The organism is Methanosarcina sp. 1.H.T.1A.1, assembly GCF_000979295.1.
In the GTDB taxonomy this organism is placed as follows: Archaea; Halobacteriota; Methanosarcinia; order Methanosarcinales; family Methanosarcinaceae; genus Methanosarcina.
The window spans coordinates 1-95,378 of record NZ_JJQY01000012.1 but is presented as its reverse complement, the minus strand read 5'-3'; the positions used below and the strand labels follow the sequence as shown (position 1 = coordinate 95,378).

Here is a 95,378-nt window from a genome sequence, read left to right as displayed (position 1 = left end):
CGGCAGCGTCAGATGTGTATAAGAGACAGTGGCTCGTGAAGCCGCAGACATGGTGCTTCTGGACGACAATTTTGCTACGATAGTAAATGCTGTAGAAGAGGGCAGAACCGTCTTTGATAACATAAAAAAGTTTATTGTTTACATCCTTACAAGCAATATCCCTGAGATCCTGCCCTTCATAGCTTTTGTTCTCCTTTCTATTCCCCTTCCTATGACTGTCCAGCTTATCCTGGCAATCGACCTGGGGACTGATATCCTTCCTGCCATTACTCTGGGGGTGGAAAAAGGAGAGGGAGATATTATGAAGAGGCCTCCCCGACCAAGGAATGAAAAGTTATTAACTCCCCAGGTGCTTTTGACATCCTATGGAGTAAAAGGGCCTATAGAGGCTGCTGCAGGTTTCTTCTGTTATTTTGCCGTACTTTTTGATGGGGGCTGGAGTTTCGGTGAGCAGCTTGCAAACACTAATCCCCTTTATATGCAGGCAATAACCGCTTTCTTCTCCGCCGTGATCATTTGTCAGATCGCTAATGTGTTTGCTTCAAGAACCCGGTTTCAGTCTGTCTTCTCAATGGGACTGTTCAGCAACCGCCCGGTTCTCCTGGGAATTGCAAGCGAACTCCTGATTCTTGCCCTCATTATCTGGAATCCATTTGCTAACCTTATCTTCAACACCGCTCCAATTGATCTCAGGTACATGCTACTCGCCGTTCCTTTTGCGGTTTTCCTCCTGGGGATCGATGAACTGAGGAAATATCTCCTGAGAAAAAATGTGAACTGGGCAGCTAGATTCTTTAAATGGTGATCCGGTCACTTCCGAGGATAAATTACTCTGGACTCAAAATGGCTGGAAGGGTATTTTGAAAGGTAGGCTGGAAGAGAAAGCTGACATGCTGGAAAAAAAAGCTGACATGCCGGAAAAGAAAGCTGATACATAACTTATGAGATAGTGTGATAGTAAATTATGTGACAATTAACACTTTTGGCAAGTTCTGTTTTTGCTTCTTATTTAATATATTTTTTTATAAAATATGCCATATATCCGTTTTTTTGATAATAAAGCCTTATTATCCCCTTTAACTATTAACTCTGGATAAACTTTTATACTATGTATGTGGAGTATTTTATATATTTACCATCCCAAGTCTATCTGCTACAATTATTTTTTAACCCCCTATTCTGTTTCAACCCAGCCGAGTTCATAATATGAATGTAAGTAGAAAAATTTTTGTTATTATCTATATCATTTTTGCCCTCCTTACTTCGCTCGTCATTTTTGCATCTCAGAATATCCTCTACTCGAGTTTTTCCGACCTGGAGGAGAAAGAGGCAATTGGCACCGTGGAAAATATACATAATGTAATTGATTTCCAGATCATACAACTGGATGAGACAAACTCTGCCCTTTCTTCAAGGGAAGACATCAGGGCTTTTATGCTAAGTGAGAATCAAGAAGATCTTGGCAGAACTGTGCTCACTGATCTTTTTACCCTGAGCGGATACGACTTCATTTTTTTTGTCAATAGTTCAGGGGACATCATATACTCTCAGGTTTCGGATTCAATAAACGCTGGTAATGCTTCCAATGACTCAATAATTCCCGAAATCAACCACAAAATAAATGCTGGAAGCCTTCTCTGCAGGGGAGAAACGAGCTCTTTAAATGGGATGCTCCTTCTGAAAAACGGACCTGCAATTGTTTCCTGCCGCCCCGTATCTGCTGCATACGATAACAGGGAAATAATCGGCACAATAATCCTGGGGATGAATCTGGATTCCAGTTTTGTCGAGTCCATCCAGAAAATTACAGGAAATCCGGTTTTGCTTTACAGTCCCAATAGCGTGCCTCCTGATTTCCAGCAAGCCTTTTTCGAAAATGGAAACGAGAGTTTCACACATATTGTAGAGGGGAACAGGTTAGCAGGTTATTATATCCACGAAGACCTTTACGGAAATCCAACCGTCATGGTTCGGGCGGATGCTGACAGGAACATCTATGCAGAAGGCAGGAAGTCTCTTAAGTATATCGTACTCTTCCTCCTGTTTTCAGGTCTCATGGTCGGAGCAGTCTGTAAGTTCCTTCTTGACAGGGAGGTAGTATCCAGAATTGTCGCCATTGATAACTTTGTAGAAAAAGTGGGTAAGGACGAAAGTTTCTCAGCACATTGTATTATGAACGGGGATGATGAGCTCTCAAGGTTAACTGAAGGAATAAACCGGATGCTTGACCGGCTGAAAATAAATTCTGATAAATCTAAAGCTCAGGAACACGAGAAGAGGGTTATTCTTAACTCTCTCAGCGAACTCGTGATCTTTATGGATATTGAGCTGAGAATCGTCTGGGCAAACAGGGCTTCTCTGGACCATGCAGGTCTTAAGCTTGAAAACATTATTGGGCACAGATATGAGGAATTTTCTCCAATGTCCGATGCTGTTTCCGGAGAATCTTTTGCACAAAAAGCGCTTGAATCCGGAAATGAGGAGTTCGGAGAGGTAGTTACTCCGGACGGAAAAGTCTGGATGATCCGTGCAAATCTGATAAAGGATAATAACGGAAGAGTAACCGGAGTCCTGCAAACAGGGCTCGATATTACAGCATACAAACGTTCTGAAGAGAAGCTCCTTCAGGCAAAACTGGAAGCTGAGGCTGCCAGCTGTACAAAGAGTGAGTTCCTTGCCAATATGAGTCATGAACTGCGGACACCTCTGAATTCCATCATTGGTTTTTCAGACATACTGCTTGAGAGAGTTTTTGGGGAACTCAACGGAAAACAGCTGAGATATGTTAATAACATCTCTACCAGCGGAAAACATCTTCTGGGACTTATAAATGACATTCTTGACCTCTCAAAAGTAGAAGCCGGAAAAATGGAGCTGCATTACAGTGAGTTTTCGATTGAATCGGTTTTCGAAGAGGTGAAGGCTACTCTTTCTCCTCTTACCCAGGTAAAATCTCTTGAAATAAGCTTTAAGGTAGAATCGGATTTTGCAGATATTCAAGCCGACAAAAACCGTTTTATTCAGATTCTTTACAATCTTGTAAGCAATGCGGTCAAGTTTACCCCGGAAGGAGGCAAGGTATCTGTCCACTGTATAAAAAGCGGAAACCGAGCTATTTTTTCTGTAAAGGACACAGGGATTGGTATTTCTTCTGAAGACCAGAAAAAACTTTTCCAGCCCTTTACTCAGATCGATGCATCATCCGCCAAGCAGTACTGCGGGACAGGGCTTGGGCTTGCTCTCGTGAAGAAAATTGTACATCTACACCAGGGAGATATCTGGGTTGAAAGTGAACTTAAGAAAGGCAGTACTTTTATGTTTATAATTCCTCTCACCAAACCGCCTGAGTCCCGAAAAGCCGATACTAGGGAAATTGACGATTTAATGCTTGAGTTTGAAATGAATAAAGCAGCTACCTTTTCCGTGAAAGAGGGTGTAGAAGACCTTCAGGACGAAATCGAGCTTCCTGAGATCCTTCTTCCTGAAAAGAGTATTGGAGCGCAGAATCTTGTTCTCGTAGTTGATGACGAGAGGAATTCCAATGAGCTGATTTCAGTTGTTCTCAGGGAAGACGGGTACAGTACAGCCTCTCTATATAGAGGAAAAGATGTTTTAAACGTTGCAAAGAAACTGAAACCTTATGTTATCACGCTAGACGTTTTCCTTCCTGATACTAACGGCTGGGGTGTCCTGAGACAGCTGAAGAGCGATCCTGAGACCGCCCGCATTCCCATACTTATTATTTCAGTGACAGATAATAACGAGCTGGGAATTGCCTTTGGGGCAACTTATTCCTTTACAAAGCCAGTAAAAAGAATCGAACTGCTGGATTCCTTAAGAGAGATCACAGGTAAATTAAGGTTCGAAGAGCCAAGGATTCTTATCATTGACGACGATGATAATGCAGTGGAACTGCTGAGTTCAATGATTGAACCCGAAGGCTTTGAGGTAGTAAAGGCTTATAGTGGGCAGGAAGGTCTGGAAAGCCTCTTTTCCGAGCAGCAGCCAGATATTCTTATCCTCGATCTGCTGATGCCGGGAATAAGCGGATTTGAGGTAATTTCCCGCATGAGAGCAGATGAGAAGACAAAAGACATTCCTTTAATTGTATGTACCGCAGGAGAGTTTACTGAGAAGAATATTGAAGAACTGAACGGTGAACTTAAGGAGCGTCTTATTTCTATTCTTAAAAAGGGTACATTCGGAAGAAAAGAGTTAATTAATAGGATAAAACAATTAGCTATGCTGAAGAGGCGTGAAGATGAAAGAAATTCTTATTGTCGAAGATAACCCCATGAACATGGAACTGATCCTGGACCTCCTTGAGTTTTACGGCCACCGTGTCACAGAAGCCGAGGACGGGATAAAGGCTCTTGAACGCCTTGCTGAGAAAAAGTTCGATCTTATCCTCCTCGATATGCAACTTCCTAAAATGGATGGGCTTGAGGTTATGGACAGGATCAAAAAGAACCCTGCTATTGCAGATATTCCAGTGATAGCTGTCACAGCCCATGCTATGAAGGGAAGTGAAGAACACTTTATCGAAATGGGATGCGTGGATTATATCTCAAAACCCATAGATATCCACAGGTTCAGGTCCCTTATCGATAAGTATCTGGGAGACTAAAGAGAGGACACAGAACTGCAAGCTCAAAATATATCTTTAATTATATAAATTTTATATGTTTTAAAAAATTGGTAATATATCAAAAAATATCACAAACACGCTGGTAATTAGAAGTTTTGAAATCTGAGACGGGATTTACAATCTAAAGTAATCTAAAGAGATTTACTGTCTGGAAAGCAGAGGACATCAGGAAAAGTAAGCTAACATTGGAAAACTATTGTAGCCGGAAAGATATTTTTTCTATTTCGAGCTGAGGTATTTTTCCTAATCCCATTTCCAGTCCAGATTCGATTTTCGTCTCTATCCGGCTTCAGTCTTATGTTTCAAAAAGATGCTACTTCTGTCTTAAACAGACCATATTACCAGTGAAAAATTATATTTTCTCCAGGCGTCTGGACATCTCTTTATAATATATAAAGAGCTCTTCGCACCATTTAAGTGCGCTTTCATCGAAGCTCATCAACCGCTGATGGTCAAATTTTCCTTTTTTATCAAAGAGTACAAGAGAGCAGAAACGTTCTGTTACGACGTCTTTAAGTGTTACATTTTTGTCACAGATATAGACTTCCGTATTCTTTGAATCTACAAGAGTCTTCAGGTCTTCAAAATAATCCTTTTTCATTCTATCAAAGACCGGTTCTGTCAGGACAAGGCATATTTCTGCTTCTTTTCTTACGAGCTCTGAATAAATTTCAATATGGAGGGGATTGAAATATGAAAGAAACATTTTTATGTGTTTCGACTCAAGAAGATTCTTCTTGAAGTCTTCTGGGACTTCGAAAAGCCGGTTAAGATCGGCTTCAAGCATGAAGTAATTTCCGAGTTCATTAATCCTATTAAGAAGATGCTCAGGAATTGCGGTAAAATCATGGTTAATCCAGTAATCGTAGTTTTCCTCGAAAACCCTGACCGTATCAAGCAGAGGCTCCATCTTCTCAACAACTATTTCCCCCATATCCGTGAGACTGTAGGCATTGTTTTCATCCAGCACGATCAGACGCCCTTCCTTTAATTTCTTGATCTGGGGCATGATTGAAGTCGAGGTAACGTTAAGGGCTGTTTTTATTTCGTCGCCTGTCTTGGGCCCTTCTTCCAGAAGGAGCAATAAATCTTTCCTTTTTTCAGATAGGAACGCCAGGTCAATAAGTGATATTTTCATTTTACTCCATCTCCCCTAGAAGCTTCTCAAGTATGCCGGAGTGTTTCTCCTTCATTTCTTTTCAGGAAGCAACCTTCATTGGCAAAAGTCCTTTTTTCTCCCAGAAGAAAATAGTGAGGGGGACTTAGTGCAACACTCATGCGCTACTTTTCAGTTGATTCCTTATATTTTTTTCCAAAAAGCACTTACTTTCCTAAAGTTAAGCTCTTTTTCTTTGCTATTTTCCTTACCCTTTGCTATTTCTCTCACTCTTTACCTTTTTTTCCTTTTTCTTTGCTATTTTCCTTACTCTTTGCCTTTTTTCCTTTTTCTTTGCTATTTTCCTTACTCTTCACCTTTTTTTTCCTTTTTCTCTGCCTTTTTCACTTCCTATTTTTCTTCTCCCTCGTCTCTTTGCCTTTTTTATTTTCGGTCTGTCTTTCTAATCCTTTTCTCATTCCTTTATTCCGGTAGCAAGGACGTAACCCACATATTTTGAGGTTGACTTTTTTCGGAGCAGGATTTTTTTGCCTTCTCCCAGTCGGTTGAACCGGTACCGGATCGTTCTGCTGAACAGGTAATATTTTCCCATTTTCAAAATCAGCTCTGCAAAGTACCTGGAAAATTTCCAGCTTCCGCCCATCCCTTCCATAAGGGCTTTTACTTCTCCAGGGCCTGGAGAAGGCCTGAACTTCCGGACATTTACATCTTTGAGCCCCCCTTCCTCAAGTCCCTTTTTCCATTCTTCCGGCGTGGAGAGGGAAAAGGGAAGCCCTGTTATTTCCCTGAATACTTTTTCTGCATAAGCGATTTCTTCAGCGGCTTTCGGGGGAATCCTCTCCTCTTTGTACATTTCGTTGATTCCCACGTAGCCCTCCGGTTTCAGGACCCGCGCGAATTCTTTGAAGGCCCTGCCCCTGTCCAGGAACTGGGACACAAACTCGGTTATCACGGCGTCAAAAGTCCCGGCTTCGAAGGGCAGGGCATAAGCGTCCCCAACCCTGAACTTCACCCTATCCGAAACTCCCTGCCTTCTGTCCCGCTCTTTTGCCTTCTCAATGGAAAGTTCTGCAATATCAATTCCCACCACCTCACAGCCGATTTTTCTGGCAAGGAAACAGGCAGAAAAGCCGGTTCCACAGCCTACCATCAGGACTTTTTTCGTCCTGTCAATCCGGCATAACTCTGCAAGTTTTTTGGTGGATGCAAGGCCGCCTGTATGATAATAGGGTACTCCCAGGTAACTCATAAAATCGTAGTAGCCAAGAGCTTCGGCTTCTTTAACTGAAAGCCACTTCTTGGCGGCAGATACTTCTTTTTCTGTTTGTGCATCTGGATTTCCCGAACTTTCAGACATGCGTTCTCCCTTTGAGATTACTCCTTTCTGGGAGTTCACTTTTTCCTCTGTATTCTTCCGGTTTCCTGAGGTTCTCAGGTATATTTTTTTCCCGAAATTGAGAGACTCGCAGTCCGATGAGGGAGGAATAAAAAGTAAGTTTTAACACTAAAAAAGAAGCCTCCTCTGCCCGAAGCAGAAGGAGTTTTCACATTTATTGATGTTTTTATTCACGTTTATTGTGCTTTTATTCACGTTTATTGGATGCTTTTATTTGGAGGCGTTTTTTACAAGGGCAAAAATCCCTTTCAGGATTTCTTTCGGAGAAGGTGGGTTTCCGGGAATCTTCATATCCACAGGCAGGATTTTATCAACCCCGCCGAGTACGGCGTAAGAACCCTTATAGATCCCGCCGTCACAGGCATCGTCTCCCACTGCTACCACAAATTTTGGGGAGGGCATGGCTTCATAGGTTTTTTTCACGGCTTCAGCCATGTTAAGGGTAACTGCTCCCGTAACCATCAGGACGTCAGCGTGTCTCGGGGAAGCAACAAAAGAGATCCCAAACCTCTCAACATCATAATGAGGGTTTCCGAGGTTTGAGATTTCAATCTCTGTGGAATTGTCACTGCCTGAATCCAGTTCGCGGATGGCAAGGCTGTGCCCGAAAACTTTCGGGATCTCTTTTTTGATTTCTGCTCCAAGGGCTTCCAATTCTTCATCCCGGAATTCAAAGGTCTCCGTAACCTTGGGACGGAGAAAGAGGGAAAGAGGGTTTACCATAATTATACCTCGTGTTTCCTGAGTTTTTGTATATTCAAAGGTCGGTTCCTGCATAGGAGAGGTTAAGGCTCTTGTTGATCAGGGGAAAGTCGGGAACAATATTTCCGAGTACTGCATGTTCTATAACTTGCCAGTTACAGAAAGATGCCGTTCTTACCTTATAACGGTCAACAAGCCCGTTTTTCATGTAGACCCAGTGCAGGTTCTGTCCCCTTGGGGCTTCTACAAGGGCAAGGGAATATCCTGTAGCTCCAGGGCAATTTGCTTCTCTTAGATTATGCCCGGCGTATCCGGCGTATCCGGTACTTTCAGCAAATATGGGGCCCTGTGGAAGTTTTTCTGCGAGGCGCAGGATCAGGTCCGCAGATGCACGGACCTCATTGGCTTTTACCTCAAAGCGGGAAAATACATCCCCTATTTTCCTTACTGAAAGTTCCGGAGCAAAGTCTTTATAGGCTCCATAGGGCCTGTCGAGCCTGGTGTCGGCAGGACAGCCTGAAGCTCTGGCAAGAGGGCCTGTAAGGTTAAGCGGAGAGACAAGTTCCTTTTTTATCACGCCTGTCGTTGCAAACCTGTCAATAAGTGAAGATGAAGACATTGCCCTCTCGAAAGCAGTTTCAAATGCCCTGGAAAACTTTTCCAGGAAGGCAGGAAGGTCGTTCAGGAGTGAATCGGGGATGTCCTTTTTCAACCCTCCGGGAATGGTAATTCCGCGCAGGAACCTTGAGCCTGTCATTTTTTCGTTCTGCCTGAATGCCTCTTCCCTCAGTATTAAAAAGGGGCTTGCCACAAGAGAAAAGCCTACATCTACAGCCATTCCAGCAAGGTCTCCGAGCAGGGAATAAACGCGTTCGAGCTCAAGCATTATTGCCCGCAGGCGTTCTGCCCTTTCAGGTACTTTTATTCCGCAGACCTGCTCTACTGCCATACAGAACCCTGTTGCATTTGCCATACTTTCGTCCCCGCTCACTGCTTCGGCAAGAGCGACGCATTCTGAGGGGCTTTTTCCTTCAGCCAGTTTCTCTATTCCCCTGTGCTTGTAAAAAAGCCGGATTTCCAGGCTGAATATAGGCTCTCCTATCACGCTGAACCTGAAATGCCCCGGCTCGATTATTCCGGCATGCACAGGCCCGACAGGGATCTGGTATACACCTTCGCCTTTAACCTGCCTGAACCTGTACTCTTTTCGGGGGAATTCAGAGGGGCGGATTGGCCCGTTTTTGAAGGTTTTTAGCAGAGGGTGGAAGTCTTCAGGGTAGCACTCGTGCAGGAAAAGCCTTCTGGTATCAAGGGCACCGGCAAAGTCCAGCCCGAAACCATCTCTTATTTCCCGCTCAAACCAGGAAGCTGAGGGGAAGGTTCCTGCAACCGAGGGAACCTTTTTTTCTTTTTCTGCCTCCCGGACAAGTACAAGGGCAGGTGCCCTTCCTGCCTGTTTGAAAACATAAAAGAGGGTAAAGCCGCCCTTTTTTTCAAAGGCTTCTGCGCAAAAAAGCCCGATAAGGCTGAACTTCCTTTCCGCAAGCGCAAGAGCTGCATCTTCAAACCCGGTTTCCGAAAGCCTCAGGTATATTTCGTTTTCACGGGCATTGAGCAGTTCGGGCTCTTCTTCTACAATGCCCGAAATTATTGAAAGCAATTCCGCTGTATCTTTATTCATTTTGATATCCATATTTACCGCCCCTTAAACATACCCGAGTTCAAGAATTATCGCATCAAGCAGATCCCTTAGTGAATCAGGGAAATAAAAGCCAAGGGCAAGGGCAAGAGCCAGCATGAAGATCGTTGGGACCTTCATTCCATTCTTTACCATATATTGACCCGGAAGCCTGCTTTTCTCATATACTGCTTTTCCTGTGGAGAGTTCCTTTGCGTTTCCTCCTGTTCCCGCAGGAGTCCTGGGTATGTGCCGGTGCTCCTCTTTTTCGTTTTCTTCTTCTACAGTCACCTTTGAGAAGGCTTTCAACAGGAAGTTTGCAAAGGATGCAGCTGCAAGGATGAGCATGAGCAGCACTGCAAGGGTCATGTAGGGAGAAACTGCCGCACTTTCCAGCAGGATGAAAAATTTTGCCGGGAAGAGGGGAAAAGGCGGCATTCCTACTATTGCAATGCTCCCAAGGATCAGGCACCAGGCTGCCATGGGCTGGAGTTTGAAGACATCCTTCATATTTTCACGCATATTGCTTCTGTATTGCCTGTGCAGAATGCCTGCGGAAAACAGCAGAGTTTCCTTTACCAGGATATGGACGAGCATGTAATAAAGAGTCCAGAAAAGGGCAATAGGCGTCCCGATCCCTATTCCTATGAGGAGAAGGCCCATATGCTCGACACTTGAGAAGGCTATCAGCCTCTTTAAATTCCTCTGCTGGAACATGCTGAATGAAGCGAGAGCAATTGAGAAAACCCCTGCTGCAATCAGGATAGAAGACGCCTGTGGGGCGGCACTGCTCTCTCTAAGCAGGGCATACATCCTGATAATTCCGTAGATTCCCAGATTCTGCATTAAACCTGACAGAATTGCACTTACCGAAGGTGCCCTTGCATAGGCGTCCGGGAGCCAGGTGTGGAAAGGAGCTACCCCTGCTTTTGCCCCGAAGCCTATGAACGTGAATGTAAAGCTTGCAAGGAGAAGGGCAGGGGAAAACTCAGAGGCATGAAGTGCCAGTACTGTCCAGTTGAGGGTGCCCTCTCCGAGGGTCTGTTCCGAGAGGGTGAAGAGGAAAACCAGCCCGAGGAAAGCAAAGAGCATGGCTCCGGAGACTATGAAGACGTACTTTAAGGCTGCATCGATATTCTCCCTTGCTGACAGAATTGCAACAAGCATGGCAGCGCAGACAGTTGTGAGTTCTGCAAAGATCCAGAAAAGCGCCAGGTTATCCGAAAAGAGCGCAACAGTGGATGTAACAAGCAGGAGATTGAAGGCAAGGTAGAAGGTCTTCAGGTTTTTAGGGTCAAGTTCTCCCGCTTCCATAAGGCTGTCAGTATACCCTCTGGCATAGAAGGCTGCTGCGGAAAATCCCAGGGCCGTTATTAGTTCCACATAAAGGTTAAGGTGGTCAAGATAGAGAGATTCTCCGAGCCTTCCTGGCAGGTCAAGCATGAGCAGAGCTGTGCAGCTCATGACAAGGTGCAGCAGGCCGTTTCCTGCGGCAAGCGCATTCATGAGCCGGTGGGACTTTGGAATAAGACCAAGTGCCAGGAATATCCCCATTACTAACAGGTAATACCGGATCACAGGGATTCCACTCCTGTCCAGATCTGCAGTTTTCGGAATTTCTGCCTGTATTCTTCAATGCTCGAGTCCATCCCCACAGCCAGAATAGTGGTCAGCATGACCAGGATAATAAGGTCGATTATAATCAGGACTTCGATGATAAAGGGAAGCTCCGTAACAAAAAGCCCGAACATCAGGACCCCATTTTCCATGCTTAGGTAGCCAAGCGCTTTTGTGATTACCTTTTTTCTGCTGAACATCACAAGCATGCCCATCAGGGTCAGGGAAAGGCCTATCACAGCCCCGAAGAAGAAGAGCCTCGAGAGGGGCAGTCCTTCGAAGACCCTTGAAAGGAACGTATAGGAGAGGAGGATAAGGCCTATGCTCAGCAGAAGAGAGGGAGTAGGCTCCAGATACGCAAAGTGAAGGTCTCTTCCGATTTTGATTTTCTCTTCTATTCTGGAGATGAAGTAAGGAATCAGAATTACCTTGCTTGCCAGGGTCAGGCCTGCCAGCAGCAGAAGCTGACCTTTCCCGTCTATCATGTAGAGGAGAAATGAGACTGCAGCTAGCAGGAAAGATTGGATTGTGTATGTGGTAAGGACTGAACTCAGGTTGCGGGTTGAGATGATCAGCCCTGCACTGATAAGGACAAAGACGAAAAGGACCTTTATTATGCCTTCAAGGAAGAGCGGGTCAATCATGCAAACACCTCGATAAGGATGGTAAGGGCTGAAAAGAAAAATGCCATCACGTAAAATGCAGGAAGCCTGAAGAGCCTCATCTTTGCAAGGGCTGATTCAAAGAGCCCGATTATTATTGCAAGCAGTCCTGCTTTCAGGAGGAAGAGAAGGGCCGAGACCGCAATTTTTCCGGCATCTATCTCAGTACTGAGCCCTACTGGAAGAATTGTGTTAATCAATATCCCCATAAGCAGGAACTGTTTAAGAGCATGGGCAAGTTCAAGCAGGGCAAGATTTTTTCCTGTCTGTTCAAGGATCATTGCCTCATTAATCATGGTAAGTTCAAGGTGAGTTGCCGGGTTATCCACAGGGAGCCTTCCGGTCTCCACGATCAGGATAATGAAGAGCGAGATTGAGACCAGGACAAGGGTCGGGCTAATGGGAAGGACCGTGCCTGCAGTAAGTGCGAACATATGGTGCAGATTGAGGCTTTTCAGAACAAAAGCCAGAGCTGCAAAAGCAACTACCATCGTTGGTTCGATCACGGCTGCAAGGCTCATTGACCTTGAACTGCCCATGCCTCCGAAAGCACTTCCTGCGTCAAGTCCGCCAAGGGCAGTAAAGAACCTTTCAAGTGCAAGAAGGTACAGGAAGACAATGATATTCCCCAGCCCTCCTGCAGGTTCCGGTACAAAGACCAGAGGTACGAAAAGGGAACAAACTAGCAGAGTCGAAAGGTTGAGGTATGGGGTAAACCGCATGACCCAGGAGGAGGTAGGGGAATAGACCGCTTCCTTTTGCATGAGTTTTCTTAAATCGTAATAAACCTGAAAAAGCCTCGGGCCCTTTCTTCCCTGGGCGTATGCCTTTACCTTCCGGATCAGAGCCATGTATAGAGGGGCTGCCAGCAGGGCAAAAAGCGGATTTAAGAGGGCAAAGAGCAGGAACGACGTGTTCATACAAGGCCTCCGGTTGCTATAATCAATGCAATTACTGCCAGAAAGGCGTAAAGGACGTAACTGTCAAGTTTTCCGTTCTGCAGGCTTGAAACATATTTTGAAAAACTCTCGATTGCCTGCGCAGGAGGGATGTAAAGGTACTCTTCAAAGAAGCGAAGAAGGCGGATTTCCACGTTCCCGTTTTTAAAGAGGCTTTCCTGTTTGTCGAGGTACTCAGCTTTGTGCACAATCTTTGTCCTGTAAATGTTTTTGAAGATCATTACAAGAGGCTCGGAAAAGCCTGCAGAGCTGTATTCCATGTAAGGGGCAAGGGTCGGACTTCCGCATCCCCAGGTTTCGCTAATCCTGGCAGGGCTCGTTTCTTTTGAACGGATTATCAGGAAAAGGGCTGCGTATATTAACCCAAGCAGAATCCCCAGCAAAAGCAGGTCCGGGAACTCAATCTCCCAGCCTGCAAGAGAAAGGAGCTGCTTTGAGAAAAGCCCTGCAAGTATGCAGAGAGCTGCCGGCACTGCGGATCCTATCAGCATGGGTTTCTGGACTTCTACAGCAAGGCGGCTCTTTTCCGAACGCGGCATGGCAAGACAGGTGATCCCGAAAAGTTTTACGAAAAGAGCAGCTGCCAGCGCTCCGGTAAGGGCAAAGCTTGAGAGAGCAGTTATCAGAAATACGGTGAGAAGGGGGTCAGTTACGGCAAACGACTGGAAGAAAGCCTGGTAGAGCAGGAGTTCACCAGCAAAACCGTTTGTTGGGGGCAGGGCTGCAATCGAGACTGAACCTATCATGAAAAGGGCTGAGGTTACAGGCATCGTTTTTACAAGGCCTCCGAAGGCTTCGATATTCCTTGTTCCTGTAGCATGGACTATCGAGCCTGCACAGAGGAAGAGCAGGCTTTTGAAGAGAGCATGGTTAAAGGCATGGAAGCAGGCTCCTGCAAGGCTTAACAGGGCGAGGGATTCAAGCCCTTCAACTTTGAATATAACATACAGCCCTATTCCCGTGAAAATGATCCCTATGTTTTCAATGCTGCTGTAGGCAAGGAGCCTTTTTATGTCGTTTTCCTTAAGGGCATAAATTACCCCAAAGAGGGCTGAAAGGCTGCCTACTGTAAGGATGAGTACTCCCCACCAGAGTTCAGGTGTGAAGACAGAGAGCAGGAAACGCAGGAAGCCATAGACTGCAACCTTCAGCATGACTCCGGACATCAGTGCCGAGACACTTGATGGGGCTGCAGGGTGAGCATAGGGAAGCCATTTGTGGAAAGGAACAAGTCCTGCCTTGACCCCGAAACCAATAAAAAGGGAGAGGAAGGGGAGAGCCAGCTCGCTTGCAGAGTATTCAAGCGGTCCGAACTCGGCCGAGCCTGTCAACTTGAAGAGGCTTATGAAGCCCACGAAAAGAAACGCCGTGCTGATGTTGGTCATCACGAAGTAGAAAAAGCCTGCTTTTTTATTTTCCTCAGAGGAATAGTCGTGAAGCACAAGCAGGAGAGATGAAAGGGACATTATTTCCCAGAAAATAAGGAAGATGACCATATTGCCTGCAAGTACAACCATAAGCATGGCAAGGATGAAGAGATTTGTAAGGGCTGCCTGCAGGTTTTTTCCGGCTTCGCTTTTAGCGTGTTCTACATATTCTACCGAATATATTGAAACACCGGGCACGACTGCTGCAATTAGCAGGATAAATCCGGCTGAGAGCCGGTCTGCAGCAAGGGTAAAATCCAGGCCCGGAAGATATCTAATGGCTGGAAATACAGGCTCTTTTCCAGTGTAGAGGATCGCGCCTGCAAAACCCAGAAGCAGGATTGATGAGATCAGAGAAAGGCCAAAAGAAGTCTTTCTTGTGTTTTTACTGCGGTACAGGAGAGGGAGGACAGTTCCGGATATAAGGGCGGCAATTGCACCGTACACTAAGGCTTCGAGCAATGTATTCACTCCTCAAACCGAGATTCGGCAGCTATAAGAAAAGCTGAAAACAGTTTATCAGTCCGGGTAGAGAGTTCTGGCTTTCCAGATCCCATCCCGCTTAAAGCAAGACTTTCGAAACTATCCTCTGTATATGAGATGATAGGGTTAGTTTTGTAATTCGTATTGAGATTCCACCGTAAATTTCATCCGGGTTTACTCTCCCCGGAAACGTTTCTGCCTAATACTTCCTAATATTATATAGATTTACATTATAAAGTTTATTGAACTGATTAATAATTATTATTCATGACATATATTTTCGCTACAGGGAAAGAATCAGGGGCTTTAACACAATAAAATAATTTATTTTTTTGTATCTCAAGAGGGAATTCCTGATATCTAACTCTTATCACAGGAGGATTGGAATAATCAGAACTATAATAATCTTACGCAGCCTATTCCGCTCTCAACAGAATTACTTTTAAGTTCAAAACTCTACCTGGATATTTCATATGTCAAAAACATCCCAAAGTACAGCACATTATTGCCGTATCTGCAACATAGTCAAAACTATCGTCCGTTGCCTACAAAAAAGTACAGAATATAGAAAGGCGCAAAGCAGTTTCAATAGACTAATTTTTAATCCGTGGACGCATGGATTGGTATGACTACTCTCAAATCTGTTTCTTTCAGTAACCTTTCAGTGGTAATGATGTTGGTTCTTATTCCTTTCTTATTTTTTTCTTATTCTTTTCTTATTCTTTTCTTATTCTTTTCTTATTCCTTTCTTATTCCTTTCTTATTCTTTTCTAATTCTTTTCTAATTCTTTTCTAATTTTTTTCCAATTCTTTTCTTATCCCTTTTATTCTTTTAAAACCCTGTACACCAGATGCACATACTTCTTTTCCACAATTTCATTTCTTACAAGTTCGAGTTGAATCCCGCTTTTCTCAATGCCTCTGAAAAGATTTGTCCCGGGTTTTCCCACAATCTCCGGAGTCAAGACCAGGCTGATTTCCTCAACGAGCCCCTGTTCGAGCAGAATGCTGTTCAGTATTCCTCCGCTGTCCGAGACTACAAGCTTAAAACCATACCGTTCATTTGCAATTTCAAGTGCTTGCTTGACATCCACGCGTTCTGCTCCTGCCCGGATAAAGTCGTAGTTCCTTTCCTTTAGGTAATTGATGTAAGGCTCAGGAGTTTTCTCCGATACAAGGACGATCACATCTTTACTGTACTCGGAACGCCTGAAAACGTGCATCAGCCCTTCAAGAATTCCCCGGGAATCAGCGATCATCCAGTATGCCCGGGTGTCGTTAGGCTGAATTTCAGGTTTCTTGAAGTCCAATTCATCTTCCGGAGGGACTTTTTCGCAAAAAAATTGTGTTCCCGCCTTTGCGGTGTTTGAGCCGACTATCATGGCATCAGGCTCGTAATTGCCCAGGATTCCATAGTGAACATCAAGGTTTGCCGTAAAGCCGGTAGTTGAGCCGTCGAGACTTATGGTGTTGTGTATGACCAGTCTGGGTAGCATATTGTCACCTATTCCCCCAAATTAAACATCCAATAAAGTTATTCTATATTGGAATATATTTAATCTGGATGCATACTCTGGAATTTGAAGGCGTATCAAAGTCTTTCGCAGAAAAAAATGTTATCAGAGACATCTCTTTTTCAGTCGAACAGGGTGAGATCTTCGGGCTGCTGGGACCAAACGGGGCTGGAAAAACCACCCTTTTAAGGCTGCTTCTTGATATTATAAAACCGGATTCGGGAGAAATCCGGGTCTTTGGGGGTTTTCTGGGTCCTGCTGCAAAAGATAGGATCGGCTACCTTCCTGAAGAAAGGGGGCTGTACAGGAAAACAAAGCTTCTGGATATGCTTGTCTATCTCGCACAGCTTAAAAACATCCCTAAGAAAGAGGCACAGGCGAATGCAGAGTCTCTTCTGAAATCCCTGGACCTGTACGAACACAGGGGGAAAAGGGTAGAAGAGCTTTCAAAAGGAATGCAGCAAAAAATTCAGTTCCTTTCTGCTGTCATTCATGAACCCGAACTTGTCATTCTTGACGAGCCTTTCTCAGGGCTTGATCCCGTGAGCACGAAAGCTATCAAAGACAAAATTATCGGGTACAGGAATGCGGGCAGGACTGTTATCCTCTCCACGCATATGATGGAACAGGCGCAGAAGCTCTGCGACAGGATCCTTATGCTGAATAAAGGTGAGCGAGTGCTTTACGGCACCGTTGCAGGGATACGAAAGGAGCACGGGAAGAACTCTCTGCTTGTGGAGTTCGCTGAAAAAAGGAGTTTGAGCATTATTCCAGAAATTCCAGGCATCAGAAAAATTACAGAGCATGACGGGTCAGTTGAGATCTTTCCTGAGGAAGGCATAAGCGCACAGGCAGTTCTTCAGGAGCTTGTACGGAGAGCTGATATCCTGCGGTTTGAGCAGGCTTTTCCTTCCCTGAACGAGATTTTTATTGAGACTGTGGAGAGTGCTTCTGGTGAGTAATTTTTCCGGAAAAACCTTTATTGTTGCCAGGCATGAGTTCCTGAAAACCGTAAGGCGTAAAGAGTTTCTCTTCATGACCTTTGCTTTTCCTCTTCTCCTTGCCGGAATCGCTATTATTCCCTCTCTGCTTGCCGGCACCACTCTTGCCGAAGATCAGAGGGTAGGCTATATTGACATGACCGGTTCCTTCGATTTTCCGGAATCATTAACCCATGAAGGTTTCTCTATGGGGCCGCTGGGAGCAAAGCCCTCAACTATAGAGTTTGTAAGGTACGAAGAGGGCTCTGAAGCCAGGGAAGCCCTGCAGTCAGGGCAGATTTCTTCCTATCTTATAGTCCCTGCAGATTTCCTTGAGACCGGTGTGATCGAACTTTATGCCTCCGAAAAGGGAATGTCAGTTCCGGGGGCTGAACTCTCGTCTGAACTTTCAAATATCGCGATCAATTCTCTCCTGAAAGACCGGGTGGATGAACCCGTGCTCGAGCGAGTCAAAGATCCGATTAACCTTAATATGTATAATATAGGGGATAATGGAGAATCTTCAGAGCAGGGCATAGCCGAGATCCTTGCCAGCGTTGGTCTGCCTTTTCTTATGGCCTTTCTCCTCTTTTTCAGTATTTTTTCGGCATCAGGCTATCTTCTTCGTGGGGTTGCTGAAGAAAAGGAAAACAGAATTATGGAGGTTCTTCTTTCTTCCGTAACCCCTTCTGAGCTTCTTACTGGCAAAGTAGTGGGGCTTGGAGCAGTCGGCCTCCTGCAGATTGTCGTGTGGCTCTCAGTAATCTTTCTGGGAGGTGGCTATGCCCTTCCGGTAGATCTCGAGCCAATGCTCCTTTTTATTGCCCTTATCTATTTCCTGCTCGGCTTTCTCTTCTTTGCCAGCATGATGGCAGGAGTCGGGGCAGTAACCGGTTCTCTTCAGGAGAGCCAGCAGGTAGCAGGAATTTTCACATTTGTAGCTGCATTTCCTCTTATATTCATGCAGGTGATCCTTACAAGCCCCGACAGCCCGCTTGCAGTTTTTCTTTCCCTATTTCCTTTCACCTCTCCTGCATCCATGCTTGCAAGGATTGGGGCTTCGGAAGTTCCTTTCTACCAGATCGCAGCGAGTTTCTTTATCCTTTTTTTTTCAATTCATGTAGTAATCTTGATTTCGAGCCGGTTGTTCAGGGTTTACCTGCTCATGTACGGAAAAAGGCCTGGGGTAAAGGAAATCCTGAAAAATATTCGAGCAGGGGGACGGTGAAGGAAAGAAAACACGATATCCGTTGATTTATATCCGGGATTTGAGGCAGATTAAGTTACCTTGTCTCAGGTATACAAGGGCGATTGATTCGTAAATATAGGGACTGCGTAAATAAACACAACTTCTATCGCCAGTATTTTATAATATCACTTACATATATATGATTGGTTCATGAGGGATTACTGTAGAATGGAGCAAATTCAGGACAGCCTCAAAACTGATCCAGTAATATACTTCATGACACAGGAGACTGTAAATGGAGTAAAAGCAGGACAGCCTCAAAACTGATCCGGTAATATTCTACTTCATGATGCAGGATAAACCTTGTGAACCACCTAACTGACTTTTTTTACTCAACGGTCTTTTTTATATCCTACTTTTCATTGAACAAGCATGTTCAACCTGTTTTTGCCACTTCACTATAGTTGTTTTTAGAGCAACTGGTCAAGCCATAGCTTGTAGAGATCATTGCCGTGGACATGATGTTATTTGATTTGTAAAAAAGAAGACTGGTTAAATAATCAATAGTTCTATCGCTATCAATTTATAATATTGCGTATATATTTACAAATGGTCCATAAGGCCATACTGTAATATGAAGGGCATAAAGGGCAGACGTACAAACTGTCCCAGAAATAAATTATTAATAGCAGATATGGTCTTATGGGCCACTTTAAAAGGCTTTTCTAGTTTTGCGGTAGATGCCGATAATATAAAATCGATGTGACTTTTTGTAGTTCAGGAGATTTAAGGTATCTCCTGAAGAAAAAATGATGTTTTAATTCCTGTAACAAGTCTCTTCTGTAGTTCAAATCCCTTCTGTAGTTCAAATCCCCCGGGTAAGATAAGATTTCTTAAGATTCGAGAAATAAAGGAGAAAACCAGTGGACCTTAGTTTGAGAGCGGTTTATGATAGGTCCGCCTGGATACAGACCGGAGCGATATGGTTTACCGCTTGGAGAGCGATGCTTTCAAGGAAGTTACGGATACTCCAGGGAATCTTATCCAGAGTATGGGAGGCAAAATTCAAGCTGCCTACGATTTCGTTACTATACTTAAGAGGAATTATCGCGACTGCTGTAATTCCTTCTTCCCTTACCGCTTCAGCCATATTTTCGGAGTAAAAATCCAGCGAGTAAATGGGCTTTTCGATCCAGATCTGTTTTGCCTCATTTGATTCTGCCTTATATCTTGAAACCTTTTCTTTGAATTCGGGTGAAATTCCCCTGGATGCAACAAGATTTATCTGGTCCATAAGTTCGTCCTTAATATATACGCCCCCGGCATCCAGTCCGTTTATCTGCAGGCAGGCATCAAGTACCAGGTCAAGAATGGTATGGAGATTCCAGGTAGTATTAAGGTTCATTCCCAGTTCCCGCTGGATTTCAAGCATTTTCTGGGCTTCTTTTCGTTCGGTAATATCTACAACAAGGCCCTGAAGATGTGTTGCTTTGCCTTCTTTGTCCCTCTGGATAAAGGTTTTCTCATCTACCCAGAGCATTTTTCCGTCTCCTGTAAAAATCCTGTATTCAATATCGAAAGAATCCCGGCCTTCTGCGATGTTGCGTTTAAGGGTTTCAATAACCGTGCCAATGTCATCCCTGTGAATTATACTCCCGTAAGCCACTTTCCCTGATGTGAAATCTTCTACAGCGTAACCGAATTGGGTCACGTTTTCTGAAACGTATTCTGTCGGCAGGTTTTCTTTGTTTTCCCATAAATATGCCACTGCCTGGCTGTTGTTGATTATGGTTCTCAACAGCTTCTGCATTTCAAAAGATTTCCTGAGGGCTTCTTCATTCTCTTTCCGTTCGGTTATATCGAGGACAAGCCCTTGCAAGTGGGTTATCTCTCCGTCTTCATTCCGCTGGATAAATGTTCTTTCGTTGACCCAGCGCAGGTCTCCGGCTTTTGTGAATATTCTGTACTCCGCATTGAAGTCAACTTCACCTTTTCGGATACGCTGTTCAAACATCTCTTCAACTTTTTTCTGGTCCTCAGGGTGGATGATGTCCCCATAAAGGATATTGCCGGAAATAAAGTCCTCCACCGTGTACCCAAACTGGACGACGTTTTCCGACACAAATTCGGATGGCCATTTTTCTTCCTTTCTCCACAGGAAAACAACTGCAGGGCTATTGTTTACTACGGTCCGGATTATTTCCTGCATCTTAAGGGCAGATAATAGGTCCACAATTCCTATTGCTGCAATTACCTCCCCATCTGCCGAGAAGATCGGGCAAACAGCCACGCTTCTGCCCAGGTAAGTGCCCTCCTTCGGAACTCCCCTTATGGTTTTTCCGGTCCTGAGCACCTCTTCGAGTACAGGTCCTGTATAGTCCCTGTCAATTATTTCCCCTTTTTCCAGGCGAAGCCCCCTTTGCTTGAGGCTGCGAATGGTTGTAGGAAGCCCTATAAGGGAGTGTACTGCCACTGCTATTGACTCAAGTTCTTCAGGTCCTGCATCTTCAGATATCACAGAAGTAATTCTTTCACCCCCAGGAAAGATTCTGACATTTTATAACTAAAGGTAGAAATATTTCAACCGGAAAAATATCGTGCTGAAAATCAGTATCCGGCCTTTTATACTATATTTTCAGAGAATATATAGTCGTTCTTTGTTTTTACCGGATATCAAACACATAGATATTCCTGTATTAATTATGAAATCCCTGTATTAGTTATGACCTCCGAACAATTACGATTAATGTTGATCTCTGTGAAGAGATCAGTTAAAATACCCTGTGTACGATGGCTCTCAGCTGAATCAATAAGGATATGCTTGGACTCGTTTCGTAGATATTCTTGAGGTTGAATATTTTTATCTAACTATTTTTATACTACGCTGATGAATATATTCAAGTCATGAAAATTCTGGTTATCATGGGAAGTCCGCGAAAAGGTAATACTTATCGGGCGGCAAGAAAAATAGAAGAGTTCATGCAGTTAATGGGTAGTGTTGAGTTCGAGTATCTGATGCTCAAAGATGCAAATTTATCTCAATGTCGTGGCTGCTTTGTCTGTTTTACAGAGGGAGAGAATCATTGTCCATGCAAAGACGATGCCCCAATTATTGAGCAGAAAATGCATGCTGCCGATGGGGTAATCTTTGCTACGCCTGTATATGGTATGAATGTTTCCGCACTCATGAAAACCTTCATCGATCGTTTCTCTTATATTTTTCATCGCCCGCGTTTTTTCGATAAAAAAGCCCTTCTTCTCTCCACTGCCGGAGCACTGGGTCTTAAGGAGGTTCTCGATTACCTGAAACTGGTAGCTGGGGTATGGGGTTTTGAGGTCTCTTCCCGTGCTGGCATAGTAACTCCTCCAGGACCAGTTTCCAAAAAGAAGGAACAGGAGAATAACCGGAAACTTGAGAAAGCTGCATCTATTTTTTATAATTCCCTTCAGAAAGAGCGGCACCCTCCAGGCCTCCGGGATATATTCATTTTTCGTGCCCAGAAAGCAAGTTTTGGTGAACCTGACCAGAGTTCCCCTGTTGATTATACATACTGGAAAGAAAAAGGTTGGCTTAGTCCGGAAGCAAAATATTACGTGAATGTACCGGTTAATCCTGTTTACAACGCTATCGGCTGGATGGCTGAAAAGGTGCTAAGAAGAAAAATTCGAACGGAACTGGCTGAAACACGAAAATAAATTCTTTCTTATGATACATCTTTTGACTTAAGACCAGATGAATATTTTAATAGTCCTGAGCGGATTTGAACCGCTGTCCCGGGCTCCAAAGGCCCGAAGGATTGACCACTACCCTACAGGACTGCGCATGTAAGCTTTTACTTATAGCTTAATTCATGTACTTAATTTTTGTGCCTTATTGGGACTTTTTTGCGGTATTTTCAGGTCAAATATTCATTTATATAAAAATTCGTATGCCGGCTTTGAAACTTTTTACATGATAATATTTTTTGTTTGAAATGAATTTTTTGTATAATTAATTTAAAGTAATTTACATTATTACTATATAATGGAGCTGGAAGAGATAGGGATGACCGAATAGAATTATTAGCGGATTGTTTAAGAATCGCCCGGAGTTACAAGTTCCTGCTCTGGCAGTTGTTGATGGGAACATATTTTCAGAGCTACTGTGTTGGGGGACACAGTAAGGGATGAGGGTGACACCGGGCGTCTTCTTCTTTCAGTATCTATTTGTTTTGAGTGCTTTTGAATTTGTTTATATTAATTTTTGATCGATTTCGATCTGTTTTTGCTGTATTCTCAATATTCTTTTGCTCTTCTATGAGCACTCTTGCTGAATCTTTCTGGTTAAAAATTAGAATTGGCACAAAATTTATGCTGGTTTTGAAACTTTTAGCGTAACAATATAATTTGTTACAGAACAATTTTTGATATAATTAATTTAAAATAATTTACGCCATTAGTATATACTGGAGTTGGGAAGTGAGATTGGTTAATCTACCGACATATTCTACCACCTGAAGACTAGCCCGGGGGTCGCTGATCCTTTCTTCGAATTAATATGCTTGGGGGAGCATATGATATTCGGAGAGGCTATGTTGGGGGACACGGCGAACGGATGTAGTGCCTCTGGGCTTCTCTTATACTGTTTTTCCTTACTCCATCTTTTCTCTTCTGTTTTATTTTTTTCTTTCTCTATTTCTTTCTCTATTTCCTTCTCTATTTCCTTCTCTATTTCTTTCTCTATTTCTTTCTCTATTTTCTTCTCTATTTCCTTCTCTATTTTTCCGATTTCTATCCATTTTTTTGAATATGGCTTTTGAGACTTACATTCATAAAATATATTTTTTACAGGTCAAAAGGGTAAAAGACCTGGCACCGAAATGCCTTCCAGGTTGGTAGTTTAAGTAACAGGCGCCTGCAGACCACAGTTATCTTTTTGGCAGTTGGCAGTTGAGCTTTTACACTTAAATCCTTATATTGCTTTGAATTTTTTAACGTTAAATTAATTTTTGTTTAAGAACAAAATTTTGGGTAATTAATTTAAAATAGTCAATGATATAATGTTATATTTGTGGAGTTGGGAAGTGAGTAGGGTATATACAATAAGAAATGCTTGGGGGCCATTGATCCTGCTCTGGATCAATATGCTTGGGGGAGCATATCTTCAGGGCTGCTGTGTTGGGGGACACGGTAAAAAAGGATAATCGTGCCTCTGAGCTTCTTCTCACAACGTTTTCTTCACTGCGCTTTTTTCTCTCCAGGTCTTTTCCCTGTTACTTTAAAAGTTGTCACAAACGGGCGCTTGATCGGAAGGGTGATGTCCTCTTTTTCTATATGAAGTTCTACCGCTTCTTTCAGGTTCGAAACAGCTTCTTCAATCGTTTTTCCCTGGCTTGATATGGCCAGTTCCAGGCATGAGGATACGTACCGCTCGTTCTCCTTTTGCACTACTGCCGAAAATGTAAACATTTCTGTCATGGTTCGTAATACCTCAGTGCCTATGTTAAATATTTCGCATCTGCTTATTTTTTCTCTGGTTAAGGCGCGATTTTAGCTGAAGGCCCTGGAATTTTTTAATAAAGGCTGTGACTTATTTTATTCCTGTTTTGAAATCTGAAAGCTTTCATGTTCATGCAGGTTTGAATATATGATGTGATCAGTGCGAAAAAAGACATTAATCTTCAGTTCAAACTCCCTGGTATTTATAAAACTACTTTTATACTGATATATGGAAGCTTAAAAAAGGAGGTCCTATATGGAAGCGGAAATGACCTCAAGGGAGCGTTTTATTAACGCACTAGAAGGAAACTATGTTGACCGTGTCCCATACGGCTACCTGTGGTTCGGAGCAGGACATGCGGTACTGGAACGGATGGGCACAAGCCTCAAGGACGCCTACGGTTCTGCAGAGGGAATTGCAAGGGCACAGATCCTTGCGCGGGAGATGTATCACCAGGATAATGTAATGTCCCCCTGGGGCTGCCTTCTGGTGGAAGCCGAGGCACTCGGGACAAAGGTAAACATAAAGGAAAATGCCTATCCTACAGTTGCAAAATATGTACTCAAATCCGCGGCTGAGCATGAACTGATAAACCCCGATGACATCGAGAAGTCCGGGAGAGTGAAGACCATTGCCGGATCGGTTGAGATTCTCAAGAAGGAAATCGGGGATGAAGCATTTATCACAGGGGCAACTATGTCTCCTCTGATGCTCGCATCTCAGGTCATGGGAGGGAGCAGGCTCTGCATTGACATGCTGAAGGACAGGGACAGTTTCCACGCCCTGCTGGAAAAACTCACGGAAAGCTGCATCCTTTTTGCCGATGCCCTGCTTGAAGCCGGAGCTGACGGTATTTTTGTCGAAAACGGGGAGAACACGGGAGACCTTTTCAGCCCGCAAATGGCTGAAGAATTCATGCTGCCATATACGAAGAAACTCTATGACCATATCAAAGCCGGAGGAGGCTATGTAATCTCCCATAACTGCGCAGCTCATGCCTTCTATGACCTGGAAATGAAACTTGAACCCCATGCCCTTAACTTTGCCTTCGGGGATGTCAGGCTGCTCGGAAAAAAGTATGGGGTTGAATGTAAAAAGCTCCATAACCACAAAAACATCGGATGCGGTCCGAGGCACTGCTTCAAGGAATTTAAGGAATTCTCGGATGCAGGCATCTGCCTTATGGGAAACATTATCCCGGACGCTCCTCTCACCGGTTCCTGCGCCGAGATCGGGCATGAAGTAAAAAGCTGTCTCTCCGCGGCACCGAAAAAAGGTTTCATTCTGTCGACAGGCTGCGAAATCCCTCTTAACACCCCGCTTGATAAAATGGAATTACTCTGGGATGCAGTAAAAGCAGGAATTTGAGGACTTCTTTCCAGGCTTTTGTTTCAAGGAAAGCTTTCTGGAAATATTAATTGTTTCATAAAGTTTCGTAAAGTTGGTAAATTTAGTAAAATTTCAGTAATAAACAATTTTTGAAAAGCCCTGAGGCAGTTCTTCTCCCAGGAATTTTTCTACTTCTTTTTTCAGGTTTGCAACGGCTTCTTCAACAGTTCCTCCTTTACAGATTACATCCGCTTCAGGGCAGATTGAAACATAGGCATTCTCCTCCTTGAGAATGGTTGCAGAGAAAGGAAACCATATAGTCATATTTTGAAATATTGTTCAGTCCATTTTAAGCGTTTCGTATCCCTGTACTCTTGCTGTACTCTCACGAGCCGTTTTTCAGGGGTAGATGGACGAGCGCAGGAAATTTATACTTGCGAATATATCACATTCGAAGTTTATATTAATAGAACTTTGAAACTTATGTTGACAGGCTTGCGGGATTTATGGCGGTAGAGTCTTTGATAACCTCTTTTGTGTCTTCGCCTGACCTTTCGGTACTCGTTCTCCTTGGAGTCCTTTTACTGACCGCTCTGAGGCAGGTTGGGTCTTTGAGGCTGCAGATCTGGCAGGTTATGACCCTCGGGGCTCTCTCAGTGCTACTGCTTGGGGAAATTTCACCTCAAGAGGCTCTCCGGGCAATTAACATGGATGTTCTCCTCTTCCTTTTCGGGGCTTTTTGTGTGGGTGAAGCGCTTAACAGGAGCGGATACCTTGCCTGGCTTGGAAGCCGGATAGTTTCAAGGGCAAAGAACACGGGTCAACTGGTCTTGCTCGTGATATTTTCTACAGGGCTTCTCTCTGCAGTCCTTATGAATGATACCCTTGCTATTATGGGCACTCCGCTTGTTCTGCGTTTTTCCCGGAAATACGGGGTATCCCCCAAACTCATGCTCTTTGCCCTGGCTTTCGGAATAACCACAGGCAGCGTCATGAGCCCCATCGGAAATCCTCAGAACCTTCTGATCGCAATTGACGGAAATCTTGATTCCCCATTTGTGACCTTTTTGCGCTCGCTGGCTCTGCCGACTCTTATAAACCTTGCACTTGCTTACGCAGTACTCAGGCTCTTTTTCAGCCGGGAATTCGGGAAAACAGCTCTTGTTCATTCTGAAGAGGTTATTTCCGACCCCGAACTTGCAGAAATCTCAAAGAAGTCTCTTTTCCTTCTGCTGGCTCTTATCACCTGTAAGATCCTTCTTGTGGAGTTTCTGCCTGCCCGGGATTTCAGTTTGAGCTGGATTGCCCTGCTCTCCGCTTCTCCCATACTGCTCAGTAAAAGGCGAACTGAAGTTGTAAAGAATATTGACTGGACAACTCTGATCTTCTTTGTTTCAATGTTCGTGCTTATGGAAAGTGTCTGGATGTCCGGAACCTGCCAGGAACTTCTTGGCAGAATGTCTCCGCATTTAGGCTCGGTTCCTATGATTCTTGTCCTCAGCATGGGACTCAGCCAGCTTATTTCTAACGTTCCCTTTGTTGCGCTCTATCTCCCTGCAATGGGAAGTGAGGTCTCTCAGGGGCAGCTGATGGCGCTTGCTGCTGGAAGTACAATTGCGGGGAATCTTTTTATCCTGGGGGCTGCAAGTAATGTTATAATCCTTCAGAATGCTGAAAAAGATGGTGAAACGTTTTCTTTTATGGAATTCGCCAGAATTGGGGCATTAATTTCCTTTTTAGATGCTATTATTTACTTTATCTTCCTTTTGCCCTTCTAAGCAATAATATTTCCCTAAATAACGCTAAAAAATCCGTTATAACTTTAAATGCCCTTTTAAAACCTATTAATCCTCTAATAAATTTTGCTGGTTAACCCTTACAGTATATAAAGGGTACCCAACCCTCTGATAAACTTGATATACTGAGAGCACATACACTTTTTTCTGGAAGATATCAAATCATGACCCAGAATACTACCGATTCAAATACCAGGCGCAAACGCGCTAAAGGTACCGTACAGATGAAAACCCTCGGACCTGTTGATGACCTTGAACCCCATGTCCAATCCAACTGGTGGCAGACTCTTTTTAATTCCCTTTATCTCAAGACCGATGCCGATCTTCTGGATGATATGGAAGTTACAAGGAAAGAAACAGATCTTGTTGTCTCCATCCTCGGACTCGCTCCTGAAGACACGGTTCTTGACCTTTGCTGCGGACAGGGAAGGCATGTCCTGGAACTGTCAAGGAGGGGTTTTTCAAACGTCGAAGGTTATGACAGGTCTCAGTACCTTATCCGGAAAGCAAGAACAAGGGCTCTGAAGGAAAACCTGCAGGTCCGGTTCAGGGAAGGGGACGCAAGAAAACTGCCTTACCCATCTGATACTTTCTCTGTGGTTACCATCCTTGGAAACAGCTTCGGATACTTTGATTCCACTCTGCATGATCGAAAAGTGCTTGAGGAGATTTTCAGAGTACTGAAGCCCGGAGGCAGGGTTTTTATTGATGCTGCAGATGGAGACCATATGAAAAAGAATTTCCAGCCAAGATCATGGGAATGGCTGGACAGGAAGTACTTCGTATGCCGGGAAAGAGCTCTTTCTTCTGATGGCGACCGTTTGATTTGCAGGGAGGTTATATGCCGCAATGACAGAGGAATAATTGCGGATCAGTTTTACGCTGAGAGGCTGTACAATAAGGAAAGCCTTTTTGAGCTGCTTACAGCATCAGGTTTTAGCAGCCCTACTTTTCATACAACCTTCAGCCCTGTGTCAACAGGCACCCAGGATGCAGGAATGATGGAGCAGAGAATCCTGCTTTCAGCAACGGTTGAAAAAGCCTGGCCGTCTATGGCTTCCCCTCTTCACTCTGAAAGTAAAAAACCCCTTAACGTTGTAGTGGTGCTTGGAGACCCGAGAAAGGAAGATCAGGTCAAGCCTGCTTGCGTATTTGATGATGATGATTTCGAAACCGTTAATAGGATGAAAAAGGCACTTGCTGAGATTCCTTACATGAAATTCACTTTCCTGGACAGGCACGAAACCCTTCTCGAAGACCTTAAAAAGAGGGCAGGAAAAATTGACCTTGTACTCAACCTCTGTGATGAAGGTTTTAACAACGACCCCACAAAAGAACTCCATGTTCCTGCCCTGCTTGAGCAGTTCAATATTCCTTATACAGGCGCAGGTCCACAGTGCCTCGCCTTCTGCTATGATAAGTCTCTTGTAAGGGGAGTCGCCCGTGAGATGCGGATTCCTGTGGCTAAAGGAATTCTTGTTACCGGAGATTCTGATGTTTCAAGGCTTTCCCTCTCTTTCCCCCTGCTAGTAAAACCCAACTCAGGGGACTCGAGTTACGGGATCACGCAGAAAAGCATAGTCCACAGCAGGGAAGATATATTCAATATAATGAAGGAGACGAGAGAAAAAATAGGGTCAGATAAGCCTTTCCTGCTGGAGGAGTTCCTTCCGGGGAAGGACATCAGTGTCGGTATAATCGGAAATCCGCCTATGTGCACTGTACTGCCTATCACGGAAGAAGATTACTCTGCAGTTCCGGAAGAACTTCCACAGATTTGCGGGTATGAGGCTAAATGGCTTCCTGATTCCCCATACTGGAATATCAAATCCGTGCCTGCAGGAATTCCTGAAAAAACCGAAAAAGAAATTGTGAGGTGCTGCCTTGCTCTCTTTTCAAGGTTGGGCTGCCGCGACTATGCTCGCTTTGACTGGAGGCTTGACGCCGAAGGCAGGCCAAAATTGCTTGAAGTAAATCCGAATCCTGGCTGGTGCTGGGATGGGCACCTTGCAAAAATGGCAGCTTATACCAATATCTCTTACTCTGGTATGCTGGCAGCAATTCTTGAGGCTGCAAAGAAAAGGTATGGTATCGGAACCGATGTAAAGGCTGAGCTTCATAAGAAAGTCCCTGAACAATCCCCAAGGAAAAGCCCGGCTGAATGTGCTGCGGAATTCGAGGAGGAAGTCGAAGCTAAAGGTTCTATCGACTCAAAGAACGATAGAAAGAGAAATGTTTTCTCCAGCAATTCTGAAACAATACAGGCTCTTTAAGAGTATCTAAAATCAAAAAGTAATATCAATAAGATCGGTTAAGAAAAAGGTTAGATTTGGAAAAAAGTTATATTCTAAAAAACTGCAGTCAAAAAACTACGGAATGCGAAAGATCGATTTCTTCCTTTATTCTTCCCTTTCGCTTTCCTTTTTCTTTTACTTCTGGATGATTATCGTGAGGATATCTTCATCCTCCATGGCATGTTCAAGTCCTACCCTCTGTCCGGGGTGTTTTGCAGACGGGCCCCAGATCTGGGCATAACGGAACTTTCTGCGGAAATCACGGTGCAGGCGGTCACAGATCTGGCCTATGTTTGTCCCACTCATTACTATAAGAGGCTCTTCCATATCTGCTGGCCCTCCCTGAGGTTTCAGGTAGACCCGGATAAAGCCCAGGCAGTCGTAGATAGCGTCCTTGAGCTCCTCGATATTAATGCCTTTATGGGCTGAGATAAATATTGAGTTCGGGTATATTTTCCGGCATTCTTCTATCAGCTGAGGGTAGGCAAGGTCCACTTTGTTGACTGCAATCAGGGAGCTGACATAACTCCGGTTTTCCAGGACGACATCGATAAGCTGGTCTACAGTGATATTTTCCCTTATCAGGACATGGGCATTGTGGATTTTATATTCATCCAGTACTGCCTTGATGGTCTCTTCATCCAGGTCAAGGTCTATGGTTGAGTTTATCTCGATTCCACCCCTGTCCTTTCTCTTGATGGTAACGTCAGGGGGCACCTCATCCACACGGATTCCTGCCTGGTATAGTTCGTCCATAAGGACTTCATAGTGCTTGGGCTGGAAAACATCGAGCAAAAAGATAACCATGTCGGAGTTTCTTATGACCGAAATCACTTCTTTCCCGCGTCCGCGCCCTGAAGATGCGCCTTTTACAAGCCCGGGTACGTCAAGGAACTGGATTGTTGCGCCTTTGTGCTCAAGCACTCCCGGCACGACGGTAAGGGTGGTGAATTCGTATGCTCCTACCTCTGATTTTGCGCCAGTGACTTTATTCAGAAGAGTGGATTTCCCTACCGATGGGAAGCCCACGAGAGTTACGGTACCATCTCCCGACTTCTTGACCGAGTAACCGTCTCCTCCACTCTTTGAGGAGGCTTTCTTCTCAATTTCATCCCGCATGCGGGCCATCTTGGCTTTCAGCCTGCCTATGTGGTGAGAAGTTGCCTTATTGTACTGGGTCTTTCGAATTTCGTCTTCTACTTCCTGTATTTGCTCCTGTATGCTGCTCATCTGGAACCTGCCGACTTCGGGACTGAAGAAATTATTTTCATAGCACTTTAAAAATGAAACCGCATTCAAACGGTCTCTATAATCCTTTTTTGATCTAAAACAGATCCGTTATCTGGATATTTTATTCTGAATAGTTGGATGCAATATATATACCTATGGAATGGTTTTTATCGCTACTGAATGGTCTTTACTGATAGAATTATTTTATTTCCTTGCTACTAAGCTACTAAATGATTTTTACTGCTTGAATTATTTTGTTGGTATGAAATTATTTTTATTGATTGATCCGGAAATGATGAAATTGGTATTATTTATATCTCTCAATAAGTATAATAATACTTAAACCTTCTTGATGGGAAGCTCTCTGGCAAATATGCATAACAAACGCCCTGGTGCTTCCTGATTAACTGGTTGGTATTATTCCGAAGTGACCACAAATGGCATCTCACGTTCTTTTTTCCATGCGCCGCGCAAGGCTTGACCCCGCCTGCGTACAGTAGATCTATACAAAATCAATAGCCTTACCGGTAGCTTTAATACCAAAATACCAACCATGCAGCGGGGTGCGACCAACGCCTTTACTCAAAAGGAATGATCTCTCCAGTTCTCTCATATACCTGCAGCCCTGCCGGAAGCTTTGAGGCGAATTCTGTGGAGCTAAGGGTTTGCAGGAATCTTATTACTTCAGGGGCGTCCAGCACCTCTTTTCTGACCAGGAAGTCATATTCTTCTTCTGCAAATTTTACGAATTTCAGGCCGGTTCTTTCTGCACAGTTCCTTATGCCCACTCCGGCATCAGCCTTTCCTGAATGAACAGCCTCGCAGACTGCAACTTCAGATTTCGCTCCGGAAACGTATCCTGGTATTGAGTCCGTAAACCCTTTTTTGCTTATTCCTCTTTCCTTTGCCAGTTCCTCTATTTTCATCTCCAGAAGAGCCCTTGTGCCCGAACCCCTGTTCCGGTTAATCAGGCGTTTTCCTGGCAGGTCTTCAAGTCCGGAAATCGGGGTGTCCTGCCTGACAAGGAGCCCTACTTCACGCCTGTACCCTTTAACAAGCACAGCTCCTGAAAGACTCATTGCCTCAACTGTAGGGGTGTTGTACCGGATTTCACCTTGCAGGGTTCCGTTCTGTCCTTCCGGATGTCTGGAGGGCATATTCACGCCTGCGATATCTGCCGTGCCTGCGGCAATTGCACTGAAACCCCCGCTTGAGCCGCTGTAAAGTGTTCTGAACCTGAGTCCGCTAAGGTCTTCCAGAACATCAAGTCCGGGGCAGAACCCGCCTGCTATGAGCAGGTCCGGCTTTTCAACTTCTCCAAAAAGGGTTACTTCTACCGGAGTTCCTGCTTCTATGAACTCGGTCTTTGGCTGGATTTCTATAAAGCCATCTGCTCCGGAAAGCGATGTTATGGCACCTGAACCCCTGTCTGCAGGATAAACCCGTCCCCTTACCATGCCTACGGGAAGGAGCTGCTGCCTCCCTTCGGAACGGAGGTCCGTACCCATTATTCCTTCTTCCGTTTTTCTGATTTCCGCCTCTGCTCCAAGGGATTTTCTAAGAAGAGGAGCCACAAATTCATTAAAGATCATTAAAGCAGATGTAGGGTTTCCGGGAAGCCCGATAATCGGGATATCTTTTATGACGCCGATGATTACAGGTTTTCCCGGTTTTATGTTAATCCCGTGGGCAAGGGTCTCTCCTGCTTCGTCTATTAACCGGTACATCACATCCCCTGCCCCGGATGATGTGCTGCCCGAAGTCAGGATAAGGGCACACTCCGAAACCGCAGTTTCAAGTGCTTTTCCCATCACACTCTCATTGTCCTTTACAATCCCGTAAAGCAGGGGGGAAGCTCCGCATTCCTGGACTCCTGCGTATAGCGTGTAAGAGTTTGCGTCATATACTTTCCCCGAAGCCAGCGTTTCTCCCGGATTGGTGAGTTCGTCTCCAGTAGAAATTATCCCTACCTGCAGCCTGAGTACGGGAACTTCTTTTTTTCCTATGGAAGCTAGGACCCCGATTTCTCTTGTGCCCAGTTTCCTTCCCCTGCGCAGCACCCTTTCCCCCTTCAGGATATCAGAGCCTGCTTTCATGATATTTTCTCCCCCGGTTACAGGTCTGAAGATGAGTGCAGTCCCGTTTTCTTCAGATGTATATTCAACCATAACCACAGCATCAGCCCCTTCAGGAATCGGGGCCCCTGTCGCAATCTCCACAGCTTCCCCTGCCGAGACCGTGAATTTTGCATCCGAACCTGCGGGGATATTTCCAAGTAACCTCAGCTTTACAGGCTCTGTTTCACTGCAGGCATACGTATCTTCTGCCCTGACAGCATAACCGTCCATCACAGCTCTCGGAAAAGGAGGGACATTAATTTCGGTAATAATATCCTCTGCAAGGATTTTTCCGTGGGCATTCTCAAGGGCTAAGCTTTCTTTTTCAGGACGGACCTGAAGGCTGTTTATTATTCTCCGGGCCTCCTCCACAGAGACAAGTTCCCGAAATTCTTTGCGTTTCATAAGAGTCAAACCTGAAATCTTATCGGTTTTCAGATGGATTTTTTACCTTAATAGCATTTCCCGGTGCATATCAATCTGTTCTTGCATCCGTAATCGCTCTTACAGCTGGAATCGGCTGGTGCCTGCAGGAGAAAAGTATACAGGGTTGACTGATAAGATTGACTTCGAACGTCGAAAGAAATAGATTCCAGCTAAGAAGGTTGACTGAGAAAGATTTGATCTAAAAAAGAGTTTGGCGGGAAAAATCCCGCCGTTTTTGTTTTTGTCTTCAGAGTCGCGCTCTTTCATTGAGCAGACTCTTTTATTTATAAATAGGTGTGCCCGTACTCTTGGTTATTTTATCAAAGGCTTCAACCATTTTCATTGTAAGGGGTCCTGGTTTGCCTGTACCTATGAGTCTTCCGTCAAGTTTGGTAACGGGGGCAGATTCGGCTGCTGTTCCGGTGACGAAGATTTCATCTGCTGTGTAGAGGTCAAAAAGGCCGAGATTTGATTCGATGACTTTGTAGCCCATCTCGTCCAGGAGTTCGATGGCTGTGGCTCTTGTGATACCCTTTAAGTTGCTTATTGTGTGGGGGGTAAGGACCTGGTTGTTTTTGACGATAAAGATGTTGTCTCCCGAGCCTTCGCACACAAAGCCGTTCTGGTCAAGGAAGACGGCTTCATCTCCTCCTTTTTCATTGGCTTCAATCTTTGCGAGGATGTTGTTGAGATAGTTCAGGGACTTGATGTTCGGGGACAGGGCATCCGGGGCATTTCTACGGACACAGACGCTGACTCCTGTGAGCCCGACTTCGTAAAGGTCGCCGTACATGGCTCCCCAGCCCTGGGCGATAACAACGACACATGGTTTTTCACATTTGCGGGGGTCAAGTCCGAGGTCTCCGACTCCTCTTGAGACGATGGGGCGGATGTAAGCATCTTTGAGGTTGTTTTTCCTGAGGGTCTCAAGGATTATCTCGGCCATTTCTTCTCTTGTGATGGGGATGTCCATTGCGATTGCTTTTGCTGAGTCATAAAGCCTGTCAACGTGTTCCTTTAACTTGAAGACACGCCCGTTGTATGCCCTTATGCCTTCGAACACACCGTCGCCGTAAAGGAATCCGTGGTCATAGACCGAAACTTTGGCTTCGGATTTTGGGACAAATTTCCCGTCTAAATAAATCAGTAACTCATTCATTTGCAAATCATCCTTTTCAGTTTTTATTATCTGTAGGGTACTTAACTGGGGCTTTCGATCCAGTATAGTCTTTAACCTACAGGTCAATAGCCCATTTAACTTTTTCACTCTTTTACAGTATGTAAGCTCTATGAAAAGCTCTTAAAGAAACTCAGAACTCCGAGAGAGTTGCCATACCGAGATTCTTAATAAACATTCCAAGTAAAGCGGGTAGATACTAAATATATATTACAATTCCGCTTCCACATAAATATTTTAAGATTTTATATCGCACCAATTAGTATGTTCATGCAAAAGGTTTTTATCCTAGAAGGCTCATTTCGTACTCCGCAGTAGGATAAGCAACCAGGGCTCGTGGCTTAGCCTGGATATAGCGCTGGGCTTCTAACCCAGACGTCGGGGGTTCAAATCCCTTCGAGCCCGCTTTATTCTTCTTGCTTACTTTTGATTAATTTCTGGTAAATAAACCTCGACCTTCTTCCTGATGTCCTTATACTTTTTATTGAAATTTCCACTCGTTTTCAATTCCTTTTTGTCTTTTTTCGGCAACGAGCTTTCAGCATAGCTGCAGCTTTTTACGGAGGCCTGTGCAACATCTCTTTTCAAATCGAAAAAATTCAAAAACAGGGTTGAAAGTTGAATAAATATAAATTAAATAAAATTTGAATAAATATACCTTATATAAAATTTGAAATAAATATACATTAAATAAAAAAGCAGTCTACCGGGGACGCTGATGATATGAAAATTCCCGGTATAATCTCACATAACGCTATTTCTTGTTCTTTAATAATCCGGATACTGCCAGCTCTTTTCGTTAACTGCTCTTTCGGGTTTCGGGCACCATCTGAACGCTCTCTTCCGAGGGCATGATTATTGCCAGAATAATATATATGACGATCCCGATCCCGTCTATCAGGGCAAGAAGAACAAAGACAAGCCTTACAAAGGTCGGGTCAATCCCAAAGTATTTTCCGAGCCCGCTGCAAACCCCAAAGAGCATACGGTCACTCTTACTTTTTGTCAGGCGCTTTTCCATTTTATAAACCGTGCGTTTTTCTTCTTTTGTCTCCCCCTTTTCTTCGCTGGTTCTTTCCCCTGACTCTGTTCTGGCTTCTTCTTTTATTTCTTCCATTGTTTTCTCAGGTTTTTCCCATGATTTCTCTGTATAGCCAGTTTCAAGTTCCCCCGGAGCCTTGAAATCGCTTTCTTTTGGTTCTATTCTTTCCTGGGGTACAGGCTCTATACTGGCTTCTTCTTCTGTTTCTTCCATTGTTTTCTCAGGTTTTTCCCATGATTTCTCTGTATAACCAGTTTCAAGTTCCCCCGGAGCCTTGAAATCGCTTTCTTTCGGTTCCTTTTTTTCCTCAAAGTCGGGATTTTCCTGCATACTGATTATTCTATTTACGAGGATTTATATTATCCTGCTATTTATCCAACGTTTTTTATAATTATATATCTGATTTCTTCCTGTTCTCTCTTCCTTTCAATGGCATTCAGTGCAGCCACACTCTTGCCCCCTGCGGAAGACTCCGTATAGCATCAGAGGGAGCAGGAGGGCCGCAAAGCCGATCTTAATGCCTTCTGGAAGCAGTTCTCCTGCGCTTCCCAGGGTTGCAGTCGCACTTACTCCCAGCTTAAGGTAAAGCCAGTCAAGAAAGATTCCTGCCCCAAGGGAACACAGGGAGATCACTCCAAGGTAGAGGGCTGCAGAACGCTTCCCCAGGAAACGGGCTACCATGGTTATGGTTGCCGCATTGGTTGCAGGACCTGCAAGAAGGAAAACAAACGCTGTGCCAGGGCTCATTCCTTTGGCTACGAGGCTTGCGGCAAGAGGAGTTGAGGCTGTAGCGCAGATGTAAAGTGGAATTCCCACTACAAGCATGACCAGCATTGACCCGAGCCCTCCTCCCAGGTATTCCTGAATCAGGGTTTCGGGAACAGCATAGGAAATTATCCCTGCAAGCAGAATTCCAATCAGCATCCACTTAGAGATTTCTCCGGGAAGTTCTATGTAGGAATATTTCAGTCCTTCCAGGAACTGCTCTTTTACGGATTTTTTGCTTCTCCCATCCGGCAATGATTCATTTTTCTCCTGCTCGCAGTGCCCGCAGCCGCACGAGGAGGTTTTGCTTTTAGTCGCCGGTGTTGCTGAGGGAAGTGTGAGAGGCAGGACTCCTTTTCCGGATCCGGTCTTCAATTCCAGAGGCATGGCTTTTGAAGGCACCGTATTCAGGGCAGGATATTCCTTTTTTCCTATTCCGGGAACTTCAGGTGAGCTGCAGCCGCAGGAATGGGAGTTGCATTTTTTTCCGGCTGCCGATACTCCTACAAGGGTCGAGACTGCAAGGATTTCTGTTTTTTTCCCGGATTTTTCCAGGTTTTTGCCTCCTTTTTTTTCGGGTTCTTCCCCTATCAGCAGGTTGTCTGCAAGCCCTGCAAGAAGTGCAGTTACAAGGGTTGCAATCGGGCGGAAAATAGTCATCAGGGGGTCAAGGAGAGCGTAGGTGATTGCAATAGAGTCCACTCCGGTCTGGGGAGTTGAGATCAGGAAGGACAGGGTTGCGCCTCTGGTTGCCCCCCTTTTCCTTATAGACATGGCTGCGGGGATCACTCCGCAGGAACACAGGGGAAGGGGAAGACCTGCCAGGGAGGCGTTGATAACGGAACGTACTTTTCCTGCTGATGTTCCAAGGTATTCCACAATTTTCTGGTCAGGAACGATTACATTGAGGAGACCTGCAACGCCGAAGCCGAAAATAAGGTAAGGGGCAGCTTCCACAAAGATTTCCCAGGATGCGAGAAGGATCCCCGAAAGCAGGAAAGGAATGAAGCTGAGGAATTCAAAGCTCATGTTTTTTCCTCCACATGTTCAAGGCACATCTCAATGAGTGTGCGTACATGTTCGTCTGCGATGTAGTAAACCGTAAATTTTCCTTCCCGCCTGACTCTTACAAGGTCAAGCTGCCTGAGGGTCCGAAGCCCGTGAGAGACCGCAGACTGCGTGACTTCAAGAGCCTGCTCGAGTTCACAGACGCACATCTCTTTTTGTCTGAGCAAAAAAAGGATTTTCAGGCGGGTATCCGATTGAAGCGCCTGAAAGACTGCAGACATCCTCGTAATATTTTCGGAATCAGGGACCTTCTGCATCAGGGTTTCTATCTTCTCCGGGTTAACACGATCGCACTTATCTTGCATGAACATATGAACAACTGTTCATATATTAATGTTTTTCGAAAGACTGCAGAGCTTAGAGACTAAACGGAGGGACTTGAAATTCAGGTTTCAGCTTAAGGTTTTGGCTTAAGGTTTAGACTAAGATTTAGACTTCGGGTTGAAAAGGCTACTTTCTGTAGAAAAACTTAAACCCGCCACTTAATCTCGAAATTTAAGCCCGAAATCCAAATTGTCTTTTCAGATTTTTATTAATAATAGAAAAAATGCTCCGAGCACGAGCAGTGCTGACCAGTCGAGTTTCTGCATCCTGAGTTCGTGGAGAGAGGTCCGGCACTGTCCCTGGTAGCACCTGCTCTCCATGGCTTCTGTCACTTCTTCGGCCAGGAGGATCGACCTCCTTATCAGGGGCACTGCAATTGCCGTGGTCCCCCGGCGCAGGTCATGCCTGAGGTCAAGGCCCCGGGCGAGCTGGGCTGCCCTGATAGTCGCTGCGTTTTCCAGGAAACTTGGGAGGAAGCGGATGGAGAGTGACATCATGGTTGCCAGGTCGAAGGAAGTCACTCCGAGGTAGCGGAGCGGCAGGGGACGGAGCAAGCGCTCGATCCCGTTGGTAATCTGGCTCGGGAGGGTACTTGCCGTAAGGAGGGCCGCATAGAGCAGGAGCAGCCCAAAGCGTAAGGAAAGCAGGGTTCCAAGCCTCAGCCCTTCATAAGTAGGGGTAAGCACCGGCAGGGGGACAATGGGAGTCCCTTTAGTTGCAAAGAGCTGGAAACAAAAGATGAAGAACATAAAGAAGAGCAGGGGGCGGACCGACCTGAGCAAAAAGGAAAGGCGTACTCCCGAAATCCCGGTCAGCAGGAGGAAAAATGCAATAAGTAACCCCATCCCGGCAAAACTCTCTTCCCTGAAGACCAGGATGCTCAGGCACATCACTGCCCCAAGCTTGGTCCTGGGGTCCAGCTTGTGCAGGAGGGAATTCCCGTAGACGTAGTTGAATGCAGTCTCATACATTGTCTCTCACCACCGTCTCAGCTATTTCCTTCTCCGTTGTTCCCGTTTCATCTGCCTTCATTTCAGTTTCTCTTTTTTCTGATATTCCCCTCTCTTTTTCCTGCATTTCCGGCCTGAGCTTTTGAAGCTCTTTCAAGGCCTCTTCTGCCGTAAAGATGTCCTCCCTGAGGGCGGCTCCCTTCCTGTTCAGTTCTTTCATAAGCCTGGTGAGCAGGGGCACCGGGGAATGCCCTGCACGGAGGTATTCTTCAGGGCTGCCTGTAAACACGATCCTGCCCTCTTCCATTGAAATGACCTTCTGGGCGAAGGGCAGGATTTCTTCCATGTTGTGGGATACAATGACGATCCCGACTCCCTTTTTATGAATCTCTTGAAGCCTTCCGAGCAGCTTGGTCCGGCCTTCGGGGTCCAGGCCTGCAGTGGGTTCGTCCAGCACCAGGTAGGCCGGGCGAAGCGCCATGATTCCCGCAAGTGCAACTCTGCGTTTCTCTCCCCCGCTCAGGCTGAACGGGGAGCGGTCCAGGATCCGGGTATCAAGGTGTACGAGAGATAGGGCATCATGCACCCTTTTTTCAAGTTCTTTTCCCCGGATCCCGAAGTTCGAAGGGCCGAAGGCAACTTCCCTGTATACAGTTTCCTCGAAGAGCTGGTTCTGGGAATGCTGGAACAGCATGCCTACTTTTCTGCGCACTTCCCGGCTATTGGTGTCCAGCCCGTCCACGGTTACCCTGCCGCTTTCGGGGTGGAGAATCCCGTTGAAATGTTTAATGAGTGTGGATTTTCCTGCTCCTGCGGTTCCTGAGATGACGGCAAATTCCCCTCTTGCGATCTCCAGGGAGACGTTTTCAAGGGCAGGCTTCCTTTTCTGGTTCCCGGAATAGGAATAGCTTAGATTTTCCACCTTGATTCCCATATCTCCTCCGCAAGATTTTCTATTGAAGACAGCCGTTTCCAGTCAAAGGTAAAGCCGCGGGCTTCCAGGCTGTTCAGCAGTTCAACGACGGGGGGAATTTCCAGTCCGAATTTCCCCGGCTCAGGGGCTTTGAAAACGGTTTCCGGTTTTCCTTCCTGCACTATTTCCCCCCTGTCCATCACGATTATCCTGTCAGCGTACAGGACTTCTTCGAGCTTGTGCGTCACATACACGATGGTTCGGGCTTTTCCCCGCAGCTTTCGGATGATTTCCCGGACCTGCTCCCTGGATCTGGAGTCCAGCATGGAGGTTATTTCGTCAAAAACAATGCACTCGGATTTCATTGCAAGGGCCGAGGCGATAGCCGCGCACTGGCTCTGCCCTCCGCTTAGGGTTTTTGGGGAATGGTTTTTGAAGTTCTCAAGTCCCACCACTTCCAGGGCCCTGTCTACCCTTTCCCGGATTTCGTTCGGGGGCAGGGCAAGGTTTTCGGGCCCGAAAGCCACGTCTTCTTCCAGGGTTGTGCCTACGAACTGGGTGTACGGGTTCTGGAAGACCATGCCCACGGTCTGCCGGATTTTGAGAAGATTCGAAGGATCTGCCGTGTCCATGCCGTTTATGAACACTTTCCCTTCCATCGGCTTCAAAAGCCCGTTCAGGTGCCGGATAAGGGTGGACTTTCCCGAACCGTTCCTGCCAACTATCCCGAGAAATTCTCCTCTTTCTATTTCGAGGTTTATTTTCTTCAGGCCCCGTGTCCCATCAGGGAAGTTGTAGCTAAGGTCCTCTATCCTGATCATTGTTTTTGGCTCTTTGCTGTTTTTGGCTTTTTGCTTACTTTTTCAGATCCTGTACCTGGAAGCTATATGGGCAGCAATTGCCAGTTTCAGGATGTCCCCTATAATGAATGGAAGCACTCCCAGGGTTATTGCTTGCAGGAGGTCCAGTTTGGCGACAAATGCCAGCTGGGCCACGCCCAGAACATAGACGATTACGAGCCCTATGCCTATATAAAGAGCATTTGAGAGGTAGTCGTTTTTTCCGCTCTTCTCACTCAGGTACCCTATTACAAATGCCGCAATTATGAAGCCTATTATGTATCCGCCTGTTGGTCCCAGGATCACGCCGAGCCCCGAGGCCCCGCCTGCAAAAACGGGTAGCCCTGCAATCCCCAGCAGAGTGTATATCAACATGCTGAGGGTGCCCCATTTGCTCTTAAGCATACTCCCTGCCAGGAAGACAAAGAGGGGCTGCATGGTAACCGGTACCGGAGAAAAGGGGAGTGGGATTTTGATGTACGCCCCCGCTGCAATCATTGCGGCGAAAAGGGATGCAAACACCATTTTTCTAAGTTCCGAGGATTGGGCAATGCCGTATGTTTCGTTTTTCCCTTTCATTCTTTCATTTCTCCTGTTTTTATGTTTTCAAAGTTTAGTCCTGCATCCCGTATCATCTGCAGGTCCATTTCCGGACTTCTCCCTTCAGTGGTCAGGTAGTTGCCGAGCATCAACCCGTTGGCCCCGCAAAAAAGGGCAAGGGACTGCAGGTCCCTTAGGTTCTTTTCTCTTCCCCCTGCAAGCTTGATATTTTTCTCCGGCAGGACGAGCCTGAAAAGGGCTATGCTTTTAAGGATCTCCATCGGGGGCAGAGGGGCTGCATTCTCCATCGGAGTTCCCGGAACCGGGTTTAAGATGTTGATTGGCACGGCATCTACGTCCAGTTCTCTCAGGGTAAGGGCCAGTTTTATCCGGTCTTGCATACTCTCCCCGAGCCCCAGGATCCCTCCTGAACATACTTCAAGCCCGGCTTCCTTTGCAGTCCTGATTGTCCGTATCCGGTCGGCATACGTATGCGTGCTACAGATGCGCCTGAAAAAGCTTTCAGAGCTTTCCAGGTTGTGGTGGACTCTTGAAACCCCGGCTTCTTTCAGTTTCCCCGCCGATTCCGGGCTCAGGGTTCCGATGGACGCGCAGACTTCAAGTCCGGTCCTGTTTTTTATCAGCCTCACGGCATCCAGGATGCTTTCAAGTTCCTCAAACTTCAGGCGGTTCCCGCTTGTGACTATCGAAAATCGGCGTGCTCCGGCCTTTTCAGCGTTTTTTGCGTCTTCAAGGAGTCTCCCGGGGCTTAGCAGTGGATATTCCCTGGTTTCCGCACAATGGTGAGCTGACTGGGCACAGAACCTGCAGTCTTCGGGGCAGCGCCCGCTTTTTGCGTTTGTAATTGCACAGAGATCTACAGTGTTCCCCAGCTTTGCTCTCAAGCGGTTTGCGATGGTAAAGAAGTCGAAGAGGTCGGGCCCGGTAAGCACTGCAAACTCCATAATTTCCTCTTCGTCCAGAGGGATTCCCTTATTGAGTTTGTCTCTGATCCGAGGGGGCATCGTGGCAATTTCCTTCATTGTTAACCTCTTTCTATGACGTGGTTAACTTTAAATCCGGGACTTGTTTATTAAAGTTTTCTCTCAACTTTGATACCAAAACTATCTGTACTCTCCTTTTTGCCCGGATTTAGGGGCTTTTTCTCTTCTCCGGGCGATAATTAAATATATATCTTATGCCGGTATTATGGATACTTCACCTGGAATGCAGTTTTAGCATACTGTTACATGCTGTATTTTCGGGAGTTGCATTGTGGGCGCGTGGCCTAGCCCGGATATGGCGGCAGCCTCCTAAGCTGTAAGTCGGGGGTTCGAATCCCTTCGCGCCCGCTAATTTCTATCTCTTTTATGCAGCATCCGTTTTATTCATGTTTCACTTAATCTGCTTTCCCTGACTTTTTTGAAGGCTTGTTTTTGAAAGTTTATCTCATGGGAAAGTTCTGTAAGTATGGACGCTTTTCTTCTTCAGAAGGTTATCAGTTCATGCTTTTGTCTTCCGGACATCTCTTCTCTGTGTCCCTCTCTGTGTCCTTCTCCGTGTCCGTAAAACAAGTATGTAGTTAGAGAAGAGCCGATATCCAGAAGAGACTGAACTATGGATGGGAAGTGCCCCGATGGGAAGTGTCCCGCAAATTGGAGAGGCCTGCCCCGAAATTATGGAATAAATTCTTATTTAGAAATACATTATTCCTAGCTGGAATACAGTAAATGCTTATAATGCAGCATAATTTCTATTAAAAAACATAACTGCCGCTTCAGAGGAAACAGGAATTGATCAGAAAAGCCAGGATAAGTGATGTTGTTGAGATGAAGCAAATCATCAACACTTACTCTAAGGATGAGCTTATGCTTGCTCGCTCCCTTAGTGAGATGTACGAGAACATAAGGGATTTTTATGTATGTGAGGTCGAAGGAGAGGTTGTGGGATGCTGTGCCCTGCATGTGGTCTGGGAAGACCTTGCAGAAATCCTTGCTCTCGCAGTTAAGCCCGATTGTGCAAGAAAAGGAGTAGGCACACAGCTTGTCTCAGCCTGTCTTGAGGATGCTAAAGATCTCGATATGAAGGAAGTCTTTGCTCTTACTTATGTGCCTGAGTTTTTTGAAACCCTGGGCTTTAATATTGTGGATAAAAACAGCCTTCCCAGGAAAATCTGGTCTGGTTGCATCAGGTGCCCCAAATTTCCGGACTGTAATGAAATTGCAGTTCTTAAATCTATCAACGCCTGAAATCTTTCAGGAACCCTCAGGAAGTCTTACGCTTCACGACTCCTGAATTTTTTATTTTGTTTTTTCCTGCCCGATTCCATGTGATAAACTCCGGTTTTGAAATCTTTCTCAACCCATATTTATTTTGAAAGATCGAAACCAAAAGCTATTTATTCAGTAATCCTATTCTTTTTAGGTTGTCCTAATTATCTGGCCTGATAAATTTCGGGCATGTGTTGGTGGAATGGTGTTAATGCATACAGATCGACTCGAAGAATATTTAGAAACTATTCTTTACCTTATTACGAAAAACCAGAGCCCTGCAAAAACCAAACAAATTGCAGAAGAACTGAATGTATCTCCGCCCAGTGTGACGGAAATGATCAAAAAATTGCATTCTATGGGGTTCGTCGAGTATAAGCCCTATCAAGGAGTCGAATTGACCACAAAAGGAGCTGAAGAAGCTATCCGGGTCAAGAGGAAACACCAGGTTCTTGAGACTTTCCTGGCTGAAGTCCTTGATTTTGACAGGAAGGAAGCCCACAAGGAAGCCTGCGAGCTTGAGCACGCGGTATCAGACTCAGTGCTTGAGAAACTTTACGATTTCCTGGGAAATCCGGAGTACTGCCCCGACGGACACCCAATTAATATCGATAAAAGTAACTTGCAGCGCGAGGAAGGATTCATTCCTCTCGATGAAATGAAAGAGGGAAGTTCAGGTACGATTGCCAGGGTAACCCTTCCAAGGGAGACAAAAGAGCGTTTAACCTCTCTTGGTATCCTTACAGGAGAAGGTATTGAAGTCAGGCGCAAGCAAAAGCAGGGGTGTATCTCAGTCATGGTTGTTGGGTCTGAGATTGCTCTTGGAAGAGATATAGCAAAGAAAATTTTTATCACTCCTAAAAGTAAAAATGCGTAAAAAAGGGACAATGCTGGCACTTTACAGGTACAGGGAAAAATTAATGGAGGCATGATAGGGATTTCCAGCTCATGCTGTACTTCTGGCAACAGAGGTCAAAAGAATTCTCCTTATGATGTGACACTGGCCTTCATAGGCAACCCGAGCGTTGGAAAAAGCGTTTTTTTCAGCAGGCTTACAGGAGTTGGGGTTGAGGTTTCCAATTACCCGGGCACTACGGTTGCGCTTAAAAGAGGGAGTGTAAATGCCAGAGGCAAGACCATTGAAGTAGTTGACCTGCCTGGAATATATTCTCTCGGGGTTGCAAACGAAGACGAAAAGGTAACCAAGAGATTTCTTATTGAAGATAAGCCGGATGTCATTATCAATGTCCTTGATGCAAGCAGGCTTGAGAGAAACCTCTATTTGACTCTACAGCTGCTGGAACTCGATATCCCTATGGTTATTGCCTTAAATCAGGTGGATCTGGCAGCAGAGCTCGGAATTATTATTGATACGGAAAGACTTTCAGAACTCTTAGGCCTGCCTGTAGTCTCCACTGTTGCAACGTGGGGGATAGGGCTTGATGAGGTAGTGCTCGTGGCTCTCGAAGAGAAAGACAAAGTCCAGGACCACCACAGGGTAAAGTACAGCCAGTGGATTCTCCAGGCTCTGTCCGGTCTTGACCATGCTTTTCCGGATTCATCTCAAAGTGTCAAGATTGCAGCTCTGCTGAACGATGCCGAGTTTGTGGAACTCTGCTGTATGCCGCCTGAAGCCCATGCCATTCTCTCTTCTGCCCGGCGCTTCAGGCAGAACCTTGAGATTGAGCACGGAATTTCAGTTCCGGATACCGTTGCAAGAGACCTGTACGGAGAATCCGGGCATATCGTAGATAGTGTTGTCTCAGTGTTCGAACCGAAAAAAAGATTTCGTGACAGGATAGACAGTGTTCTTACCTCTCCTAACTTCGGGATTGCGGTTCTCATAGCGGCCCTGCTCCTTACTTTTCTTCTCGTCTTCAGGGTAGGAGGCTTCCTTGAAAACTGGATTGTGAATGATTTTTTTGAGCCTCACGTGATTCAGCCAGTGGAAACAATGACTCTTGGCATGGCGCCTATCTTTAGAAACCTGATTCTTTATTCCCTGCGGGGTGTGGAAGCCGGATTTGCAATTGCAATCCCGTATATTGCAGTTTTCTATGCTATCCTTTCCATATTCGAGGACTCAGGCTACCTGACCAGGGCAGCTTTTCTCCTGGACAACCTGACCCATAAGCTCGGGCTTCACGGGAGAGCTGTCATCCCTCTGGTTCTGGGGTTTGGCTGCAATGTCCCCGCAATAATGGCAGTGCATGCCCTTGGCACCAGGAGGGAAAAGCGGATAGCTTCGCTTCTCATCTCCCTTATTCCCTGCTCTGCAAGGACAGTTATTATCCTGGGACTTGTGGGGACATTTGTTGGTTTCTGGCCCGCGGTTTCTATCTATGTGCTGGATGTTCTCATTATTGCAGCGATGGGTTGGGTTCTCGGAAAAACCCTTCCAGGCCAGAGAAGCGGCTTCATTATGGAAATGACCCCTCTCAGAAAACCTGAACTGAAATCCACTCTCAGGAAGACCTGGATGAAAAGCCGGGAGTTTTTATATATCGCTTTTCCGCTGCTGCTTGCAGGGAGCGCATTCCTCGGAATCGCCGATGCCCTTGGTCTTCTTTCGATCTTCCAGGATTTTGTAGAACCTGTATCTGTTGGCCTACTGGGCCTTCCGGCTTTTGCCGCAACAGCCCTGGTTTTTGGAATTCTCCGAAAGGAAATGGCTCTCCAGATCCTGGCCGTACTTGCGGGCACAGCCAACTTCGCAGCTGTAATGACCCCCCTTCAGATGTACCAGTTTGCGGTTATTACTACCATTTATGTCCCGTGCGTGGCAACGATTGCAGTATTGAAGCATGAGCTTGGAACAAAGGATACGGCTATGATTGTTACCTTCACCATATTCCTTGCTCTTGTGGTAGGTGTCTTGATCCGGATTCTCGGGCCTCTCTTCCTGTGATGCCCGAGTTGCGATTCGGGATCACAGGAAATCGGAGATTTCCTGGGAGTTGCACTGCAAGTGCAACAGCCCGCAGTCCTTTTCGCTGCGCTCAAGAGGACTATTTATGAGTTTTAGTAGTGAACTTTGCTCCAAGGACAAATTTATGGGTTTTATCAGTTATCTTGTTCAAGAAGGCTAATTTATGGGTTTAGTAATGAGTTTTGTTCGATAGGGTCAATTTATGGGTTTTATCAGTTATCTTCGCTCAGGAGGTCTAAATTACAAATATTTCTGACCCTTTCAACCATATTCGCTATAAATAGTCGTTTTTTTCACTTCTTTTAAGATGGGCAGACCGGCTGGTGGAGGCGCTCATATTTGCCGGAATTGAAACACGGTTTCCGGGGTTAAGGGAGGTATTTCTCTGGCTGACAGAGGAACGTGCTGAAATTCCGTTATATTGAGTAAAAAGCGATATTTAAGGAAAGATCAATTAATTTATGAGATTAATTAAATTATCAAAAAACAGCAAGTTTTTTTATTTACTTCAATGCCGATTAGTTGGAACGTATGTTTCTGTATGCCGGGTACAATAATTATATATTAGTAAACTTATCTATTCTTTCTCGTCTGTTTTCATATTATAGTAAATTATTAATACTTCATGCATCGTGTTTATTTTCGATGACTCGGATTACCGATCACATACACAAAAACGTTTTTAGTGTTATTATGGATATTTTCGAAATGGATCATTTCCGAGAGCCTGAAGTTGAAGAGGTTCAACTTTTCCTTGAAAGCACCGGAACCCACGGTTCTATTGTTAACGAGAGTGCTCTGGAGATGGACTGCAGCACATCCCCCAAAATCCAGGAGAGGCAGAGTGTACTTCTTAATTTCGATGAGTCTATTCCGTCCATTGAGTAACACTTTCTTCTAAAAATTTCCAACCCCTGTTGAAATCCAACTCTTTAACTCATTTAATTTTTGAGTTACCTTTTGGGTTTCATTCCCTATTTTGTACAAATCCCGGATTGAAGCCTCTATCTTGTTTATATGATATCATTAACAACATTCCACGTTCTGGACTTTATCTCTTATTTTTATATCTGCCCTTTATCCAGTCTTTCCGGGAATAGAATTGCACCTGATACTCATATTTAATATTTTTGTACAGATGATGCCGAAAAATATTTATTCTACTGTTCTGCCCTTTTCCTCTCCAGAAAGTTATTATCTCCATGGGATTGCTGAATTCTTGATCCGGGTATTATGTGCTCGAAAGTGAGGCATTTTAGCATCAATATTATTCTTTACAGGAAGATTTAAGGAAAACTGTTCATTCTCTTCCAGAGCATTTTCCGATCTGCATCTCCTGTTTTCTGTCCTTTCTGACGTTTAACCCTTCTTCCTTCGGAAATTTCATATTTTATACAATTTCTCCTGTTCTTATATGCGGTTTCTGCACCCGTTTTCAGAAAGGTTTATTAAGTTATCTTATTATAATATAATTTAAAGTTATTTCGGGTCAGCTGAATACTATCGATTACCATATATATATAAAGTAAGATTACATGTACTTTATACACATTATTTAAATTTGTCAGATTGAATCTATTTAATTATATTACACTGACGTTTCATGCTAACAAAAAACTGCAGACATAAGGAAACCCGGGACCCGAATTTATTGTTAGAGGTATTTTCATGAGAACTGGACAGAGGGACGTGCACAATACACCGCTTAAAAGGCGACTGTCAATAACCTATGAGGAGCTCGAGACTCTCAAAAAATCAATAAAGATTTCGGTTCTCAATGAACTGCAGGCCGAAATGGAAAACAGTTCCGATCTGGATTCCTTTAAGGACCAGATCCTTTCCGAAATCAGAACAGAATTGAAGGGGCTCCCTGATTCTGCATCACTAAAGGCTTCAATTATTAGCGAACTGCGAGCCGAATTCAGTTCTGGCAAAGATAATGACTCTGCGACAGCGGACCGGCGGCTGAAGGAACTGGCAGGAATTCAGGACGGGCTTGTCAGGGAGCTGCTTGACCAGAAAATGCTTATAAAACAGCTGGAAAAAGACCTCGAAAAACTCTCCGGAGCGCTGGGAGGTATGCAAAATACTGTTTCTTTCTCTCCCCCCTCGCCTCCCTCTTCTCCTTCTGTTTCTCTTCCCATCCTCGAAGACCCCCTTGACCTTCCTCCTCTCTCCAGAAAACCAACGCGTAAACTTGAGTTCAGGAAAGAGAACCATTCCGCACACGAGCTTATTGATTTCAGGGAAGCTCCTGCATCCCTGCCAGGCACAAATGCAAAAGTTCAGCTTAAGATAAGGGAGGTTGAGCCCGAGGAACTTGACGAACAGGAGGTTGTCGAAACAAAGTGTGAGTATATCATCGCCGAGAGCGGGGATCGAAAACGGCTTAGAGGCAACCTGAGGCAGTCGACTCCAGTAAGAGAAGCCCCGGCGGGACAGTTGTTCCCTCCAAGCTCGAGATCTTCTATGAGGCGCCAATCTCCTGTGAATGCAGACCCTGTAAGAGCCCGACCCGATGAAGATTATAAATGCGAGTACATAATCGCCGAAAAGGCTCCAAAAAAGCGTTTAATCGATGAGTCCGTGGATCTTAGGGATACTGATGATGCGGAAATCATAACCTGCAATCGGAAAGACCCCCAGGCGTAATGAGGCTGAAAAAACGGAGACATCCTCAAAAACGCAAAACCTCAGAGGCATTCTGTGTACATAAAAGAAATCGAGTTCGTTAATTTCAAGTCCTTTGGAAAAAAAGTAAAGATTTCCTTTTTCAATGACTTCACCACTATTTCCGGTCCTAATGGGAGTGGGAAGTCAAACATCATAGATGGGATTCTCTTTGCGCTCGGGCTTTCGAGCTCCAGGACTCTCCGGGCTGAAAAACTTACGGATCTTATTTACAATGGAGACGAGGCAAAAAAGCCTGATTTTGCCCAGGTTACGATCCGTTTTGACAATACTGACCGCAAGATGCCGTTAGAGCTTGATGAGGTTGAGGTCTCAAGAAAGATCAAGCGGACAAAAAATGCGTACTACAGTTACTTTTACTTTAATGGAAAAGCCGTAAGCCTGGGGGAAATCCATTCCCAGCTTGCAAAGGCAGGAGTAACGCCTGAAGGTTATAATGTGGTAATGCAGGGAGATGTCACGCAGATCACCTCCATGACCTCTGTAGAAAGGCGGAAAATCATTGACGAAATTGCCGGGGTTTCAGAATTTGATGAGCGTAAGCAAAAGGCGCTCGGGGAACTGGAAATCGTCAGGCAGCAGGTCGAACGCGTGGACATCATCCTTGAAGAGGTGCGTACCCAGCTTGAAAAACTTGCAGGGGAACGAGACCAGGCACTGAAGTACCAGGCTCTGAAGACTGAAAAAATTAAATTTGAAGGCTATGTCCTGCTCTCCAAACTCAAGGATGCCAGAACAGAACTGGAAAATGTGGACAAAGAACTTGCAGGGAAAGAAGAGCACTTTGAAAAAGTCCAGGTACTGCTGGACGAGAGGGTTAAGGAATTAGAAGCCCTTGAACAGGCCCTGGAAACAATTTCCCTTGAAATCCGGAAAAAAGGGGAAGACGAACAGCTGCAGGTCAAAAGGGAAATCGAAGAGACAAAAGGGGAAATTTCCCGCTGTGTGGACAGCATTGAACTTTCGGAATCCGAACTTGAAGACGCTGACGCAAAGCGCAGAAAGGCGTTTGTTGATATCGACTCCACAAAGGGCAAGGTAGGGGAGCTCGAAGAGAAAATCGAAACTGAAAACGTGAGAAAAGAAAGCATCTCTTCTGAGCTGTCCGAGAGAAAAACCGAGCGTATGCTGCTTCAGAGCAGGATTGCGGATGTGGATGCAAAGTTTGCAGCAACAAGGGACGAGCTCATGGCTGCCCGCAAGAAACTTGAGGACATTAAAAACAAAAAAAATGAGCTTATCCGAAATGAGGACCGTCTCCTTGATACCCTCAGGAGAAAATCGTCGGAATTGCGGGATATCGAAAACCAGATCAGGGATGCAGAAGCTGCATTCACTGCCTCTGATAGTGATACTCTTTCTGTCCAGTATGAGATTGAGAAGCTTACGGAAAACCTGGAGTCCCTGATAAAAGACCGTGACGATGTCGAGAGCAGCCATTTCAGGGTCAAGGAAGACATAAAGAAACTTGAGAGCAGGCTTCACGGGCTCCAGCAGGAATATGCAATTGCTGAGGCAAGGGTCCGGGCTTCGGAACAGGGAGGCGGATATTCAAGGGCTGTGGAAATGGTAATCGGAGCTTCCAGGCAGAATGAACTCTTTGGAATTCACGGGACCATTGCCCAGCTGGGAAAAGTTGACCGCAGGTATGCGGCTGCCCTTGAGGTTGCTGCAGGTAACAGGATGCAGGCAGTTGTTGTAGATAATGATGGGGATGCTGCAGAGGCAATCGAATTCCTGAAACGGAGAAAGGGCGGAAGAGCTACCTTCCTTCCGCTTAATAAAATGAGGGATTCCAGGCGGCTTGAAAGCCTCAGTTATGAAAATGGAGTAATAGGGTACGCAATTGACCTCATCGAATTTGATCCCGACTTCGAACCTGCTTTCTGGTATGTTTTCCAGGATACCCTTATTATGGAAAACCTTGCCAGTGCCCGCCGTTTCATGGGAAAGGCGAGAATGGTCACCCTTGAAGGTGAACTCCTTGAAAAGAGTGGGGCAATGGTTGGAGGTTCTCTTTCTTCAAAATCGGGGATCTCTTTTGCGGCAGCGGAAAAAGACAAACTCCTTGAGCTTGCAGGCGAGATTAAATCCCTCGACGCAAGCCGGACTGCAGCGATCAGTAAACAGGACAATATTGAAAGCCACGTTTTTGAGTTGAGCAGGAAGATCCGCGACTGTGAGGCTACCATCTCCAGAAAAGAACTCGAACTTCAGGAAATCGCCGGCAGGGGAACTAAACTTACAGAACTCCTTGAAGCTAAACAGGCAGACCTGAGAGCAATTGAAGAGTCCAGGACAGAACTCAGGGCTGAAATGGACAGTGTAATTGCAGAAAAGGCTGAAAAAGAAGGCGCTTTGGCTGAACTTGAGGTACAGGTTGCCGAAATTGAGGCAAAGCTTGCTGATTCTCCTCTCCCCGAGATCAACAAAAAAGCCGAGTTTGTAGACGAGGAAATCCGGAGGCTTGACGGCAGGATCAGGGACACCGAAGCAAACCTGAATGCCCTGCAGCTCGAAAAAGAGTATGCTGAGCAGAAGATTGCCGAAGCTAAGGAGCTTATCCGGGAACTCGATGAAAAGAAAGCTTCAAGGCGTGAAAAAGTAGATTCTCTCAGGGCAAAAATTGCGGAACTTGAAGTGCAACTTAAGGAAAAACAGAACCGGGAACTTGAACTTTCCGACGAGCTTATGGGGCTCCAGAAAGAAAGGGAAAATGTTCAGGCCGAGTACAGTGCAGTAAAGCGCAGGGTCAGTATAGCCGCAACCACCCTTGAAAAGGCAAAACAGCAGGTACTTACGCTCACAGCTACGAGAAGTGCACTTTTTGACCAGGAAAAGCAGCTGCTTGAAGAGATACAGAGAAGGGGCATAGAAGAATCCTTAGAGGTCCCGAGTTACGAAACCGTTTACATAAGGATCCAGGCAATCGAAGAAGCCCTGCGCAGGCTTGAACCTGTAAACATGAGGGCAATCGATGAGTATAACGAGGTGGAACTCAGGCTTTCGGACCTGCAGGGCAAACGCGATACTCTCTTTTCCGAAAGAGAACAGCTCCTTGAACGCATTGACCAGTACGAGCAGCTCAAGCGGGACACCTTTATGGAGGCTTATACAAGCATAAATGCCAATTTCAAAGAGATTTTTTACGAGCTTTCCGACGGCATGGGAGAACTCCTGCTGGAAAACCTTGATGATCCCTTTGCCGGAGGAATGACCCTCAGGGCCCAGCCAAAAGAAAAGACTCTCCAGCGTATAGAAGCCATGTCCGGAGGAGAAAAGAGCCTTACCGCACTTGCCTTTATTTTTGCAATCCAGCAATACCGCCCCGCTCCTTTCTATGCCTTTGACGAGATCGACATGTTCCTTGACGGCTGGAACGTGGAGAGAGTCTCAAGGCACGTTAAAACTTCAGGCTCAAAAGTCCAGTTTATTGTTGTTTCCTTAAGAAAACCCATGATCCAGGCGGCAAGCCGGACTATCGGGGTTACAATGCAGGAGAATAACATCACGAGTATTACCGGAGTGAAGTTTAATGGCTGAACTTATAGATAATTCGGCACTTGATATTTCCGGACTTCCTTCCCCCGATGTTCGTGAATCGGGGGAAAAGAACTCTCTTTTTTCAGACCCCGAAGTTTTCGGGCTTCCGACCACTCTTTCATGCCTCGGCGTTGATTGGACTCTGCTCGACCTTTCAGAGTTTGATTCCTATGAGCCCCTGGGTATCCTGGTCGAACTTGCAAAGGACGGGAAGATCGATCCCTGGGATATCGATGTTGTGCAGCTAACTGACAGTTTTCTGCAAAGGATAGAAGAGCTCCAGAAAATGGACCTGAGGATTTCCTCAAGGACTCTCCTTTATTCAGCTGTCCTCCTCCGCATGAAATCTTCAGTAATTCTCGGAACGGAAGAAGAAGAAGATGATTTTGACTCTGGATTTTTCGATGATGAAGATCTCCCTGAGCCTGATGAGTTTCCTATCCCAAAGCTGCCTGTCCGCCGCCTTTCCACAAGGCCTGTCACACTGAATGAACTTATTCTGGAACTTAAAAAAGCTGAAAGGACGCTCTCAAGAAAAAACGAAAAGAAAGCCCGTCTGGCTGCAGAAGAACCTGATATTCCGCCGGATCCTCTGACTACCGGAGACGTGCTCGGGATTGCCCACGACGAGGCGATCGGTTCTAGGCTGACATTTATCTGGGCAAGGCTTGTTGAACTATTTATGAAGCAGCCTGTTGTGGAGTTTTCTGATCTCCTTAAACTGAGTGAAGACAGGATCATGGATTACCTTTCCCTCCTCTTTCTTGCTTCGAGCAGAAAGATCTGGCTTTTCCAGAGTGAACTTTTCGGGGAATTGTATATTTATCCCGGAGAAGAATCAGGTTTTTCTACGGAAGGCAACCCATCTCCCTATCCGCAGATAAAACAGGGCTTAACAGGAGATGTTTCAGAGCCTGAATTTTCCATGGAAGACAATTTTGCAGATAGTAAACCTCCGGTTGAGTATGCTGATGGAGAGCCTGATGAAGCCGGGTATCCAGAGGTTCTGTCCTTTGAGCCGGAACATATAGATGTAGACTCTCCTGAAGAAACACGTTAACTCAAATGAAAAATAACCTTATCCTCTTTTCTGGTCGTGAAACTTATGAGTGAGCTTGAAATTATCGAAGCGGCTCTTTTTGCTGCGGGCAGGGCAGTAAGCCTTGAAAAACTTATGAAAATTACCGGAAAGCCAAAAAAGAATGTCTTTTCGGCAGTGCAGGAGCTGATGGAGGCTTACTCTTCCCGGGGATCAGGCCTCGAAATTCTGGACCTTGGAGACCGCTACGTTATGCAGGTTAAGCCGGAGTACTCCGAACTTATGCGGGACGTTGCCCCAAAAGAACTATCAGCCCCCAAACTCCGGACCCTCTCTATGATTGCTTATCATCAGCCTCTGCTCCAGTCCGACCTGATCGAAATGAGGGGCAGTGGAGCCTATGATCATATAAAAGACCTGATTGAGAGAGGATTTGTTGAGTCTGTGCCCAGCGGGAGAAGCAGGCAGCTCTCTACAACCCCGCTGTTTGCAGATTATTTCGGGCTCAAAAGAAATGACCCTAAAGACATAAAGGAAAAAATCATTGAACTATTGAGGTTGCAGGGAGGGCAGAGTGAGATAAACCTCTGGATTGGGAAAAAGATCATTGCTGTGACTCCAATGTATGAGTCCCTTATGGGCATGTGCGGGATTAAAGACTATTTTGTTGCCAATGCTTACCGCCCTTCAAAGGAGGAAATTTCCCGCCTGCTTGAGGCTGATGTGCTTGTGGTCTCCGCCGGCTACCTTGATACCGTGAAGCAGCATTGCGATGGGGAAATCCTTGAGGTGCGTTCAACAACCTTTGAAGACCTTATCGAGGCAGTCTCTTTAATCTCTGAAGAACTTTCTGATGAGGTAGACCCCGAAACGGTGGAAAACACTCTTCGGAAGATCAGGGAGACGCGGGAAAAATACGTATCTTCGGCTTTCCTAATTGAGAGGAAGGTAAAACCTGCAACTGAGATGGTCTCAAGGATCGTAAACGACCTCAACATAAGGATTTCTACAGACGGCATCCTTGTTGCTCCGGATTACGGGACTTCACGCGAGGGAGTGAGCATAGGTAAAGGGGCAAATATTCTGATACCTACTCACCGCACTGTAGAGGGCGACCTTCTCGAGAGGGTCTGCAAAAAATATGATTCCATCCTTGAAGGCTTGAAAAACTTTGAAGAATGAGGCATCTCAAAGCCAATGCGGGTGCCACTTTCTCCTTTAATTTTTTTTAATTCACTGGCGCCCATAATTTAAGCTTTTCTGTTCCATTTATATTCTATATATATAGTATTTATATAGTATGCGAGGCATTTAACTATAGCTTTATATACTGGTTAGAGGATATTACTTTTGCTTTATATACTGAGGGTTGACTAATGAGCGAATCTAGCATTAAAATTGAAAACGTGGTCGCATCCACCAAACTCGCTGAAGAGTTTGATTTAATTGTGATCGAATCCGAGTTCGAAGGCGCCGAGTACAACAAGCAGAAGTTTCCAGGGCTCGTCTACAGGGTTTCTGACCCCAAAGCCGCTTTCCTGGTCTTTACTTCCGGAAAGGTTGTCTGCACAGGAGCAAAAAATGTCAATGACGTGCACACAGTTATTGGCAATATGGCAAAAAAGCTGAACGGTATAGGGATCCCGACAATCGAAAACCCGCAGATTACTGTCCAGAATATAGTTGCCTCCGCAGACCTGCACACTATCCTTAACCTCAATGCAATTGCAATCGGGCTTGGGCTTGAGAATATCGAATACGAACCCGAGCAGTTTCCGGGTCTTGTGTACAGGATCGATGTACCCAAGGTAGTTGTCCTTATCTTCAGTTCCGGAAAACTGGTAGTTACAGGCGGGAAATCCCCTGAAGACTGTGAGAGGGGTGTAGAAGTAGTCCGTCAACAGCTCGACAACATGGGGCTTTTATAAGAATCCTCATATTTTTTAATCTATTATATCCATTATATCCATTAAATCCATTAAATCCATTAAATCGGTCTCCGGTGGAAAGGATATGGATAGAATACTTATATAAAAACGGATTCTGCGATACGCGTAGAGGCTCCGGCAAAGGATATGTGTGAAACGTGAATAATGCAGATGTTTGCATCCTCATTCCTACCCTTAACGAAGTTGCAACGATAGGGGAGCTCATTAAAGATTTCAAGAAAGAAGGGTTTTCCAACATTCTGGTAATAGATGGAAACAGCAGGGACGGGACAGCGCAGATTGCAGAGGCAGAAGGCGCAAGAGTTGTCTTGCAGACTAAAAAGGGTAAGGGACAGGCAGTGATCCAGGCTTTCGAAATTATCGAGAGCCCTTATGTGGTAATGGTCGATGGAGATGGGACCTATCTTGCAAGAGAAGCTCCTTCTCTCCTTGAGCCTGTTCTGGAAGGAAAAGTTGACCATGTTATAGGTAGCCGGCTGGAAAATTATTCCCCGGGGGCTTTTACAAAGCTTAACCTTGTGGGCAACCGCCTGATTAATATGTTTTTTAACCTTGCTTACGGAGTACATTTAACAGACATTCTCTCAGGCTACCGTGCGTTTACTCTCGAGAGTGTGAGGGACCTTGAACTTAACAAGGCCGGCTTTGAAATAGAAACCGAAATCTCTGTGGAATGCATCCTGAAAAAACAGAGGGTTGAAGAAGTCCCGATTACTTACCTCCCCCGAAGTGAAAAAGGTGCAACCAAGCTAAACCCTGTAAAAGATGGAATCAGAATCGGATCTACCATTTACAGGCTTGCAAAAGTGCATAACCCTATGTTTTACTTCGGGGTTATAGGCTTTTTCTTTATTATGGCAGGTCTGTTTACGGGAACCTATGTGGTATTCCAGTGGCTTCAGGGAATCACCCGCATCCCTCTTTCGATTCTCACAACACTGTTTATTATATTCGGTCTTCAAATGTTCATTTTCGGGATGATCAGTGATCTTATAGTAACTCTCCACAGGCAAACAGTCAGCTTAATCCAGGAGAAAAATAAGCAGAGAAAATAATAAGAAATCTCTGTGTTTTCTGATCGCTGCACATTTTTTAAGCATTCTACAGGTCTTTTCCTGTACTTATTTTTTCTCCGGATCTACTTTTTCATCTCATTTTTCATCCTCATCTTTCATCCTCATTTTTCATCTCATTTTTCAAGTTTCTTCTACTATTACTCTCTCCTCAACTCAACTTTACTTGTTATCTACTCAAAACAACTTTTAATAATTCTCTATGATATACTTATTTTAATCCGATGCTATCTATTTTCGGCATCTCTCTACAGATAAGTAAAGTAAAGTTGATTAAGGTTAAAGTTAGTTTTTTAAATAGTGTTATATATAATTACTAGCCTTTTAGGATCTAACTCACAATCCCTTTACTTACTTATGAATCTTGCATGATGATCTTACAGATAAATGAAAGCTTGAGGTACTAAATATGACAATTGTGGAAGATGCACAAAAAGGAATTATCACTGAAGAGATGAAGATCGTTGCAAAGGACGAAGGACTTGACCCTGAATTTGTCCGCCGTGGCGTTGCAGCCGGAAGAATCGTTATTCCAACCTCTCCCTACAGACAGGTAAAGATTTGCGGTATTGGAGAAGGGCTCAGGACCAAGGTCAATGCCTCCATTGGTGTATCCTCAGACATTGTTGATCCAGAGATGGAAGTCCAAAAGGCAATCGCTGCAGAAAAAGCAGGCGCCGACACTCTCATGGAGCTCGGGACCGGTGGAGACTTCCTCGCAATCAGGAAAAAAGTCATTGACAGCATCTCCCTTTCAGTTGGTTCAGTGCCTCTTTACCAGGCTTTCATTGAAGCTGCAAGGAAGTACGGTTCAATCGTGCACATGACTGAAGACGAGCTCTTCAACGCAACCGAAGCCCAGGCAAAGCTCGGAACCAACTTCATGGCAATCCACACTGGTATCAACAACATTACCCTTGACAGGCTTAAAGCCCACGGCAGGTACGGCGGTCTCTGCTCCCGTGGCGGCGCCTTCATGAGCTCCTGGATGCTCCACAACGAAAAGGAAAACCCACTTTTCGCAAACTTCGACTACCTCGTTGAAATCCTCAAGGAACACGAAGTTGTCCTCTCCACCGGAAATGGAATGCGTGCAGGTGCAATCCACGACGCAACCGACCGCGCCCAGATCCAGGAATTGATTATCAACTCCGAGATGGCTGACAGGGCACACAAGCAGGGCCTGCAGGTCATTGTCGAAGGTCCTGGCCACGTCCCCCTCGACCAGATCGAAACCAACGTAAAGCTCATGAAGGAAATGAGCGGCCACAAGCCCTTCTACATGCTCGGTCCTCTCGTTACTGACATCGCCCCCGGCTACGACCACATCGTAACCGCAATCGGCGCATCCGTATCCGCATCATGCGGCTGTGACTTCCTCTGCTATGTGACTCCTGCAGAGCACCTTGCCCTCCCGAACCTCGAAGACGTCATAACCGGAGTCAAGACCTCCAGAATTGCAGCTCACGTCGGCGACATGATAAAGTACCCCGAAAGAGCAAGACAGTGGGACCTTGACATGGGCAGAGCAAGAAGAGAACTCGACTGGGAAAAGATGTACTCCCTTGCAATCGACCCCGAACACGCAAGAGCAGTCAGGACCAGCAGGGCACCCGAAGACACCGACGCATGCACAATGTGCGGCAACTACTGCGCCCTGAAGATCGTCAACCAGAGCTACAACCTCGCAAAATAAGCAAGTAGTCTCGCAAAAAAAGTAAGGCCTTTGGCCTTTACTTTCTTTTGTTTTCTTTTGTTTTTGTTTTTTCAGTTTTTGTTGTTTTTCAGTTTTTGTTGTTTTTCTATTTTTCTGTTTCTCTGTATTTTTTCCAGGTTTTTCTGTGAATTCCGGATTTATGCTTTTTCCGAAATTGACTCTGCAATTTTCAGCATTTCGTCTTTTTTCAGGGAGGTGGTAAGGCTCAGGTCAATATCCCTTATCTTCCAGCTCAGGATATTCATGTCCCCCAGTGTAAGGTACTTCCCTTCCATCCCGTTGATAGAAACCTCTTCAGCAGAATCCATTATTGGAGCTTCCTGGGCCTCGTTTTCGTATAAGGTTTCCGAAAGGAAAATGTAATCTCCCTCCTCGTTTTCGTATCTCAGAAAAACAGTCTCAGAGGCCTGCCCTTCAGGTGCTATCAAGCTGTTGTTGGAGACCGTAGAATAGTTGAAGGCATACCCTTCGGGGAGGTATTCCGGAACCAGGATTTCAAATCCCGCAGATTCTCTGGCTTCTTCGAGGGTCATTTCCTCGGGAATTAATGAGTCAAAATTCAAGGTCTTTACCGTTGCCCCTTCCGGGACCTCGAATACAAACTCGGAGTCCGGGATCCCCTGATTGATTTCCAGGTCGCGGATCTCCAGTTCCATCATCAGGTTTCCGCTGCTGTCATACATTTCATACCTCAGAGGCATCCATGTCTCTTTGTCCACCCAGAGTTTCATCCCGTCTACAAACAGGAGTCCCTCTCCTTCCTCCTTCGGGTTTGCCTCCAGCAAGTATGCGGGCCTTCCGTCGATTTCCTCCATACCAAGCAGAGATACATCCGTTTTGTTCAGGAACTCGCCAATAATTCCTGCGGAATCTAACTCCCCCAATATAGGGGTATCCGGCATTTCCATTTTCATGGCCGTATTTGTTTTCGGGTCATAGGTCCACATAAATTCCCCGTCCGAAACCACAATTGTTCCTGCTTCTTCTTCAGGTTTTATTATAACGGTTTTTGTCTTGTCTGGTTTCTTCTGCAGGGTCTGGATCTCACTTTCTCGTGTCTGATTTCCAATGTATGAGGTTATTTGCATCGTATACGAGTAATCCTGGATGCTGGCTTCTTTTTCCTGCATCTGTTCTGCGATTTCTTCCGCACTGAGTTCCCCGGTACAGCCCGATACAAAAAGGACCGGAACCAGCAGGATAAGTAATGTAAGTGTTGTAAATGCTTTCCTGTCTGTCATTTTCTTCACCACTCTATTTCCAGGTTTTCTGAATTCTTCCCATCCCGTTGAAAGTTGAATCCTATTCTTCCTCCCTATTTTCCACCGTTGCCCCTTCTCTTCAGGGGCAAAGACCTATGATGAAACCTGAGGCAATCTGCCTGTCCCCATCAGGGCCTGTCAGGTTTTCAGGAGGATAATATTTCCCGAACTCTCTGGTTTCTACCGTTGTTCCTTCCGGCACCTCAAATTCAAATTCGGAGTCCTGGATGCCCGCGTTGATTTTCAGGTCTCGTATTTCATATTTTACTGTCAGGTTTTCGCTGCTGTCATATGTCTCATACCGGAGAAGCGTCCCTGTCTCTTTATCTATCCAGAACTTTTCCCTATATCCTGGCTGGGTTCCCTCTTCTTCTCCATCTGCCTCTTTCTCTCCACCTTTTTCGTTATCTTCCTCTCTTTTTTCATCTTCTTTTTCTTCGGAGTTCTTTCCCAGCAGGTAGGCGGGCCTGCCGTCTATCTCTTCTGTCCCGAGAAGGGATACACCGCTGTCATTCAGGAGGCCTTCAATGAACCCGGTACCACTGTTTTCTCCAGACTCTTTCTCTGCAGATTCTTTTTCCTCGGATTCTTTTTCTCCGGGTCCGGAAGTTTCAGGCAGTTTTACTTTTATGGTGGTGTTTTTCCAGGGGTAATAGGTCCACATGTACTCTCCGTCCGAGACCTCTTCTTTTTCAGGTTCTTCTCCCGGTTTTTTTGTTAGAATTCTGTACATACTCGGTTTCTTGCACATGACCTCATATTCCCTTTCCAGGGCTTCCCCCTCAAAAAATAAGTTCAGGTGTATTGTACATGAGTAATCTTCGATATTGCCCTCTTTTTGCTGTATCTGTGCTGCAATTTCTTCTACTGTATGTCCATCCTCTTCTGTAAGTTCCTTTTCTACAGTGAGTTTCTCCCCGCAGCCCGAGGTAAATAGGGCAAGTGTCGTTGCGATAAGTACGATGATAAGTACGGGCAGTATTGTCTTTGTTTTCATTTTCTCCAACTTCCAGTTTTTTTATTTACGTTTCCCTTTTGTTTTCTGGATCTTTTTTCTGTTTTCAGGCCAGTACTTCAAATTTTAAAGTTTGTTTATGATAAATCTTTCGAAAAAATATTATAAAATACATGTCTTAATTGTGAAATTTCTGCCTATTTATTGGAGAATTTTACAGGTCCGGCATTGAATAGGCATTTCTACCATCAACGATAGAACTACCTGTAACCGGCAGGGGAAAATAGAAATGTATTACCACATAATTGAATCCCCAATTGGCCCAATACTTCTGGCAGGAGACGAAGAAGGCCTGAAATACGTAAATCTCCGAAAAGGCAAAAAGAAAATCGAAGTTCCGGATAGCTGGGTGGAAAATGAGGATTTTTTCAGGGAAATTTCAGGGCAGCTTGAAGCTTATTTTGCAGGGGAACTCAAATCCTTTGACGTAAAGCTGGCTCCCGAAGGCACGGAGTTTCAGAAATCCGTCTGGAAGGCGTTATGTGAAATTCCTTATGGGGAAACCCGGACTTACGGGGAGATTGCAAAAAGCATTGGAAATCCGAAGGCTTCCCAGGCTGTGGGGCTTTCAAACAATCGGAACCCGATTTCGATAATTGTGCCCTGCCACAGGGTCATCGGGGCAAACGGAAAACTTACGGGCTATGCAAGCGGGCTGGATGTCAAGGAATTTTTATTGAAACTTGAAGAAAACAATTTGAAATAAGAAAACACAAAGATTATACTTCATTTCTCTGTATATCCTGTTTAGCGATTTTAATCATTTCAGCTTTTTCTGGAAAGGCGGAATCTATGTTGAATTTCAGCCCCGCTGCTTATATCTCCGTTAACGGGGTTGAAACGTTTTCCGAGAGATTCTGCGATACGTTTATCCATAGACGAAGGTCTCTATAAGGCACGCTGATACCCTCTTCAAGTACATTCTTCTCGTCCTCATTGTAGAGAGAAAATCCAAGCGTCATATCCTTTCCCTCAAATGGGGGAGTTATGGTTACTGCTTTTTCCCAGGTCTCGTTGTCCCCGAGAGTTATATACTGCTGATCAGGGGGTAAAGGCAGAGCCGTGTTTTCAAGCTTAACTTCCATTGTATAATTGACTGGCTTCTGCTCATGGTTTACAATTCCCACTATTACAGTCCCGTTCTCTCCAAGTACGTAATCTGTTGGATAGTTTTCAGCCGTACCTTCAGGCCCCAGGATATAGAATTCGGTAAAAGGTTTCTGTAAAGATTCTGCCATCTGTTCGTCGTTCTTTTTTTCCTCGCACCCGGATGCAAGAAGAGCCAGGCTTATGAGAATCAGTATGAATAATATTTTTGTATGTTTCATTTTCTCCACGCTTTTTCTATTTCCCTCTATATTTTCCAATGTAGGACTGTATCTTCTCACATCTTAATATTATTTTTCAATCCGCCATAGTGTAAAATAGCAAAAAAGCCGAATAATATTCATGTCTGTCATCACCCTTACCACTGATTTTGGGGACCTCTACCCTGCAGCCATGAAAGCCGTGGTCCTGCGTATCAACCCCGACGCGAAAATCGTTGACATAACTCATTCGATCTCAAGGGCCGGTATCCGGGAAGGCGCTTTTGCCCTTTACTCCCTTGTCCCTTATTTTCCGGAAAAGACTGTTCATGTGGCAGTTGTCGACCCCGGGGTCGGGACTTTACGCCGCGCCCTTGCCATAAAAGCCGGAGAGGCTGGCCGTGAGCAGTTTTTTGTGGGGCCTGACAACGGGCTCCTGATCCCTGCAGCTCGCTGCCTGGGGGAGATGGAAGTGTATGAAATTACAAACAGGGACCTGCTGCTCAAATCCGGGATTTCCGCGACATTCCACGGCAGGGACATCTTTGCACCTGTGGGAGCCCACCTCTCAAAAGGTATGCCAATCGAGGGTGTCGGGCCTAGAGTCTCGGATTTTGTGGACCTTGATTTCGGATATTTTGGAGTTGACGGGCCTTTTCTTATGGGGAAAGTTGTTTTTGCTGACAGTTTCGGAAATGTGATTACGAATATCCCGGAAGATGCCATTCTGCAATTCTGCACTTTTGGCTCGAAGGTAGAAGTAAACGGCCGAAAAGTCCCCTTTGTCCGGAGTTATGGTTTTGTCGGACCGGAAGATGCACTTGCACTTATAGGCAGCCACGGTTTTCTGGAAATTGCGATAAACCAGGGAAGTGCTGCGCTTCAGTTCGGGCTCAGAGGCGGGGACCCCGTGGCAATTAAAATTTTATAAGTAGCCTCGCCTTCAGGCGGGTGAATATTTATAGAATATTCTTTATACAAACTGCCCGTTAAGTATGAAATTAACTGATGTAAAAACGTACAAACTGGAATTCTTTTTCTTTTCTATTCTGATTGTTCTGAGCTATGTCGCTCTTTCCGGAAATGATCCCGGAGCCAGGGCCGGAAGTATGAATAATTACTTCTGGATGCCCTCTGCAGTGATGCAGTCTATAGCTGCAGTATATGCCGTGTTTATTGCCATTTTTGCGCTGTCTCTGCAGAGGAACCAGGACAGCATCCATTCGATTGCAAACCGGTTAAAGCCTCCTCTGAAAATCGTATCCTACGCGGCTGCCGGGAGTATATATCTCAACGGGCTGATGCTTATCATTTTCAGCTTATATTCTCCCCCGGAAGCGAAGATAAAGCTCATGCTTTTCACTTCTCTGTTTTCATTAGTAGCCTCCCTTGTCGCCATCGTTTATCTGTCCCTTGAGATGTTAAGTGATGTTTCCGGGCTAAAAACTTCCTCCGAAAAATTTGCTCACCTTTCTAATCTCCTTCGGGAGCTTGAAGGCTGGGGCTCTTCAGGGCAAATGGAACTCAGTGCCGAGGATATGGAGTTCTGCATCCAGGCCCTTGAAGATGAAAAACCGGATGTCCGGATGGTTGCGGCTCAGCTTCTGGGCTTGTTGGGGGATGAACAGGTGGCAGATGCACTCTTAAGAAAATTGGCAGATAAAAACTCCCGGGTCAGGGAAGCTGCAGTTGAGGCTCTCGGTCGTGTTGGGGGTGAAAAAACCGTCGATGTGCTTGTTGAAAAGCTTGAAGATAAAGGTCCTGACTTCAGGCTGCATTCCATCCGGGCGCTTGCCAGGCTCGGAGATGAAAGGGCAGTTTACCCTCTTGCCAGAAGGTTGGACGATAAAGTCCTTGAGGTCAGGGTCGCTGCAGCCGAAGCTCTCGGAAACCTTGGAAGCCGGAACGCGGTAGATGCCCTTCTCAAAAAGCTGGAAGACCCTCAGATGGCAGGCACTCCCGCAGAACTTCAAAAACAGGTCCTTTCCGCTCTTGGAAAAATCGGGGATAAAAAAGCCCTGGAAGCCATTCTTTCCAGATTGGATTCCCCCTACCCGGACATTAGAATGCATGCCGCAGAAGCTCTTGGAAACCTGGGGGACGAGAGGGCGGTTTCCCACCTGGTCAAAAAACTGGCTGATCTCAGCCCTGAAGTAAGAAACGCTTCCGCATACGCCCTGGGAAAATTCGGAGACAAACGTGCGGTTGAGCCTCTCATCGGAATGCTTGAAGAACCCGACCCCGAGCTCAGGATTACTGCCGTATACGCGCTTGGAAACCTCAGAGCCCCGCAGGCTGTAAGTCCGCTTATCAAAATGCTGGATGACGATAACCCCTGGGTAATAAAGTGTGCCGCCGAAGCCCTCGGAAAAAGCGGAGATAAAAGAGTGATCGAAGTCCTCGTTAATAAACTAAATGACATGGACCCGGAGGTCAGGAGAGTTGCAGTCGGAGCCCTGGGAATTATTTCCGAATACAAAGATTTCAGGTGAAAAATGAGCAAAAGGACGAGAAATATTTGATAAGGAATTCCGGTTGTCCTGTTTTTCATTTCCCAAACTTATGCCCACACAGTTCTTTCTTCCTCTTGAGGGAGCGCAGCGACCGAAAAGGACACCGTCCTCCCGAGACGGGACTCGGGTTTCACATCCACTCGTAATGCATCAAAACTTCAGGATTGAAGCTCTGCATCAGGCTATTTTCAGTATACCCGAAAAAGAGGCAGCCCTCGCAATTCTGCACTATTTCTTTCCTGCGCTGTGTAGAATCTTCCCATACTTTTTCAAATCCGTCCTTCATAACGTTCCCGAGAGGTTCATGCTGTACCCGGCAGGTCTCGGCAGTCCCGTCATGCGTGACATTGATAATAATGCCGCTTGCCCTGCATCTGTAATCCATTTTTCCATCCCTTACCATTTTGAGGTAGGTTTTGGAGTTAATAATGGGGAAGCCCTCTTTTTTCAGCTCTATTATTCTGTTCACAACCCGGCGGAATTTTTCTTTGTCGCGGATTCCTATTTCGCTCCAGATCTCTTCGCTGATTCCGGGAAACTCGTGTACAGGCTCAAATGATATTTTTACACCCAGTTTTTTCGCAAGCAAAATAAGGGTTTCAATGTCGTCCAGATTTTTTCCTGTGAGTACGCAGTTCAGCAGGATTGGATTTTTCTGTTTCTGGTGTTTCCTTACCTCGATAGCCTTTTTTAAGCCTTTCAGCAGGGTTTCAAAATCCATTCTCCGGATTTCTTTATAGCTTTTTATCCCATCTACTGAAACCGAAAGGAAATCCACATCTTCAAGCTCTTCTACTCTTTCGTAGAGCAGCTTTCCGTTTGTGACCATGGATGTGACCATCCCGAGTCCCTTTGCGTGAGCCATTATCAGGGGCAGGTCCTTTCTGAGAAGGGGTTCAGTCGTCCAGGCATTATAAACTCCTATTCCGAATTTTTTCGCATCATCGAGCAGCTTGAAGACCTCTTCTCTTTTGGGTTCTTTTCCGGGCTCTTTCCAGTATTCACAGAACTTGCAGCTCATATTGCAGCTGGCATTTACGCCGTGAGAGATGACAAAAGGGCGCTTTTTAATCCTTATCTGCCAGAGGGCTTTTGAAGCCAGAATGGGGTCGAATCGGGACATAGAGATCTCTTTCTGTTTTTTACAATAGCAGTTTTTCCATTCAAGATTAATTCCTCTATTCATGAGCTTTTTTATTATAACTTTTTTGTAAGAGAAGCTGAATAGCAGGAGAACTAAAGAGATTAAAATGTTTAAGAGAAGGTAAGAAAATAATCACTTAATTGGCCAGAAACATAATCTTAAACGTTAGTATGGAAAAACAGCTCTGAGAAGTAACCTTAAAAATAGCTGAACATTGAATATCTGAACAGGGAAACAGTTAAGCCTTAACCAAATCCGAACTATGGGAATATTTATTAGAAATACTAATTCTTGTTTTCAAAACGATTATTTTTCAAAACGATTATTTTTTAAAACGATTATTTTTTAAAACCACTAAAAATACTTCTAAAGTTTTGAAATCCAAAAAAAAGAATGCCCGCCATGAGGCGAGCTATGGGTATTGAAATCACCCGAAGAGGGCGCCGAGACCGGCCATTCCGTCTTCTTCGGAGGTGTCTTCTTCTTCTGGTTCCTCAACAGCAGCTTCTGCTGCTGCAGGGGCTGCTGCTGCTGGAGCTGCTGCTGCTGCGGGGGCTGCGAATGCGGCCTTTGCGATTGCTTCTTCGATGTCCACGCCGTCAAGGGCTGCGACAAGGGCTTTTGCCCTGGCTTCGTTTACTTCTACACCAGCTGCCTGAAGAACGGCAGTGATTGCTTCTTCGGAAATTGCTTTACCTGCGTTGTGCAATAAGAGAGCTGCATATATATATTCCATCATTGATCACCTAATTTTCTATTATCGTAAATTGTAAATCGTAAATTTGTTTATCCGAAAAGGGCGCCGAGTCCGGCCATTCCGTCTTCTTCGGCATGGTCTTCTTCTTCCTCTTCAGGTTCTTCTTCCTTCTTTTCTTCTGCTGCTGCTGCCGGAGCTGCTGCTGCGGCTGCGCTTGCGGCTGCTCCGAGAACTTCCCTCAGATCTTCATCCACAGCAGCTGCGTCCTTATCTGCAGCTTCGGATGCAACAGAGGTCATCTGGACATGTGCTTTTGCCAGCAGGGCGTCCATGACTCCCGGTTCAAGGATAACAGCATTGACACCAAGGTTCTTTGATTCTGCATGTGCTTTTGCCAGCAGGGTGCCGATTGTTGCGCTTGTCGGGTATGCAGTGTTGACTGAGAGGTTGAAAGCATTCTGAACTGCACTGATAATGTCAGAGAAGTACTTGCCTTCATCAATTGCAAGGAGTTCCGGCCCGTAAATTGTCCCTTCATCGTAGGCGGCTCTCATGTCAAGCCCTACAATGAGTGGGAATATTTCCAGCTTTGCGAGCATGGTGGCAAGCTTCTGCGGGACTGCCTCGCCTGCTTTACAGACAACCTTAGTTTCCTTTATTGCTACTTTCCCGGCTTCTATTGAGGCGGGAATCCCTGCGCTCTGGAATTCACCCAGAATCGGACCAGGTGGGAAACTGGTGGGGCCCTTCTGGACAATTATATCCACAGGAGCTATTGCGCCTCCTTTTATTGGAGAAGGTGTCTTTGTCTGCTCAAGCAATTTGTAAAGCTTGAAGGGACTTTCATTGGTAAATACCAGAGCAGTCTGTTTGTCAAGGTATTTATTCATCTCGGGAATGGTTTCCCCGAGCTGGTTTAAAGCCCGCTCTGTGAGGGTGTTCCTGGAGACTTTGAGCACCGCAACGTCCTTAAGGTCCCGGCGAATCTTCTGGATCTTGGTTGCAAGAATGCCTTCGATCCCTACCATCCCGAAAACTTTGTGGGACTGGATGAGTTCCTTTATGTTTTCTATTTCATCCTTTTTCCACTGCGGGACGTGCTCGGTGTGATGCCTTTCTTCTGCCATTTACACCACCCTCTCTGATTTCCCCATGGTTGTCGTGACATAGACCGTTCTGAGGTTGTGCTTGCCCTTATCGAGGACACGCTCAAGCCTGGCCATAATAGTCTCAATATTCTCGGCAAGGTCATCAGGATTCATAGTCCTTCTGCCGACAGCCACGTGGAAGGTAAGTCTGTCTTTTGACCTGAGCTTGACTGCATTTTGCTTGCTCTGGATCAGTTCGCCTATATCCTTGTTCGGCATGAGTGGGATAGGCATCTTGCCTCTGGGTCCCAGAACAATACCAAGGTTCTTACCGATTATCGGCATGAACTGAGTTTCTGCAATAAAAAGGTCACATTCGTTTGCAAGAGTTCTGGCTCTGTTTTTGTCAGCTACCAGCTCTTCGAGCTCAACATCAGAAATAACATACGCAGCACCGGCAGCTTTTGCCTTCAGGCCAACGTCACCCTTTGCAAAAACACCGATCTTCAGCTCTTTTCCGAGCCCGTGCGGAAGAATTACTTCTTCATCGACTCTGTTCTTCGGTTGGTTCATGTCAAGGTTCTTTAAGTTAATCGCCAGATCCACGCTTTCCGAAAAATTGCGTTTTGGCGACTCCTCAATAACTTTCTTGACAGCTTCCAGTATAGTCTTTTCTACCATCTTGTTCCTCCCCGTAGTGTTTGAACTTAATGTCCAGACAGCCACTCCGGCTTACTACGGTGGTTGTAGGGGCTCCCATCCGGGTCTGTTACTCTTAACAGTAAGCCACCAATAACTTTCTCTAAGCTATTCCAGTAGAACACTGTTCAAGGCTCTTGTGCTATTAGTGGTATCCAATTTAAAACTATTGGTGTGTAGGCAGACCACGGATTAAAAGGTAAAGGGAGAAGAAGGTTTACCATTCCTCGCTTGCAAGCAAATCGTCAAATTTGCCTTCATCGAGTGCCTTCTGGCAGTCCTTAGCCTTCATTCCCTCTACGTTCACGCCCATAGGGACACAGGTGCCCATTACCTCTTTCATTGTGGCTTTGAGGTCATAAGCAAGCACGTCTTCCTTTTTCATACGGGCGATCTTTGCAACCTGCGGGATGGTGAGGTTTCCAACAACCTCGCTTCCTGCATTTCCTGACCCTTTCTGGATCCCCAGTTCTTTCATGACCAGGGATGCGGTCGGGGGAGTGCCTACCTCGATCTCGACGTTTTTCTTGTCGTCAACAATTATCTTCACAGGGACCTGCATTCCATTGTAGTCCCTTGTTTTTGCATTGATCTTTTCGACCACGTCTTTTATATTGACCCCGAGCGGACCAAGTGCCGGACCTAATGGTGGTCCGGGATTCGCTTTTCCTCCGGGGACAAGTGCTTCAACAATACTTGTCATCTGAGTCTCACCGGTTTTTATAGTATCAATTTTGTAGATTTATTTCAATCCACTCTGAGTACTGGTGATTTTTGTTTATTAATAAGCTGGAATGTTTCAGGCGTTTCCATCCGATTTCTGGCTTAGTCTTTCTCTTTTTTGAGTATTCTGACGGTGTCGCCGCGAATCGTGATGGGGATCGGAACCACAGCATCGAAGAGTTCCACAGTAATTTCCTCATGCCCTTCGTCAACCCTTTTAACCCGGGCTTTCTCTCCCTTGAAGGGTCCAGAGGTGACCTCAATTATAGCCCCTTCCTTGATTCCGGTCACTATTGGCTTGGGCTTAAGGAAATGCTCGATTTCAGCGATTGAAGAACTCCCTTTAACAATGGCTCTTGCATGTGGAATTGTCTGGATTGCCAGTTCCACGATTCCGGATGTGGGGGACTCGACAAGGACATATCCTTTGAGCTCATCAGGAGCCAGGATTGCTCTTATGTCCAGTCTCTCTTTCTTCGAAATCCTTGCAAGGGCTGTTGCAACTGACCTTTCCTGGTTTGCCGTGGTTTTGATTACGAATATCTGGGAATCCTCACTCATTGGGCCACCCACTGGGGCAACATTGTCAGCAGTACATAGATAATAAATCCTATTGCGCCCACAGCCAGTATGCCGGCACCTGCAACTTTGGCAATGGTCAAGAACTCTTCCCTGGACGGTTTTTTCGTAAGTTTCAGGACCCTCAGGTGTGCCCGGATTGCCTGACCAACGCTTTTTGTGGTTATTTTCGGTTCAAATGTGGATTCTGCCAATTAATTCACATCCAGGTTTTTATATACATCTTTATTTTTATCTGGAGTTTTACGCGCGGCTCTTCCCTTGTATGCTGCATCTCCGAAATTTGCTTTTATATCACAGAATATCGGATTTTATCTTTCAGGAAGGACGGGCGGATTATATTATTAATTCCTATTATATGAAGATATCACTGGCACGGTCTTTGTAACATCCAAAAATTTAGACGCAGGATTATTACTCACGTAAACCCCTTATCGTGTCAGTAAATATTTATTCATTTTTGATGCCGAATTGTATCGGCATCATACTGCATTTACCATAAAAATAGTTTTCGATTGGATTTATATTCCTACGTTCCTTCTTTTTCCTTTAAGAGGAGGAAAACAGTGTTTTTTCCAACCGAGCGTTTTAACCCATTTTACTGTTTCATTCCTGATCTGATCACTCTACGAAGTCAATTCCGTACTTATATGTAATGTTCTTATCGTTCCCGTGGCCGTAAATCTGGGCGGAGGTAACTCCTGTGACCACGATCATGGTACGTACTGTCTGTTCGAGGTCAGGATCGATCTGCGCACCCCAGATCAGGCGGGCATTGCTGTCTATGCGGCTGTAGACTTCCTGAACCACACTCTCGGCTTCCGAAATGGTCATGTCAGGGCCTCCAACCACGTTAACAAGAGCAGAGGTCGCACCTGATATGTCCACGTCAAGGAGCGGGCTGCGCAGAGCTTTCTGGACAGACTCGACAGCTTTGTTCTCGCCGTCTGCCTCTCCAAGCCCTATCATAGCAACGCCTCCGTTTTGCATCACAGTTCTGATATCTGCAAAGTCAAGGTTGACAAGTCCGGGCTTTGTAATCAGTTCGGTTATGCCCTTTACTGCTCTCATAAGGACTTCATCCGAGACTTTAAAGGCAGCCTGAAGCGGAAGTCTTGGGACCACTTCAATCAGCTTGTCGTTGGGGACAACGATAACTGTGTCGGCAACATCTCTCAGACGCTCGAGGCCGGCTTCAGCGTTTGTCCTCCTTACATGCCCTTCCACGCTGAACGGGAGGGTTACGACTGCAATCGTAAGGGCTCCTGCATCCCTGGCTGCCTCAGCCACTACAGGCGCGGATCCGGTTCCGGTTCCTCCTCCAAGGCCTGCGGTAATAAAAACCATATCTGAGCCCTGGACGATCTTGTTAATCTCATCAATACTCTCGATTGCAGCATCTTCTCCTATCTGGGGGAGACTGCCGGCTCCAAGTCCTCTAGTTTTCTTTCTCCCTATGAGAATTTTTTTGCCGGAGCGTATATGAAGAAGGTGCTGAGCGTCAGTGTTCAGAGAAACAAGGTCTGCTCCCTGGATACCTTCGCCCATCATGCGCTGGATGCTGTTTGAACCGCCGCCTCCGCAACCTACTACTTTGATAGTTGTTTTAAGGCTTCTCAGTATTTCTTCAAGTTCAGCATCCACTTCTAAATTTTCATTAGAGTAATCTGGATTTGAGTACTCTCCCTGCCCGGCGCGTCCTTCCAGGGCAGATCGAGCAAGGGCTTCTTCCACAATGGACCTCATACTACTGTTTTCCTCCATTCTGCTGGGATGATCATTTAACGGATTGTATTAGAAACAAGTATACTACAACAAGGAACAAATTATTTTAACCATCACATATACAGTTTCCAATTTAATAGTTTTCCTTTTCCAGTTTTTGAATTTACACTGTATATACTTAATAATTTTATTAATGTTACTCTATTTTCCTGTTTGATTTTATATTCCTTGCTCTTCGGGATTATCTGGTCTGTTTCTCTTTTCTGCCCGCACTTCTTTAATTTATTTGTCTCAAATGTATATTTTTTTATTTTGTATAATTTTTGAGGCTGGTTCCTCTATTTTTATCTTTCCCTTTTTTCCTGATTTTTTTCCCTGTTTCCCCTTAATCTCATATCCCGCCCGGAGCTTATTTCTGCTAAATCTTCTGCTCAGGGCTCTGCTCAAGATTCTGGTGGTTCTCTGCCCGGATCTTCTCCTGGAGTCCGACAAAAACGTTTATGTTTTCAATTATGCTTTTCCTCTTGATTCCCCAAAGATGATACCTGTTGCAATTAGATGGGCAACTCTGAGAGGCTCCGGAATATTACTTCTTATTGAAGTGAGGCGGACTATCTTTTCTGCGCTTTTTATCCCTATTCCGGCTTTCTGAATATAAGTCGGAGTTCCGTTTTTTTTCGTTATCAACTTTTCTATTTTGCCGGCTTTTTTTATTATGTCCCAGCGCACATCTCCATCGGAGAAATGCCTGAGGGCAGATCGGATCTTTTCAAAATCCGGGTAGGAACGCATGATTACAATAACAGGAAGTCCTGTCTCTCTGTAAAGTTCCTCTATATCAACAACATTAAAGCCTCCGTAAGTGATTCCATCAAGCATGATAATTCTGAGCTGGCCGTAATGCCTGCTATTCTTTATCATCGTGCTTATCACCTCGGTAGCATCAAGTCCGTCTCTGGTGATCTCCGAGCGCAGGACTCCGTCTATCCAGTCTCCTCCTCTAAAAACAGTTCCTACTATCATTACCCTTTCATTAAGAAGCGCAGAGTCGTCTATGCCCAGAATTCGGATTTCGGGTTTGATGTGAAAATCTGAACTCACAGGTATCTTTATGTCTGAATTACAAAAATAGTTTACCGGTTCCCCATGACGCCACTCCCAGCAGAAATCAACGGGAAACAGGAATTTTCCGGTAAAAATGGGACACCCTTAAAAGGTCTTTTGTGACTCCCTGTTTTTTTACACGAACATTGTCGTCTCAGGAGGGCTGCTAGGCATCATTTTTTGCGTATCTGCAGCCACAGATACCTTATCCACTGCTTCGAGGAAATCTTCCATTTCAACGAGTTCCTTATCTTTTCTGACCGCGAACATGCCTGCTTCAGTGGCAATTGCCTTCAGATCTGCTCCGCTCATCCCTTCGGTAGCTTTTGCGAGCTTTTTAAAGTCGATTTCTCCCGCAAGAGTCATCCTTTCACAATGGATTTCGAGGATTTTTCCTCTGGCTTCTACTCCGGGCATCGGAACATGGACAAGCCTATCAAAACGGCCTGGCCTGAGAATTGCAGGGTCAAGGACATCCGGCCGGTTTGTTGCTGCAATGATCCGAATGTTCTTTCTCTTGTCAAAGCCATCCATTTCTGCAAGAAGCTGCATCAAAGTTCTCTGAACTTCTCTGTCTGCGCCAGTCGTCTCGTTTAAACGCCTTGCAGCTATCGAATCCAATTCATCGATAAAGATGATACTGGGAGCTTTTTTCCGTGCCATCTCGAAGATTTCCCTTACCAGTTTGGAGCCGTCCCCAATGTATTTCTGTACAAGTTCAGAACCCACAACTCTGATAAATGTCGCATTGGTTCTATGGGCTACGGCTTTTGCAAGCAGGGTTTTTCCCGTGCCCGGAAGCCCGTAGAGTAGTACTCCTTTCGGGGGCTCAATCCCTATCCGGTCAAAGCGTTCAGGCTCAATTAGCGGAAGTTCTACTGCTTCCTGAAGTTCCTGAATCTGCTCCTCGAGACCGCCTATCTGATCATAATCCACTTCAACACTTTCGATAACCTCCATTGCGGCAACAAAAGGTTCTTCTGTGGAAGGGATAACCTCTGCAATGGCAAGTGTATGCTGGTTCAAGGCAACCTTTGCCCCTGGCAGCAGTTTTTTCTCGTCAATATATTGTGAGACGTTAACCAGAAACTGAGGCCCGTTACTGCTACGGACAATTATACGATCATTCTTGATCACATCAATAACCGTACCAATGATCAACGGAGAGGTCTTCATGCGATCAAGCTCTGACTGAAGCTTTCGTATTTCTCTCTCATACTTGATCTTCTGGTTCTCTAAATAGCGTTTTTCGGACTCTATCTGGCTACACTGCTCTTCCAGAAAACTGTTGCGGCTTTCAAGTTGCCTCACTCGGTCCTGGACGCTTTCAGTTGACTCCCCCAGCTCTCCAGGCTCGATTCCGTCATACACAGATCCGGACTTCACAAGGTGACTGCGCATGCTTTCATCCTTACTTTTGGTACTTTCCGTCATGGAGCTCCGAATATTATTTAAGTTCATACCGTATATAGCGTTTTCGAAGTGATCAACATGCAGTGCGAAATATGTGGTGCAGAGATCCGTGAAAAGCCTATATCCGTTACAATTGATAACAGCGAACTCCAGGTCTGCCCGAAATGTGCACCGTACGGTAAACCCGTTGATAAACGGACGCCCGTATCAAGGAAAGTCTCTCCGGTAGTTCGTACGGTATCACGAACTGAAAAGAGGCCAAAGAAGGATTTCTTCGATATTTTAAAAGATGAACTTCTGGACAACTACGATCAGATTATCCGAGACGCCAGAGAAGCCAAAGGCTGGTCTCTTGAAGATCTGGCTGAAAACATCAAGGAAAAAGCATCCCTGATCAGAAAGATAGAACGAAGCGAAATAGTACCCGAAGAATCTGTTAGAAAGAAACTGGAACATGCCCTTAATATCAAACTCACCGAACGCACGGATGCCGCAGGGCAGGAAGTCTCTCACATGAGGAAAGATACTACTCTTGGCGACATAGTAAAAATTAAGCGCAAATAAGTGTGGGTTTTAACTGTAAAGGTTTTAATTGAGGTTTTTTTTCCAGCAGTAACAATCGTTTCCGGCAGGTTTTTCCTTCCGGAAACAATTCTAATGGAGAGAGTTTTCATTCTAATAGGTTTTCCTTTAAGCTTCTTGTAATTGTTTTGTCCTCTGCTTTTTTACCCGTCTTTATCTTTTCGGAGTCGTGTTAAAGCTCGATCTCTATATCATAAACCTTTTCAGGATTTTCCTTATGAATGGTCCAGAAAGGTTCTTCCCCATGCGTTTCAATTAGTTTCATGGTCCTTTTCGGGATCGTCTTCGGGCCAAGTACCGCACCCGGCCTGTCAGGGTCATCAATATAATCAGTCTCCATCATAAAGCGAGTCCCTTCTTCAAGCGCCTGCTCGATTGCTCCTTTAACCGATATGACCCCTGGAAAAATCCCAAGTTCTTCACACGTATTTACAAGGGGCGGAGAGTAATGTTTGACTACCCTGTACATTTTTATTCCTGTTTTTTTTGCCCTTTCTGCTATATCCTCAAGTTCGGGCTTTCCCACGCTTTCCGTATGGAGCTGGACTGCGCAGTCCTGTTCTTTTCCGAGAGAAAATGCGTGTTCCATTATCTCATTCGAGGCTGCCCATATCTCTGGGGGTACGGGATAGTGCGGGCGTCCTGATTTTATTCCAACCGCAAGACCTCTTTCCACATATCCGGCAGCAATCTCAAGGCCTTTTTTCATGGTTTCCGTAGCTTCTGATAGTTCCATGTATTCCGTAAGCTTTGAGATCTCAGCAGGGTGGACCCCTAGAACCGGAAAAGCACCAACTCCAATCTCGCGGATTTTTGATGCTATTTCCACGGTTTCGTCAAAGACCGCAAGATAATCCTCAGGTTTCCTGACCGCAATTCCAAGGGACCAGCTGGGTTTGGCGACCAGGATTATATGCGTCCCGCCTGATCTCTGAAACTCTTTTACGGCTTCAAGCCCTCTGGCTCTTGGGTCTATATGCATATGGTTGTCGGTAATCGGAATTTTTGCAGGCATGTTTATTCCTCGAAAATGTCCTGAAAACTCTCTTCAAAACTCTCTTCAAAACTCTCTTCAAAACTCTCTTCAAAACTCTCTTCAAAACTCTCTTCAAACTCTCTTCAAACTCTCTTCAAACTCTCTTCAAACTCTCTTCAAACTCTCTTCAAACTCTCTATTCAGTAGCCTGAATTCTAAATCTCTGGAATTTTTATGAAGGGCTTTCTGGATTGTAATACTATAATCTGAATACTAATTGAGCTCTTTGTTGTTTCGTGCGGGTCTCATCATAAAAACCAATGAGGTCGTGAATTGAGAATCATTCCATCCACAGAGAATGACGAAGAGCCACTAATATGTGCAGGCAATGGTTTTAATTTGAACACTGTACCTATCTTTGTAGGGCACGAGGACAGGATTATATTCTGTGGACCCGTATCTATTTTCTGGATGCATTATTCTATAGTACTATTATATTATTACCCAAAAGTTGAAATATGAGCCTTACGTTGAGTACGCGGCGAGACTCAATTATTCTTCCAAAATTCTTCAAAAGTTTCCCCTTTTTAACTTTTCAATCGCTACGGTTCTTTTAACACGAACCTTATAGATCTGGTGATAACATGACTAAAACCGCAGCAGTAATCAAAGGTGACGGGGTAGGCCCCGAACTTGTGGACGCAATGCTTAAAGTTGCAGAATCCGCTGGTACTGATATCGAATTCGTGATGTGTGAGGCAGGAGCAGGCTGGTGGGAGCAGCATGGCGGCAATTCCCTTATCCCCGATGAGACCTGGCAGATCCTTGACAGCTCCGATGCCTGTTTCAAGGGCCCTACCACAACCCCCGGAGGAATCGGTTCTCCGAGAAGTGTGGCTGTATCCATCAGGAGAAAGTACGACCTCTATGCAAATGTCAGGCCAATAAAGACCTTCCCGAACTCAAGTGCACCTCTCGGGGATGTCGAGATGGTCTGTGTGCGTGAAGGAACGGAAGGGCTTTACATCGGAGAGGAAATCCAGCTCACAGACGATGTTTCCATTGCAATCAGGAAAATTACCCGCACGGCATCCAGCAAGATTGCCCGCTATGCCTTTGAGGACGCTAAAAGGAGAGGTTACGACACTGTTGTGCCCATCCATAAAAGCAATATCCTGAAATTGACCTGCGGCTCTTTCTTAGAAGAAGTCGAAAAGGTTTCAAAGGACTACCCGAACATTGAGGTCTGGCCCTATCATATTGATAACATTGCCCAGCAGCTTATCAAGAATCCCCAGATCTTCAACAAAAAGGTCCTCCTTTCCACCAACCTCTTCATGGACGTTATCAGTGAAGAATGTTCAGCCCTTGTTGGCAGTATCGGGCTCATTTATTCTGCAAACATTGGGGACAATTTTGCAATGTTTGAACCGGCTCACGGCTCAGCCCCGAAGTATGCAGGTCAGGATAAAGTAAACCCTGTTGCAACGGTGCTTGCAGGAGCCTGGATGCTGGACTACCTTGGTGAAAAGGAGAAGTCAGAAGCTATCTTCAAAGCCACTGAGCGCGTAATCTCCGAAGGCAAGTATGTGACCTATGACCTTGGAGGCAGTGCAAAACTCAGTCAGATGACAGATGAGATTGCAAAATACACAGCAGAAATCCTGAAATAAGGATTTTGAGCATCTGTAAAATGAGAATCTGAATGCAACCTAAGCAAAATAAATGATGAAGACTGATATAAGGTTTTATAAAACTGATCTCAGATCTGAAGAACCTTATACCACTTTATCTAATTCTCTTTCTGATTCTTTTTCTGATTCTTTTTCGTTTGCTTTCTTCTTTTTGTCTTTTATTGATTCTTTGTCCTTCGGTTTCTGATTTTTCTCTGTTATCCCGTATATTCTGCTTTCTTTCGCGACTTTAATCCTTTTCTTCTTCCGGTTCCTGGATCTTTCCTTTGCTTTTTAATTTTCCTCCGCCCATATGTGCAGGGTCACAGATTGGCTGGTAGAGGAAGTATTTCTCAACGTAAGCAAGGAGCTCTTCATCTGAGATACAGGAGACTCTTTCTTCTTTATCGTAGAGCTTCTGGATTTCAGTCTGGATCTTAAGCAGTCTCCTGTCATCTTTTTCGACTATGGTTTCGACATCAAGGAGGTTGTTTAAAGTTTCCTGGATCTTGTGACGTATTACCTCAAGGCCCGAAGAGTCGCCTATGAGGAGAAGCCTGGTGCCTCCTACCAGTTCAGGGGGGTAGGGTTCATAGTTGAAGGGATTTTTCAGGACCCCCGCGGCATGGATTCCTGATTCGTGGGCAAATATATTTTTTCCGACAACAGCTTTATTTCTCGGGACTCTGAGACCCAGCTCTTTTTCCATAAACTTTGCAAAACGAGTAACGGGCTCAAGATTATATTTGTCAAAACCTTCAACTCTGTCTGCCAGGAAGAGCAGGATTTTTTCCATCTCGCTGTTTCCTGCACGTTCTCCTATGCCCAGGAAGGTTACACTTGTCCAGTTGGCCCCATGCCAGAAACCTGTAATTGAACTTGCTGCCCCGAATCCGTAATCGTCGTGGATATGAGTTTCTATATTCTTGACCCCAATCTCTTTTTTGAGGTGCTGGATAATTTTCGGAATTCCGTAAGGTTCATCAATATTCATGAACGGCATCCCATATCCAACGGTATCGCAAACTCTTATTATGCAGTTAGGGTCGATCTCCATAATCTTTTTTACCAGGGGGAAAACAAAGCCGTAATTGTCAGCTCTCGTCATATCTTCCAGATGAGCCCTTGTACGAAGCCCGTGGTCCACTGCATACTGAAGGGCGTCAAGATATTTCTCTTCAGCCTCTCCCCTGCCCGAAAGCCTCATCTTTGAATGAATATGCGTATCCGAGACAGACATCAAAATCCCGGTCTCTTCAAGCCCATCTACTTCCAGAATTTTGTCAATGTCAGCTCTTGAAGCTCTTGCCCATCCTGTGATTTCAGGACACTCATATCCCCGGTCGAACATAAGTTCAACAGCATCTCTGTCTCTTTTATTGAATACAAAGGCTTCAAGTTTCTCAATCCCTATCTCGTGCAGGTATTCATAGATTTGAACTTTGTGTTCTCTGCTCAAGACTATTCCCGGCATCTGGGAGCCATCGCGAATAGTGCTGTCACTTATGAATATCTCGTTTCCATAAGGCAGCTTTAGCTTGGGCAGATCTTCATATGATTCGTAAATTTTCATCTATTATCCTCCTTTCTTTCAGGTGGCAGGGCCCTGTATCGAGAGAGCGGGCTTACACTGCTGGGGTTTTTTCCTGTCAAAAAGATGCTGTTATGTATACAGATTAAAAAATCAGATATTAACCCGAAGACGTTCCGCTTCTTGTTTAAAAAACATTTCATTCGGGGAATAACCATCGTTTTTTCTTAAAAGGGCGTTTTAACTTTTCCTCAAAGAGGTACTTTATCAGGAGTACCGGAAACTTAACTATCATGTGTTGTTATAGTTAAAATCTCTTTCTTTCAAAATTACTATATGTATTCTTAAATTTATATAATTAAAATATTTTGGATGATCTCCCCATTGCAGGAAATTTTCGTTCTCTCACTTCTTTTCAAAACCTTTTTCCCACATTCTTTGAAGAATACATGCTTAAGAAGAATACTCACTTCATTTTCGAAGAATTCCTGTTTAAGTTTTTGAAGACTCATTTTTTAAGGTACGGCTCAAAACCAGTACAAACTTTTCTATATGTTTTTTCTGATTCTTTTTTGGCTTCATTAAAGTTTACTTTCCTTTACTGCCCTTCTTGCCGATAATAAGGTATATCTACAGCAAGTTATATTTATAATCGGGTAAATCTGAAACATCTAATTTATGAAAGTCTTTCTATATGCATCTGCATATGGTTTGCACCTGACAAAAATAGTATATTGAAGGCTCGAACTATTACATCATAATTTAATATAATTTTCAAATTATATCGCCATATATTTAATTCATATTCAATATATTTGCTTTACTTTTCCCGAGGTAGAACATGTCCGAAATAGTAAGTGTTAGCGGCGGTCCGACTAAACCGGAAATAATTGCAGTTTCCCTTTCCAAACTCGGACTGCAGGATGGGGATCGGTTTGCAGATGTAGGCTGCGGTACGGGTTCGGTCTCTATTGAAGCAGCCCGGATTACCCGGAACCTGACTATCTATGCAATCGATGCACGTAAAGAAGCTCTCTTTGCTACGGAAGCGAACTTTAAGAATTTCAAGATCGAAAATGCCAGGATCTTAGCCGGTGAAGCCTCGGATCTCCTTGGCTCTGGGGGGTCTATCGATTCAATTGACTGCGCTTTTGTTGGTGGAACTAAAAACATTGACACCGTACTTGAGAAGCTTGTTGAAAAAAAAGCCCGCAGCATTGTGGTAAACGCAGTTCGCATTGAAACCGTTGTCAGAACGATCGAGGCTATGAAGAGACTGGGGATTTTTGATGAGGTAGTCCACGTTGCAGTCTCGAGAAGTGCCCCGATTGCCGGAGAGACTATGTTCAAACCCGAAAACCCGGTATACATAGTTGTCGGAAAAAAGCAAGCCTGAAAATTATCCTTTAATCCCCATCAGTTTAATGAAATCACGTTTTACATTTACCTATTAAAAAAACTATGGAGCTATAATATGTTAATAGGAGTAGGACTTGGTCCCGGAGACTCTGAGCTTCTGACCCTGAAAGCAGTGGATGTTTTGAAAAACAGTGATAAGGTATATGTTCCAGGACGCCTGGCAAAAGACCTTGTAGCCCCTTATGCGGATGCCGAAATCCTTGAGTTTCCCATGATAAGGGATATCGAAGTCCTGAACGCCCTCTGGAAAGAAAATGCAGACCGGGTAGCAGAAGAGTCAAGAAAAGGGACAGTAGCTTTCGGGCTTATAGGTGACCCAAACTTTTTCTCTACTTTCACCCACCTGAAAAAGGTCATGAACAGGCACTACCCGGATGTTGAGACTGCAACAGTGCCGGGAATAAGTTCAATCACGTCTTTTGCTGCAAGGACTAATGTAGCAGTTGAGAGTTCCTTTGAGGTAAGTGACGGTTCTGAAATCGGGTATAAGATCCACCTTAAAGCCACACAGCCTAGAAAGATTATGGAACAGCTCGAAACTGAAGGGTACAGGGAGTTTATTTTTGCAGAGAGGCTCTTTTCGGATAATGAACTGATTATCAGTAAGAAAGAAGATATCCCGGAAAAAGGGAACTATTTCAGTATCATTTACGGAAAGAAATGAATCCACTAAAATGAAACTTTTAATGATCGTTATACAACTTTGAGTATCGGCATACGAGTTTGAATTTCAGCATATAACTTTGAACCAGTTACAGAAAAGCAAAGGGAATGGTCAGATGGAAAGAAAAGTATATTTTGTAGGGGCAGGCCCTGGAAACCCCAAACTGATTACCGTATTGGGGCGTGAGATGCTTGAAAAAGCGGACCTTGTTATATACGCGGGTTCCCTGGTAAACCCCGAAGTCCTTAACTACACGAAGGGAGAGAAAGTAGATAGTTACGGGCTTACCCTTGATGAAACCACGAAACTAATTGCCGATGCCGTGGATGCAGGAAAGTTCGTGGTACGCCTTCACAGCGGAGACCCCTCTCTTTACGGGTCTGTTATAGAGCAGATGGAAGAGTTGAGAAAATACAATATCGGAGTCGAAAGGGTAGCAGGCGTCTCGTCTGTCTTTGCAAGCGCAGCCGCTCTGGGCACCCAGCTTACTCTCAACGGTGTTTCCGATACTCTTATCATCACCCGCCCTGCGGGAAAAACCCTGGAAAAAGACCTTATTCCCGAGCTTTCTGCCTATAATACCACCATGGCAATTTTCCTTGGTACCCAGAAGATCAGGGAAATTATGGAAAAAGTCCGCTGCCCTAAAGATACGCCTGTTGCAGTTGTCTTCCATGCATCCTGGGAGGATGAAGAAGTCATCACAGGGACTGTAGAAGATATTGCAGATAAGGTTAAAGATGCAGGGATCAAGCGCTCGGCAATGATAATTATCGGTGGGGTTGTTGACCCTAAAAACTACAGGAGGTCCTACCTATACGGAGTGGCCCAGGAACCGTTGTAATTACCTTTGAAAGGAACAGGGAAATTGCATCACGGATAGCAGAGCATCTTGAAGCCGACCTTCTTCTCTATGAAAAAGGCGTGTTCAGGAAAGCCTTTGAAAACTACGGGGCAATCGTTGCAGTCTTTGCTACAGGCATTGTAGTAAGGGATATTGCCCCTCTTCTCGATAATAAGTGGTCGGACCCTGCAGTGGTCGTTGTGGACTCAAACCTGAATTTCGCAATTCCCCTCCTTGGAGGGCATCACGGGGCAAACGAGATTTCCCGGAAGATTGCGGAATTGGGTGCAGTTCCTGTGCTCACCACAGCTACTGAGGTTCACGGTAAACCCTCTGTTGAGGGAATTGCTGATAGGTTTGGCTGCGAGATCTTTAATAAAGAGTCCACAATCGCTGTAAACTGTGCACTCCTTGACCAGCAGGTAGAGGTGCTTGAGGTTAAGGGGCCCAGGATTGTTATTGTGGACGAGGATGTTTCCGTGCTTGTGAGAAATAAACAAGCTGCTGAAGTAAAGGACGGCAGTGCCGGAAACAGCTAACAATTTACGCTAATAGCTGACTAAATTACGAAACTGCATGAAAAAGCAGTGGATAAAAGATTACTGATGATTATCGGAATCGGAACCCGCAGGGGCATAACAAAAGAAGAAGTCATTGACGCCGTAAAACAGGCGCTTGATGAGTGCAGCCTGAGTCTCAAAGAGATCACGGGCTTTGCCTCTGCGAAACTTAAAGAAAATGAACAGGGGCTGCTGGAAGCAGGAGAATTGCTCAGTATTCCGGTTAAGTTTTTGCCGGACGAAGTGCTGAACAGCTACAACCCCCCGTCCTCATCCCAGGCTTCGCGCTTTGGGTTAAAAGGGGTTGCAGAGCCTGCAGCTCTTGCTCTCTCGGAAAAACACGAATTGATTTTCAGGAAGAAAGTCTATGGCAGAGTCACAATCGCAATCGCAAGATAAGGCATCCGGCGGAAAACTCTACGTTGTAGGGATCGGACCGGGCTCCGTGGAACAGCTGACCCTCAAAGCCCGGGACGTAATCCTCAATGCTGATTATATTCTCGGGAACAGTACCTACCTGGACCAGATGGAAAGTCTTCTCGGTACTCAGGAGGTAATCCGAAGTTTTATGGGAAAAGAGGTTGAAAGAGCCCGAAAAGCCGTGGAACTTGCAAAAACCGCAAACGTGGTCATGCTCAGCGGGGGCGACACCAACGTCTACGGCATGGCCGGCATCGTGATGGAGGTCGCTGAACACGAGAACCTTGACGTGGACATCGAAATCCTGCCCGGGGTCACAGCAATCCTTGCCGGGGCAAGCATTCTCGGTGCACCCGTGGTGACGGACTTTGCGGTGATCAGTTTAAGCGATCTCTTAACTCCCTGGGAAGTCATCGAAAAGCGGCTTCATATGGCTGCAGACGCTGATTTCGTGATAGGGCTCTACAACCCAAAGAGCCGCAAGAGACAGTCCAACTTTGCAAGGGCAATCGAAATCATCCGCAAGTACAAGGCCGATTCCGTGCCTGTGGGGCTTGTCAAGAATGCCATGAGAGGCGAAGGGGAGGACCAGATCGTGACAACCCTCGGGGAAGTCATGGAGTCTGAGGACTGGGTGGACATGAGCACAGTCATTCTCGTAGGCAATGGGGATTCCCGGACCTGGAAATCTCCGAAAAAGGATCTCATCATAACACCCAGGGGGTATCATAAGAAATATGACTACTGAAAAAAGCAGTGAAGGGAAAGCAGGGGCTCTCGAAAACCTCGAAGAGTTTACCGAGCTTACAGTGGAAGTAGACCCCGAACTTGTGGGCATTTGCAGGGACTCCGGCGCAAGGACTGAAGAGGCCAAAGCCATCTATATGAAAAGCCGGACAATGATCCAGGAAATCGTCGGGAATAACACCCCCGAAGACCGTTTCCGTCAGCGCTGCGTTATTGCCACCGGAGACCTCTCCGTTGCAGACATCATGCGCTTTAACAATGACCCCATCCCTGCCGGGGTTGAAGCAATTAAAAAAGGTGCCCCTATCTTTGTGGATATCAACATGGTAAAAGCCGGGATCACAAAAGCCGGGCACAAATCCGAAATCATCTGCGTGCTTGACGAAGACCGGGACGCTGCAATCGCTAATAAGTACGGGATAACCAGGACTTCGGCAGGTTTCCTTGCTGCCAGAGACAGGCTGGACGGAAGCATTATCGCAATCGGAAATGCACCTTCTGCCCTCATCATGGTCTGCAAGCTGATCGAAAAAGGCGTGAGGCCTGCTCTTATAATCGGGCTTCCTGTTGGTTTTGTAAACGCAGCCGAATCCAGGGAAATGGTCAGGAATCTGAATATCCCTGTTCCCTCAATCAGCTGTGTAGGGACAAGGGGAGGAACTCCGATGGCTGTTGCCTGCGTAAACGAGCTCGTAGCAATTGCAAGGGAAAGCGAGGAGTAAAATTCTCTGCTTTCTTTTTTTAATTTTCTTATCTCAGCCTTTTTTCATTTTCCATATGCTCTGCGCTTAATATTCTGATCTGTATTTAGGGGTCTATAGAAACTCTATTAGCAGAGCAGTTTTATCTCCCAGCAGGAGATTTTAACTTCAAATGAGGCTTCAGGTTTATAATTTAAACAATCTGATCTCACTCTTTTTTTTATTTTTCATGATTATTTTTTCCAAATTGTATTTTAATTTGTAAATATTGTTGCACAGTTTTTTTATACTAAGAAATCTCATCTATGCTCGATCTAATAAAAACAAATTAGATCATATATGGGCAAAAACAATTTTTAAAAAATTATTTTTGCTTATATCTCAACTAGTATTTGAGTAGATAGAGGAATAAAATGAGGAAATCATATACAATAATATTTGCTCTCATAGTCTTGCTTTCAATGGCTATGGGTGTACAGGCACTTGAATCTAAAACAATAGAACGAAATAACGGTGCACATGCATCTGCAGACTGGGTTGAAACAAATGATGATGTAGCTACCTATACTTATCTTTCTGTAACTGAAACAGACTATGGAACTGACATTTACGTCTCAATCTGGACGTACGACGAAACAACGGGTTACTCTTCCGAGAAGTACGGATACATGTTTACAGAGGATAATGTTTTCAGCATAGATAAAAAGCTTAATTCTGCAAGCCTGTCCGAAGTTGAGATTGATGTCTCCGAATGGTACTACGACGAAACGGAAGAGTACTATACATTTGAAGAGGCCGGGACTTTAACTGTCAGTGCTGACTGGACTGGCATTGGTGATGTTTCAAAGGGCAGTTACAGATCGAGCTCAAGGGATGGGGACTATGTATTCAGGAGTGCTGAAAATTCGCTTTCCAGAGAGGCCATAGCCACCGGGTTAATAAATGGGAACGATCTTGGACCAAGTTCTTACTCATGGATGAACATTTTTAAGTCTGCTTATATGAGTATGGAAAAATGATTCTAAAATCCCGTTTTTAAGGGATTTTAAAAGACTCTAAAAAACCTTCCAATTGTGTGCAAGGCTTTATGTTCAACTTATCTAATTCAAGGGTCTTAAAAACCCTTTTTATTCTTTTCTCTTGTTCTCTTCGGATAAAAACGAATTAAGCAAATTCACTGACGTTATGCCGATTAATGAAAGAGTACCAGTGCTTTACATCTCAATATTATTTTTCCTTTATATAAATTTAGATCTGTAGTTGACTATTTTAGTATAAGGCTTAAGAATAAATAATATGAAGTTATGCGCACATTTTTTTACATTCTCCTCCGGGTGAACCAATTGGGCAATAACTTCAATAAGCTGGTTATTTCAGGTATCATTGTCGTGACAACTGTTTTTATTTTGTATATTCCTGTTCCTTTTATGTTTTGGGGACCTGCAGCATCGCTTTTTGTAATACACAATCACTATATTAAGAATCCTGATGTGACAATTGAAGTATTTGATCCACATCCCGAATAAATTATAAATTAAATATGCAGTTTAGAACCTGAAAGTGATGTGTCGCGATCTCGTCCTTTTAGTTTAAGGTTTCACAAGGAAAAAAGAGAGTACATATTTAATGTAACCATGAATAACCAGATTACAAGCATGTCTAAACTGGAGATTCCGTATAGTCACGCTTTAGTCGATATAAGGTTGTACAGCAAGGACTATGAGTCCGGCGAGATTGTCTCAATTTCCATGGATGTTGAAGAAATGGTATGAGATGAAACAGGTCAAATTTACTGTTTCCTTCTCAAAATCTGTGTTTCAAATTATGTTTCAATTTTTAAATTGTGTTCAATATACACATCTTACTTACTAAATACTTAAAGTAACCACCTTAAGTGGTTCTGGTAGACCATCGAGAACCCTACAAGGATAAGCACTATTCCGGCTCCCTTTTTGAAGGCTACGTCATACTTTGATATGAGCTTTATTTTCGAAGTGGAGAGGTGAGCTGAGTATGCGAGTAGTAGCATGGGTACCGCAAACCCTGCAGAATAAATGGAAAGGGTTAGTGCACCGGTAGCAGCGTTTCCTTCCAGGGCTACCATGGTCAGGATTGAGGCAAGGATCGGTCCCACACAGGGGATCCAGAGCACTCCGAGGGAAAGCCCTAAAAGAAAGCCAGAGATCGGTCCTTCGTCTTTCATTCCTGCAAGAAGGGGGAATCTTGCAAAGGCGTTAAACAGGCTTATATCAAAGAGTATTGCAAGACCCATTGTGATAATAAGAATCTCTGCAAGGATTTTCAGCTGCCCTATGTACGCCTGAAAAGCTGCTCCGAAAGTGGAGGTCACAACTCCCATGAGGGTAAAGGATATCGATACTCCAAGTACTATAGCAAGGGGTCTTAACTTTCCTTTTCCTGTTGAGCTTGCAAGGACTGCAGGAAGAAGGGGGAGGATGCATGGGGACAGGACGCTGAGTACTCCTGCGCCAAATGCAGCTAGAGGGGAAATCGCTTCATAATACATGGTCTGGTTCGCTGTTTTTCAGTTCGGTTTTTTATTTTAGTTTTTTACTTTAGTTTTTTATAATACTGCTTTTTTATCCGGAAATCTGTTTTCAGTCCAAACTCCGTCGAAAGCCTGAATTTTCAGCCGATGCAGGATGTTTGATGCCGTTTTTCCGGGCAGGTCACTTTTTATTCTGCATTTACGTTCTCATAGTAAAGAATAGCCCTGTCAAGGAGCTCTTCGTACACCTGCTTTTCTCCAAGTCCCATAACTCTTGCCTGGAATCTGTCTGTGGTAACGTTTCCATCTTCCTGCATGTAAACATATTCTCCGTTTTCAATGCCTACGACTACAAAGGAATCCGGGATATAAGCTATTCTGAAATATGCTGCTAGGTGAGGGCTCTGATCTATATCTGCAGACATGACCACGGCTCTTCCTCCGTATTCTGCAGCCAGCTCGCTCAGGATGGGTTTCATCTGCCGACACGGTCCGCATCTCTCAGATCCAATTTTCAATAAAACCGGGCCTTCCTGAATGGATGTATTTATCTGTTCCAGATCGGTTATTTCTACAACAACACTTTTCTCCTGGATTTCCTGAGTACTTGTGGAGTTGTCCGGGTTTTCAGTACAGCCTGCCGTAAAAAGCACAGCTGTAAGCAGGATTAGTAATATAATTAATTTATTCATGTTCTCAACATTGGTTGTTCTTTTTATAGTTCTTTAGGCTTTCTGTATTGATAATTCTCTCTTATCACAAATAATTTTATTTCTACTGATTCTGAAAGCCTGAATTCTGCAATAGAATTATCCATAACACTCAAATAATTAACCGTAAACTACGGTACGAATTATCTGTAAATACCTATATGTGAATATCTATCTGCGGACCACTCGATTAAAGGGATTCGATAGGATAAATATCAATAACTATATTAGATTCCTGTGGCAGGAATGGAATCCAAAATCCGGGAAATACATTATATAAACAAAAAATAAAAAGAAAAATAAAAAGGATCTATTCCGATAAAGGAATGCAATTCCGATAAAGAAACTTAATAATTATGAATTGTGTAAACCTTTTTACTCTGCCTTACTTTTCCTCAAGGATTTTTTCTACTGCATTCACGACATTTTCAAAATTCTTCTGCCACTCCGTGCTGTGTTTAAGCTGGTCCTGAACGATCGTACCCTTGTCTTCCATTTCTGCGATTTTGGGCTCTATAGGAAGTCTGGCAAGGACAGGGACATTAAAGTCTTCTGCGGCTTTTTCAACGCCTCCACTTCCGAATACATCTATAGGCTTATTGCAGTGAGGGCAGATAAGTCCATGCATATTGTCCACAAGCCCTATTATAGGTACATTTAGTTTTTCCGAGAATGTGATTGATTTCCGAACACTGATAAGGGCTACATCCTGAGGGGTTGTAACAAGCACGGAACCGTCACAGTTGGGGATAAGCTGGGCTACACTCAGGGGTTCGTCTCCCGTTCCCGGCGGAAGGTCGATAAGCAGAAAGTCAAGCTTCCCCCAGTAAACTTCTTCCAGGAACTGCTTGATTGCTCCCATTTTGGCAGGTCCCCTCCAGATTATAGGTGAGTCTTTGTTTTCGAGCAGGAAACCAATAGACATTATTGAGAGGTTGGGAAGCACCTGAATTGGGATAATTCCTTCTTCATTTACTTCAGGTCTTGCGGACTCCAGCCCGAAGATAGTAGGGACAGTCGGACCGTGGATATCACAGTCAAGAAGACCGACCCTGTGTCCGCGGAGGGCAAGCCCGACAGCGAGATTTGCGGCAACCGTACTTTTTCCTACTCCGCCTTTCCCGCTCATTACCATTATCTTGCGTTTGATGCGCCTGAGGCTGACTACGATTTTTGGCTCCTCGGGCTTTTTCGATAAGCTTTCCAGTGATTGAACCTTATCTTTCATTTTTTATCGCCTGTGTAAAAATTCCGCATTTTTCAGTTTTTCCCCGTTTCAAATCTCTCTTTTACGCGTCAACATCATCTCTAATGTCAGTACCCTCAGCCCTGATATAGTTACCGCCTTTTATCTCAATCGCTTTTCCTGTGCTGAGGGCGAGTGCTACTTTCATTCTGGCGGCTTTCAGGTCTTCCCAGAACGCTCTCCTTGATATCCCTACCCTGGTGGCTGCGTCCTCCTGTCTAAGGCCTTCAACATCCACAAGCCTCAGGGCTTCAAGTTCTTCTACTGTGAGGGATACCACTTCAAGATCCGAAAGTGGAACCCCCCTGGGCTTGAAATATGTGACATCAGGGGTTTGCTCAACGCGCCTCGGGCATTTTGGTCTTCCTCTGCATTTTTTCATAGGTTACTTATGTACATTGTTGAATAAATATATAACAATTTCTCTTTTCAAATAGAAAACTATAAATATTTACACTCATATGGGTGAAATTGTACTTTCTATATCTCTGACGTCTCTGCGTTTGTGAGGGGCTGATATGCCTCCACTTTATTCGAAAAATCTACAGAGAAATGTATGGTTTGAGAGTCAGCGGATTTTATATTGGAGCATAAAATATGAAAATCTGCATAAGTGCCTTTGGAAAGGATCCTGATTCTGAAGTGGACCCTCAATTCGGAAGATGCAATTATTTTGTGATCATTGATCCGGAGATAGGGTCAGTAACATCAATCAAAAATCCCGGGTCCGAAGCCTCCGGTGGCGCAGGGATCCGGGCAGCAGAGGAAATTGCGAGCGCAGGGGTAGACACCCTCTTAACGGGAAGTGTGGGGCCGAACTCTTTCTCCATACTCTCCGAAGCAGGTATTGAAATCCATTCTGGAATCAGAGGTACGGTATCCTTTGCCCTTCGAGAGTATCAATCCGGAAAGCTTTCCCTCCTTGAGAGCCCGAACGCTTCCACTCATATCGGTATGAGGAAGAGTTGAGTTAAAGGTCCAAACTAAGGACCCGTCACAGAAAAAACTATGCACATGGTTCGATTGGATGCCTTGATTTTCAAGATCATTATCACTAATTGCAAACCAACTCTGTGATAAATATACATAATTTATTTTGTGACAGCTACTAAGAACAAAATCTCATAAATAAGAAAAATTTTGTAACAATATTTTCTGTGAAATGTCTGGAAATTTAAAGGTGAGCTATATGAAAGTATGTGTACCTACAAGAGATAACAACGGCATGGAAGGAACTATAGAACAGCACTTTGGAAAGGCTCCCACTTATACTATCCTGGATACTGACAGTGGAGAAGTTTCCGTAATCCCTAATACTAGCGAGCATATGGGTGGAGTAGGCCTGCCTCCTGAGTTCCTTTATAAAAATGGGGTGAATATTATGCTTTGTTCGGGACTGGGGTACAAAGCTGTCAAGATGTTTGAGTCTTATGGAATCAATGTTTTCGTGGGTGTCGAAGGTACGGTTCAGGATGCGATCGGAGCCTGGAAAGCAGGTCAGCTCCGTAGTGCCAGTGCCGAAAACACCTGTGCAGAACACGAGCACCATCACTGAGAGATGGGCTCCTCAGTTTATGTAAGGGTGAGAAGGCGCAGCTCATGAAAATTGCAATTGCAAGCGGCAAAGGCGGTACAGGGAAAACCACGGTTGCAGTAAACCTTGCTCTTGCTCTCGAAGACGTGCAGCTTTTTGACTGTGATGTGGAAGAGCCTAATTGCAACCTGTTTCTGGATTTTGAACTGGAGCCTGTAGAAGAAGTAACCTGTCTGGTTCCGGAAATTAATCCTGATAAGTGTACTCTTTGCGGGAATTGTGCTGATTTCTGTAAGTATAATGCTCTGGCTGCCCTTCCCATACAGATCATGTTCTTTCCTTCCCTCTGCCACGGCTGTGGCGGCTGCAGCCTTGTCTGTCCGGCAGGAGCCATAGAAGAAAAGCCCAGGTCTATCGGAAGGATCGAAAAAGCATCATCTTCTCAAACCTCTCTTAAATTTCTCCGCGGTATCCTGAACATAGGGGAAGCTATGGCAACGCCGGTCATCAGGTCGCTTCAGCGGCATCTCGATGAAAGCAGACCTGCAATCATTGATTCCCCTCCCGGAACGGCATGTTCAGTCCTTGCAGTCATTGGGGGTGCGGATTACTGTGTGCTTGTGACAGAGTCGACTCCATTCGGTTTCCACGATTTCCTTCTTGCCCTGGAAGCTACAAGGGCTCTTAATGTTCCTGTGGGGGTCGTTCTCAACCGTGACGGGCTTGGAGATTCAAGGGTGGAAGAGTTTTGCAGAGCTGAAGGGATTCCTATTCTGCTCCGCATTCCTAATGATAGGATGATTGCCAGGCTCTATTCAGAGGGCATTCCCTTTGTTAAGGAAATGCCTGACTGGAAGGAAAAGTTCGAAGATATGTTCGAAACGATAAAAGCACTGGCTTGTAAAAGTACGGGGGTACAATGAGGCAGCTGGCTATAATTAGCGGAAAAGGTGGATGTGGAAAGACCACCCTTACAGCTGCCTTTTCTTCTCTCTCCGGAAATGCTGTACTTGCTGATTGTGATGTTGATGCATCCGACCTGCCTCTTATCCTTAAGCCCCAGGTACTTAAAACAGAGGATTGTCTGGGACTGGAACTTGCTTCCATTGATCTGAATCTCTGTACTGACTGCGGCATCTGCCGGGAAACCTGCAGATTCGGAGCAGTCCTTGAAAACTTCACGATAAATCCGTATGGCTGCGAAGGTTGTGCAGTCTGTACTGTCGCCTGCCCTGAAAACGCGGTTTCCCTGATGCCGAGAGTTTCTGGGCAGGCAGTTTCCTCCATAACCCGTTTCGGGCCAATGGCTCATGCAAAACTGGGCACTGGAGAGGAAGCAAGTGGAAAACTTGTGAACCTGGTCCGAAAAAAGGCCGTAGAACTTGCAGATAGATATTCCTGCAAACTCGTTCTTATTGACGGCCCTCCCGGCACTGGCTGCCCTGTTATGGCAGCAATTACCGGAACAGACCTTGTCCTTGTGCTTAGCGAACCCACTGTTTCCGGACTCCACGACCTGAAACGGGCAATCGAACTTACTGCATATTTCAAAATCCCGACTGTTGCCTGCATTAACAAATATGATCTCAACGAGAAAAAGAGCCTTGAAATTGAGGCTTTTTGCAGGGAAGCCGGAATTCCTCTTCTTGCCCGTTTACCTTATGCGGACATAACTACAGAGGCAATGATGATGGAAGAAACCGTGATCGAATATGCTGCTCATTCCGGGGACACCGGGGCTGTAGAGTTTGCAAATATTGTACGTAACCTCTGGGCAGAGATCGAAATAAGGCTTTCAGAAACTTTCAATAACGAAATATGCCCAAAAGCCTCCGGATCAGGGAACCTTAACTTTTCGGAATAATTTTAACTCAAATGTTAGAAAGTTAAATAATATGGCAACTGTTAACTAATATTGCAGTCTGTCCTTTGAATCTTATTCATAAACAGTTGATGAAGCTGGTATTAATTCGGCACTGATCTCAATAATTCGGCAGTGAATTAAATAATTCTATAGTGAGTTCTATAATTCTATAGTGAGTTCAATAAGTAGTTGGTGAGGGAATAAAATGGATTATACTCAACTTGCAGAGAAATTGGTCAAGTTCCTTGACCTCAGGTACGAACCGGTGGCAGTGAAAGTTGTTAAAAAAGGAGAGCCTATGCCCGAAGGGTATAAAGAGCCCGAGAAAAACCTCAGGCACTGCCAGTCTATCATGAAAGCCAGGAAAGGGGAGTCTTTCATAATTCCTGCAGGTAAACATGCCTGCGTGGTAGGAGCCTCAAGCCTTGGGATCATTCCTTCGCCTGAAAAGGTGGCTTCAGGAGAGTTCCACCATAACCTTGGGATGTTTGATAGTGTGGAGGCAGCAGCAGGAATGATCGCAAACCGTCCCATTTTTGAGCCCGAAAGTAGAACCGCAACTGTTGTAGGGCCTCTGAAGGATGCAAAGGTCGAGCCCGATGTAGTTATTCTTGTGGACAGGCCGGAAACCGTTTACTGGATAGTCCCGGCAAGTACCTACTATAAAGGCGGGAGGGTAAACTTTAGCAGTGCAGCTTTTCAGGCAACCTGCGCCGACACAACTATCCTGCCGACCTTGACTGGGGAAATAAATATCTCTTTAGGCTGCTTCGGGTGCAGGAAAGCTACTGACATCGAAAATGATGAAATGCTTATGGGGATTCCTTTCAATAAACTTGAAAACATTGTTAATGCCCTTGAAAAACTCTCCGAAGGTCCGTTGCCGAAAGCAAGGCAGAAATAAATCCTTGATTTTTCCATTTTTTCTTTTCTCATTGAGTTTTTTCTTTTCTCATTGAGTTTTTTCTTTTCTCATTGAGTTTTTTCATCTATTTTACTTATCATCAATTCTACCAGTACATTTTCTGGCTCTCATAGAAATATTTATACCTGCAAAGTTTATTTATGATTATAGTATCCTATTGGTGTTAAAAATCCCTTGGAGAAAAAGTGTGCAGTGTGCGTTGTGCAGAAATAAGGAATGTTTGATAGGCAAAAACTGCTCTGTTATCAAATCGAGACTCGAGTATAGCGGCGATGATCTTAAATCGATCCAGATGGCCGCCTGGCTTGAGTCAGACTCTGCAAAAAGGACAAAATTAGAAGAAATTGCAATTTACTCAAAGAGGCTTGGGTACAGGAGGATAGGAATTGCTTTCTGTATTGAGCATGAGAGGGAAGCAAGGCTGGTTTATGATCTACTTTCAAGATATTTTGAGGTGTTTTCAGTTTGCTGCAAGGTTTGCAGCCTCGAAAAAGAAAGTCTTGGTCTCAGAAAAACCGGCAATTTGGAATTTGAAGCTGTCTGCAATCCTATAGGACAGGCCCTCCTCCTTAACGATGATCACACTAACCTGAATATCATGCTTGGGCTCAAGACCGGCTATGATATTCTCTTTGCAGAATACTCGGAAGCCCCTTCGATAACACTTCCGCTCCTGGAATTGCCCTATCTCGGGGATTCAGAAATTGATTTTATAGAATGAATTTGTAGAAATAATTCTTTTATTTTTGTGATTTTAAGCCCTGGAGAAATGCATGTCTGAAAAATCGAAATGTAAATCTGAAACTGACTCTAAACCCGATTCCGAACTCCTGAAAATCAGGGCTCATCACCTCTGTTGTATCCAGGGATTCCAGGGATATGGATACAGCCCGGCTTTTGTTGCCAATATGCGGGCTGTGATTTCGGATCTTGAGACTCTTCCTTCCAGACTTCTCAAGCTTGTAACTGTGTGTGATGCAATCTGCGTTTCCTGTCCCAGTAAAAGGGAATGCACCATTCAGGAATCTGCTCTCTCCCGCGGGATCAGGCAAATGGACCTCGTTGTCCTGGAGAAATTAAGGATAGATGACGGAACTGTTATAAAGGCAGATGAAGCCTTCAGGCTCATAAATTCAAAACTTAACAAAGCTTCGGATATCGAAGATGTATGTGGGGCCTGCAAATGGAGGCAGAAATGCCTCTGGTATATGCAGGAATAAAGATAAGACGGGCTGGACTAAGTCCTCGAGGGGATGCCGAGTTCCCGGCTTAAAACACTTTCTTAACCTTTTTTTCTTAAACCTCTTTTTCAAGCGTTCTGCCTGATTTCCGGTTATTTACCTCAAGCCTGCACTGATTTCATAGATTTTTGCAAGAAATTCAATGTTCTGGACTGCATTCTGTTCTATCCCCAGCTCGTCCGGAGAAAAGCCGAGAGCAAGGCCAAGGAGCTGGGAGTAATGGAGAACGGGGATAGAGTAGTCAGTTCCGAACTTCTCATTGACTGCAAGCTGCCCTTTGTCAAACTGAAGGTGGCAGAAGGGGCATGCATTGACAATACAGTCCACTCCTGCATTCCGGATGCAGGCAAGCTTATGTTCAAGCATTTCCAGGGATTCGGCAGCGTGCCCTGAACGGACGCCTCCTCCTGCTCCGCAGCACATCATTTTGTCTGTATAATCCACACTTTTTGCACCAGTGGCTTCAACCAGCTCATCAAAGAATACCGGAGCTTCTGTTTCTCCAAGGTTTCTGTCCTTTGAGGGCTTGATCAGGTGGCATCCGTAATGAAGGGCTACTTTCAGGTCAAGGGGGGTTGTGATGCAGCCCTTGAGTTTCTCAGGTCCGAATTCCCTGTGAAGAAACTCGATTATGTGCCTTACCTCTGCGGTTCCCTTAAACTCCATGCCTATCTCTTTGAGGCAGGTGTTTGTGCAGGCTTTCATTTCAGGGTCTTTTTTAAGTTCTATATTCGCGTCTGCCAGGGACCCATAGCAGCCGTTGCAAACTGTCAGGACATCCCTCTCCATTTTTTCCGAGAGGGCGATGTTTCGGCTGGCAAGGGCAAGCCAGGTTGCTTTATCAAAAGACTTGAACACTCCCGGGGCAGGGCAGCAGGAGGCTCCTGGCAGGTCGGATGCATCAACTTCAAGTTTTTGCAGGCAGAGTTTTGTTGCTTTCTCAATTCCCGGGTAGCGGTTGGGTACGATACAGCCAAGAAACAGCGATAGTTTTGCCATATTTTTCTGCCTCCTTATTTTTCAGCCACAAGCTCGTCGAATTTGCAGGTTTTGAGAAGGATTTTCAGCCCATCAAGAGCTTCCGGATATTTCTGGACGGTTTCAGGTATCGGGTCCAGCCCGAGTTCTTCCCTTTTTTTCTTTGTTTCCTCATCGAGGGGGACTGCATGTCCGCACTCAAGCACCATTTCCGAAACACGGCGGTGTTCGGGAAGCATGAAACCTTCCCTGACTGCGAGCCTCCTTAACTCAAGAATAGCATCTGTGATTGGTATTCCGCGTGGGCAGCGCTCCTGGCATGTGTAGCAGGTTGTACAGAGCCACAGGGCGTCATCTGAGAGAACAGTAGCTCTGTTCTTGCGTGCATCTCGAATTATTCTTCGGGTATTGAGCCCGGTATGCCGTCCCGAAGGACAGCTTCCTGTGCATGTGCCGCAGTGCATGCAGGAAAGTACCTCAAGTCCTGCCGCCTTTAACACTTTTAGCAATTCTTCACTCATACAGGTTCACTGTCTGGTTTTGAGTCTGGTTTTTATATTGATTCTTCCGTTTTAAAAAAGCAAATATGATCGAAAGAAACAGATCGGAGTAAAACACTGAAATCAGAGTAAGACACTGGGATCAGAGTAAGACACTGGGATCAGAGTAAAACACTGAGATCAGAGTAAAACACTGAGATCAGAGTAAAACACTGCACTCAGGGGTAGTTGACATAAATTCCCTACCATATGTTCGTATTACTCTCATAATATTTAACCTAAACTAAATCTATTCAGGGTTAAAATCCGAGATCGAGAGATGGACCACAGTTCCTGAATACTTATTGGAGACTTTATTGAAATCAAAAATAGCGTATATCTTTTCAGGAGTGGTTGTAACTTTATTTTTTAATATCATTTTTCAGGTCCGGTTTAACGTTCATGGGCAAAGGTTATATTTTTCTATGCCCCGTAAAATCTTTGATGGTTTCTAATATGTCTCTTCTTATATAAAAATCAAGTTTCCTGCCGTAAAATCCCACATCCCCATATAGGTTTCTATTCTTTCCGTGCAGCTTTTGCTCTGATATGTTCCTGTCTCTTATACACATCT

At 45.0% G+C, this 95,378-nt stretch carries 84 protein-coding genes, 3 tRNA genes and 1 pseudogene; 42 read left to right on the top strand and 46 right to left on the bottom strand.

Annotated features, from left to right (window positions below):
• Nucleotides 1-28: 28 nt before the first annotated feature.
• The 3 genes and pseudogenes from EO95_RS01985 to EO95_RS01975 form a co-directional block, all read left to right on the top strand.
• Nucleotides 29-805: pseudogene (locus tag EO95_RS01985) on the top strand (cation transporting ATPase C-terminal domain-containing protein); the annotation flags it as partial.
• A gap of 401 nt (nucleotides 806-1,206) precedes the next feature.
• Complete coding sequence (locus EO95_RS01980; RefSeq protein ID WP_048131626.1) at nucleotides 1,207-4,290, top strand: response regulator; 3,084 nt, start codon at nucleotides 1,207-1,209, stop codon at nucleotides 4,288-4,290.
• Nucleotides 4,262-4,627, top strand: coding sequence for a response regulator (locus EO95_RS01975; RefSeq protein WP_048131625.1), 366 nt, complete (start codon nucleotides 4,262-4,264; stop codon nucleotides 4,625-4,627). The genes EO95_RS01980 and EO95_RS01975 overlap by 29 nt, the downstream gene beginning before the upstream one ends.
• Nucleotides 4,628-5,000: 373 nt before the next feature.
• Here EO95_RS01975 and EO95_RS01970 read toward each other — a convergent pair whose 3' ends face one another.
• The 9 genes from EO95_RS01970 to EO95_RS01930 all read right to left on the bottom strand — a co-directional run bounded on the left by EO95_RS01970 (nucleotide 5,001) and on the right by EO95_RS01930 (nucleotide 16,185).
• Nucleotides 5,001-5,786, bottom strand: coding sequence for a winged helix-turn-helix domain-containing protein (locus tag EO95_RS01970; protein WP_048131624.1), 786 nt, complete (start codon nucleotides 5,784-5,786; stop codon nucleotides 5,001-5,003).
• 433 nt (nucleotides 5,787-6,219) lie between these two features.
• On the bottom strand, nucleotides 6,220-7,161 hold the full coding sequence (locus EO95_RS01965) for a class I SAM-dependent methyltransferase (protein ID WP_235282818.1): 942 nt from the start codon (nucleotides 7,159-7,161) through the stop codon (nucleotides 6,220-6,222).
• Between the two features lie 210 nt (nucleotides 7,162-7,371).
• Nucleotides 7,372-7,884: an NADH-quinone oxidoreductase subunit B family protein gene (locus EO95_RS01960; protein ID WP_048131623.1), complete on the bottom strand. Its 513-nt coding sequence runs from the start codon at nucleotides 7,882-7,884 to the stop codon at nucleotides 7,372-7,374.
• Between the two features lie 34 nt (nucleotides 7,885-7,918).
• Nucleotides 7,919-9,556, bottom strand: coding sequence for an NADH-quinone oxidoreductase subunit C (locus tag EO95_RS01955; protein WP_048131621.1), 1,638 nt, complete (start codon nucleotides 9,554-9,556; stop codon nucleotides 7,919-7,921).
• 12 nt (nucleotides 9,557-9,568) lie between these two features.
• Nucleotides 9,569-11,119 carry a proton-conducting transporter membrane subunit gene (locus EO95_RS01950; RefSeq protein ID WP_048131619.1) on the bottom strand — a complete coding sequence of 517 codons (1,551 nt, stop codon included), beginning with the start codon at nucleotides 11,117-11,119 and terminating at the stop codon, nucleotides 9,569-9,571.
• Nucleotides 11,116-11,802: a hydrogenase subunit gene (locus EO95_RS01945; protein ID WP_048131618.1), complete on the bottom strand. Its 687-nt coding sequence runs from the start codon at nucleotides 11,800-11,802 to the stop codon at nucleotides 11,116-11,118. Before EO95_RS01945 ends, EO95_RS01950 begins: the two co-directional genes overlap by 4 nt.
• Nucleotides 11,799-12,740 (bottom strand): respiratory chain complex I subunit 1 family protein, encoded by a 942-nt coding sequence (locus EO95_RS01940; protein WP_048131617.1) that lies wholly within the window; start codon nucleotides 12,738-12,740, stop codon nucleotides 11,799-11,801. Before EO95_RS01940 ends, EO95_RS01945 begins: the two co-directional genes overlap by 4 nt.
• Nucleotides 12,737-14,677 (bottom strand): proton-conducting transporter membrane subunit, encoded by a 1,941-nt coding sequence (locus EO95_RS01935; RefSeq protein ID WP_235282817.1) that lies wholly within the window; start codon nucleotides 14,675-14,677, stop codon nucleotides 12,737-12,739. Before EO95_RS01935 ends, EO95_RS01940 begins: the two co-directional genes overlap by 4 nt.
• 836 nt (nucleotides 14,678-15,513) lie before the next feature.
• On the bottom strand, nucleotides 15,514-16,185 hold the full coding sequence (locus tag EO95_RS01930) for a dihydrofolate reductase family protein (protein ID WP_048131615.1): 672 nt from the start codon (nucleotides 16,183-16,185) through the stop codon (nucleotides 15,514-15,516).
• 68 nt (nucleotides 16,186-16,253) lie between these two features.
• Between EO95_RS01930 and EO95_RS01925 the strand changes: the two genes are divergently transcribed.
• The gene (locus EO95_RS01925; RefSeq protein WP_048131614.1) at nucleotides 16,254-17,165 is read left to right on the top strand and encodes an ABC transporter ATP-binding protein; all 912 of its coding nucleotides are present in this window, start codon (nucleotides 16,254-16,256) and stop codon (nucleotides 17,163-17,165) included.
• The gene (locus EO95_RS01920; RefSeq protein WP_235282816.1) at nucleotides 17,158-18,411 is read left to right on the top strand and encodes an ABC transporter permease; all 1,254 of its coding nucleotides are present in this window, start codon (nucleotides 17,158-17,160) and stop codon (nucleotides 18,409-18,411) included. Before EO95_RS01925 ends, EO95_RS01920 begins: the two co-directional genes overlap by 8 nt.
• Nucleotides 18,412-19,318: 907 nt before the next feature.
• Here the strand turns inward: EO95_RS01920 and EO95_RS01915 are convergent.
• Nucleotides 19,319-20,890 (bottom strand): PAS domain-containing protein, encoded by a 1,572-nt coding sequence (locus tag EO95_RS01915; RefSeq protein ID WP_048131608.1) that lies wholly within the window; start codon nucleotides 20,888-20,890, stop codon nucleotides 19,319-19,321.
• A 386-nt stretch (nucleotides 20,891-21,276) separates the two neighbouring features.
• On the opposite strand from EO95_RS01915, the gene EO95_RS01910 reads away from it, so the two are divergent.
• On the top strand, nucleotides 21,277-22,068 hold the full coding sequence (locus EO95_RS01910; protein ID WP_048131606.1) for a flavodoxin family protein: 792 nt from the start codon (nucleotides 21,277-21,279) through the stop codon (nucleotides 22,066-22,068).
• Between the two features lie 50 nt (nucleotides 22,069-22,118).
• On the opposite strand, the gene EO95_RS01905 is transcribed toward EO95_RS01910, so the two are convergent.
• A tRNA-Gln gene (locus EO95_RS01905) sits at nucleotides 22,119-22,191 on the bottom strand.
• Between the two features lie 1,398 nt (nucleotides 22,192-23,589).
• Complete coding sequence (locus tag EO95_RS01900; RefSeq protein ID WP_048131604.1) at nucleotides 23,590-23,829, bottom strand: type II toxin-antitoxin system HicB family antitoxin; 240 nt, start codon at nucleotides 23,827-23,829, stop codon at nucleotides 23,590-23,592.
• A 277-nt stretch (nucleotides 23,830-24,106) separates the two neighbouring features.
• On the opposite strand from EO95_RS01900, the gene EO95_RS01895 reads away from it, so the two are divergent.
• Nucleotides 24,107-25,219 (top strand): methylcobamide--CoM methyltransferase, encoded by a 1,113-nt coding sequence (locus EO95_RS01895; RefSeq protein WP_048131599.1) that lies wholly within the window; start codon nucleotides 24,107-24,109, stop codon nucleotides 25,217-25,219.
• 93 nt (nucleotides 25,220-25,312) lie between these two features.
• On the opposite strand, the gene EO95_RS01890 is transcribed toward EO95_RS01895, so the two are convergent.
• Nucleotides 25,313-25,504 carry a hypothetical protein gene (locus EO95_RS01890; protein WP_048131596.1) on the bottom strand — a complete coding sequence of 64 codons (192 nt, stop codon included), beginning with the start codon at nucleotides 25,502-25,504 and terminating at the stop codon, nucleotides 25,313-25,315.
• A 182-nt stretch (nucleotides 25,505-25,686) separates the two neighbouring features.
• Between EO95_RS01890 and EO95_RS01885 the strand changes: the two genes are divergently transcribed.
• Both EO95_RS01885 and EO95_RS01880 read left to right on the top strand, forming a co-directional pair.
• Nucleotides 25,687-26,958: an anion transporter gene (locus EO95_RS01885; protein ID WP_048131595.1), complete on the top strand. Its 1,272-nt coding sequence runs from the start codon at nucleotides 25,687-25,689 to the stop codon at nucleotides 26,956-26,958.
• 182 nt (nucleotides 26,959-27,140) lie between these two features.
• Nucleotides 27,141-29,249, top strand: coding sequence for a methyltransferase domain-containing protein (locus EO95_RS01880; protein WP_048131594.1), 2,109 nt, complete (start codon nucleotides 27,141-27,143; stop codon nucleotides 29,247-29,249).
• 156 nt (nucleotides 29,250-29,405) lie between these two features.
• Here EO95_RS01880 and EO95_RS01875 read toward each other — a convergent pair whose 3' ends face one another.
• The 3 genes from EO95_RS01875 to ilvE all read right to left on the bottom strand — a co-directional run bounded on the left by EO95_RS01875 (nucleotide 29,406) and on the right by ilvE (nucleotide 34,202).
• Nucleotides 29,406-30,500, bottom strand: a complete 1,095-nt coding sequence (locus tag EO95_RS01875) for a GTP-binding protein (RefSeq protein WP_048131639.1) — start codon at nucleotides 30,498-30,500, stop codon at nucleotides 29,406-29,408.
• Between the two features lie 578 nt (nucleotides 30,501-31,078).
• Nucleotides 31,079-33,022: a molybdopterin biosynthesis protein gene (locus EO95_RS01870; protein ID WP_048131593.1), complete on the bottom strand. Its 1,944-nt coding sequence runs from the start codon at nucleotides 33,020-33,022 to the stop codon at nucleotides 31,079-31,081.
• Between the two features lie 301 nt (nucleotides 33,023-33,323).
• The gene (gene ilvE, locus EO95_RS01865) at nucleotides 33,324-34,202 is read right to left on the bottom strand and encodes a branched-chain-amino-acid transaminase (protein ID WP_048131592.1); all 879 of its coding nucleotides are present in this window, start codon (nucleotides 34,200-34,202) and stop codon (nucleotides 33,324-33,326) included.
• A gap of 348 nt (nucleotides 34,203-34,550) precedes the next feature.
• Between ilvE and EO95_RS01860 the strand changes: the two genes are divergently transcribed.
• Nucleotides 34,551-34,625 (top strand) — tRNA-Arg (locus tag EO95_RS01860).
• Nucleotides 34,626-35,019: 394 nt separating this feature from the next.
• On the opposite strand, the gene EO95_RS01855 is transcribed toward EO95_RS01860, so the two are convergent.
• The 8 genes from EO95_RS01855 to bioB all read right to left on the bottom strand — a co-directional run bounded on the left by EO95_RS01855 (nucleotide 35,020) and on the right by bioB (nucleotide 41,704).
• Complete coding sequence (locus EO95_RS01855) at nucleotides 35,020-35,592, bottom strand: PspC domain-containing protein (RefSeq protein ID WP_048131591.1); 573 nt, start codon at nucleotides 35,590-35,592, stop codon at nucleotides 35,020-35,022.
• A gap of 96 nt (nucleotides 35,593-35,688) precedes the next feature.
• A complete protein-coding gene (locus EO95_RS01850; protein ID WP_048131589.1) occupies nucleotides 35,689-37,056 on the bottom strand; it encodes an SO_0444 family Cu/Zn efflux transporter in 1,368 nt (455 codons plus the stop codon).
• The gene (locus EO95_RS01845) at nucleotides 37,053-37,400 is read right to left on the bottom strand and encodes a helix-turn-helix transcriptional regulator (protein ID WP_048131637.1); all 348 of its coding nucleotides are present in this window, start codon (nucleotides 37,398-37,400) and stop codon (nucleotides 37,053-37,055) included. The genes EO95_RS01850 and EO95_RS01845 overlap by 4 nt, the downstream gene beginning before the upstream one ends.
• Nucleotides 37,401-37,616: 216 nt before the next feature.
• Nucleotides 37,617-38,390, bottom strand: coding sequence for an energy-coupling factor transporter transmembrane protein EcfT (locus tag EO95_RS01840; protein ID WP_048131588.1), 774 nt, complete (start codon nucleotides 38,388-38,390; stop codon nucleotides 37,617-37,619).
• Nucleotides 38,383-39,303, bottom strand: coding sequence for an ATP-binding cassette domain-containing protein (locus EO95_RS01835; RefSeq protein WP_082105891.1), 921 nt, complete (start codon nucleotides 39,301-39,303; stop codon nucleotides 38,383-38,385). Before EO95_RS01835 ends, EO95_RS01840 begins: the two co-directional genes overlap by 8 nt.
• A complete protein-coding gene (locus EO95_RS01830; RefSeq protein WP_048131586.1) occupies nucleotides 39,279-40,103 on the bottom strand; it encodes an energy-coupling factor transporter ATPase in 825 nt (274 codons plus the stop codon). Before EO95_RS01830 ends, EO95_RS01835 begins: the two co-directional genes overlap by 25 nt.
• A 42-nt stretch (nucleotides 40,104-40,145) precedes the next feature.
• Complete coding sequence (locus EO95_RS01825; RefSeq protein ID WP_048131585.1) at nucleotides 40,146-40,700, bottom strand: biotin transporter BioY; 555 nt, start codon at nucleotides 40,698-40,700, stop codon at nucleotides 40,146-40,148.
• Nucleotides 40,697-41,704 carry a biotin synthase BioB gene (bioB, locus tag EO95_RS01820; protein ID WP_082105890.1) on the bottom strand — a complete coding sequence of 336 codons (1,008 nt, stop codon included), beginning with the start codon at nucleotides 41,702-41,704 and terminating at the stop codon, nucleotides 40,697-40,699. Before bioB ends, EO95_RS01825 begins: the two co-directional genes overlap by 4 nt.
• Before the next feature lie 234 nt (nucleotides 41,705-41,938).
• Between bioB and EO95_RS01815 the strand changes: the two genes are divergently transcribed.
• The 12 genes from EO95_RS01815 to thiC all read left to right on the top strand — a co-directional run bounded on the left by EO95_RS01815 (nucleotide 41,939) and on the right by thiC (nucleotide 57,851).
• A tRNA-Arg gene (locus tag EO95_RS01815) sits at nucleotides 41,939-42,013 on the top strand.
• A gap of 441 nt (nucleotides 42,014-42,454) precedes the next feature.
• Nucleotides 42,455-42,910 (top strand): N-acetyltransferase, encoded by a 456-nt coding sequence (locus tag EO95_RS01810; protein ID WP_048131582.1) that lies wholly within the window; start codon nucleotides 42,455-42,457, stop codon nucleotides 42,908-42,910.
• Between the two features lie 232 nt (nucleotides 42,911-43,142).
• Entirely contained in the window at nucleotides 43,143-43,808 is a 666-nt protein-coding gene (locus EO95_RS01805; RefSeq protein ID WP_048131580.1) for a metal-dependent transcriptional regulator, read from the top strand.
• A gap of 51 nt (nucleotides 43,809-43,859) precedes the next feature.
• Nucleotides 43,860-45,839, top strand: a complete 1,980-nt coding sequence (gene feoB, locus EO95_RS01800) for a ferrous iron transport protein B (protein ID WP_048131578.1) — start codon at nucleotides 43,860-43,862, stop codon at nucleotides 45,837-45,839.
• 729 nt (nucleotides 45,840-46,568) lie between these two features.
• A complete protein-coding gene (locus EO95_RS01795) occupies nucleotides 46,569-46,748 on the top strand; it encodes a hypothetical protein (protein ID WP_235282815.1) in 180 nt (59 codons plus the stop codon).
• A gap of 780 nt (nucleotides 46,749-47,528) precedes the next feature.
• The gene (locus tag EO95_RS01790; RefSeq protein ID WP_048131576.1) at nucleotides 47,529-48,512 is read left to right on the top strand and encodes a hypothetical protein; all 984 of its coding nucleotides are present in this window, start codon (nucleotides 47,529-47,531) and stop codon (nucleotides 48,510-48,512) included.
• Between the two features lie 54 nt (nucleotides 48,513-48,566).
• Complete coding sequence (smc, locus tag EO95_RS01785; RefSeq protein ID WP_048131575.1) at nucleotides 48,567-52,094, top strand: chromosome segregation protein SMC; 3,528 nt, start codon at nucleotides 48,567-48,569, stop codon at nucleotides 52,092-52,094.
• The gene (locus EO95_RS01780) at nucleotides 52,087-53,154 is read left to right on the top strand and encodes a segregation/condensation protein A (protein ID WP_048131571.1); all 1,068 of its coding nucleotides are present in this window, start codon (nucleotides 52,087-52,089) and stop codon (nucleotides 53,152-53,154) included. Before smc ends, EO95_RS01780 begins: the two co-directional genes overlap by 8 nt.
• A gap of 45 nt (nucleotides 53,155-53,199) precedes the next feature.
• Nucleotides 53,200-54,315 (top strand): SMC-Scp complex subunit ScpB, encoded by a 1,116-nt coding sequence (gene scpB / locus EO95_RS01775; protein WP_048131569.1) that lies wholly within the window; start codon nucleotides 53,200-53,202, stop codon nucleotides 54,313-54,315.
• Nucleotides 54,316-54,509: 194 nt separating this feature from the next.
• Nucleotides 54,510-55,061: a TATA-box-binding protein gene (locus tag EO95_RS01770; RefSeq protein WP_048131567.1), complete on the top strand. Its 552-nt coding sequence runs from the start codon at nucleotides 54,510-54,512 to the stop codon at nucleotides 55,059-55,061.
• Between the two features lie 158 nt (nucleotides 55,062-55,219).
• The gene (gene aglJ, locus EO95_RS01765) at nucleotides 55,220-56,137 is read left to right on the top strand and encodes an S-layer glycoprotein N-glycosyltransferase AglJ (RefSeq protein ID WP_048131564.1); all 918 of its coding nucleotides are present in this window, start codon (nucleotides 55,220-55,222) and stop codon (nucleotides 56,135-56,137) included.
• A 427-nt stretch (nucleotides 56,138-56,564) separates the two neighbouring features.
• Nucleotides 56,565-57,851, top strand: coding sequence for a phosphomethylpyrimidine synthase ThiC (gene thiC / locus EO95_RS01760; RefSeq protein ID WP_048131560.1), 1,287 nt, complete (start codon nucleotides 56,565-56,567; stop codon nucleotides 57,849-57,851).
• Between the two features lie 158 nt (nucleotides 57,852-58,009).
• Here thiC and EO95_RS01755 read toward each other — a convergent pair whose 3' ends face one another.
• Nucleotides 58,010-59,113: an outer membrane lipoprotein-sorting protein gene (locus EO95_RS01755; RefSeq protein WP_048131631.1), complete on the bottom strand. Its 1,104-nt coding sequence runs from the start codon at nucleotides 59,111-59,113 to the stop codon at nucleotides 58,010-58,012.
• A 100-nt stretch (nucleotides 59,114-59,213) separates the two neighbouring features.
• A complete protein-coding gene (locus EO95_RS01750) occupies nucleotides 59,214-60,131 on the bottom strand; it encodes an outer membrane lipoprotein carrier protein LolA (protein ID WP_048131558.1) in 918 nt (305 codons plus the stop codon).
• Nucleotides 60,132-60,378: 247 nt separating this feature from the next.
• On the opposite strand from EO95_RS01750, the gene EO95_RS01745 reads away from it, so the two are divergent.
• Nucleotides 60,379-60,855 carry a methylated-DNA--[protein]-cysteine S-methyltransferase gene (locus tag EO95_RS01745; protein ID WP_048131556.1) on the top strand — a complete coding sequence of 159 codons (477 nt, stop codon included), beginning with the start codon at nucleotides 60,379-60,381 and terminating at the stop codon, nucleotides 60,853-60,855.
• A 109-nt stretch (nucleotides 60,856-60,964) separates the two neighbouring features.
• Here EO95_RS01745 and EO95_RS01740 read toward each other — a convergent pair whose 3' ends face one another.
• The gene (locus tag EO95_RS01740; RefSeq protein WP_048131629.1) at nucleotides 60,965-61,477 is read right to left on the bottom strand and encodes a DUF1616 domain-containing protein; all 513 of its coding nucleotides are present in this window, start codon (nucleotides 61,475-61,477) and stop codon (nucleotides 60,965-60,967) included.
• 121 nt (nucleotides 61,478-61,598) lie between these two features.
• Here EO95_RS01740 and EO95_RS01735 point away from each other — a divergent pair, with 121 nt between their 5' ends.
• The gene (locus EO95_RS01735; RefSeq protein ID WP_048131555.1) at nucleotides 61,599-62,387 is read left to right on the top strand and encodes an S-adenosyl-l-methionine hydroxide adenosyltransferase family protein; all 789 of its coding nucleotides are present in this window, start codon (nucleotides 61,599-61,601) and stop codon (nucleotides 62,385-62,387) included.
• A gap of 64 nt (nucleotides 62,388-62,451) precedes the next feature.
• Nucleotides 62,452-63,948: a HEAT repeat domain-containing protein gene (locus EO95_RS16630; RefSeq protein WP_052733456.1), complete on the top strand. Its 1,497-nt coding sequence runs from the start codon at nucleotides 62,452-62,454 to the stop codon at nucleotides 63,946-63,948.
• 151 nt (nucleotides 63,949-64,099) lie between these two features.
• Here EO95_RS16630 and EO95_RS01725 read toward each other — a convergent pair whose 3' ends face one another.
• From EO95_RS01725 to EO95_RS01680, 11 genes are all read right to left on the bottom strand, one after another.
• Nucleotides 64,100-65,092: a radical SAM protein gene (locus tag EO95_RS01725; RefSeq protein WP_200894978.1), complete on the bottom strand. Its 993-nt coding sequence runs from the start codon at nucleotides 65,090-65,092 to the stop codon at nucleotides 64,100-64,102.
• 448 nt (nucleotides 65,093-65,540) lie between these two features.
• The gene (gene rpl12p, locus EO95_RS01720) at nucleotides 65,541-65,849 is read right to left on the bottom strand and encodes a 50S ribosomal protein P1 (RefSeq protein ID WP_048131553.1); all 309 of its coding nucleotides are present in this window, start codon (nucleotides 65,847-65,849) and stop codon (nucleotides 65,541-65,543) included.
• Nucleotides 65,850-65,899: 50 nt separating this feature from the next.
• Nucleotides 65,900-66,937 carry a 50S ribosomal protein L10 gene (locus EO95_RS01715; protein ID WP_048131552.1) on the bottom strand — a complete coding sequence of 346 codons (1,038 nt, stop codon included), beginning with the start codon at nucleotides 66,935-66,937 and terminating at the stop codon, nucleotides 65,900-65,902.
• Nucleotides 66,938-67,579, bottom strand: coding sequence for a 50S ribosomal protein L1 (locus EO95_RS01710; RefSeq protein ID WP_048131550.1), 642 nt, complete (start codon nucleotides 67,577-67,579; stop codon nucleotides 66,938-66,940). It abuts the gene before it with no gap.
• Between the two features lie 235 nt (nucleotides 67,580-67,814).
• The gene (locus EO95_RS01705; protein WP_048131549.1) at nucleotides 67,815-68,300 is read right to left on the bottom strand and encodes a 50S ribosomal protein L11; all 486 of its coding nucleotides are present in this window, start codon (nucleotides 68,298-68,300) and stop codon (nucleotides 67,815-67,817) included.
• Nucleotides 68,301-68,422: 122 nt separating this feature from the next.
• Complete coding sequence (locus tag EO95_RS01700) at nucleotides 68,423-68,881, bottom strand: transcription elongation factor Spt5 (RefSeq protein WP_048131548.1); 459 nt, start codon at nucleotides 68,879-68,881, stop codon at nucleotides 68,423-68,425.
• On the bottom strand, nucleotides 68,878-69,093 hold the full coding sequence (locus EO95_RS01695) for a protein translocase SEC61 complex subunit gamma (protein ID WP_048131547.1): 216 nt from the start codon (nucleotides 69,091-69,093) through the stop codon (nucleotides 68,878-68,880). The genes EO95_RS01700 and EO95_RS01695 overlap by 4 nt, the downstream gene beginning before the upstream one ends.
• Before the next feature lie 427 nt (nucleotides 69,094-69,520).
• A complete protein-coding gene (gene ftsZ / locus EO95_RS01690; RefSeq protein WP_048131542.1) occupies nucleotides 69,521-70,645 on the bottom strand; it encodes a cell division protein FtsZ in 1,125 nt (374 codons plus the stop codon).
• Nucleotides 70,646-70,915: 270 nt separating this feature from the next.
• On the bottom strand, nucleotides 70,916-71,071 hold the full coding sequence (locus EO95_RS17395; protein WP_156161199.1) for a hypothetical protein: 156 nt from the start codon (nucleotides 71,069-71,071) through the stop codon (nucleotides 70,916-70,918).
• 63 nt (nucleotides 71,072-71,134) lie between these two features.
• Nucleotides 71,135-71,725 (bottom strand): DUF99 family protein, encoded by a 591-nt coding sequence (locus EO95_RS01685; protein ID WP_048131540.1) that lies wholly within the window; start codon nucleotides 71,723-71,725, stop codon nucleotides 71,135-71,137.
• 138 nt (nucleotides 71,726-71,863) lie between these two features.
• Nucleotides 71,864-73,189, bottom strand: a complete 1,326-nt coding sequence (locus EO95_RS01680; RefSeq protein WP_394297337.1) for a proteasome-activating nucleotidase — start codon at nucleotides 73,187-73,189, stop codon at nucleotides 71,864-71,866.
• Between the two features lie 30 nt (nucleotides 73,190-73,219).
• Between EO95_RS01680 and EO95_RS01675 the strand changes: the two genes are divergently transcribed.
• Nucleotides 73,220-73,705, top strand: a complete 486-nt coding sequence (locus tag EO95_RS01675) for a multiprotein bridging factor aMBF1 (RefSeq protein ID WP_048131538.1) — start codon at nucleotides 73,220-73,222, stop codon at nucleotides 73,703-73,705.
• Nucleotides 73,706-73,895: 190 nt separating this feature from the next.
• On the opposite strand, the gene EO95_RS01670 is transcribed toward EO95_RS01675, so the two are convergent.
• Nucleotides 73,896-74,738 carry a TatD family hydrolase gene (locus tag EO95_RS01670; protein ID WP_048131537.1) on the bottom strand — a complete coding sequence of 281 codons (843 nt, stop codon included), beginning with the start codon at nucleotides 74,736-74,738 and terminating at the stop codon, nucleotides 73,896-73,898.
• A 605-nt stretch (nucleotides 74,739-75,343) separates the two neighbouring features.
• On the opposite strand from EO95_RS01670, the gene EO95_RS01665 reads away from it, so the two are divergent.
• Complete coding sequence (locus tag EO95_RS01665; RefSeq protein WP_048131536.1) at nucleotides 75,344-76,372, top strand: isocitrate/isopropylmalate dehydrogenase family protein; 1,029 nt, start codon at nucleotides 75,344-75,346, stop codon at nucleotides 76,370-76,372.
• A gap of 250 nt (nucleotides 76,373-76,622) precedes the next feature.
• On the opposite strand, the gene EO95_RS01660 is transcribed toward EO95_RS01665, so the two are convergent.
• Entirely contained in the window at nucleotides 76,623-77,945 is a 1,323-nt protein-coding gene (locus tag EO95_RS01660) for an isopropylmalate synthase (protein WP_048131535.1), read from the bottom strand.
• A gap of 799 nt (nucleotides 77,946-78,744) precedes the next feature.
• On the opposite strand from EO95_RS01660, the gene cbiT reads away from it, so the two are divergent.
• The 8 genes from cbiT (at nucleotide 78,745) to EO95_RS01620 (ending at nucleotide 84,277) form a co-directional block, all read left to right on the top strand.
• Nucleotides 78,745-79,299 carry a precorrin-6Y C5,15-methyltransferase (decarboxylating) subunit CbiT gene (gene cbiT / locus EO95_RS01655; RefSeq protein ID WP_048131534.1) on the top strand — a complete coding sequence of 185 codons (555 nt, stop codon included), beginning with the start codon at nucleotides 78,745-78,747 and terminating at the stop codon, nucleotides 79,297-79,299.
• A gap of 78 nt (nucleotides 79,300-79,377) precedes the next feature.
• The gene (locus tag EO95_RS01650) at nucleotides 79,378-79,986 is read left to right on the top strand and encodes a cobalt-factor II C(20)-methyltransferase (protein ID WP_048131533.1); all 609 of its coding nucleotides are present in this window, start codon (nucleotides 79,378-79,380) and stop codon (nucleotides 79,984-79,986) included.
• A 115-nt stretch (nucleotides 79,987-80,101) separates the two neighbouring features.
• Nucleotides 80,102-80,830, top strand: a complete 729-nt coding sequence (locus tag EO95_RS01645; RefSeq protein ID WP_048131532.1) for a cobalt-precorrin-4/precorrin-4 C(11)-methyltransferase — start codon at nucleotides 80,102-80,104, stop codon at nucleotides 80,828-80,830.
• Nucleotides 80,831-80,910: 80 nt separating this feature from the next.
• Nucleotides 80,911-81,369 (top strand): cobalamin biosynthesis protein CbiG, encoded by a 459-nt coding sequence (locus EO95_RS01640; protein ID WP_235282814.1) that lies wholly within the window; start codon nucleotides 80,911-80,913, stop codon nucleotides 81,367-81,369.
• A gap of 66 nt (nucleotides 81,370-81,435) precedes the next feature.
• On the top strand, nucleotides 81,436-81,789 hold the full coding sequence (locus tag EO95_RS01635; protein WP_048131530.1) for a cobalamin biosynthesis protein: 354 nt from the start codon (nucleotides 81,436-81,438) through the stop codon (nucleotides 81,787-81,789).
• Complete coding sequence (gene cobJ, locus EO95_RS01630) at nucleotides 81,758-82,558, top strand: precorrin-3B C(17)-methyltransferase (protein ID WP_048131529.1); 801 nt, start codon at nucleotides 81,758-81,760, stop codon at nucleotides 82,556-82,558. The genes EO95_RS01635 and cobJ overlap by 32 nt, the downstream gene beginning before the upstream one ends.
• On the top strand, nucleotides 82,548-83,279 hold the full coding sequence (locus tag EO95_RS01625) for a precorrin-8X methylmutase (protein WP_048131528.1): 732 nt from the start codon (nucleotides 82,548-82,550) through the stop codon (nucleotides 83,277-83,279). The genes cobJ and EO95_RS01625 overlap by 11 nt, the downstream gene beginning before the upstream one ends.
• 440 nt (nucleotides 83,280-83,719) lie before the next feature.
• Nucleotides 83,720-84,277, top strand: a complete 558-nt coding sequence (locus EO95_RS01620; RefSeq protein ID WP_156163950.1) for a hypothetical protein — start codon at nucleotides 83,720-83,722, stop codon at nucleotides 84,275-84,277.
• Between the two features lie 857 nt (nucleotides 84,278-85,134).
• Here EO95_RS01620 and EO95_RS01615 read toward each other — a convergent pair.
• The 4 genes from EO95_RS01615 to EO95_RS01600 all read right to left on the bottom strand — a co-directional run bounded on the left by EO95_RS01615 (nucleotide 85,135) and on the right by EO95_RS01600 (nucleotide 88,105).
• The gene (locus EO95_RS01615) at nucleotides 85,135-85,785 is read right to left on the bottom strand and encodes a cytochrome c biogenesis CcdA family protein (RefSeq protein WP_048131526.1); all 651 of its coding nucleotides are present in this window, start codon (nucleotides 85,783-85,785) and stop codon (nucleotides 85,135-85,137) included.
• Between the two features lie 170 nt (nucleotides 85,786-85,955).
• Entirely contained in the window at nucleotides 85,956-86,459 is a 504-nt protein-coding gene (locus EO95_RS01610; protein WP_048131525.1) for a co-chaperone YbbN, read from the bottom strand.
• 403 nt (nucleotides 86,460-86,862) lie between these two features.
• Nucleotides 86,863-87,705 (bottom strand): Mrp/NBP35 family ATP-binding protein, encoded by an 843-nt coding sequence (locus EO95_RS01605; RefSeq protein WP_048131524.1) that lies wholly within the window; start codon nucleotides 87,703-87,705, stop codon nucleotides 86,863-86,865.
• A 61-nt stretch (nucleotides 87,706-87,766) separates the two neighbouring features.
• Nucleotides 87,767-88,105 (bottom strand): DUF134 domain-containing protein, encoded by a 339-nt coding sequence (locus EO95_RS01600; RefSeq protein WP_048131523.1) that lies wholly within the window; start codon nucleotides 88,103-88,105, stop codon nucleotides 87,767-87,769.
• Nucleotides 88,106-88,320: 215 nt separating this feature from the next.
• Between EO95_RS01600 and EO95_RS01595 the strand changes: the two genes are divergently transcribed.
• From EO95_RS01595 to EO95_RS01565, 7 genes are all read left to right on the top strand, one after another.
• A complete protein-coding gene (locus tag EO95_RS01595; RefSeq protein WP_048131522.1) occupies nucleotides 88,321-88,692 on the top strand; it encodes a NifB/NifX family molybdenum-iron cluster-binding protein in 372 nt (123 codons plus the stop codon).
• A 220-nt stretch (nucleotides 88,693-88,912) separates the two neighbouring features.
• Complete coding sequence (locus EO95_RS01590) at nucleotides 88,913-89,278, top strand: NifB/NifX family molybdenum-iron cluster-binding protein (protein WP_048131521.1); 366 nt, start codon at nucleotides 88,913-88,915, stop codon at nucleotides 89,276-89,278.
• A gap of 44 nt (nucleotides 89,279-89,322) precedes the next feature.
• Nucleotides 89,323-90,180, top strand: a complete 858-nt coding sequence (locus EO95_RS01585) for an ATP-binding protein (protein ID WP_048131520.1) — start codon at nucleotides 89,323-89,325, stop codon at nucleotides 90,178-90,180.
• Nucleotides 90,177-91,121, top strand: coding sequence for an ATP-binding protein (locus EO95_RS01580; protein WP_048131519.1), 945 nt, complete (start codon nucleotides 90,177-90,179; stop codon nucleotides 91,119-91,121). Before EO95_RS01585 ends, EO95_RS01580 begins: the two co-directional genes overlap by 4 nt.
• 205 nt (nucleotides 91,122-91,326) lie before the next feature.
• Entirely contained in the window at nucleotides 91,327-92,025 is a 699-nt protein-coding gene (locus EO95_RS01575) for a DUF169 domain-containing protein (RefSeq protein ID WP_048131518.1), read from the top strand.
• A gap of 241 nt (nucleotides 92,026-92,266) precedes the next feature.
• A complete protein-coding gene (locus EO95_RS01570) occupies nucleotides 92,267-92,767 on the top strand; it encodes a DUF1847 domain-containing protein (RefSeq protein ID WP_235282813.1) in 501 nt (166 codons plus the stop codon).
• A gap of 52 nt (nucleotides 92,768-92,819) precedes the next feature.
• The gene (locus EO95_RS01565) at nucleotides 92,820-93,266 is read left to right on the top strand and encodes a DUF1284 domain-containing protein (RefSeq protein ID WP_048131516.1); all 447 of its coding nucleotides are present in this window, start codon (nucleotides 92,820-92,822) and stop codon (nucleotides 93,264-93,266) included.
• Between the two features lie 117 nt (nucleotides 93,267-93,383).
• On the opposite strand, the gene hdrB is transcribed toward EO95_RS01565, so the two are convergent.
• Nucleotides 93,384-94,286, bottom strand: coding sequence for a CoB--CoM heterodisulfide reductase subunit B (gene hdrB, locus EO95_RS01560; protein WP_048131515.1), 903 nt, complete (start codon nucleotides 94,284-94,286; stop codon nucleotides 93,384-93,386).
• 14 nt (nucleotides 94,287-94,300) lie between these two features.
• A complete protein-coding gene (hdrC, locus tag EO95_RS01555; protein WP_048131514.1) occupies nucleotides 94,301-94,786 on the bottom strand; it encodes a CoB--CoM heterodisulfide reductase subunit C in 486 nt (161 codons plus the stop codon).
• Nucleotides 94,787-95,378 lie beyond the last annotated feature (592 nt).

What these genes read in the sequence shown, in the direction of transcription:
- EO95_RS01980 (WP_048131626.1), top strand. Translation starts at nt 1,207, where the DNA reads ATGAATGTAAGTAGAAAAATTTTTGTTATTATCTATATCATTTTTGCC.
- EO95_RS01975 (WP_048131625.1), top strand. Translation starts at nt 4,262, where the DNA reads ATGAAAGAAATTCTTATTGTCGAAGATAACCCCATGAACATGGAACTG.
- EO95_RS01970 (WP_048131624.1), bottom strand. Translation starts at nt 5,786, where the DNA reads ATGAAAATATCACTTATTGACCTGGCGTTCCTATCTGAAAAAAGGAAA.
- EO95_RS01960 (WP_048131623.1), bottom strand. Translation starts at nt 7,884, where the DNA reads ATGGTAAACCCTCTTTCCCTCTTTCTCCGTCCCAAGGTTACGGAGACC.
- EO95_RS01955 (WP_048131621.1), bottom strand. Translation starts at nt 9,556, where the DNA reads ATGGATATCAAAATGAATAAAGATACAGCGGAATTGCTTTCAATAATT.
- EO95_RS01945 (WP_048131618.1), bottom strand. Translation starts at nt 11,802, where the DNA reads ATGATTGACCCGCTCTTCCTTGAAGGCATAATAAAGGTCCTTTTCGTC.
- EO95_RS01940 (WP_048131617.1), bottom strand. Translation starts at nt 12,740, where the DNA reads ATGAACACGTCGTTCCTGCTCTTTGCCCTCTTAAATCCGCTTTTTGCC.
- EO95_RS01930 (WP_048131615.1), bottom strand. Translation starts at nt 16,185, where the DNA reads ATGCTACCCAGACTGGTCATACACAACACCATAAGTCTCGACGGCTCA.
- EO95_RS01925 (WP_048131614.1), top strand. Translation starts at nt 16,254, where the DNA reads ATGCATACTCTGGAATTTGAAGGCGTATCAAAGTCTTTCGCAGAAAAA.
- EO95_RS01910 (WP_048131606.1), top strand. Translation starts at nt 21,277, where the DNA reads ATGAAAATTCTGGTTATCATGGGAAGTCCGCGAAAAGGTAATACTTAT.
- EO95_RS01900 (WP_048131604.1), bottom strand. Translation starts at nt 23,829, where the DNA reads ATGACAGAAATGTTTACATTTTCGGCAGTAGTGCAAAAGGAGAACGAG.
- EO95_RS01895 (WP_048131599.1), top strand. Translation starts at nt 24,107, where the DNA reads ATGGAAGCGGAAATGACCTCAAGGGAGCGTTTTATTAACGCACTAGAA.
- EO95_RS01890 (WP_048131596.1), bottom strand. Translation starts at nt 25,504, where the DNA reads ATGACTATATGGTTTCCTTTCTCTGCAACCATTCTCAAGGAGGAGAAT.
- EO95_RS01885 (WP_048131595.1), top strand. Translation starts at nt 25,687, where the DNA reads ATGGCGGTAGAGTCTTTGATAACCTCTTTTGTGTCTTCGCCTGACCTT.
- EO95_RS01880 (WP_048131594.1), top strand. Translation starts at nt 27,141, where the DNA reads ATGACCCAGAATACTACCGATTCAAATACCAGGCGCAAACGCGCTAAA.
- EO95_RS01875 (WP_048131639.1), bottom strand. Translation starts at nt 30,500, where the DNA reads ATGAGCAGCATACAGGAGCAAATACAGGAAGTAGAAGACGAAATTCGA.
- EO95_RS01870 (WP_048131593.1), bottom strand. Translation starts at nt 33,022, where the DNA reads ATGAAACGCAAAGAATTTCGGGAACTTGTCTCTGTGGAGGAGGCCCGG.
- ilvE (WP_048131592.1), bottom strand. Translation starts at nt 34,202, where the DNA reads ATGAATGAGTTACTGATTTATTTAGACGGGAAATTTGTCCCAAAATCC.
- EO95_RS01855 (WP_048131591.1), bottom strand. Translation starts at nt 35,592, where the DNA reads ATGCAGGAAAATCCCGACTTTGAGGAAAAAAAGGAACCGAAAGAAAGC.
- EO95_RS01850 (WP_048131589.1), bottom strand. Translation starts at nt 37,056, where the DNA reads ATGAGCTTTGAATTCCTCAGCTTCATTCCTTTCCTGCTTTCGGGGATC.
- EO95_RS01845 (WP_048131637.1), bottom strand. Translation starts at nt 37,400, where the DNA reads ATGCAAGATAAGTGCGATCGTGTTAACCCGGAGAAGATAGAAACCCTG.
- EO95_RS01840 (WP_048131588.1), bottom strand. Translation starts at nt 38,390, where the DNA reads ATGTATGAGACTGCATTCAACTACGTCTACGGGAATTCCCTCCTGCAC.
- EO95_RS01835 (WP_082105891.1), bottom strand. Translation starts at nt 39,303, where the DNA reads ATGGGAATCAAGGTGGAAAATCTAAGCTATTCCTATTCCGGGAACCAG.
- EO95_RS01830 (WP_048131586.1), bottom strand. Translation starts at nt 40,103, where the DNA reads ATGATCAGGATAGAGGACCTTAGCTACAACTTCCCTGATGGGACACGG.
- EO95_RS01825 (WP_048131585.1), bottom strand. Translation starts at nt 40,700, where the DNA reads ATGAAAGGGAAAAACGAAACATACGGCATTGCCCAATCCTCGGAACTT.
- bioB (WP_082105890.1), bottom strand. Translation starts at nt 41,704, where the DNA reads ATGAAGGAAATTGCCACGATGCCCCCTCGGATCAGAGACAAACTCAAT.
- EO95_RS01805 (WP_048131580.1), top strand. Translation starts at nt 43,143, where the DNA reads ATGCATACAGATCGACTCGAAGAATATTTAGAAACTATTCTTTACCTT.
- feoB (WP_048131578.1), top strand. Translation starts at nt 43,860, where the DNA reads ATGATAGGGATTTCCAGCTCATGCTGTACTTCTGGCAACAGAGGTCAA.
- EO95_RS01795 (WP_235282815.1), top strand. Translation starts at nt 46,569, where the DNA reads ATGGATCATTTCCGAGAGCCTGAAGTTGAAGAGGTTCAACTTTTCCTT.
- EO95_RS01790 (WP_048131576.1), top strand. Translation starts at nt 47,529, where the DNA reads ATGAGAACTGGACAGAGGGACGTGCACAATACACCGCTTAAAAGGCGA.
- EO95_RS01780 (WP_048131571.1), top strand. Translation starts at nt 52,087, where the DNA reads ATGGCTGAACTTATAGATAATTCGGCACTTGATATTTCCGGACTTCCT.
- scpB (WP_048131569.1), top strand. Translation starts at nt 53,200, where the DNA reads ATGAGTGAGCTTGAAATTATCGAAGCGGCTCTTTTTGCTGCGGGCAGG.
- EO95_RS01770 (WP_048131567.1), top strand. Translation starts at nt 54,510, where the DNA reads ATGAGCGAATCTAGCATTAAAATTGAAAACGTGGTCGCATCCACCAAA.
- thiC (WP_048131560.1), top strand. Translation starts at nt 56,565, where the DNA reads ATGACAATTGTGGAAGATGCACAAAAAGGAATTATCACTGAAGAGATG.
- EO95_RS01755 (WP_048131631.1), bottom strand. Translation starts at nt 59,113, where the DNA reads ATGACAGACAGGAAAGCATTTACAACACTTACATTACTTATCCTGCTG.
- EO95_RS01750 (WP_048131558.1), bottom strand. Translation starts at nt 60,131, where the DNA reads ATGAAAACAAAGACAATACTGCCCGTACTTATCATCGTACTTATCGCA.
- EO95_RS01745 (WP_048131556.1), top strand. Translation starts at nt 60,379, where the DNA reads ATGTATTACCACATAATTGAATCCCCAATTGGCCCAATACTTCTGGCA.
- EO95_RS01740 (WP_048131629.1), bottom strand. Translation starts at nt 61,477, where the DNA reads ATGAAACATACAAAAATATTATTCATACTGATTCTCATAAGCCTGGCT.
- EO95_RS01735 (WP_048131555.1), top strand. Translation starts at nt 61,599, where the DNA reads ATGTCTGTCATCACCCTTACCACTGATTTTGGGGACCTCTACCCTGCA.
- EO95_RS16630 (WP_052733456.1), top strand. Translation starts at nt 62,452, where the DNA reads ATGAAATTAACTGATGTAAAAACGTACAAACTGGAATTCTTTTTCTTT.
- EO95_RS01725 (WP_200894978.1), bottom strand. Translation starts at nt 65,092, where the DNA reads ATGTCCCGATTCGACCCCATTCTGGCTTCAAAAGCCCTCTGGCAGATA.
- rpl12p (WP_048131553.1), bottom strand. Translation starts at nt 65,849, where the DNA reads ATGGAATATATATATGCAGCTCTCTTATTGCACAACGCAGGTAAAGCA.
- EO95_RS01715 (WP_048131552.1), bottom strand. Translation starts at nt 66,937, where the DNA reads ATGGCAGAAGAAAGGCATCACACCGAGCACGTCCCGCAGTGGAAAAAG.
- EO95_RS01710 (WP_048131550.1), bottom strand. Translation starts at nt 67,579, where the DNA reads ATGGTAGAAAAGACTATACTGGAAGCTGTCAAGAAAGTTATTGAGGAG.
- EO95_RS01705 (WP_048131549.1), bottom strand. Translation starts at nt 68,300, where the DNA reads ATGACAAGTATTGTTGAAGCACTTGTCCCCGGAGGAAAAGCGAATCCC.
- EO95_RS01700 (WP_048131548.1), bottom strand. Translation starts at nt 68,881, where the DNA reads ATGAGTGAGGATTCCCAGATATTCGTAATCAAAACCACGGCAAACCAG.
- ftsZ (WP_048131542.1), bottom strand. Translation starts at nt 70,645, where the DNA reads ATGAGGTCCATTGTGGAAGAAGCCCTTGCTCGATCTGCCCTGGAAGGA.
- EO95_RS01680 (WP_394297337.1), bottom strand. Translation starts at nt 73,189, where the DNA reads ATGAACTTAAATAATATTCGGAGCTCCATGACGGAAAGTACCAAAAGT.
- EO95_RS01675 (WP_048131538.1), top strand. Translation starts at nt 73,220, where the DNA reads ATGCAGTGCGAAATATGTGGTGCAGAGATCCGTGAAAAGCCTATATCC.
- EO95_RS01670 (WP_048131537.1), bottom strand. Translation starts at nt 74,738, where the DNA reads ATGCCTGCAAAAATTCCGATTACCGACAACCATATGCATATAGACCCA.
- EO95_RS01665 (WP_048131536.1), top strand. Translation starts at nt 75,344, where the DNA reads ATGACTAAAACCGCAGCAGTAATCAAAGGTGACGGGGTAGGCCCCGAA.
- EO95_RS01660 (WP_048131535.1), bottom strand. Translation starts at nt 77,945, where the DNA reads ATGAAAATTTACGAATCATATGAAGATCTGCCCAAGCTAAAGCTGCCT.
- cbiT (WP_048131534.1), top strand. Translation starts at nt 78,745, where the DNA reads ATGTCCGAAATAGTAAGTGTTAGCGGCGGTCCGACTAAACCGGAAATA.
- EO95_RS01650 (WP_048131533.1), top strand. Translation starts at nt 79,378, where the DNA reads ATGTTAATAGGAGTAGGACTTGGTCCCGGAGACTCTGAGCTTCTGACC.
- EO95_RS01645 (WP_048131532.1), top strand. Translation starts at nt 80,102, where the DNA reads ATGGAAAGAAAAGTATATTTTGTAGGGGCAGGCCCTGGAAACCCCAAA.
- EO95_RS01635 (WP_048131530.1), top strand. Translation starts at nt 81,436, where the DNA reads ATGATTATCGGAATCGGAACCCGCAGGGGCATAACAAAAGAAGAAGTC.
- cobJ (WP_048131529.1), top strand. Translation starts at nt 81,758, where the DNA reads ATGGCAGAGTCACAATCGCAATCGCAAGATAAGGCATCCGGCGGAAAA.
- EO95_RS01625 (WP_048131528.1), top strand. Translation starts at nt 82,548, where the DNA reads ATGACTACTGAAAAAAGCAGTGAAGGGAAAGCAGGGGCTCTCGAAAAC.
- EO95_RS01620 (WP_156163950.1), top strand. Translation starts at nt 83,720, where the DNA reads ATGGCTATGGGTGTACAGGCACTTGAATCTAAAACAATAGAACGAAAT.
- EO95_RS01615 (WP_048131526.1), bottom strand. Translation starts at nt 85,785, where the DNA reads ATGTATTATGAAGCGATTTCCCCTCTAGCTGCATTTGGCGCAGGAGTA.
- EO95_RS01610 (WP_048131525.1), bottom strand. Translation starts at nt 86,459, where the DNA reads ATGAATAAATTAATTATATTACTAATCCTGCTTACAGCTGTGCTTTTT.
- EO95_RS01605 (WP_048131524.1), bottom strand. Translation starts at nt 87,705, where the DNA reads ATGAAAGATAAGGTTCAATCACTGGAAAGCTTATCGAAAAAGCCCGAG.
- EO95_RS01600 (WP_048131523.1), bottom strand. Translation starts at nt 88,105, where the DNA reads ATGAAAAAATGCAGAGGAAGACCAAAATGCCCGAGGCGCGTTGAGCAA.
- EO95_RS01595 (WP_048131522.1), top strand. Translation starts at nt 88,321, where the DNA reads ATGAAAATCTGCATAAGTGCCTTTGGAAAGGATCCTGATTCTGAAGTG.
- EO95_RS01590 (WP_048131521.1), top strand. Translation starts at nt 88,913, where the DNA reads ATGAAAGTATGTGTACCTACAAGAGATAACAACGGCATGGAAGGAACT.
- EO95_RS01585 (WP_048131520.1), top strand. Translation starts at nt 89,323, where the DNA reads ATGAAAATTGCAATTGCAAGCGGCAAAGGCGGTACAGGGAAAACCACG.
- EO95_RS01580 (WP_048131519.1), top strand. Translation starts at nt 90,177, where the DNA reads ATGAGGCAGCTGGCTATAATTAGCGGAAAAGGTGGATGTGGAAAGACC.
- EO95_RS01575 (WP_048131518.1), top strand. Translation starts at nt 91,327, where the DNA reads ATGGATTATACTCAACTTGCAGAGAAATTGGTCAAGTTCCTTGACCTC.
- EO95_RS01565 (WP_048131516.1), top strand. Translation starts at nt 92,820, where the DNA reads ATGTCTGAAAAATCGAAATGTAAATCTGAAACTGACTCTAAACCCGAT.
- hdrB (WP_048131515.1), bottom strand. Translation starts at nt 94,286, where the DNA reads ATGGCAAAACTATCGCTGTTTCTTGGCTGTATCGTACCCAACCGCTAC.
- hdrC (WP_048131514.1), bottom strand. Translation starts at nt 94,786, where the DNA reads ATGAGTGAAGAATTGCTAAAAGTGTTAAAGGCGGCAGGACTTGAGGTA.